97 protein-coding genes, 2 tRNA genes and 1 riboswitch (1 of these 100 running past the window's edge) are annotated in these 115,343 nt (G+C 64.9%); of the genes, 42 read left to right on the top strand and 57 right to left on the bottom strand.

The window, feature by feature from the left end; all coding sequences use genetic code 11:
* Positions 1 to 500 carry the 5' portion of a DUF4397 domain-containing protein gene (locus tag CI15_RS17390; RefSeq protein WP_062129892.1) on the bottom strand. 298 nt of this gene lie to the left of the window's left edge, so 500 of the gene's 798 nt are visible here — the first part of the coding sequence; it begins with the start codon at positions 498 to 500; its stop codon lies beyond the left edge, outside the window.
* A 306-nt stretch (positions 501 to 806) separates the two neighbouring features.
* Here CI15_RS17390 and CI15_RS17385 point away from each other — a divergent pair, with 306 nt between their 5' ends.
* A complete protein-coding gene (locus tag CI15_RS17385) occupies positions 807 to 2,846 on the top strand; it encodes an NADPH-dependent 2,4-dienoyl-CoA reductase (RefSeq protein WP_062129552.1) in 2,040 nt (679 codons plus the stop codon).
* Between the two features lie 37 nt (positions 2,847 to 2,883).
* Here CI15_RS17385 and CI15_RS17380 read toward each other — a convergent pair whose 3' ends face one another.
* The 6 genes from CI15_RS17380 to CI15_RS17355 all read right to left on the bottom strand — a co-directional run bounded on the left by CI15_RS17380 (position 2,884) and on the right by CI15_RS17355 (position 7,607).
* Positions 2,884 to 3,813 (bottom strand): EamA family transporter, encoded by a 930-nt coding sequence (locus tag CI15_RS17380; protein ID WP_062129551.1) that lies wholly within the window; start codon positions 3,811 to 3,813, stop codon positions 2,884 to 2,886.
* Positions 3,814 to 4,249: 436 nt separating this feature from the next.
* Positions 4,250 to 4,492 carry a pentapeptide MXKDX repeat protein gene (locus tag CI15_RS17375; RefSeq protein WP_062129550.1) on the bottom strand — a complete coding sequence of 81 codons (243 nt, stop codon included), beginning with the start codon at positions 4,490 to 4,492 and terminating at the stop codon, positions 4,250 to 4,252.
* A 93-nt stretch (positions 4,493 to 4,585) separates the two neighbouring features.
* Positions 4,586 to 5,389: a molybdopterin-dependent oxidoreductase gene (locus tag CI15_RS17370; RefSeq protein WP_062129549.1), complete on the bottom strand. Its 804-nt coding sequence runs from the start codon at positions 5,387 to 5,389 to the stop codon at positions 4,586 to 4,588.
* A gap of 75 nt (positions 5,390 to 5,464) precedes the next feature.
* Entirely contained in the window at positions 5,465 to 6,109 is a 645-nt protein-coding gene (locus CI15_RS17365; RefSeq protein ID WP_062129548.1) for a cytochrome b/b6 domain-containing protein, read from the bottom strand.
* A 48-nt stretch (positions 6,110 to 6,157) separates the two neighbouring features.
* Complete coding sequence (locus CI15_RS17360; protein ID WP_062129547.1) at positions 6,158 to 7,024, bottom strand: DUF1223 domain-containing protein; 867 nt, start codon at positions 7,022 to 7,024, stop codon at positions 6,158 to 6,160.
* Between the two features lie 106 nt (positions 7,025 to 7,130).
* The gene (locus tag CI15_RS17355) at positions 7,131 to 7,607 is read right to left on the bottom strand and encodes a hypothetical protein (protein WP_062129546.1); all 477 of its coding nucleotides are present in this window, start codon (positions 7,605 to 7,607) and stop codon (positions 7,131 to 7,133) included.
* A 404-nt stretch (positions 7,608 to 8,011) separates the two neighbouring features.
* A riboswitch (TPP riboswitch) is annotated at positions 8,012 to 8,129 on the top strand.
* A gap of 87 nt (positions 8,130 to 8,216) precedes the next feature.
* Between CI15_RS17355 and thiC the strand changes: the two genes are divergently transcribed.
* From thiC to CI15_RS17330, 5 genes are all read left to right on the top strand, one after another.
* A complete protein-coding gene (thiC, locus tag CI15_RS17350; protein WP_062129545.1) occupies positions 8,217 to 10,148 on the top strand; it encodes a phosphomethylpyrimidine synthase ThiC in 1,932 nt (643 codons plus the stop codon).
* A 149-nt stretch (positions 10,149 to 10,297) separates the two neighbouring features.
* The gene (locus tag CI15_RS17345; protein WP_062129544.1) at positions 10,298 to 10,522 is read left to right on the top strand and encodes a glycine zipper 2TM domain-containing protein; all 225 of its coding nucleotides are present in this window, start codon (positions 10,298 to 10,300) and stop codon (positions 10,520 to 10,522) included.
* Between the two features lie 232 nt (positions 10,523 to 10,754).
* A complete protein-coding gene (locus CI15_RS17340; protein WP_062129891.1) occupies positions 10,755 to 11,237 on the top strand; it encodes a hypothetical protein in 483 nt (160 codons plus the stop codon).
* A gap of 295 nt (positions 11,238 to 11,532) precedes the next feature.
* Entirely contained in the window at positions 11,533 to 13,131 is a 1,599-nt protein-coding gene (locus CI15_RS17335) for an L-lactate permease (protein WP_062129543.1), read from the top strand.
* Between the two features lie 292 nt (positions 13,132 to 13,423).
* The gene (locus CI15_RS17330) at positions 13,424 to 14,350 is read left to right on the top strand and encodes a DMT family transporter (RefSeq protein WP_062129542.1); all 927 of its coding nucleotides are present in this window, start codon (positions 13,424 to 13,426) and stop codon (positions 14,348 to 14,350) included.
* A gap of 257 nt (positions 14,351 to 14,607) precedes the next feature.
* On the opposite strand, the gene bamC is transcribed toward CI15_RS17330, so the two are convergent.
* Positions 14,608 to 15,840 (bottom strand): outer membrane protein assembly factor BamC, encoded by a 1,233-nt coding sequence (gene bamC, locus CI15_RS17325; protein ID WP_062129541.1) that lies wholly within the window; start codon positions 15,838 to 15,840, stop codon positions 14,608 to 14,610.
* Positions 15,841 to 16,282: 442 nt separating this feature from the next.
* Between bamC and CI15_RS17320 the strand changes: the two genes are divergently transcribed.
* Together CI15_RS17320 and CI15_RS17315 are read left to right on the top strand one after the other, a co-directional pair.
* Complete coding sequence (locus CI15_RS17320; protein ID WP_062129540.1) at positions 16,283 to 16,747, top strand: DUF2844 domain-containing protein; 465 nt, start codon at positions 16,283 to 16,285, stop codon at positions 16,745 to 16,747.
* A 69-nt stretch (positions 16,748 to 16,816) separates the two neighbouring features.
* Positions 16,817 to 18,094, top strand: a complete 1,278-nt coding sequence (locus tag CI15_RS17315) for a DUF3443 domain-containing protein (RefSeq protein ID WP_062129539.1) — start codon at positions 16,817 to 16,819, stop codon at positions 18,092 to 18,094.
* A 49-nt stretch (positions 18,095 to 18,143) separates the two neighbouring features.
* Here CI15_RS17315 and CI15_RS17310 read toward each other — a convergent pair whose 3' ends face one another.
* Positions 18,144 to 18,713: a hypothetical protein gene (locus CI15_RS17310; RefSeq protein ID WP_062129890.1), complete on the bottom strand. Its 570-nt coding sequence runs from the start codon at positions 18,711 to 18,713 to the stop codon at positions 18,144 to 18,146.
* 80 nt (positions 18,714 to 18,793) lie between these two features.
* Here CI15_RS17310 and CI15_RS17305 point away from each other — a divergent pair, with 80 nt between their 5' ends.
* Entirely contained in the window at positions 18,794 to 19,579 is a 786-nt protein-coding gene (locus CI15_RS17305) for a cadmium resistance transporter (RefSeq protein WP_241495857.1), read from the top strand.
* Positions 19,580 to 19,610: 31 nt separating this feature from the next.
* Here CI15_RS17305 and CI15_RS17300 read toward each other — a convergent pair whose 3' ends face one another.
* On the bottom strand, positions 19,611 to 19,943 hold the full coding sequence (locus CI15_RS17300; protein ID WP_062129538.1) for a hypothetical protein: 333 nt from the start codon (positions 19,941 to 19,943) through the stop codon (positions 19,611 to 19,613).
* Between the two features lie 298 nt (positions 19,944 to 20,241).
* Here CI15_RS17300 and leuA point away from each other — a divergent pair, with 298 nt between their 5' ends.
* A complete protein-coding gene (leuA, locus tag CI15_RS17295) occupies positions 20,242 to 21,948 on the top strand; it encodes a 2-isopropylmalate synthase (protein WP_062129888.1) in 1,707 nt (568 codons plus the stop codon).
* A 130-nt stretch (positions 21,949 to 22,078) separates the two neighbouring features.
* Here the strand turns inward: leuA and CI15_RS17290 are convergent, their stop codons facing one another.
* The 5 genes from CI15_RS17290 to CI15_RS17270 form a co-directional block, all read right to left on the bottom strand.
* On the bottom strand, positions 22,079 to 22,858 hold the full coding sequence (locus CI15_RS17290; protein WP_062129537.1) for an amino acid ABC transporter substrate-binding protein: 780 nt from the start codon (positions 22,856 to 22,858) through the stop codon (positions 22,079 to 22,081).
* Between the two features lie 253 nt (positions 22,859 to 23,111).
* Positions 23,112 to 24,350, bottom strand: a complete 1,239-nt coding sequence (gene boxA / locus CI15_RS17285; protein WP_062129536.1) for a benzoyl-CoA 2,3-epoxidase subunit BoxA — start codon at positions 24,348 to 24,350, stop codon at positions 23,112 to 23,114.
* Between the two features lie 60 nt (positions 24,351 to 24,410).
* Positions 24,411 to 25,838 (bottom strand): benzoyl-CoA 2,3-epoxidase subunit BoxB, encoded by a 1,428-nt coding sequence (gene boxB / locus CI15_RS17280; protein WP_062129535.1) that lies wholly within the window; start codon positions 25,836 to 25,838, stop codon positions 24,411 to 24,413.
* 97 nt (positions 25,839 to 25,935) lie between these two features.
* A complete protein-coding gene (gene boxC / locus CI15_RS17275) occupies positions 25,936 to 27,615 on the bottom strand; it encodes a 2,3-epoxybenzoyl-CoA dihydrolase (RefSeq protein WP_062129534.1) in 1,680 nt (559 codons plus the stop codon).
* 113 nt (positions 27,616 to 27,728) lie between these two features.
* Positions 27,729 to 28,739, bottom strand: a complete 1,011-nt coding sequence (locus CI15_RS17270; RefSeq protein WP_062129533.1) for a helix-turn-helix transcriptional regulator — start codon at positions 28,737 to 28,739, stop codon at positions 27,729 to 27,731.
* Positions 28,740 to 28,896: 157 nt separating this feature from the next.
* Between CI15_RS17270 and CI15_RS17265 the strand changes: the two genes are divergently transcribed.
* The 3 genes from CI15_RS17265 to CI15_RS17255 all read left to right on the top strand — a co-directional run bounded on the left by CI15_RS17265 (position 28,897) and on the right by CI15_RS17255 (position 31,925).
* Positions 28,897 to 29,364, top strand: coding sequence for a DUF4863 family protein (locus CI15_RS17265; RefSeq protein ID WP_062129532.1), 468 nt, complete (start codon positions 28,897 to 28,899; stop codon positions 29,362 to 29,364).
* Positions 29,365 to 29,463: 99 nt separating this feature from the next.
* The gene (locus tag CI15_RS17260; protein ID WP_062129531.1) at positions 29,464 to 31,053 is read left to right on the top strand and encodes a benzoate-CoA ligase family protein; all 1,590 of its coding nucleotides are present in this window, start codon (positions 29,464 to 29,466) and stop codon (positions 31,051 to 31,053) included.
* Positions 31,054 to 31,064: 11 nt separating this feature from the next.
* Positions 31,065 to 31,925, top strand: a complete 861-nt coding sequence (locus CI15_RS17255; protein WP_062129530.1) for an alpha/beta fold hydrolase — start codon at positions 31,065 to 31,067, stop codon at positions 31,923 to 31,925.
* A gap of 51 nt (positions 31,926 to 31,976) precedes the next feature.
* On the opposite strand, the gene CI15_RS37450 is transcribed toward CI15_RS17255, so the two are convergent.
* Positions 31,977 to 32,342 carry a hypothetical protein gene (locus CI15_RS37450; RefSeq protein ID WP_161950039.1) on the bottom strand — a complete coding sequence of 122 codons (366 nt, stop codon included), beginning with the start codon at positions 32,340 to 32,342 and terminating at the stop codon, positions 31,977 to 31,979.
* 134 nt (positions 32,343 to 32,476) lie between these two features.
* Between CI15_RS37450 and CI15_RS17245 the strand changes: the two genes are divergently transcribed.
* Positions 32,477 to 34,594, top strand: coding sequence for a phosphocholine-specific phospholipase C (locus CI15_RS17245; protein ID WP_062129528.1), 2,118 nt, complete (start codon positions 32,477 to 32,479; stop codon positions 34,592 to 34,594).
* Positions 34,595 to 34,697: 103 nt separating this feature from the next.
* On the opposite strand, the gene CI15_RS17240 is transcribed toward CI15_RS17245, so the two are convergent.
* Entirely contained in the window at positions 34,698 to 35,078 is a 381-nt protein-coding gene (locus tag CI15_RS17240) for a DUF5594 family protein (RefSeq protein WP_062129527.1), read from the bottom strand.
* A 50-nt stretch (positions 35,079 to 35,128) separates the two neighbouring features.
* Positions 35,129 to 36,793, bottom strand: coding sequence for an acyl-CoA synthetase (locus CI15_RS17235; RefSeq protein ID WP_062129526.1), 1,665 nt, complete (start codon positions 36,791 to 36,793; stop codon positions 35,129 to 35,131).
* Positions 36,794 to 37,114: 321 nt separating this feature from the next.
* Here CI15_RS17235 and CI15_RS17230 point away from each other — a divergent pair, with 321 nt between their 5' ends.
* On the top strand, positions 37,115 to 37,981 hold the full coding sequence (locus CI15_RS17230) for a hypothetical protein (protein WP_062129525.1): 867 nt from the start codon (positions 37,115 to 37,117) through the stop codon (positions 37,979 to 37,981).
* 36 nt (positions 37,982 to 38,017) lie between these two features.
* Here the strand turns inward: CI15_RS17230 and CI15_RS17225 are convergent, their stop codons facing one another.
* The gene (locus CI15_RS17225; protein WP_062129524.1) at positions 38,018 to 38,926 is read right to left on the bottom strand and encodes a LysR family transcriptional regulator; all 909 of its coding nucleotides are present in this window, start codon (positions 38,924 to 38,926) and stop codon (positions 38,018 to 38,020) included.
* Between the two features lie 129 nt (positions 38,927 to 39,055).
* Between CI15_RS17225 and CI15_RS17220 the strand changes: the two genes are divergently transcribed.
* The 3 genes from CI15_RS17220 to CI15_RS17210 are packed head-to-tail and all read left to right on the top strand — an operon-like array spanning position 39,056 to position 43,572.
* Positions 39,056 to 41,176, top strand: a complete 2,121-nt coding sequence (locus CI15_RS17220) for a 3-hydroxyacyl-CoA dehydrogenase NAD-binding domain-containing protein (RefSeq protein WP_062129523.1) — start codon at positions 39,056 to 39,058, stop codon at positions 41,174 to 41,176.
* 29 nt (positions 41,177 to 41,205) lie between these two features.
* On the top strand, positions 41,206 to 42,414 hold the full coding sequence (locus CI15_RS17215; protein ID WP_062129522.1) for an acyl-CoA dehydrogenase family protein: 1,209 nt from the start codon (positions 41,206 to 41,208) through the stop codon (positions 42,412 to 42,414).
* A 12-nt stretch (positions 42,415 to 42,426) separates the two neighbouring features.
* On the top strand, positions 42,427 to 43,572 hold the full coding sequence (locus tag CI15_RS17210) for an acyl-CoA dehydrogenase family protein (protein WP_062129521.1): 1,146 nt from the start codon (positions 42,427 to 42,429) through the stop codon (positions 43,570 to 43,572).
* Positions 43,573 to 43,659: 87 nt separating this feature from the next.
* Here CI15_RS17210 and CI15_RS17205 read toward each other — a convergent pair.
* The 15 genes from CI15_RS17205 to CI15_RS17135 form a co-directional block, all read right to left on the bottom strand.
* Positions 43,660 to 43,736 (bottom strand) — tRNA-Pro (locus CI15_RS17205).
* Between the two features lie 76 nt (positions 43,737 to 43,812).
* Complete coding sequence (locus tag CI15_RS17200; protein ID WP_062129520.1) at positions 43,813 to 44,229, bottom strand: MerR family transcriptional regulator; 417 nt, start codon at positions 44,227 to 44,229, stop codon at positions 43,813 to 43,815.
* 43 nt (positions 44,230 to 44,272) lie between these two features.
* Positions 44,273 to 44,683: an integration host factor subunit alpha gene (locus CI15_RS17195; RefSeq protein ID WP_008918798.1), complete on the bottom strand. Its 411-nt coding sequence runs from the start codon at positions 44,681 to 44,683 to the stop codon at positions 44,273 to 44,275.
* A 69-nt stretch (positions 44,684 to 44,752) separates the two neighbouring features.
* A complete protein-coding gene (gene pheT, locus CI15_RS17190) occupies positions 44,753 to 47,188 on the bottom strand; it encodes a phenylalanine--tRNA ligase subunit beta (protein WP_062129519.1) in 2,436 nt (811 codons plus the stop codon).
* 160 nt (positions 47,189 to 47,348) lie between these two features.
* Complete coding sequence (gene pheS / locus CI15_RS17185; RefSeq protein ID WP_062129518.1) at positions 47,349 to 48,362, bottom strand: phenylalanine--tRNA ligase subunit alpha; 1,014 nt, start codon at positions 48,360 to 48,362, stop codon at positions 47,349 to 47,351.
* Positions 48,363 to 48,520: 158 nt separating this feature from the next.
* Positions 48,521 to 48,880 carry a 50S ribosomal protein L20 gene (rplT, locus tag CI15_RS17180; RefSeq protein WP_006052502.1) on the bottom strand — a complete coding sequence of 120 codons (360 nt, stop codon included), beginning with the start codon at positions 48,878 to 48,880 and terminating at the stop codon, positions 48,521 to 48,523.
* Positions 48,881 to 48,909: 29 nt separating this feature from the next.
* A complete protein-coding gene (rpmI, locus tag CI15_RS17175) occupies positions 48,910 to 49,107 on the bottom strand; it encodes a 50S ribosomal protein L35 (protein ID WP_027198217.1) in 198 nt (65 codons plus the stop codon).
* 257 nt (positions 49,108 to 49,364) lie between these two features.
* Positions 49,365 to 49,889 (bottom strand): translation initiation factor IF-3, encoded by a 525-nt coding sequence (infC, locus tag CI15_RS17170; RefSeq protein ID WP_075643713.1) that lies wholly within the window; start codon positions 49,887 to 49,889, stop codon positions 49,365 to 49,367.
* 50 nt (positions 49,890 to 49,939) lie between these two features.
* On the bottom strand, positions 49,940 to 51,847 hold the full coding sequence (thrS, locus tag CI15_RS17165) for a threonine--tRNA ligase (RefSeq protein ID WP_062129517.1): 1,908 nt from the start codon (positions 51,845 to 51,847) through the stop codon (positions 49,940 to 49,942).
* Between the two features lie 254 nt (positions 51,848 to 52,101).
* Positions 52,102 to 52,178: transfer RNA gene (locus CI15_RS17160), tRNA-Val, on the bottom strand.
* 108 nt (positions 52,179 to 52,286) lie between these two features.
* A complete protein-coding gene (locus CI15_RS17155) occupies positions 52,287 to 54,530 on the bottom strand; it encodes a RelA/SpoT family protein (RefSeq protein WP_062129516.1) in 2,244 nt (747 codons plus the stop codon).
* 82 nt (positions 54,531 to 54,612) lie between these two features.
* Positions 54,613 to 54,966, bottom strand: a complete 354-nt coding sequence (locus CI15_RS17150; protein WP_062129515.1) for a RidA family protein — start codon at positions 54,964 to 54,966, stop codon at positions 54,613 to 54,615.
* Between the two features lie 79 nt (positions 54,967 to 55,045).
* The gene (locus CI15_RS17145) at positions 55,046 to 55,960 is read right to left on the bottom strand and encodes an alpha/beta fold hydrolase (RefSeq protein WP_062129514.1); all 915 of its coding nucleotides are present in this window, start codon (positions 55,958 to 55,960) and stop codon (positions 55,046 to 55,048) included.
* A 224-nt stretch (positions 55,961 to 56,184) separates the two neighbouring features.
* Positions 56,185 to 56,826: a CoA transferase subunit B gene (locus CI15_RS17140; RefSeq protein WP_062129513.1), complete on the bottom strand. Its 642-nt coding sequence runs from the start codon at positions 56,824 to 56,826 to the stop codon at positions 56,185 to 56,187.
* Positions 56,827 to 56,828: 2 nt separating this feature from the next.
* Positions 56,829 to 57,533 carry a CoA transferase subunit A gene (locus CI15_RS17135; protein ID WP_062129512.1) on the bottom strand — a complete coding sequence of 235 codons (705 nt, stop codon included), beginning with the start codon at positions 57,531 to 57,533 and terminating at the stop codon, positions 56,829 to 56,831.
* Positions 57,534 to 57,751: 218 nt separating this feature from the next.
* On the opposite strand from CI15_RS17135, the gene CI15_RS17130 reads away from it, so the two are divergent.
* The gene (locus CI15_RS17130) at positions 57,752 to 58,297 is read left to right on the top strand and encodes a LuxR C-terminal-related transcriptional regulator (RefSeq protein WP_062129511.1); all 546 of its coding nucleotides are present in this window, start codon (positions 57,752 to 57,754) and stop codon (positions 58,295 to 58,297) included.
* A gap of 31 nt (positions 58,298 to 58,328) precedes the next feature.
* Here CI15_RS17130 and CI15_RS17125 read toward each other — a convergent pair whose 3' ends face one another.
* Complete coding sequence (locus tag CI15_RS17125) at positions 58,329 to 58,760, bottom strand: acyl-CoA thioesterase (RefSeq protein WP_062129510.1); 432 nt, start codon at positions 58,758 to 58,760, stop codon at positions 58,329 to 58,331.
* Positions 58,761 to 58,815: 55 nt separating this feature from the next.
* Positions 58,816 to 59,592, bottom strand: coding sequence for an SDR family oxidoreductase (locus CI15_RS17120; RefSeq protein ID WP_062129509.1), 777 nt, complete (start codon positions 59,590 to 59,592; stop codon positions 58,816 to 58,818).
* Positions 59,593 to 59,782: 190 nt separating this feature from the next.
* Between CI15_RS17120 and CI15_RS17115 the strand changes: the two genes are divergently transcribed.
* Entirely contained in the window at positions 59,783 to 61,456 is a 1,674-nt protein-coding gene (locus tag CI15_RS17115) for an electron transfer flavoprotein-ubiquinone oxidoreductase (protein ID WP_062129508.1), read from the top strand.
* Positions 61,457 to 61,630: 174 nt separating this feature from the next.
* On the opposite strand, the gene aroC is transcribed toward CI15_RS17115, so the two are convergent.
* From aroC to CI15_RS17100, 3 genes are all read right to left on the bottom strand, one after another.
* Complete coding sequence (aroC, locus tag CI15_RS17110; RefSeq protein ID WP_062129507.1) at positions 61,631 to 62,731, bottom strand: chorismate synthase; 1,101 nt, start codon at positions 62,729 to 62,731, stop codon at positions 61,631 to 61,633.
* Between the two features lie 84 nt (positions 62,732 to 62,815).
* Positions 62,816 to 64,753, bottom strand: coding sequence for an MFS transporter (locus CI15_RS17105; RefSeq protein ID WP_062129506.1), 1,938 nt, complete (start codon positions 64,751 to 64,753; stop codon positions 62,816 to 62,818).
* A 277-nt stretch (positions 64,754 to 65,030) separates the two neighbouring features.
* A complete protein-coding gene (locus CI15_RS17100) occupies positions 65,031 to 65,498 on the bottom strand; it encodes a CBS domain-containing protein (RefSeq protein ID WP_062129505.1) in 468 nt (155 codons plus the stop codon).
* A gap of 274 nt (positions 65,499 to 65,772) precedes the next feature.
* Here CI15_RS17100 and CI15_RS17095 point away from each other — a divergent pair, with 274 nt between their 5' ends.
* The 3 genes from CI15_RS17095 to CI15_RS17085 all read left to right on the top strand — a co-directional run bounded on the left by CI15_RS17095 (position 65,773) and on the right by CI15_RS17085 (position 68,387).
* A complete protein-coding gene (locus CI15_RS17095; RefSeq protein WP_062129504.1) occupies positions 65,773 to 67,119 on the top strand; it encodes an O-acetylhomoserine aminocarboxypropyltransferase in 1,347 nt (448 codons plus the stop codon).
* Positions 67,116 to 67,949, top strand: coding sequence for an alpha/beta fold hydrolase (locus tag CI15_RS17090; protein WP_062129503.1), 834 nt, complete (start codon positions 67,116 to 67,118; stop codon positions 67,947 to 67,949). The genes CI15_RS17095 and CI15_RS17090 overlap by 4 nt, the downstream gene beginning before the upstream one ends.
* A gap of 117 nt (positions 67,950 to 68,066) precedes the next feature.
* On the top strand, positions 68,067 to 68,387 hold the full coding sequence (locus CI15_RS17085) for an Mpo1-like protein (protein WP_062129502.1): 321 nt from the start codon (positions 68,067 to 68,069) through the stop codon (positions 68,385 to 68,387).
* A 32-nt stretch (positions 68,388 to 68,419) separates the two neighbouring features.
* Here the strand turns inward: CI15_RS17085 and CI15_RS17080 are convergent, their stop codons facing one another.
* Positions 68,420 to 69,733: a YihY family inner membrane protein gene (locus CI15_RS17080; protein ID WP_082814228.1), complete on the bottom strand. Its 1,314-nt coding sequence runs from the start codon at positions 69,731 to 69,733 to the stop codon at positions 68,420 to 68,422.
* Between the two features lie 155 nt (positions 69,734 to 69,888).
* Between CI15_RS17080 and wrbA the strand changes: the two genes are divergently transcribed.
* The 4 genes from wrbA to CI15_RS17060 are packed head-to-tail and all read left to right on the top strand — an operon-like array spanning position 69,889 to position 73,329.
* Entirely contained in the window at positions 69,889 to 70,491 is a 603-nt protein-coding gene (gene wrbA, locus CI15_RS17075; RefSeq protein ID WP_062129501.1) for an NAD(P)H:quinone oxidoreductase, read from the top strand.
* 10 nt (positions 70,492 to 70,501) lie between these two features.
* A complete protein-coding gene (locus tag CI15_RS17070; RefSeq protein ID WP_082814227.1) occupies positions 70,502 to 70,999 on the top strand; it encodes a DUF2069 domain-containing protein in 498 nt (165 codons plus the stop codon).
* 52 nt (positions 71,000 to 71,051) lie between these two features.
* Positions 71,052 to 72,470: an FAD-binding oxidoreductase gene (locus tag CI15_RS17065; protein WP_062129500.1), complete on the top strand. Its 1,419-nt coding sequence runs from the start codon at positions 71,052 to 71,054 to the stop codon at positions 72,468 to 72,470.
* A 52-nt stretch (positions 72,471 to 72,522) separates the two neighbouring features.
* On the top strand, positions 72,523 to 73,329 hold the full coding sequence (locus CI15_RS17060; RefSeq protein WP_062129499.1) for a metallophosphoesterase: 807 nt from the start codon (positions 72,523 to 72,525) through the stop codon (positions 73,327 to 73,329).
* 68 nt (positions 73,330 to 73,397) lie between these two features.
* Here the strand turns inward: CI15_RS17060 and CI15_RS37305 are convergent, their stop codons facing one another.
* Both CI15_RS37305 and CI15_RS17055 read right to left on the bottom strand, forming a co-directional pair.
* Positions 73,398 to 73,550: a hypothetical protein gene (locus CI15_RS37305; RefSeq protein WP_162842053.1), complete on the bottom strand. Its 153-nt coding sequence runs from the start codon at positions 73,548 to 73,550 to the stop codon at positions 73,398 to 73,400.
* 197 nt (positions 73,551 to 73,747) lie between these two features.
* Complete coding sequence (locus CI15_RS17055; protein WP_062129498.1) at positions 73,748 to 74,686, bottom strand: LysR family transcriptional regulator; 939 nt, start codon at positions 74,684 to 74,686, stop codon at positions 73,748 to 73,750.
* A 155-nt stretch (positions 74,687 to 74,841) separates the two neighbouring features.
* Between CI15_RS17055 and CI15_RS17050 the strand changes: the two genes are divergently transcribed.
* The 4 genes from CI15_RS17050 to CI15_RS17035 are packed head-to-tail and all read left to right on the top strand — an operon-like array spanning position 74,842 to position 79,822.
* A complete protein-coding gene (locus CI15_RS17050; RefSeq protein ID WP_062129885.1) occupies positions 74,842 to 76,473 on the top strand; it encodes an efflux transporter outer membrane subunit in 1,632 nt (543 codons plus the stop codon).
* Positions 76,474 to 76,481: 8 nt separating this feature from the next.
* On the top strand, positions 76,482 to 78,701 hold the full coding sequence (locus tag CI15_RS17045) for an FUSC family protein (protein WP_062129497.1): 2,220 nt from the start codon (positions 76,482 to 76,484) through the stop codon (positions 78,699 to 78,701).
* A complete protein-coding gene (locus CI15_RS17040; RefSeq protein WP_062129496.1) occupies positions 78,691 to 78,891 on the top strand; it encodes a DUF1656 domain-containing protein in 201 nt (66 codons plus the stop codon). The genes CI15_RS17045 and CI15_RS17040 overlap by 11 nt, the downstream gene beginning before the upstream one ends.
* 13 nt (positions 78,892 to 78,904) lie before the next feature.
* Positions 78,905 to 79,822, top strand: a complete 918-nt coding sequence (locus CI15_RS17035; protein WP_062129495.1) for an efflux RND transporter periplasmic adaptor subunit — start codon at positions 78,905 to 78,907, stop codon at positions 79,820 to 79,822.
* A 20-nt stretch (positions 79,823 to 79,842) separates the two neighbouring features.
* Here CI15_RS17035 and CI15_RS17030 read toward each other — a convergent pair whose 3' ends face one another.
* On the bottom strand, positions 79,843 to 81,444 hold the full coding sequence (locus tag CI15_RS17030; RefSeq protein ID WP_062129494.1) for a methyl-accepting chemotaxis protein: 1,602 nt from the start codon (positions 81,442 to 81,444) through the stop codon (positions 79,843 to 79,845).
* A gap of 445 nt (positions 81,445 to 81,889) precedes the next feature.
* Between CI15_RS17030 and CI15_RS17025 the strand changes: the two genes are divergently transcribed.
* Positions 81,890 to 83,155 (top strand): MFS transporter, encoded by a 1,266-nt coding sequence (locus CI15_RS17025; protein WP_062129493.1) that lies wholly within the window; start codon positions 81,890 to 81,892, stop codon positions 83,153 to 83,155.
* 570 nt (positions 83,156 to 83,725) lie between these two features.
* On the opposite strand, the gene CI15_RS17020 is transcribed toward CI15_RS17025, so the two are convergent.
* Positions 83,726 to 83,968, bottom strand: a complete 243-nt coding sequence (locus CI15_RS17020; protein WP_062129492.1) for a hypothetical protein — start codon at positions 83,966 to 83,968, stop codon at positions 83,726 to 83,728.
* Position 83,969: 1 nt separating this feature from the next.
* Complete coding sequence (locus CI15_RS37715) at positions 83,970 to 84,455, bottom strand: tlde1 domain-containing protein (protein WP_075643712.1); 486 nt, start codon at positions 84,453 to 84,455, stop codon at positions 83,970 to 83,972.
* Between the two features lie 661 nt (positions 84,456 to 85,116).
* On the opposite strand from CI15_RS37715, the gene CI15_RS17015 reads away from it, so the two are divergent.
* Complete coding sequence (locus tag CI15_RS17015) at positions 85,117 to 87,021, top strand: propionate--CoA ligase (protein WP_062129491.1); 1,905 nt, start codon at positions 85,117 to 85,119, stop codon at positions 87,019 to 87,021.
* A 71-nt stretch (positions 87,022 to 87,092) separates the two neighbouring features.
* Here CI15_RS17015 and CI15_RS17010 read toward each other — a convergent pair whose 3' ends face one another.
* Complete coding sequence (locus tag CI15_RS17010; RefSeq protein ID WP_062129490.1) at positions 87,093 to 87,872, bottom strand: 5'-methylthioadenosine/adenosylhomocysteine nucleosidase; 780 nt, start codon at positions 87,870 to 87,872, stop codon at positions 87,093 to 87,095.
* On the bottom strand, positions 87,869 to 90,232 hold the full coding sequence (locus CI15_RS17005) for a UvrD-helicase domain-containing protein (RefSeq protein WP_062129884.1): 2,364 nt from the start codon (positions 90,230 to 90,232) through the stop codon (positions 87,869 to 87,871). Before CI15_RS17005 ends, CI15_RS17010 begins: the two co-directional genes overlap by 4 nt.
* 713 nt (positions 90,233 to 90,945) lie before the next feature.
* Between CI15_RS17005 and CI15_RS17000 the strand changes: the two genes are divergently transcribed.
* Positions 90,946 to 93,825: a valine--tRNA ligase gene (locus tag CI15_RS17000; protein ID WP_062129489.1), complete on the top strand. Its 2,880-nt coding sequence runs from the start codon at positions 90,946 to 90,948 to the stop codon at positions 93,823 to 93,825.
* A gap of 72 nt (positions 93,826 to 93,897) precedes the next feature.
* Entirely contained in the window at positions 93,898 to 94,779 is an 882-nt protein-coding gene (gene galU, locus CI15_RS16995; RefSeq protein ID WP_008921346.1) for a UTP--glucose-1-phosphate uridylyltransferase GalU, read from the top strand.
* A gap of 102 nt (positions 94,780 to 94,881) precedes the next feature.
* Here the strand turns inward: galU and CI15_RS16990 are convergent, their stop codons facing one another.
* From CI15_RS16990 to CI15_RS16975, 4 genes are all read right to left on the bottom strand, one after another.
* A complete protein-coding gene (locus CI15_RS16990; RefSeq protein WP_026225937.1) occupies positions 94,882 to 95,109 on the bottom strand; it encodes a sulfurtransferase TusA family protein in 228 nt (75 codons plus the stop codon).
* Positions 95,110 to 95,221: 112 nt separating this feature from the next.
* Complete coding sequence (locus CI15_RS16985; protein ID WP_062129488.1) at positions 95,222 to 96,280, bottom strand: Gfo/Idh/MocA family oxidoreductase; 1,059 nt, start codon at positions 96,278 to 96,280, stop codon at positions 95,222 to 95,224.
* Positions 96,277 to 97,296, bottom strand: coding sequence for an inositol 2-dehydrogenase (iolG, locus tag CI15_RS16980; RefSeq protein ID WP_062129487.1), 1,020 nt, complete (start codon positions 97,294 to 97,296; stop codon positions 96,277 to 96,279). The genes CI15_RS16985 and iolG overlap by 4 nt, the downstream gene beginning before the upstream one ends.
* The gene (locus CI15_RS16975) at positions 97,289 to 98,173 is read right to left on the bottom strand and encodes a MurR/RpiR family transcriptional regulator (RefSeq protein WP_062129486.1); all 885 of its coding nucleotides are present in this window, start codon (positions 98,171 to 98,173) and stop codon (positions 97,289 to 97,291) included. Before CI15_RS16975 ends, iolG begins: the two co-directional genes overlap by 8 nt.
* Before the next feature lie 275 nt (positions 98,174 to 98,448).
* On the opposite strand from CI15_RS16975, the gene CI15_RS16970 reads away from it, so the two are divergent.
* The 7 genes from CI15_RS16970 to iolB all read left to right on the top strand — a co-directional run bounded on the left by CI15_RS16970 (position 98,449) and on the right by iolB (position 107,398).
* Positions 98,449 to 99,495: a sugar ABC transporter substrate-binding protein gene (locus tag CI15_RS16970; protein WP_062129485.1), complete on the top strand. Its 1,047-nt coding sequence runs from the start codon at positions 98,449 to 98,451 to the stop codon at positions 99,493 to 99,495.
* A gap of 92 nt (positions 99,496 to 99,587) precedes the next feature.
* The gene (locus tag CI15_RS16965) at positions 99,588 to 100,778 is read left to right on the top strand and encodes an ABC transporter permease (RefSeq protein WP_062129484.1); all 1,191 of its coding nucleotides are present in this window, start codon (positions 99,588 to 99,590) and stop codon (positions 100,776 to 100,778) included.
* Positions 100,779 to 100,791: 13 nt separating this feature from the next.
* Positions 100,792 to 101,598 (top strand): ATP-binding cassette domain-containing protein, encoded by an 807-nt coding sequence (locus tag CI15_RS16960; protein WP_062129483.1) that lies wholly within the window; start codon positions 100,792 to 100,794, stop codon positions 101,596 to 101,598.
* Between the two features lie 86 nt (positions 101,599 to 101,684).
* On the top strand, positions 101,685 to 103,706 hold the full coding sequence (locus CI15_RS16955; protein WP_062129482.1) for a bifunctional 5-dehydro-2-deoxygluconokinase/5-dehydro-2-deoxyphosphogluconate aldolase: 2,022 nt from the start codon (positions 101,685 to 101,687) through the stop codon (positions 103,704 to 103,706).
* Positions 103,703 to 105,673: a 3D-(3,5/4)-trihydroxycyclohexane-1,2-dione acylhydrolase (decyclizing) gene (gene iolD / locus CI15_RS16950; RefSeq protein WP_062129481.1), complete on the top strand. Its 1,971-nt coding sequence runs from the start codon at positions 103,703 to 103,705 to the stop codon at positions 105,671 to 105,673. The genes CI15_RS16955 and iolD overlap by 4 nt, the downstream gene beginning before the upstream one ends.
* 19 nt (positions 105,674 to 105,692) lie before the next feature.
* On the top strand, positions 105,693 to 106,601 hold the full coding sequence (iolE, locus tag CI15_RS16945) for a myo-inosose-2 dehydratase (protein WP_062129480.1): 909 nt from the start codon (positions 105,693 to 105,695) through the stop codon (positions 106,599 to 106,601).
* Positions 106,598 to 107,398 carry a 5-deoxy-glucuronate isomerase gene (gene iolB / locus CI15_RS16940; RefSeq protein ID WP_062129479.1) on the top strand — a complete coding sequence of 267 codons (801 nt, stop codon included), beginning with the start codon at positions 106,598 to 106,600 and terminating at the stop codon, positions 107,396 to 107,398. Before iolE ends, iolB begins: the two co-directional genes overlap by 4 nt.
* A 27-nt stretch (positions 107,399 to 107,425) precedes the next feature.
* Here the strand turns inward: iolB and CI15_RS16935 are convergent, their stop codons facing one another.
* The 6 genes from CI15_RS16935 to CI15_RS16910 all read right to left on the bottom strand — a co-directional run.
* Positions 107,426 to 108,382, bottom strand: a complete 957-nt coding sequence (locus tag CI15_RS16935) for a D-2-hydroxyacid dehydrogenase (protein WP_062129478.1) — start codon at positions 108,380 to 108,382, stop codon at positions 107,426 to 107,428.
* Positions 108,383 to 108,412: 30 nt separating this feature from the next.
* A complete protein-coding gene (tkt, locus tag CI15_RS16930) occupies positions 108,413 to 110,389 on the bottom strand; it encodes a transketolase (RefSeq protein ID WP_062129883.1) in 1,977 nt (658 codons plus the stop codon).
* A gap of 101 nt (positions 110,390 to 110,490) precedes the next feature.
* On the bottom strand, positions 110,491 to 112,350 hold the full coding sequence (locus tag CI15_RS16925; RefSeq protein ID WP_062129882.1) for a TRAP transporter large permease: 1,860 nt from the start codon (positions 112,348 to 112,350) through the stop codon (positions 110,491 to 110,493).
* A 5-nt stretch (positions 112,351 to 112,355) separates the two neighbouring features.
* A complete protein-coding gene (locus CI15_RS16920) occupies positions 112,356 to 113,399 on the bottom strand; it encodes a TRAP transporter substrate-binding protein (RefSeq protein WP_062129477.1) in 1,044 nt (347 codons plus the stop codon).
* A gap of 150 nt (positions 113,400 to 113,549) precedes the next feature.
* Positions 113,550 to 114,314, bottom strand: coding sequence for an SDR family NAD(P)-dependent oxidoreductase (locus CI15_RS16915; protein WP_062129476.1), 765 nt, complete (start codon positions 114,312 to 114,314; stop codon positions 113,550 to 113,552).
* Between the two features lie 62 nt (positions 114,315 to 114,376).
* Positions 114,377 to 115,343 (bottom strand): transketolase family protein (locus CI15_RS16910; RefSeq protein ID WP_174543238.1); only part of this gene is annotated, 967 nt, incomplete at its 5' end.

The following is a 115,343-nucleotide window of genomic DNA, read 5'->3' as shown; positions in this document are numbered from 1 at the left end:
ACGTTCGTGATGCTGGTAGAGGTGGCCTGGACCAGGTACAGGTCGAGGTCGGTCGCGTTCGCCGACGCATTGAAGCCGCGTACGCGCGCATCATTGGTCAGCAGACCCTTGTCGAACGGATCGTCGATCAGGCCGATGTCCGCGCCGGACACGCCCGGCAACGCCAGCACCGTGTACTGGTGGCCGTTCGCGACGTCGGGGAAATTGCCGCTTGCGAGCGCGGTCTTCGTGCCGGTCGCGGCATATGCGACGGTCGTCGAGCCCGTGCCGATATTGGTGAAGTTGGTTACGCCTTTATAGGCGATGTTGGTCTGCCCTGAAGGCGCGTTGCCGTTGACGAGGAAGTCGACCGCGGGGCCGCCCGGAATCGCGTGAATGAAGTGGATCTCGGGATTCGTCAGCCCGAGTTCCTTGCCTGCATCGCTGCCGCCACTGCCGCCGCACGCGCTCAGGACCGCCGCGGCCGCCACGACCGTCACCATGGTTCGCATCATTTTCATTGTGTTCACCTTCTCGATGTCTGGCTCGATAGCCATCGCCCGTTGATATGCGGGCGACCGCGGGAAATCTTGCGGCCGCCCTCCTCCCACCCATACCGCGCGGCGCGCTGTTGTCGGTTGGCGCGTCCGCGTCGAGGGACGCTCCCCAATTAGCAACCGCTGTGCCGCGGGCCGGAAATTGGCGGGAGTTCGCTAGGCAAGATGTGGCGGATCAACGGCTTGCGGCGATTTAGAATTTTTCCTCGGCGGCCGGGCCCGACGCCCGGTGTATCGTTCGTGCGGCCTCCACACTTACACGTCTCCTGCATGTCTTACCAACACTTACTCGCCGAGCTCGACCTGGGCTTCACACGTCTGCGCAATCGCGTCGTGATGGGTTCGATGCATACGGGCATGGAAGACCGCTTCTGGCATTACCCGCAACTGGCCGCGTATTTCCGCGAACGCGCGAAAGGCGGCGTCGGCCTGATCATCACAGGCGGCATTTCGCCGAATCGCCAGGGCTGGCTGCTGCCGTTCGGCGGCACACTGAACTCGGTATTCGATCTGCGCAATCACCGGCTCGTAACCGACGCCGTGCATGCGGAGGGCAGCAAGATCGCGCTGCAGATCCTGCATGCGGGCCGTTATGGCTATCAGCCGTTCGTCGTGTCTGCGTCGGCGTTGAAGTCGCCGATCTCGAAGTTCAAGCCGCGCGCGCTGACGCTCGCCGGTATCGCCGGCACCGTGCGCGACTACGCGCGCTGCGCGCGGCTCGCGCAACGCGCGGGCTACGACGGCGTCGAGATCATGGGCAGCGAAGGCTATCTGCTGAACCAGTTCCTGTGCCCGCGCACGAACCATCGCACGGATCAATACGGCGGCAGCATCGAGAATCGCCTGCGGCTCGCCCGCGAGATCGTCGAACGCGTGCGTGCCGAGTGCGGCGAGCGCTTCATCGTCGTGTACCGGCTGTCGCTGATCGATCTGGTCGAAGGCGGCAATACGTGGGAAGAAACCGTGCAGGTCGCGCAGACGCTCGAAGCGGCCGGTGTGACGATCTTCAATACCGGCATCGGCTGGCACGAGGCGCGTGTGCCGACCATCGTGACCTCGGTGCCGCGCGCGGCGTTCGCCTCGTTGAGCGCGCGCCTGAAAGCTGCGGTCAGCGTGCCGGTGATCGCGTCGAACCGCATCAACACGCCCGAGCTGGCCGAAGCGTTGATCGCCGACGGCGCGGCCGATCTGGTGTCGATGGCGCGGCCGCTCCTCGCCGATCCCGAGTTCGTGCTGAAGACCGCCGAGGACCGCGCGCACGAAATCAACACCTGCATCGCCTGCAATCAGGCCTGCCTCGATCACACGTTCAGGAATCAGCGCGCGAGTTGTCTCGTCAATCCGCGCGCGGGACGCGAAACCGAACTCGTCTACCGGCCGCTCGCGAGTCCGGGCGCCGTGCGTTCGATCGCGGTGGTCGGCGCGGGGCCGGCGGGGTTGTCGGCCGCGACGGTGGCGGCCTCGCGTGGGCATCGCGTGACGCTGTTCGAGGCGAGCGACACGCTCGGCGGCCAGTTCAATCTGGCGATGCGGGTGCCGGGCAAGGAAGAGTTCAGCGAGACGATCCGTTATTTCCATAGCCAGCTGCAGCGCCATCGCGTCGAGGTGCGGCTCGGCACGCGCGTCGATGCCGCGCTGCTCGCCGCGGGCGCCTATGACGACGTCATCGTCGCGACCGGCATCGTGCCGCGGCGCCCGGCCATCGCCGGCATCGACGGGCCCAACGTGCTGTCGTACGTGGACGTGCTGCGTGGTGCGCCGGTCGGCGCGCGCGTCGCGGTGATCGGCGCGGGCGGCATCGGCTTCGACGTCAGCGAGTTTCTGCTGCATCGCGCGGGCGAGCCGCTGCCGGTGCCGCGCGATACATGGCTCGACGAATGGGGCGTCGACCTCGCGGTGCGCGAGCGTGGCGGCCTGAAACCGCCGGCGCCCGCGCAACCCGTGCGGCAGATCTGGCTGTTGCAGCGCAAGGCCGGCAAGCTCGGCGCGGGGCTCGGCAAAACGTCGGGCTGGGTGCATCGCGCGACGCTCGCGAGAAACGGCGTGCAGATGTGGAGCGGCGTCGAGTATCGGGAGATCAGCGCGCGTGGTCTGAGAATCGCGCGTGACGGTGCCGATCAATGGCTCGACGTCGATACGATCGTCGTGTGTGCGGGGCAGGAGTCGTTGCGCGAGCTGCTGCCGTCGACGCTCGACGGCAGCAGCAGCGGCGGTCCGCGTTTTCATGTGATCGGCGGCGCGAAGCTCGCGACCGAACTCGACGCGAAGCGTGCGATCCGCGAAGGCGCGGAGCTGGCGGCGGGACTTTGAAAGTTGGCGGCGCGGTTCGATGGGAGCCGCGCCGAGCTCAGGCGCCGCCCTTCTTCCGGTAGTCGAACCAGAACGACAAACCGACGCTGATCAGAATCACGACCGTCGCGATCACCGTCGAGCGCGTGACCGGCTCGCCGAGCAGCAGCGCCCCCAGCGCGACCGCGACGACCGGATTCACGTACATGCAGCTGCTCGCGATGATCGGGCTCGTGTGGCGGATCAGAAAACCATAGGCGACATACGCGGCCATCGTGCCGATCAGCATCAGATACAGAAACGCGACGAGCGGCAGAAAGTGCAGCTCGAGCATCCGCTCGCCCGACACCCACGCGACCAGCGTCGACATCGCGCCGCCGAGGCCGATCTGCAGCGCGGTCGACAGAAACAGGTCCGACGGCAGCTTCAGCCGTCCAGCCAGATGCGCGCCGCCGGCCCAGAACAACGCGCCGCACAAAATCGCGAGACTGCCGGCCGTCGAGCCCGGCGTGCTGTCGCCGTGACTCAGAATCACGATGCCGACGAGCCCGAGCCCGACCGCGAACCATTCGCCGCGGCCGATCTTGCGTCCGGCGACGACCGCGATCACGGTCGCGAACAGCGGCACCGTGGCGACCATCACGGCCGCGGTGCCGGTGCCGACCGTGCGCATGCCGTACGCGAGCATGCCGCTCGACAGACCCACCAGCATCGTGCCGACGAGGCCCGCATTGCGAATTTCGGCGAAGCTCGGCCAGATCGGCTTGCGGCGCGCGGCGAACACGAACAGCCCGATGCCGGCGAACAGGTTGCGCAGGCCCGACATCAGCAGCGGCGGAAACGAGCCGAGCGCGACGTGCACGCCGAGATAGGTCGAGCCCCACACCAGATAAACGACGGCCAGCGCGAGCGCGATCTGCCCGTTGCGTGATCGCGGCAAACGCAGCGGCCAGCCACGCGGAGAAAAAACAGAGCGTTGCAGCGACATGCGTTCAGCCCGCCGTCGCCACTCGACCCGCGCGATGCGCTCGATGCCCGCGAGGCGCCGCGCCTGCGTCGATGCCTGTCGGGCGGGTTGGCGGATACCGCATCGGCGATGCGGTCTGAGGGGCGAGGCTGGCGGACATGTCGGTGGAACGGTAAGACGATGGGCGGCGCTAAAAGCGCCAGAAACGGCTGTGGCGGCGGCATCGGTCAAAATGACACGACGCAACGCGGCTGGGGAGCGCGGCGGCGAAGCGGGCGAAAGCCCCGGCGCGCCCCGCATTATGCAGTAAGCGCCGAGCGCGTCGCGCGACAGAATCGTAACTTGTTGGTGTTCCTGCAACAGAAAAGCCGGGGACGGATCCCCGGCTTTTCCATTGCGAATGCCCGCGATGCGCGGCCGCGCATCGGCAGGATCGCTAATGACCGTTGCGAGCGACTCAGTTGCCCATCGTGCCCGACGCCTCGTGCTTCATTGCGTCGCCGCCCTTTTTCATCGAGTCGTGTTTCATCGTGTCCTTTTTCATGCTGTCCTTCGACATGCTGTCTTTGGACATCGAATCTTTCGACATTGCGTCCTTCGACATCGCGTCGTTGGACATCGCGCCGCTCGCCTGCGCGAACGCCGTACCGCCGCTCGCCAGCATCAGCAACGCGATCGTGGTGATTGCAATCTTCTTCATGGGATGACTCCGTTGGTGGTGGATGAATCGATACCGGCGCGAGCCGGCGTGCTTCCGAAGCCGCTGCCGCAAGCGAGCGCGTGCCCGCATGCGTCAGGAGCCTCCGAACCAGTTGTAGCCCTGGTCGACCCAATAGCCGCCGGGGAACGTGTTGGTGACGAATATCTCGACGATGTGCTTCGGATTCTTGTAGCCGAGCTTGGTCGGCATGCGCAGCTTCATCGGGTAGCCGTATTTCGCGGGCAGGCGCTCGCCGTCGTAGGAAAACGTCAGCAGCGTTTGGGGGTGCAGAGCGGTCGGCATGTCGATGCTTTCGTAGTAGTCGTCCGCGCATTTGAAGCCGACGTACTTCGCGGTCGTATCGGCGCCGACACGTCGCAGGAAATCACCGAACGGCGTGCCGCCCCAACGGCCGATCGCACTCCAGCCCTCGACGCAGATATGTCGCGTGATCTGCTCGGCGTGTGGCAGCGCATACAGCTCAGGTAGCGTCCACACGCGCTGGCCGGTCACGAGGCCGCTCAGCTTCAGCTGATAGCCGGAGCCGTCGACGTGCGGCACATCCTCGATGCCGTAGTACGCGTTGAATGGAAACGGCCGCGTAATCTGCGCCTCGGTGTAGGTCGGCGCGAGCTGTTTCGGATCGAACAGCGCCGCCTGCGCGCGATCGTTCAGCCGCGACACCGCCATCAGGAAACGATTCACGGAAGCGTCGTCGGTCAGCGAGCAGCCGGTCAGCATCGACAGACCGCCGAGCGTCAACAGTTGCTTGCCGAACAGACGCCGCGACGGCATCGCCAGTTCGCGCTTCGCATCGAGCAGGATCGACGCGCGGTCGAGCGTGGGGTTGTCACGCTGCGTGGATGGGTCCACTGGCTTTTCAATCGGCTTGTTCATGATTCGGTATCCGTCGTCAATTCGCGTTGCGCTTGGTCGCGCGTGAGCATGGGCATCAGCATGGAGAGCCGCGCGTCAACGTCCGCGCAGCATGGCCAGCAGCGAGCGCGGCACCAGCGCGACCATCGCCAGATGCACGGCGAGAAACGCGGCCAGCAGCGACATCGCGCTGAAGTGCACGATGCGGGCGTTGTCGTAGCCGCCCATCAGTTCGCGCAGCAGCGGAAACTGCACCGACTTCCAGATCGCGAGCCCCGACAGCACGAGCACGATCAGATCGGCGATCGCGAACAGGTAAGCGAACCTTTGCACGGCGTTGTAGACGCGCAGATCGTCGTGTGCGAGCTTGCCGCGCAAGGCGGCGAAGAAATCGCGCAGCACGGCGCGTGGCGTCAATGGCAGGAACTTGCGCACGAAGCGCCCGCTCGCGAGATTCAACGCGAGATACACGAGGCCGTTGAACACCAGCAGCCACATCGCCGCGAAGTGCCATTGCAACGCGCCACCGAGCCAGCCGCCGAGCGTGATCGCAGTCGGAAAGCTGAACGCCGGGAAGATCGGCGACGCGTCGTAAATGCGCCAGCCCGACAGCATCATCACGATCGCCGCGAGCGCGTTCAGCCAATGGGTGATGCGCAGCCACAGCGGGTGGATGACACCGCGCTTCGGCGCTGCTGGCGCGGCCGGTTCGCTGGGGCGCAAGACGTGGGGCGTGGCCATGGGGCTCTCCTTAGGCAGCGGTAAGGAATGGGGCGTGTGCGGGGTCGATCAACGGCACGCGGGAAGGTCGGTCGCTTGCAGCACGTCGCCGCTCGCGTCGCTTTCGACGAACGCGACCACGCCGAAGCGCCCGGCCGCGGCGTCCGCGAAGGGAGCGGCTTTCGCATCGTCCGGCGCATCGTGCACTTCGACATCCTGACGAATCCGCGCATGACCCGCGACCAGCGGCACGGGCCCGTACCATGCGCGCACGACGCGCTCGTGATGCAGCGTCGCGCCGCGGTTTTCGCCGGCGCCGACCTGCGAGCTCAGCGCGTTCTCGTAGACCGCGAGATAGGCGCTCAACGGACCCGCCGTCGATGCGGCCGTGCTGCTGAACTGCGCATCGACATCGAACGCGCCGGGCGCATGCGGGTGCAGCGCGAGCTCGACGCTCGCCTGCGCGGGTTCGGCGACAAGTTCGTCGACGCGGCGCTCGAAGCTGTCGCGTTGCGACCAGTCACGCAGCTCGCGCCCAGCGACGAACACTTCCGGCGTATAGATCGTGTGTGCGCCCGCGAGATGGGTCAGCGTCTGCTGACGTTCGGTAAAGCGATGCTGTGAAAAGCGGTCGGTCCAGCCGAGGCTGTTCCAGTAGTCGACGTGCAGCGCGAGCGGCACGATGCCGTGCGCGGCGCCGGCGCTCTTCCATTGACCGAGCCAGCGGTCGGCGGGCGGGCAGCTATCGCAGCCCTCGCTGCTGTACAGCTCGACGAGCGCCATCCGATGCGCGGGGCTGTGCGTGGCGCACAGAGGCTCGGCCGCCCTGGCCGCGGTCATGCCAAAGCCGTTCAGCAGAACGAGCGCCAACGTGACAGCGGGCGCAACAACAGACGTAAAACCGTGAAGTATCGAGCGTTTGTGCGCGGTCGACATGACGTGCTCCGATCGTAATCTGCACGTTTGTCGAACCGCGCGGCCGGTTATGACAGGCCTCTTTTAATTTTTTTTCGGGCGTTGGGCGGGCCAGCCCGGCCCCCACTCAGTCGTAACTGACCACCACCGTCACGCGCGTGTCCGTATCGGTGCGCTTCGCGTTCAACGACAACACGCCGCCCGTGCGATTCACCGCGAAATGGCCATCGTGGGCCGGCGCGACGCGCCCGGTGCTGTCGACGAAACGCGCCGCAACCAGATCGCGCGACTGCGTGCCGCCGTTCACTTCGAGCGCGACGTCCGCCCCGCTGACCCCGTTCGGCGATGCGCTGAACGTCACCGTGCGCGAAAACCGCTGCCCCGCCACGCTGGCGCTATCGACGGCGACGCCCGCGGGCCCCGTATCCGCGCTGATCTGCATCGGCGGCTCGACGATCATCCCGACGAACCGGATCACACCGCCCGTTGCCGTCGATGCCGTCGATGCCGTCGATGCCGCCGACACCGCCAACGGCGCGGCGAGCAGCGCCACCACCGCGACGGTGCGACCGAATGTTTGCCACCGCCTTCTCTCCGCTTTCATGCGCACCTCTCCTGTCAGTCGGCTCGAGTCGCCTCGCGCCATTCACTCGCCATCCAGCGAATCGCTTCGCTGGACGGCGGCCTTCGCTGCACATGCTTTAACGGCAATCGTCTGACCGGCTTGAACCGCCACGCGGTTCCTGGCGCGAACTTCCTGCATCGATTAATCCGGAGTGCTCATCATGAACAGGACTCGCCGACCGGTCTCGCGCTGCTCGACGCCCTCTGTGTCAATCCGAGGTCACCGACGTTTTCCCGCTGTAAGCCGTCTGTTCATTCGCTGTAAGTCGTCCTGTCCGACCCTATCTCGAAATAATCATAGGATATGCCGGGTCGCAACAGAATCGATCTGTTGAACCATTCAGACAGGTTGCCAAATGGCGGGGCGCCGGTGTATCGTGTGCGCTGCTAACGCGGGGGTCCTGCGTAGCACGGAGCTGGAGGTCCGTGTTGCGTGGGTGAGAAATACCCTTTGAACCTGATCTGGATAATGCCAGCGCAGGGAAGCGTACGGATTTCGCACCGGCTTCAAGCGCCTCATCTCTCAGCGATTTCCGACCACTTCCATCTCGGTCTCCTGCTTAGCCGCCCACTTTGTACGGAGACTCACATGAACGCCAATCCGAAGTTTATTTCCGCCGAAGCCCACGTGGACGAGGCGGCCGTCGCGCCATTGCCGAATTCGCGCAAGGTCTACGTGACCGGCTCGCGCCCGGACATCCGGGTGCCGATGCGCGAAATCTCGCAGGCCGACACGCCGGACAGCTTCGGCGGCGAAAAGAACCCGCCGATCTTCGTCTACGACACGTCGGGCCCCTACTCCGACCCGGACGCGAAGATCGACATCCGCGCGGGTCTGCCCGCGCTGCGTCAGGCGTGGATCGAGGAGCGCGGCGATACCGAGCCGCTGACCGGTCTGTCGAGCAGCTTCAGCCGTGAGCGCGCCGCCGATCCGGCCACCGCGCAGCTGCGCTTTCCGGGCCTGCATCGCACGCCGCGCCGCGCGATCGCCGGCAAGAACGTGACGCAGATGCACTACGCGAAGCAAGGCATCGTCACGCCGGAAATGGAATACATTGCGATTCGCGAAAACCAGCGCCGCGCCGAGTATCTGGAGACCCTGAAGACGAGCGGCCCGAACGGAGCGAAGCTCGCCGCGATGATGGGCCGTCAGCACCCCGGCCAGGCATTCGGCGCGAGCGCGTTCGGTCCGAACGGTCTCACCGAAATCACGGCGGAGTTCGTGCGCGAGGAAATCGCGCGCGGCCGCGCAATCATCCCGAACAACATCAATCACCCGGAAAGCGAGCCGATGATCATCGGCCGCAACTTCCTCGTGAAGGTCAATGCGAACATCGGCAATTCGGCGGTGACGTCGTCGATCGGCGAGGAAGTCGACAAGATGACGTGGGCGATCCGCTGGGGCGGCGACACGGTGATGGATCTGTCGACCGGCAAGCACATTCATGAAACGCGCGAATGGATCATTCGCAACAGCCCGGTGCCGATCGGCACGGTGCCGATCTATCAGGCGCTCGAAAAGGTCAACGGCAAGGCTGAAGATCTGACGTGGGAAATCTTCCGCGACACGCTGATCGAACAGGCCGAGCAAGGTGTCGACTACTTCACGATCCATGCGGGCGTGCGTCTGCAATACGTGCCGCTGACGGCGAACCGCATGACCGGCATCGTCTCGCGCGGCGGCTCGATCATGGCCAAGTGGTGTCTCGCGCATCACAAGGAAAGCTTCCTGTACGAGCATTTCGAAGAGATCTGCGAAATCATGAAGGCGTACGACGTAGCCTTCTCGCTCGGCGACGGTCTGCGTCCGGGCTCGATCTACGATGCCAACGACGAAGCGCAACTGGGCGAGCTGAAGACGCTCGGCGAGCTCACGCAGATCGCATGGAAGCACGACGTGCAGGTGATGATCGAAGGTCCGGGCCATGTGCCGATGCAGTTGATCAAGGAGAACATGGACCTGCAGCTCGACTGGTGCGACGAAGCGCCGTTCTACACGCTCGGGCCGCTGACCACCGACATTGCGCCGGGCTACGACCACATTACCTCGGGCATCGGCGCTGCGATGATCGGCTGGTTCGGCACCGCGATGCTGTGCTACGTCACGCCGAAGGAACACCTCGGCCTGCCGAACAAGGACGATGTGAAGACCGGCATCATCACGTACAAGCTCGCCGCGCATGCCGCCGACCTCGCGAAGGGTCATCCGGGCGCGCAGGTACGCGACAATGCGTTGAGCAAGGCGCGCTTCGAATTCCGCTGGGAAGATCAGTTCAATCTCGGTCTCGACCCGGACAAGGCGCGCGAATTCCACGACGAAACGCTGCCGAAGGATTCGGCCAAGGTCGCGCATTTCTGCTCGATGTGCGGTCCGCACTTCTGCTCGATGAAGATCACCCAGGACGTGCGCGAGTTCGCCGCGCAACAGGGCGTGACCGACGACGAAGCGCTGAAGAAAGGCATGGAAGTGAAGTCGATCGAGTTCATGAAGCAGGGCGCGGAGATTTATCAGCGACAGTAAGGCATTAAGCGGCTCGAGCGATTCGCGCGAGCCGGCCCAGCAGCATCGAAGCCCGCCCGCATGGCGGGCTTTTTCTATTGCGCCGGATCGGGCAGGCACGCGGCGTGCTGAGAAAAGGAACATCTCCAACAACGATCGGAGTCAGCATCATGAAATCGATCCGTCAACTCGGCACTCGTCTCGGCATGGTCGCAGCCGCACTTTCTCTCGTCGCGGGTCTCGCGGCATGCGACGGCATGTCTCCGCGCACCCGCGATACCGCGATCGGCGCGGGCGTCGGCGGCGCGGCCGGCGCGGCCATCGGCGGCAGTGCCTTGTCGACGCTCGGCGGCGCGGCGGTGGGTGGGGTCATCGGCAACCAGGTCGGCAAGTGAGCATCGCCTTCGACAAACGCCTGACGATTTATACAGGATAGCGAACGATATTTTCGGACTACGATAAGGACCACCGAGGGCGGCGCACGCCGTGCGCCCTCGCCTCGAGCGGCCGCGTCGAAACAAACTGAAATATGCGGTTGCTGTTTTGCCACAGCGTTGCTACGGCAAGAGCGTAAGCTCCTGATAACGATGTCGCGTGAAGCGGCATCGGTTCATCGAGGAGCGCATCATGAAGTCCCGCGTCGTCATCCATCGTTGCGCGATGCGCCTCTCGACGCCACGCGATTCGTCCCGTCTTTCCGCGAAATTCGCGCGGCCCCGCGCCGCGTTTTCCCTGCTTTCCATGCTCGCCGGGAGCCTCTTGCTGGCGGGCTGCTATTACCCCGCCGGCTACTATCCCGGCGGCTACTACACCTCGTACTATTCGACCGCGCCCGCGACGACAGCCGACCAGAACGCAGCGTCGGCCGACGCGCAACAGCCACCTCAAGCACAGGCACAAGCGCAAGCGCAGGTCGCGCCGCAGGATCTGCCGCCCGGCTATGCGCCCCCCGCCCCCGTGTATGCGGCGCCACCAGTCTACCCAGCCTACTATCCGCCGCCCGTTTATCCTTATCCCGCCTATTACGGCTACCCCGCCTATTACGGACCGTCGATCGCCATCGGCATCGGCGGATATTGGGGCGGCCATTGGGGTGGTCACTGGCATTGACGCGTCCTCCCTCCCGTGGTGAGACGTGCTCGCGCCGGCACTTCAGCTGCCGGCGCGCGTTTCTTCGCAGGCCGCTTTTCAGCGCGTATCGCCCTGCCGCTGCGCCCACCCTCCCGTAGTTTCCCGGCTTGACGCGCCAATATGGCGCCCTATCCTTGGAAAGCTTCATGCAGCACTCGCTTAAATCAGGCGACGCCGCTTTGTCGAGACCACTTGCGAGCGTCCGCCGTGCCATAGCGACGCGCCGTCATGCGCAGTTCCCCGCGTCGGATTACACAACAACGAAGGAGACGTGATGTTTCATCAACTACTGACTCCGGTCGGCAATGCGCTTCTGCCCTCTTTTATCGTCGCAGCACTGCCGATCATCGTCGTGCTCGCGCTGCTCGGCTGGGCGCGCAGGCCAGCATGGCAAGCATCGCTCGCCGGACTGCTCGTCGGTTTGATCGTGGCGATCCTCGTCTGGCAGTTTCCGGCCGGGCTCGCGTTCAACTCGGTCGCCGCTGGCGCCGTGTTCGCGTGCTGGCCGGTCATGTGGATCGTGTTCACCGCGATCCTGCTGTACAACATCGCGCAGCGCTCGGGACGCTTCGCGGCCTTCCGCCTGTGGATGATCGACAACCTGCCGAACGACCGGCGCATCGTGCTCGTCGTGGTCGGCTTTTCGTTCGGCGCGCTGCTCGAGGGCATTTCCGGCTTCGGCACGCCGGTGGCGATCACGAGTTCGCTGCTGATCATGCTCGGCTTTCCGACGCTCGAAGCGCTGACCTTCACGCTGATCTTCAACACCGCGCCGGTCGCGTTCGGCGCGCTCGGCGTGCCGATCACGGTGCTCGGCGCGGTCACGCATCTGCCGTCGGACCTGCTCGCGAAAATGGTCGGACGGCAATTGCCGTTCTTCGCGGTCCTGCTGCCGTTCTATGTGATCGGCGTGTACGCGGGCTTTCGCAACATGCTGCGGATCTGGCCGGTGCTGCTGGTGTCGGGCCTGAGCTTCGCGCTGACCCAGTTCGTCGTCTCGAACTTCGTGAACTACAGTCTGACCGACGTGCTGTCCTCGCTGGTTTCGCTGATTCTCACCGTCGCGTTCCTGCGGGTCTGGAGGCCCGCCGTCGATCCGAAATTCGCGATCAACATCGACCGCATCAGCGAAGTGCGCGGCAAGATCGGCGGTGCGCAGGGCTGGTATCCGTGGATCATCGTGTCGGTCGTCGTGATCATCTGGACGGTCGCGAAGATCTTCACGATCGGCGACATCAAGGTGCCGTGGCCGGGTCTCGACAAGGCCGTCTTCATCACGCTGTACAACACGCCGTACGCCGCGATCTGGGACTTCCAGCCGCTCGCGACCGGTACCGCGATCCTCGTCGCGGCGCTGATCACCGCGTTCGTCGTGCGGCTCTCTCCCGCTGAGTTCGGCAAGGCGATTGGCGATACGTGGGTGCAGACGCGCATCGCGATTCTGACCGTGGCGACGATCGTCGGCCTCGCGTACCTGATGAACTTCTCGGGACTCACCTATACGCTCGGACTCGGCGTCGCGTCGGTCGGACCGGTGTTTCCGCTCGTGTCGGCGTTCCTCGGCTGGGTCGCGGTGTTCCTGTCGGGTAGCGATACCTCGGGCAACGCGCTGTTCGGCAATCTGCAGGTGGTGGCGGCCAATCAGCTCAATCTGAACCCGGTGCTGATGGCGGCGACCAACTCGTCGGGCGGCGTGATGGGCAAGATGATCTCGCCGCAGAACATTTCGACCGGCGTCGCGACCACCGAGTTGAAGGGCAAGGAAGGCGTCGTGTTCGCGAAGACCTTCAAGCATTCGATTCTGCTGACGGTGCTGCTCGGCGTGCTCGTCTGGGCGCAGCAGAACTTCCTGCAGTGGATGATTCCGCATTGAGGTCGCGCGGCTAGCAGTGCAATGCAATTCACATTGTTTGGCCTGGCCGCCCGCACCTCGCGGGCGGCGTTTGACCTCCCGTTCCCACACCCGCTCTGACCGATCGCAATTTTTCTCACATAGCAGTGAGAATTGCTCGCTTGGCACGCGCCCTCCCACGGCTTACGATCGAGCTCACCGGACGCGGCCATCTCCCGGATCTTGCCGTTTCATTCCACGCTGAAACGTTTTGCACGATCACGCTGGTACGATGCACTCGCGTCCCGACTCAACTGCGCGCGGCGCCATTGCAATGAAAGCCAAAAACCTGCTGCAACTGCTGATTCTCGCCGCCCTGTGGGGCGCGTCGTTCCTGTTCATCCGCGTCGGCGTGACCGACTTCGGCGTCGCGCCGCTGATGGCGCTGCGCGTCGGCATCGGCGCCATCTTCCTCGCGATCGTGCTGATCGCGCGACGGCCGCTGCAACAGTCCGCCACGGTACTGCGCACACGCGCGCTGCCGCTGCTGGTGGTCGGCATTCTCAATTCGGCGGCACCTTTCTGCCTGTTCGCCTATGCCGAGCTGACGCTGTCGGCGGGTGTCACGTCGGTGATCAATGCGTGCGCGCCGCTGTGGGGCGCGCTGGTCGGTTTCCTGTGGCTGCGCGACCGGCTCAGCGCGCTGCGCTCGCTGGGGCTCGTGATTGGTTTTCTCGGCGTGTTGATGCTCGTGTGGGATCAGATCGCGGCGCCGGACGGTTCGGCCGCCTCGCCGCTGACCGTCGCACTCGCGGCCGGTGCCGCGCTCGGCGCGACGCTGCTCTACGGCATTGCCGCCAACTACACGAAGCGTCACCTGACCGGTGTCGACGCGCTGACGGTCGCGACCGGCACCATGATCGGCGCGACGATCGTGCTGCTACCGCTCGCGGTGATCTACTGGCCCGCCGCACCGATCTCGCTGCGCGCGTGGGGCGCGGTGATCGCGCTCGGCGTCGCATGTACCGGCGTTGCGTACATGCTGTTCTTCCACCTGATCGCGATCGCCGGGCCGACGCGCGCGATCACCGTGACCTTCGTGATTCCGATCTTCGGCATTTTGTGGGGTGCGCTGTTCCTCGGCGAGTCGGTGTCGCCCGGCATGCTGGAAGGGTGCGCGGTGATTCTGGTCGGCACCGCGCTCGCGACCGGTGTGGTCAAGCGCTTGCCGTGGATTGGGACGCGGCGCGCGGACACCTGAGCGCACGAAGGACGGTGCGCTGCCGCGCCGGGTCGTGGATGGCGGATCCGATGCAAGCGTGGCAAACCGCAGGCACGAAAAGATAGCCCGCACTCACTGGAGTGCGGGCTTTTTTTCATCCTACGAAGATAGGCGACGTCACATTGCGTGGGCTCACGTAAGCGTTCACGCTTCGGAAGCCGTAGCCGAAAAAAAACCGCCCGAATTTCTCCGGGCGGTTTTGTCGAACCCGCGGCGTCGGCCGCGAGGCTCTTATGTCAGTGCAGCTGGTCGACCATCAGGCTCATGATCTGCTTGGCCTGCGAGCTCTCGTCGAGTTGCCCCTTGTCGTCGACCACGGCCACGCGAGTCTGGTTCGGCGTCACCGCGCGCACGTTCACGCGATACTGCTTGGCGACCTTCTCCTTCTTGCCGTGGAAGACCTGGCTCCAGAAGCCCTGCTCCGCCGACGACAGATCCTTCGGATCGACGTAGCGCACGAAGTACAGGCCCTTGCTCACGTCGCGGTCGTCGACCGTGAAGTTGCTGCGATCGAGCGCGAGGCCCACGCGCAGCCACGCGCGGTCGTACGGCTCGCCGAGCGTGAGCTCGGTCGACGAGACCTGCGCCGAGGTGTTCGCCGAATCCGCGTCCGGCATCGGCGGCTGGGCCGCGAGCGAGACGTTCTGCGCGGCAACCGCGGCGGTGGCCGACTTCGCACCCGCCGTCGCCGCGTTCGGTGCGATCTGCGCGCCCGCCGGCGACAGCTCGGCGTTCTGCGTGCCACCCGCGCCGGCCCCCGAATCAGCCCGTCCGAGCGAAGCCATCAGGCGCTTCAGATATTCCTGCTCGAGCGCCGGGTCGTTCGGCTTGGGTTGCCACTGGGTCGAGTCGTTGTTCGTGCCGGTGATCGCCTCGCGCATGCCTTTCTGGCTGACGAACACATAGGTGCCGCCGTTCGGCGCCGCTTCGAGACGGGTGCGGAACTTGTTGCGCTCCGAGCTCACGTAGCTGTTGCCCATCGCCTTCGACAGCGTGTTGCGGATAAAGCCGTCGTTGATCTGCGCGTGCGTTTCGTTCCAGTCGGTTTCCATCACGCCCTTGTCGCGCTGGTCGACGACGAGCAGGAAGCCCTGCTCCTGCCAGAAGCGGCGGATTTGCGGCCAGGCCTGATCGGGCGTTTTGTTGTCGAGCACGAGCCAGCTCTCCGTGCCGTCGCGCTGGATGTGAATGCCCTGGACCGGCGGCACGACCACGAGCGAATCGCCGGCCGGCGCTTGCGCCTGCACCTGTTTCAACGCGGTCAGCGAGGTTTCGCCGCCCTGCGGCGGCAGCGAACGCTGATCGGACGTCTCGTCGATCATGTTCGGCGGTACGGCAAGCGATACCTGCTTCGACCTGGAGTCGCTGCGGTAGTCGATTTTGGTCGGCGACGAGGTGCCGCAGCCGGCGACCAGCCCGCCTGCCACGAGCATTACTGCAAACCGCTTGGTGAGACGAAGATCAGTCATGTTCGGGGAATCCTTCCGCTACGCCACGGCGAGTTTCCGTGGATCAACCCAATATTTTACCGGTCCCAGCGAGGCGTGTGCAAAAACTGGGGTTTGCCCGCGAATCGCACGGCGGAAATGGCCGTCGGCGCCGAGGTCCCCCGAGGCGGAGAGCCACCGTGTCCTGTCGACGAAGCCTCAGCGGGAAAAAGTCCTCGCCGGTCATCCTATTTACGCTCTTATGCGGTAAATTTAACACTCGATAACACTTTTGGGTTGACATTGGGAGTGTTCTTGGTTTTCGCCGGAGGCCCGCCGAATAAGGGCTCCCGGTCTGCATGCGGCTTGCTTTTTTGAGATTGACTGCGACCACGGGCGCAGCGGTCGGCGAAGAACAGAAAAAACCGGTGCTACGTTAAACGAATATCTCAATAAAAATCCGGCACCAATCGAGGAAGCCCACATGGACAAATTGCGTCTCCATCCAGCCGCGCTCGCCGCGGCGATCGCTGTCGTCGCGTGCTGCACGAGCGTCGGCGCGCATGCCGAATTAGGCGGCACGATGCCGAGCCAGGCGGTGGCGGGCGCGAGCGCGCCGCGCACGCTGCTCAACGGCGCCCTGCGCGAGCGCACGTGGACCGACGCCGGCAATACCACCATCAACGAATATGCGAGCAGCACTGGCCTGATCGTGGCCTACGCATGGCAAGGCCCGACGATGCCGGATCTGCACGCGCTGCTCGGCAAATACGGCGACTCGTACAAAACGGGCGCTGCGGGGGCGGCCGGCAGCGGCAATCTGCACGCGTCGCGAGTCGCGCGCTCCGATGTGATCGTCGAGTCCGGCGGACCCATGCGTGGCTACGTCGGACGCGCGTGGCTACCGGCGGCTCTGCCGGCCGGCGTCACTTCCGACGACATCCAGTAACCCGCGCAACCCGCACGCGTTACCCGCACACCTTTCACGCCCGAGTTCCACCCGACGGACCGTCACGCCATGAAATCCGCCTTGTATTTGCACGCCCTGCTTCTGATCGTCTGCGCCGCCCTCGTCGGCTGCGGCGGTGGAGGCGGCAGTTCCTCGTCCGACTCGTCGGGCTCGTCCGGCTCGGGCTCGACGCCGTCCGCGACCGCGCCGGGCTCGTCGACCAGTTCCACGAATGCGTCGAACACGACGCAGAACACGAACGTGCCGCAATCGACCACGCCCAACGTGCAGCCGATCACGGTCGGCGTATCGCCCGGCAATACGCGCAACATGCTGACGACGAGCGTCACCGTCTGCCAGGCGGGCACCAGCAATTGCGCGACGATCGACGACATTCAGGTCGACACCGGTTCGAACGGCCTGCGCATCCTCGCCTCGGCGCTGCCGACGACCCTGACGCTGTCGAGCGTCGCCGCGGGCAGCGGCGTGAGCGCCGAATGCGCGGTGTTCGGCAGCGGCTATGCGTGGGGCTCGATCCGCAACGCCGACGTGCGCATGGCCGGCCAACAGGCCTCATCGATTCCGATCCAGGTGATCGCCGACACCGCGCTGCCCGCCGCGCCCGCCGACTGCGCGAACGCCGGCGCGTCGCTGCTGACGGTGTCGAGCATGCACTCGAACGGCATTCTCGGCGTGGGTCTGTTCCCGGTCGACTGCGGCAACGGCTGCTCGAACTCCGCGTTGCCGCGCTGGTACTACAGTTGCACGACGAGCGGCTGCACCGCGACCGCGCAGCCGCTTGCGCAACAGGTGACCAACCCGGTCAGCAGTTTTCCGCTCGATAACAACGGCGTCGTGATCGATCTGCCGGCCGTCGCCGATGCGGGCGCGGCCAGCGTGTCGGGCTCGCTGATCTTCGGCATCGGCACCCAGGCGAACAACACGCTGACGAGCACGAACGTGCTCAAGACGAACGCGTCGACCGGCTACGTGACGACGGTCTCGGGCGGTCAGAGCTATGCGGTGAGCTATCTCGACAGCGGCTCGAATGGCCTCTTCTTCCACTCGACGCTGTTTCCCGTGTGCGGCTTCTGGTACTGCCCGAGCGCGACGCAGTCGGCGAGCGCGTCGATCACCGGGATCGATGGCCTGTCGACCACGGTGTCGTTCGACGTCGGCAATTCGAACACGCTGTTCGCGTCATCGAACAACGCGTTCGACAATCTCGCCGGCAACTCGAGTCAGGGTTTCGGCTGGGGCTTGCCGTTCTTTTACGGCAAACGCATCTACACGGCGATTGCGGCGCGCAATACGTCGGCTGGCCAGGGGCCGTATTACGCGTTCTGAGGTTGATTGAAGCGGATTGGATGCGCGGCGGGGTGCGGGCGGCGCGAACTCAGCCCGCCTCGCTAGCCGGTTGCGCGACCGGCGTGGCCAGCTGCGCCGGGGCGAGCCAGCGGAACACGTCGAGCTGTTCACCGTGGAAGGTGCATTCGGCGGCGGCCGGCGTGCTGACCTTCTTGGGCTGCGCCGGCTTGGCGGCCACCTTGAGGTCCGACGCCGCGTTCGGCGCAGATGCCGCGTTCGGCGCAGATGCCGCGTTCGGCGCAGATGCCGCGTTCGGCGCAGATGCCGCGTCAGGCGCAGATCCCGCGTTAGGCGCAGATCCCGCGTCAGGCGCAGATCCCGCGTCAGGCGCAGATGCAGCGGGCGGCATGGCAGCCGCCACCTCGGACGCGCTCGCGAAATGCTCGATCGATCCCTCCACCACGACGCGCGAGCCGCGAATCGCGGCGCCACGATGCGCGACCCGCAGCGTATAAGAAGACATCTCCGACGACGACTCGGCCAGCTTGCTGCGCATCAATTGCTCGCATGCGCTGGAGTTACGGCTGACGATCGTGCAGGCCGCCAGCAGCGCCGCAGCGCTCGCGATACAGGCGATAGGGAGAATGCGGATCTTCATCGATATTCCGTTGTTCGAGGCGTCGGCCATTGTAGCTTACGGCCCTGTCGCCCGGCGCCGCAGCCGCCTGCCGCTTGACCTTGGCGCGACGCGTCGGCATCGTGTTGGCGGGCTGCCCTGTCGGGCGCGCGCTCAACCTCACCGAGCGGCGAATTCAAAGCCGCTTGCCGTCCTGTCACGACCTCGGCTTCTTCATGCTCAGCCTCGTCCTGCTCGCGATCGCCGCGTACGCCGCAACCAATATCGACAACCTGTTCGTGCTGCTCGGGTTTCTGACCGAAGCGGGCGCGCAACGCCGCCGCGTCGTCTTGGGACAGTACGCGGGATCGTTGCTCCTCGTCGCCGCGGCGCTCGTGCTCGCGGCCTTGCTCACCCGCCTGCCGACCGGCTATGTCGGCCTGCTCGGCTTGCTGCCGATCGCCGTGGGCCTGCACAAGGGATGGCAGCGCTTCGGTCCCGGCCACGCGCAGCGCGACGACAGCAAGGACGACCAAGCGACCGCCCACGCGCCCGCTCATGCACCCGACGACGCCCCCGCAGCGCGCAGTCCAGCCGCTTCGCCAACCGCTAGCGGCTCATCGAGCTGGACCGTCGCGGGCGTCGCGATCGCCAACGGCTCGGACAACATCGCGGTCTACGTGCCGCTGTACGCGAGTCATACCCCCGCCGAGAACGCGCTCGTTTCGCTCGTGTTCATCGCGATGATCGGGCTGTGGTGCGCCGGTGCGGCGTGGCTCGTCGATCATCCGCTGCTCGGCGCGCCGATCCGTCGATACGGCTCGGCGCTGCTGCCGCTGATCCTGCTCGCGATCGGCGTATCAGTAATCGTGAACAACGACACGCTGCGGCTTTTGTCCGGCGGCTGAGCGGTGCGCGGGTGACTCCGGTCAGGCAACCTCAATTCGCCGGCGGCTGCGGCTGCACGTTCGACCGTACGCCCGCCAGCGGTGCGCCGTAGCCGCCCGACGTCGCGTTGTTCGGCAAGCAGTTGACCAGTTGCGCGCGCGGGTCGGTCGGATTCAGATTCAGTTCGCCCGCCTGCTGATTGCCATGCGTCGGATACTCGCTGCCGCACGGCGCCTGCGGCATCAGACGCGTGCTGTTCTGCGGCGCGTTCATGTCGTTCTGCGCGCTGAGCCCCTGCGCGCGCGCCTGTCCAACGAACCCGCATGCCAATGCCGCGCCCGCGCAGAGCCACGCGACGCCCGCAATCTTCGCTACCGTTTTCATCTCCGCCTCCTGCCCATTGATCAGAACACCACGGCGCATCGCACCGCAGCCCTTGACGCAATCTTAATAATATGTTCCCATTGCGCACTATGTACCGCGCCCAGACCACCCTATCGCTACTACTAGCCCCCTCTACCGGGCTAGGTCTGCTGCGCGCGTCCGCTTCTCTCTGATCCACCGAAGCATCGCTTGAATCCCCAGTAACTGACCCAGCCCCGGTTTCCGACCGGCGGCCCAGTATCGCGTTTTCGTCGTCCGGTCGACACCCGTTCCACGGTCTCACCCTCGGATGATGAAAATGTTGAAAAACCCCGCTACCAAGTACCGCTCGTTCAAGCCGATCAATTTGACGGATCGCCAGTGGCCGTCGCGCACCATCACGCGCGCGCCGATCTGGATGAGCACCGACCTGCGCGACGGCAACCAGGCGCTGTTCGAACCGATGAACGCCGAGCGCAAGATGCGCATGTTCAAGACGCTGGTGCAGATCGGCTTCAAGGAAATCGAAGTCGCGTTTCCGTCGGCGTCGCAGACCGATTTCAACTTCGTGCGCGAGCTGATCGAGGGCGGCCATATTCCCGACGACGTCACGATCGAAGTGCTCACCCAGGCTCGCGACGATCTGATCGAGCGTACGTTCGAATCGTTGCGCGGCGCCCCGCGCGCGATCGTCCACCTGTACAACGCCACCGCGCCGGAATTCCGCAAGATCGTGTTCGGCCTCGAGAAGAGCGGTGTGATCGAACTCGCGCAGAAGGCCGCGCGCACGATGAAGCGCCTCGCCGAGGCCCATCCGGAAACGCACTTCACGCTGCAATACAGCCCGGAAGTGTTCAGCGGCACCGAACTCGAATTCGCCAAGGAAGTCTGCGACGCGGTCTTCGACATCTGGCAACCGACGCCCGAGCACAAGGCGATCGTCAATCTGCCGGCCACCGTCGAAATGGCGACGCCGAACGTCTACGCGGACCAGATCGAATGGATGCACCGCAATCTCGCGCGCCGTGACTCGCTGATCGTCTCCGTCCATCCGCATAACGACCGTGGCACGGCCGTCGCCGCCGCGGAACTCGCGGTGATGGCGGGCGCCGATCGCGTCGAAGGTTGTCTGTTCGGCAACGGCGAGCGCACCGGCAACGTCGACCTCGTCACGCTCGCGTTGAACCTGTACACCCAGGGCGTCGACCCCGAGCTCGATTTCTCGAACATCAACGAAGTCGCGCGCACGGCCGAGGAATGCACGCAGTTGCCGGTGCATCCGCGTCATCCGTATGTCGGCGATCTCGTCTTCACCGCGTTCTCGGGCTCGCACCAGGACGCGATCAAGAAGGGCTTCGCCGTGCAGAAGCCGGACGCGATCTGGGAAGTGCCGTACATGCCGATCGATCCGAGCGACCTCGGCCGCACCTACGACTCCGTGATTCGCGTGAACAGCCAGTCGGGCAAGGGCGGCATCGCGTATCTGCTCGAGCAGAGCTATGGCGTCGTGTTGCCGCGCCGCCTGCAGGTCGACTTCAGCTCGGCCGTGCAGCGCTACACCGACGACAGCGGCCAGGAAGTCACGCCCGCGCAGATCTGGGAACTGTTCCAGCAGGAATACGTGCACACGGTCGAGCCGGTTCGCTACATCAGCCACAGCCTGTCCGAGCATGACGGCCGCGAGCACATCAAGCTGAACGTCGAAATCAACGGTACGCCGCGCGTGCTGAGCGGCGCCGGCAACGGTCCGCTCGACGCGCTGATGCACGCCTTCGACGTGCCCGTGCGCATCCAGCACTACGAGGAACGCGCACTCACGCAAGGCGCCGACGCGCGCGCGATCGCGATCGCCGAAATGGCCGGTGCCGATGTGGCCGGCAGCGCATTCGGCGTGGGTGTCGATGCGAACCTGATCACCGCGTCGATTCGCGCGGTGATCAGCGGCGTCAACCGCGCTTATGCACGCGTGAACGCGGATGCGCAGGAGCGCTTCTTCGAAGCCGCGCTGGGCGACGCGACGGTGTAAGGCCTGGGTCCGCCACGACGAACATGCGGCGCACCGCATGTTCGTCGCGCTGACATTAAAAAAAGAAGGGGCGTTTCGACGCCCCTTCTTTTTTTAATGTCGATTCATCCGCTTCAGCGTCGGCCGAGGGTCATTGAAACACGTCGCGGCCGAAGTACTTCAGCGAAATCCGCCGATACGTACCGTCTTTTCTCATGTCGGCGAGCGCGCCGTTGATCGCCATGCGCAGCTTCGGATTGCCCTTGCGGATCAGCACGGCCGACTTGTCGCTGCTATTGGGCGACATATCGACCGCGACGACCTTGATCCTCGCGTCGGGCTGGCGCTTCCTGTAGTCGAGAAACGACAATGAATCGTTGACGGTCGCGTCGACCCGGCCCGCGACGAGCAGATCGATCGACTCGTCGAAGCCCTGCGCCGGAATCACCTGTGCGCCGTGCGCGGCCGCGATCCGGCCAACGTTGCTGGTCAGCGTATTGGCGGACTTGCGGCCCTTCAGGTCATCGAATGACTTAATCGTCGTGTTGTCCGACGCGACGATCAGCACCGCGTGCGAGGTGATGTACGGGTCCGAGTAATCGTATTTGAGCTTGCGCTCGTCGGTGATCGCGACCTCGTTGAACACCGCGTCGTAGCGATCGACGTCGAGTCCGCCGATCAGCCCTTCCCATCTGGCTTCGATGAACTGCGGCTTGACGCCCAGACGCTGCGCGATGCCGCTCGCGAGCTCGACATCGAAGCCCGTCAGCTTGCCCGCGTCGTCGTGATAGGTGAACGGCGCGTAAGTGCCTTCGGTGCCGATCCTGAATACGCCCGACGCCTTGATCTGCGCGAGATCGTCGGCGCTCGCCGGCTGCGCAAGCACGGCCTGCAACAGCGCGATCAGCGCGAGTGAGCGAATCGGCTTCATCGGACGGCTCCGTCTGGATGGCTGCGTAGGTGGCGGACTGCCGCGTTCGGCGGGCGGTGCCGGCGCACGGCCGGTTGCGTGGGCCGACTGTAGCAAACCGTCCGCCATTTTCAAAGCGCATCGCTCAAGCGCGGCGTTCGTCCGCCATCAACATGACACAGGCAAAAAGGCCCCGCAAGCGCTCATGCTTTCACGAGCCTTGACGGAGCCTTTTCGCGAAGCTTTCGGCGGCGGTGGCGTGCCTGCGCGCCGTTCAGTACGTCTCCAGATGCAGCCGCCCTTCGCGCTTGAGCTTCGCCCACAACGCCTCCCAATCGAGCTGATGTTGCTCGACGATGTCCTTGAGCGCCTGCAGCACGCCGTCCTCCATGCCTTTGAGGCCGCACACATAGATATAGGTGTTGTCGTCCTTCAGCAGGTTCGCGACGTCCGGGCCGCGTTCGCTCATCGCGTCCTGCACGTAGCGCTTCGCCTGGCCCGGCGTGCGCGAAAACGCGAGCGTCGTGTCGATGAAATCCTTGGGCAGATTGGTCAGCGGTCCGAAGTACGGCAACTCCTCCTTGGTGCGCGCACCGAAGAACAGCATCAGCTTGCCGGTCGCGCCTTTGAGCCGCTTGCGCCGGCGGTACTCGGTCATCGCGCGCATCGGCGCCGAACCGGTGCCCGTGCAGATCATCAGCAGATGCGAGTTCGGATGATTCGGCATCAGGAACGTGCTGCCGAACGGGCCGATCACGCTGACCACGTCGCCCTTCTTCAGATCGCACAGATAGTTCGAACAGACGCCGTCGATCGCATCGCCATGCTGTTGCGACACGCGCTTGACCGTCAGCGACACGTTGTTGTAGCCGGGCCGCTCGCCGTCGCGCGGACTGGCGACCGAGTACTGGCGTGCGTGATGCACGCGGCCGTCGGCGGCCGCGCCGGGCGGCAGAATGCCGATCGACTGCCCTTCGAGCACCGGAAACGGCATCGAGCCGAAATCGAGCACGATGTGATGGATGTCGCTCGACGTCGCGCCGTCGGTGAGCCGGTAGTTGCCGACCACGGTCGCGGTGGTCGGCGCCTTGTGCGTGTAGAGATTCACGTACGGCTTCGCGGCCGACCAGGGCGGCACGACCGCGCCGCGCACGGTATCGACTTCGATGCCGTCGGCTTCGGCCGAGCCGTCGCCCGAAGGTGAAGCTCCCGCCGCTTCTTCAGCCGGCACCGCCATCGTGTTCTGCTCGGGCAGCACGTCCCACGTGAGCTGCTCGTCGATCGAATACGCGTCGGCCTTCAACACCGTGCGCCAGTTGTCGATCGCGCCGGTCGGGCACGGCGGCACGCAGGCCATGCAGCCGTTGCAGACATCGGCCTTCACGACGTAGTTGTTGTCGTCGTGCGTGATCGCGTCGATCGGGCAAGTCTCTTCGCAGGTATTGCAGCGAATGCAGATCTCCGGATCGATCAGATGCTGCCGCAGAACTTCGACCGATACTGGGCCGTTCATGACTTCCTCCACCAGGTAATACCGCGCGCGCGTGGCGCGCCTTTCGTGCTTTGCTTGGCTTCAGTTGAAGCGCACGTATTCGAAATCGACCGGCTGACGGTTCACGCCCATCGCGGGCGGTGCGATCCAGTTCGCGAACTTGCCCGGCTCGGCAACGCGGCCCATCAGCGACGCGACGAACGCGCGGTCCTCCGGCGTGGCGAGCCACTTTGCCTCGTTCGCGGCCCATTCGGCTTCGCTGAGCACGCGGCCATCGGGCGACACCCGCGTGCCGGCGAAGGTGCCGATCTGCCGGTTGAACGCCTTGTGCGGCACCGTCATGCGAAACTCGATGCCGGCCTTCTCGAGCACCTTGTTCCAGCGGCCGACGCCCGCGACCGAATCCTTGATGTAATCGTCGCGCAGCACTTCGTTCATCGCGTTGAGCATCGGCACCTCGCGCTCGACGAGCTTGCCGTCCTGCACGTCGAGCAGCTTGTAGCCATGTTCGTTCAGCCGATGATCGTCGTCGCGCTTGCCTTCCTCGTAGCGGCCCTTCAGGCCCGAGCTATAGAACGTCGCCGCGTTCGACGAATGATCGGCGCCGAACAGGTCGATCGTGACTGAGTAATGGAAGTTCAGATAGCGCTGGATGGTCGGCAGATCGATCACGCCGGCCGCGCGGAGCTTCGCGACGTCGTCGGTGCCGAGCTCGTTCATCACCTGCGCGGTGCGCTGGATCACGCGCGACACGCCCGATTCGCCGACGAACATATGATGCGCTTCCTCGGTCAGCATGAACTTCGTCGTGCGCGCGAGCGGATCGAAGCCCGACTCGGCGAGCGCCGACAACTGGAACTTGCCGTCGCGGTCGGTGAAGTACGTGAACATGAAGAACGCGAGCCAATCCGGCGTTTTCTCGTTGAACGCGCCGAGAATGCGCGGATTGTCCTCGTCGCCGGAGCGGCGGCCGAGCAATGCTTCGGCTTCCTCACGGCCGTCGCGGCCGAAGTAGCGATGCAGCAGATACACCATCGCCCAGAGATGACGGCCTTCCTCGACGTTGACCTGGAACAGGTTGCGCAGATCGTAAAGGGACGGCGCGGTCAAACCGAGGTGGCGCTGCTGCTCGACCGAAGCCGGTTCCGTATCGCCCTGCGTGACGATGATGCGGCGCAAGTTTGCCCGATGCTCGCCGGGCACGTCCTGCCACGCAGCTTCGCCCTTGTGCTCGCCGAAGTGGATCTTGCGATCCTGCTCGCCCGGCGTGAGGAAAATGCCCCAGCGGTACTCCGGCATCTTCACGTAGTCGAAGTGCGCCCAGCCGCCCGCGTCGACGCTGACCGCGGTGCGCAGATACACGTCGTAGCCGTGCGAGCCTTCCGGGCCCATATCGCCCCACCACGACAGAAAGTTCGGCTGCCATTGCTCGAGCGCGCGCTGCAGCGCGCGGTCGTCGGCGAGGTTGACGTTGTTCGGAATCTTTTCGCTGTAGTTGATCGAGGACATGGTCGGTTCCCTGGGTCGGTTCCTGTTCGGAAGCTGCAGTGTCGAGAGGCGCGTATCGGCAGGCGGCGTCGTTTGATCGGCGTGCGCGCGACGTCAATCAGACGCGCGACACGTCGAATTGCGCCTTGCTACCCTTGCCGTACACCTTGAGCGCGCCCTTCTCGCCCACTGCGTTCGGCCGGTTGAAGATCCAGTTCTGCCAGGCGGTGAGACGGCCGAAGATGCGCGTCTCCATCGTTTCCGGCCCGTTGAAGCGCAGATTCGCTTCGAGGCCGGTCAAGGCGTCGGGCGACATCGCCGCGCGCTCCTCGAGCGCGATGCGGATTTCGTCGGCCCAGTCGATATCGTCCGGCGACGCGGTCACGAGACCGAGGCGCTCGGCATCGAGCGCCTTGACCGGCTGCCCGATCAGCGCGCGCACCGCGTCGAGCGGCCCGGCTTCCTCGTAGAAGCGCCGCGCGAGCCGCGATTGATGCGTCACCATCGGATACAGACCGAAGTTCACTTCCGACAGCGTGATCGCCGGCTCCTCGTCCTCGTTGTCGGGCAGCGCGGCCATGTAGCTGCGATCGGCGGCGAAGGCGAGTTCGGCGAACGTGCCGGCGAAGCACGAGCCCGGCTCGATCAGCGTGAAGATGGAACGCGACGACACATCGATGCGCGCGAGCGTGCGGCGCAGCATGCCGATCGTTTCGCGCACGAACCAGTGATCCTTGTGCTGCAGCAGCGTCGCGTCGACCGCCAGCAGGTTGCGCGCGTCGCCTTCGGTCCTGAACACCCAGGTGCCGATCTCGAGTTCGTTGGTGCGCATCGACAGGATCGCGTCGTCGAGTTCGCGCGCGAATCGCAGCGGCCACCAGTTCGCGCCGGCGGCGACGATCGCGTCGAGGCTGGTCGGCTGGGTTTCATGCGGCGCGCGGGCGGTGAAGGTCGCGACGCGTTTCGCGCGATCGATCGTCACGTCGACCGTTTGATAGCTGAGGCCGTCTTCGCGATCCGTGCGTTCGATGCGCGTGAGCGCGACGCCAGACGCATCGGCCGGACGATCGCTGTGCGCGCCGAGTTCGAGCGCGCGCGCCTGAATGGCCTGGTCGAACTGGTTCGGCTTGACGACTTCATCGACGAGACGCCACGCCTTCGCGCGTTCACCGCGCACGCCCTCGACCACCGTGCAGAAGATATCCGCGCGGTCGTGGCGCACCTTGCGTTTATCGGTCACGCGCGTCAGACCGCCGGTGCCCGGCAGCACGCCGAGCAGCGGCACTTCCGGCAGCGACACCGAAGAGGACCGATCGTCGATCAGATAGATTTCGTCGCAGGCGAGCGCGAGTTCGTAGCCACCGCCCGCACATGAGCCGTTCACCGCGGCAAGAAACTTCAGGCCCGAATGCCGCGAAGAATCTTCGAGCCCATTGCGGGTTTCGTTCGTGAACTTGCAGAAGTTGACCTTCCACGCGTGCGACGACAGCCCCAGCATGAAAATATTCGCACCCGAACAGAAGACCCGGTCCTTCAGGCTCGTCACCACCACCGTGCGGACTTCCGGATGCTCGAAGCGAATGCGCTGAATCGCGTCGTGCAGCTCGATATCGACGCCGAGGTCATATGAATTCAGTTTCAGCTTGTAGCCGTCGCGAATGCCGCCGTCCTCGGCAATGTCGATGCCGAGCGTCGCAACCGGGCCGTTGAAGCTCAGCTTCCAGTGCTTGTACTGCGACGGATCGGTGCGGTAGTCGACCGGCGCGACCTGAGCAACGGTGGAAGGTGCTGTGGACATGGGCGTCTCCTGACTGGACGATGCAATCTGTTTTTTGAACAATAGTGCATCATCACAGTCGCGTAAAGCACTTTAGTGCATCACTACAGGGAAACCCTGGCGCCCGCGCCCGCTCAGTTCATGCGCGCTTCGTCCGGCGCTTCGTCCGGCGCTTCCGCCGCGAGACGCGCGGCGAGACGGTCGCGCAGTTGCAGGTAGGCATCGGCCAGCGTCTTCTCGCTGGTGTCGAACGTCATGTCCGCGCGGCCGTACAGTTCGGCGCGCCCGGCGAGGATGCGCTTCAGGTCGTCCATCGCCTCGCGGTTGCCGGACATGGGCCGCAGATCGCCTTGCGCGACGACGCGGCGCATATGCTCCTCGGGCGTCGCCTGCAGCCACACGGTGAAGCAGTGCGACAGCAGTGCGTTGAAGGTGCCCGCTTCCGACACCAGCCCGCCCGGCGACGCGATCACCGCGCGCGGATGCTCGTGAATCACCGCCTCGAGCGCGCGCTGCTCGTAGCGTCGATACGCGCTCGCGCCATACAGCGAATGGATTTCCGACGGCGGGCAGCCCGCCAGCTGTTCGATCACGCGCGTGAGTTCGATGAACGGCACCTTGCGCTCCTGCGCGAGCATGCGCCCGAACGTCGACTTGCCCGCGCCGCGCAGGCCGATCAGCGCGATGCGGTCCTTGCGGTGCGGGTCGCACGGCGCCTGCGCGAACATCTCCGCGAGCGCGATGCGCGCGCGTTGCAGCGCCGCCTGGTCGCGCCCCTGCAGCAGTTCGCGAATCAGCAGCCATTCGGCCGACGCGGTGGTTTCGTCGCCGATCACTTCGGCGAGCGAGCAGTTCAGCGTGGCCGCGATCTGCCGCAGCACCAGCACCGACGCATTGCCGACGCCCGATTCGAGGTTCGCCAGATGCCGCTCCGACAAACCGGTTTCGGTCGCCAGCGTCTTGCGCGTCATGCCGCGGCGCGCGCGCAGCAGACGCACGCGCTCGCCCATCGCGGTCAGGAACGGGTCGCGTTCCTCGCGCTCGCCGCCGCGTTCGGCCGCGCGTTCACCTGCGCGCTCGCTGCGTTCGGCGCGGGCGGCGTCGTCGGCTTCGGCCAACGGTTCGGAAGAGTACTTATGATTCATGTTTTGCGACCTCGCGACTTCGATACATGTACTATAGTGCTTGACACGCACAAGGTGAACGGTTTAATTTTCGCCAAAAGCCGATCCAATCACAAACACCGTCACGCGCCGCCTCGAGCGTCCATCCGCCTGCGTGAGCGCGCTTCTGGAGGCTCGCATGTCCCCACAGGAATTCCAGCGCCTGATCGCAGGTGTGACTGGGCAACTCGCCGGGCGGCCGCTCGACGCTTCGCTCGCGGCCTGGCTGAACGACACCTGGCCCGCCGGCAGCCCAACCTTCCAGCAACTGGAGAACGCATGCCGCGGCGGCGTCGCCGCAGGCTGGCTGTGCAACCGCGAGGCCGGCGGCATCCGCTACGGCCGCATCTTCAAGGCGCTGCCCGACACGCACGATTTTTCCGTGGACGTCGTCGACATGCAGGACATCGCCGGTCCGCATCACGTCCATCCGCATGGCGAGATCGATCTGATCATGCCGCTGACCGAAGGCGCGACGTTCGACGGCCATCCGGCCGGCTGGTGCGTGTACGGCCCCGGCTCGGCGCATCATCCGACTGTCGCGAACGGTGAGGCGCTGGTGCTGTATCTGTTGCCTGAGGGAGCAATCGAATTCACGCGCGCATGAACCGCGCGCGGCAAGCATCGAGCAGATCACGAGCACGGAACACGAGCACGAGTCACGAGCACACAACGGCCGGACCGCGCCCATGGATGGAGGAGACATATGGAAGCCCTGCTGGAAACGAGCGCGCCTCAGCCGGTCGCGCCGCCGCCCCCGCTGTTCAACTTCGCGAGGCATCTGTTCCAGTTGAACGAAGCACGCGCGAGCAAGCTCGCCTATATCGACGACCACGGCACCATGACCTACGGCGAGCTCGAAGCGCGCGCGCGGCGCTGCGCCAGCGCACTGCGAGCGCTTGGCGTTCACCCCGAAGAGCGCGTGCTGCTCGTGATGCTCGACACCGCGTCGCTGCCGGTCGCCTTTCTCGGCGCGCTTTACGCGGGCATCGTGCCGGTCGTCGCGAACACCTTGCTGAGCGCGGCCGACTATACCTACATGCTGACGCACAGCCATGCGCGAGCGGTCATCGTTTCGGCACCCCTACTCGAAAACGTGACGGAGGCACTGAGCAGCATCGACGACGACGGCTGCCAGTTGATCGTCTCCCAGCCTCATGCCGCCACCGAGACCCCACTTGCCGCGCCCCGTTTCGAAACACTCGTCGACGCCGCCGCACCCGCGCTCAAAGGCTGTGCGAGCAACGCGGACGACATCGCGTTCTGGCTTTATTCGTCGGGCTCGACCGGCAAGCCGAAAGGCACCGTGCACACGCACGCGAACCTGTACTGGACCGCCGAGCTTTATGGCAAGCCGGTGCTCGGCATCGTCGAGAGCGACGTGGTGTTTTCGGCGGCGAAACTGTTCTTTGCGTATGGGCTCGGCAACGCGCTGACCTTTCCGCTGTCAGTCGGCGCGACTGCGATCCTGATGGCCGAGCGCCCCACCGCCGACGCGATTTTCGCGCGCCTCGTGCAGCATCGTCCGACCGTGTTCTACGGTGTGCCGACCTTGTACGCGAACATGCTGGTGTCGCCGAATCTGCCCGCGCGGGCCGACGTCGCGATCCGCGTGTGCGCGTCGGCGGGCGAGGCGTTGCCGCGCGATGTCGGTGAACGCTTCACCGCGCACTTCGGTGCCGAGATTCTCGATGGCATCGGGTCGACGGAGATGCTGCACATCTTCCTGTCCAATCGCGCGGGCGAAGTCGAATACGGTACGACCGGGCGGCCCGTGCCGGGCTACGAAGTCGATCTGCGCGACGAAGCCGGACGTCCCGTGCCCGATGGCGAAGTCGGCGATCTGTTCATCAAGGGGCCGAGCGCGGCGCTGATGTACTGGAGCAATCGCGAGAAGACGCGCGCGACGTTTCTCGGCGAATGGATCAGAAGCGGCGACAAGTATCGGCGCCTCGCGAACGGCTGCTATGTTTACGCGGGCCGCAGCGACGACATGCTGAAAGTGAGCGGCCAGTATGTGTCGCCGGTCGAGGTCGAGATGGTGCTCGTCGCGCATCCCGCAGTGCTCGAAGCGGCGGTGGTCGGTGTCGACCATGGCGGGCTCGTGAAGACGCGCGCGTTCGTCGTGCTCAAGCGCGACTTCACGCCGTCCGACACGCTCGCAGACGAACTGAAGGCCTTCGTCAAGGAACGGCTCGCGCCGCACAAATACCCACGCGAGATCATGTTCACCGACGATCTGCCGAAGACCGCCACCGGTAAAATTCAACGCTTCAAATTGCGCGAACTGTCATAGGTGATCGATTGATGCAGAACCGTGGTACTGCCCCAGCCACTTCCGCCGCGAGTGCCGGCAGCAGCTTCGCCGAACTGCCGGAGACCGCCTCGCAGGGACCGCTGCGCATCGAGTACCGCTGGGTCAATCAGCAGTCGGACGCTCAGACGGACGATCCGCCGATCGCGGTATTTCTGCACGAAGGTCTCGGCTCGATCGCCATGTGGCGCGACTGGCCGCAAACGTTGTGCGAGCGGCTCGGCATGCGTGGACTCGTCTATTCGCGGCCCGGCTACGGACTCTCCACGCCGCGTGCGCCTGACGAAAAATGGCCGGTCGATTTCATGACCGCGCAGGCCCGCGACATCCTCCCCGCGCTCCTCGACGCGCTCGGGATCGACCAGCGTCAACGCCGGCGCATGTGGGTGATCGGCCATAGCGACGGCGGCTCGATCGCGCTGCTCTACGCGGCGCTGTATCCCGATGCGCTCGCGGGCGCGGTCGTGATCGCGCCGCACGTGTTCGTCGAAGACATCTCGGTGCAAAGCATCGCGCAAACGAAGCAGCTTTACGAAACCACCGATCTGCGCGCGAAGCTCGCCCGCTATCACGCGGACGTCGATTCCGCGTTCTACGGCTGGAACGATATCTGGCTCGATCCCGCGTTCAGGCCGTGGTCGATCGTCGACGCGCTCGTGCCGATCCGTCGCCCGCTGCTGGCGATCCAGGGTCACGACGACAACTACGGCACGATGGCGCAGATCGACACGATCGCCGCGCGCGTGGCGCACGCGCGGCTCGTCAAGCTCGACGCATGCGGACACTCGCCGCACCGCGACGCGCCCGCCGCGCTCAACGACGCGATCGCGGCGTTCGTGAGCGCACAGCGATAAGCGTCGCGCGACCTCTTACCAATACTTCATAAAAATTACACGGTTCGGCGATTAAGCTGCTGCATCGCTGACCTCGGCACCTCGATGGCGAGGCATCCCTTCCCCGCCAGGAGACAGTGCCATGTCCTTCGTGTCGAACCCGTTCCGTGCGCCGCGGCGCAAACGTTTGACATGCACCGTGGCGATCATCGCGCTGTGCGCGCTAGCTGGCGCATGCAGCAACGACGACCCGCCCGCCAGCACGAACACGATCAGTTCTACCGACCATTCCGCCGCTAGTCCCGGCGAACCATCGACTGCCGCGGCGCCGGCCGAGGCCGCGCCGCCAGCGCTGACGATCCAGACTCCCGCGGCTCCCGCATCCGAAGCCGGCACGGCGTTATCCGCCACCGCGCCGCCGCTGGCGAGCCCCGTCATCCATACCGTCGATTGAGAACCGCGTCGCGCGCGCAGGCTGCCTGCCTGCGCGCGTGCGACGCAGCATCGCCGTTGCTGCACCGTAATTCATCGTCCCCGTGCTTTTTTCTCCACCGAAGATCAATGCCACAACCATGACCTCAAAAAATCGCCGTGATTTTCTGCGTTCGGCCGCGCAAGCCGCCGGTTCCTTCACCGCGTTGAGCATGCTGCCGCCAGGCATCCGCAATGCACTCGCGATTCCGGCCAACAACCGGACCGGCACGATCCGCGATGTCGAGCACATCGTCGTGCTGATGCAGGAGAACCGCTCGTTCGACCACTACTTCGGCACGCTCAAAGGTGTGCGCGGTTTCGGCGACACGCGCGCGATCAGTCTCGCGAACGGCCACCCGGTGTGGTATCAGCCCCTCACCACCGACACCGCCGGCGCCAGCTACGTGCTGCCGTTCCATCCCACCGCGCCGAACCTGGGCCTGCAGTTCCTGCAGGATCTCGCGCACGACTGGGGCACCACCCATGCGGCATGGAACGGCGGCCGCAACGATCAGTGGGTCCCGTCGAAAGGCGAGCTCACGATGGCCTACCTGACGCGCGACGACATTCCGTTTCACTATCAGCTCGCCGATGCATTCACGATCTGCGACGCGTACCACTGCTCGCTGATGGGCCCGACCGATCCGAACCGCTACTACATTTGGAGTGGCTGGGTCGGCAACGACGGCAGCGGCGGCGGTCCGGTCATCGACAATTCGGAGCTCGGCTACGGCTGGTCGACCTACCCCGAGGTGCTGCAGAACGCCGGCATCTCGTGGAAGATCTATCAGGACATGGGCACCGGGCTCGACGCGAACGGTTCGTGGGGCTGGACGCAAAACGCGTATATCGGCAACTACGGCGACAACTCGCTGCTCTATTTCAACCAGTACCGCAACGCGCAGCCGGGCAATCCGCTGTACGACAACGCGCGCACCGGCACCAACGCGGCGAACGGCGACGGCTACTTCGACATCCTGAAGCGCGACGTGCAAAACGGCACGCTGCCGCAGGTGTCGTGGATCGTCGCCCCCGAAGCGTACAGCGAGCATCCGAACTGGCCGACCAACTACGGCGCGTGGTACATCGACCAGGTGCTGCAGATCCTCACGTCGAATCCGGACGTGTGGAGCAAGACCGTGCTGCTGATCAACTACGACGAAAACGACGGCTTCTTCGATCACATCGCCGCGCCGTTCGCGGCCGCGTCGAGCGCGAATGGTCTGTCGACCGTCGAGGTGACGAACGAGATCTACGCGGGCGATCCGAAGAACGTCGGCGCCCCGTACGGGCTCGGGCCGCGCGTGCCGATGCTGGTGGTGTCGCCTTGGTCGAAAGGCGGCTACGTGTGCTCCGAAGTGTTCGACCATACGTCGGTGATCCGTTTCATCGAAAAGCGCTTCGACCACCAGCACAATCTCGGCGAATCGAACATCACGCCGTGGCGTCGCGCGGTGTGCGGCGATCTGACTTCGGCGTTCAACTTCGCGAACCCGAACGCGTCGCTGCCGTCGCTGCCGAGCACGAGCGCTTACATGCCGCCCGACCAGACCCGCCACCCGGATTACGTGCCGCAGCCGCCCGCGGTGCAAGCGGTGCCGCAGCAGGAACCGGGCGCGCGTCCGTCGCGCGCGTTGCCGTACGAACTGTTCGTGCGCGTCGACGAAGGCTCGAACGCCAAGCTGACGATGCGCTTCGTCAACACGGGCCGCGCGGGCGCGGTGTTCCTCGTGTATGCGGCGGGTAGCGCGGACGCACCGCGCAGCTATACCGTCGAGGCGGGCAAGCATCTGCAGGACACGCTGCCCTTGAATGCCGATGGCAGCTACGACTTCAGCGTGCACGGGCCGAACGGTTTCCTGCGCCGCTTCGCGGGCAAGCTGGTCGCGCATAACTGGTGGAATGGAACGGAAACCGCACGACCGGCCGTTGCCGAAGGCTACGATGTCGCGAACGGCAATTTGCAACTGCGACTCGAGAACGTCGGCAGCGCGCGTTGCCAGTTCACGATCGTCAACGCGTACGACGCCAACAACGTGATCAAGCATTCAGTGCGCGGCGGCGACACCGACAACCTGTACCTCGATCTGCGCAACGCGCACGGCTGGTACGATCTCGCGATCACCGTCGATACGGACCCGGCGTTCGCGCGCCGCTTCGCCGGTCACGTCGAGACGGGCAATAGCAGCATGAGTGATCCGGCGCTGGGTGGCTGAGCGTCGCGCCAACACGACTCTGTAGAAGCAACGGCCGCTGGCTCTTCGAGCACAGCGGCCGTTTTTTCTTGCCATCGATGCTGACGCATGCAAACGCGCGCGCCTACGATTCGAAATCGAGCCCGCCGATCAACGCAACCGGATCACCCTGCGTGTGCGTGAGGAAGTCGAGTTCGCGCGCCTGGGTCCACGCATTGAGCTTGCGCGGCAGCGCGGCCAGATAGCGGGCGAAACGCGTCGCGCCCTGCTCGCCCATCAGCCTTTCTATTTCATCGCCTTCCCAGGTCAGATACAGATTCAAAGGATGCGGGTAAAGACCCAGACCACTAAGCGCTGCCGCGTGAATCCGTACGCGGGTGGGTTGGCCGTCCACGCCATGCGGCAACACGTCGGTATGGACCGTCTTCGAAAAATACGCGGCGATCACCTCGGCGATACGCGGCGCGAACTCCGCGTCGAAACGATTTGCACTCTCCGGGCGCATCCAGATTTCTCCGCTGTGATTCTGATCGTGGGTCGGTCATCGTAGCAGACTCAGTTTTTCGCGGGCGCGGATGCGTTCGGCTCGCGCGTCAGCGCTTCGCGCAGCGCCTTGCGGATCACCTTGCCGGTCGCCGTCATCGGCAGGCTTTCGACGAAGCGAATCTCGCGCGGATATTCGTGCGCGGCCAGACGCGTCTTCACATGCTGCTGGATCTCGCGCACGAGCGCAGCGTCGCCGACGAAACCGGCTTTCAGCACGACGAAAGCCGTCACGATTTCAGTGCGCTCGAGATCGGGCGTGCCAACCACGGCCGCCATCGCGACAGCCGGGTGACGCAGCAGCGAATCTTCGATCGAGGCCGGCCCGATCCGGTAGCCGGCGCTCGTGATCACGTCGTCGCCGCGGCCGACGAAGCGAATGAAGCCGTCCGCGTCGCGCGTGCCGAGATCGCCGGTCAGCAGAAACTTGCCGCGGAATTTCTCGCGCGTCGCCGCATCATTGCGCCAGTAGCCGAGAAACATCACCGGATCAGGCTCGGCCACCGCGATATCGCCGATCGCGCCGGGTGGCAGTTCGTTGCCGTCGGCTCCGACGATCGCAACCTGATGCCCCGGCACCGCGCGCCCGATCGCGCCGAAGCACGGCTCGAACAGCGCCGCGCACGACGACACCACGACGTTGCACTCGGTCTGCCCGTAGAACTCGTTGATCGTCACGCCGAGCGCCTCGCGCCCCCAGCCGATCAGTTCCTCGCCGAGCGATTCGCCGCCGCTTGCAACCGAGCGCAACGCGAGACGCAGATGCGCGGGCCGCTCGACGCCGCGCATCATCTTCAGCGCGGTTGGCGGCAGAAACGCATGGGAGACCGCGTGACGCGCGAGCAGATCGAACGCGGCGTGGCCATCGAATTTCGCAAAACGGCGCGCGAGTACCGCGACGCCGTGATGCCACGAAGGCAGCAGCACGTCGAACAGACCGCCGATCCACGCCCAGTCCGCGGGCGTCCACATCAGCGTTGCGTGCGCGGGAAAGCCTTGCTGCGACATCTCGACGCCCGGTAGATGCCCAAGCAACACGCGATGCCCGTGCAACGCGCCCTTCGGTTTGCCGGTCGTGCCCGACGTATAGATGATGATCGCAGGGTCGTCCGCGGCGGTCTCGACCGGCGTGAAGTCGGCGGGCGCGCTATTCAACGCATGCCAGAACGAGCGCACGGGCGCGTCGGATGTTTCGTCGTCCTGCGCGAGATCGACACTGAACACCTGCCGCAACTCGGGCAGCGCGCCACGAATTTCCGCGATCTTTTGCACGCCAGCCTGGTCCGTGATCAGCGCGACCGCGCCGCTGTCGCCAAGCCGATGCTCGATCGCATCGACGCCGAACAGCGCGAACAACGGCACCGCGACCATGCCGGCCTTGTACGCGGCGAGATGCGCGATGGCCGTTTCGATCGACTGCGACAGGAAGATGCCGATCCGGTCGCCGCGCCGCGCGCCCGCCGCGAGCAGCGCATTGGCGAAGCGGTCGGACAGCGCTTTCAGGTCGTCGAACGTATAGCGGGTCGCGCGGGCGTCGGCGTCCTCGTAAATCAGCGCAAGACGTCCCGAGCCATCGGCCCATTTGTCGCAGGTGTCGACGCCGATGTTGTAGCGCGGCGGAATGCGCCACGTGAAATTGGCCGTGAGCGAATCGTAAGTCTCGCCGTCGAGGTTCATCGTGTCTCCTTCGTTTCGTCTTTTTTGCGGCCGCGCGCACTGCGTGGCCCATTGTTTGCTGCAAGCACGCTGCAGGGCGGTGTCGTTCAGTTTAGCCCACGGTCTCGCGCCGCTTTCTTCACGCTTTGCCACGCGCTGCTGAATTCGTCACATACGACATATTCCCGCCGATAATCGCCGGGGCGCTGCGCTGGACTCCGCATTTCGCGACAACTCCTGTGTGATTTGAGCCCTTTACATCAGACCTGTGCGGGACCCGTCTAGCATCGTTACAGATTCCGCGCGCATGTTGCGCCGCACGATCCCTACCCTGGATGAGCTATGCGCAAGGCAAGATTTGCATCGTTCTGGCACGGCCCGGAACTTTCTCCCTATGAGATCGCGTGTCTGACATCGTTCACGCTGTACGGCAGCGAGGTCTCCCTTTATACCTACGAGCCGATCGCCAATCTGCCGCCCGGTGTGATCGCGAAAGACGCGACCACGGTGCTGCCGCGCGATTCGCTGAACGACTTCCCGATCAACGGGGTGCCGTCGATGCAGCATTTCACCGACTATTTCCGCTTCGTGATGTTCACGAAGACCGATGAGATCTGGGTCGACACCGACATGCTGCTGTTGCGCGATTTCGATCTCAACGCCAAGGGCGACCTGATGGGCCGGGAGACATCGTCGAGCATCTGCAATGCGCTGCTGCGGCTCGACCCGGATCAACCGCGCCTGCACGAGCTGATCGAGCGCGTCGAAGCGATGAAAGGCACGCCACTGAAATGGGGCGACACGGGCCCGCGTCTGTTGACCGCCGTCTACGGCGTGAAGGCCGGTCTTCCCGATAGCCTCTTCTACCCGGTGCATTTCAACGATTACTACAAGGTGTTCCTGCCGCGCTATTTCGACGAATGCGCGGCGCTCTGCGCCGATGCGTACACGCTGCATCTGTGGAACAACCGCGTCGTCAAGATGGGACTGTTCAAGCGTATCGGGCCGCCGGAGGGCTCGTTCCTGCATCACGTGTTCGAGAAAGTCGGCGCGAACCCGCTGTTTCGCGACTTTTATCCGGCAAGCGTGATGCAGACGATGATCGACAACGCGGTCGAGAAGGTCGGCAGCGACGAAGGCGTGCGCAAGCTGCTGCGCGTCGGCGTGCCGATGGTCAGGACGGCGATCGTGCGCAGACTCGGCGCCTGAGTTCGCCGCTTCAGTTCGCCGCCTTAGTTCGCCGCCTCAGTTCGCGCCCCCTCTGCCCGAGCCCCGCGCCTGCTCCAGCACGAAGTCGATAAAGGTCGCCGCGGCACGCGTGTGATGCCGATTCGGCATGTACAGCATGTACATGTGCGTGCCGAAGATGCTGAGCCGCCACGCATCGAGCGCGCTCAGCACGGCGCCGCGTTTCAGGTCGTCCTGCACCACGTAGTCGGGCACGAGTCCGACGCCGAGACCAGCCAGCACCGCCTGCCGCAAAAAAAGAAAGTTCTCCGAAATGATCGTCGGTTCGAGCAGGACTTCGTGACGCTCGTCGCGCAGATACGCGGCGAGCCGCAACTGCTTGCCGATCACGGCCGCGGTAATCAGCGGCGCGGCGGGCAGATCGTCGAGCGTGGCAGGCAGGCCGTGCGTGCGCGCGAACTCGGCCGACGCGCAGGCCACATACCGGACCGGCCCCATATCCCGCGCGACGAGGTTTTGCGGCGGCTCCGACATCACGCGCACCGCGATGTCGATCTCGTCGCGCATCAGATCCTCGACGCGGTTCTCGAACATCACGTCGAGCACGATACCCGGATATAGCCGCTTGAACGCGATCAGCCAGTCGGACATGACGAGCTGGCCATAGCCGCTCGGCGCGCTCAGACGCACGCGCCCCTGCAGGCTTTGGCCCAGCGTCGTCACCGACTCGCGCGCGGCAAGCAGCGCGTTGCGGATCGTGCGGCCGTGTTCGTACAGCTGCAAACCGATCTCGGTCGGCTCGACGCGACGTGTGGTGCGACGCACCAATTGCAGCCCGACCGAACGCTCGAGCTGGTTCAGGTGATAGCTGACGTTCGCGCGGCTCATCTTCAGCCTTCGCGCCGCTTCGCTCAGGTTGCCGGCGTCGAGGATGTCGACGAGCAGGGTCAGGGAGTTGACGTCCATCGCCAGGAAGTCTTTGTCAAAATAATTTTGACAGTCTGTCAATTAGCCATGTGATTGTCAATGAACCTTGACTACTCCAGAATGGCACGATCCGGCGCGCCTCGCCTCTATCAATCGGAGACACCCACGATGACCCTTCCCCCCTCAGCCGACGTCGTCACCCGCGAATTGCACGGCAAGGTGCTGCTCGTCACGATCGACCATGCACCGGTCAACGCGCTATCCGCCGATGTGCGGCGCGGCCTGCTCGCCGCGATCGACGCCGCCGAGGCCGAGCCCGCCGTGGAGGCCGTGCTGATCGTCGGCGCGGGGCGCAATTTCATCGCCGGTGCCGATATTCGCGAGTTCGGCAAGCCGCCGGTGCCTCCGTCGCTGCCGGACGTGTACAACCGCATCGAGGCATGCGCGAAGCCCGTGATCGCCGCGCTGCACGGCGCCGCGCTCGGTGGCGGCCTCGAAGTGGCGCTCGCCGCGCATTACCGGATTGCCGTCGACGGCGCCAAGCTCGGCCTGCCCGAAGTGCAGTTGGGTCTGCTGCCGGGCGCGGGCGGCACGCAGCGCACGCCGCGCCTGATTGGCGCGCCGGCCGCGCTCGACCTGATCTTGAGCGGGCGCCATGCGAGCGCGAAGGAAGCGCTCGGGTTCGGCCTGATCGATCGTCGCGGCGCCAGCGGCGACATCTTCGCCGAAGGGCTCGCCTACGTGCACGAGCTGCTCGCCGCGCAGGCGCCGGTGCGCCGCACGCGCGACGCCACTGCGTTGAGCGAGCGCGCCGCGAGCCTCGCCGCGGTCGCGAAAGCGCGTGAGGAGACCGCCAGGAAAGCGCGCGGCCTGTTCTCGCCGCTGAAGGTCGTCGACGCGGTCGAAGCCGCGATCGAGCAGCCCTTCGACGAGGGGCTGAAGCTCGAACGCAAGCTATTCCTGCAATGCCTCGACAGCCCGCAGCGCGCCGGCCTGATTCACGCGTTCTTTGCCGAGCGCGAAGTGCTGAAAGCGCCTGAAACGCGCGAGGCGAAACCGCGCGCGCTCGACGCGCTCGGCGTGGTCGGCGGTGGCACGATGGGCGCGGGCATCGCGGTCGCGGTGCTCGACGCGGGGCTGCCCGTGACGATGATCGAACGCGACGAAGCCTCGCTCGCGCGCGGCCGTGCGCACATCGAGAAAGTCTACGACGGGCTGATCGCCAAAGGCCGCCTCACCGCGGAGAAGAAAGCCGCGCTGATGGCGCGCTGGAGCGGCAGCACGTCGTACGATGCGCTCGCGCAGGCCGACCTCGTGATCGAAGCCGTGTTCGAGGACCTCGACGTCAAGAAGGCCGTATTCGCCGAACTCGATCGCGTCTGCAAGCCCGGCGCGGTGCTCGCGACCAACACCTCGTATCTGGACATCGACGCGATCGCGGCCAGCATCTCGCGCCCCGCCGATGTGATCGGCCTGCACTTCTTCTCGCCCGCCAACATCATGAAGCTGCTCGAAGTCGTGGTGCCGAAGCAGGTCAGCGCCGACGTCGTCGCGACCGCGTTCGAGCTCGCGAAGAAGCTGCGCAAGACACCGGTGCGCGCGGGCGTGTGCGACGGCTTCATCGGCAATCGGCTGCTGGCCGTGTACCGCGCCGCCGCGGACGCGCTGATGGAGGACGGCGCCTCGCCGTATCAGATCGACGCGGCGGTGCGTGCGTTCGGCTTCCCGATGGGTCCGTTCCAGGTGGTCGACCTCGCGGGCGGCGACATCGGCTGGGCGGCGCGCAAACGCCGGGCGGCCAAGCGCGACCCGAACGCGCGCTACGTGCAGATCGCCGACCGCCTGTGCGAGCGCGGCTGGTTCGGCCAGAAGACCGGCCGCGGATTCTATCTGTACCCCGAAGGATCGCGCGGCGGCCTGCCCGACCCCGAGGTCGAGGCGATCATCGATGCCGAGCGTGAGCGCGCGGGCATCACGCCGCGCAGCTTCAGCGACGAGGAGATCATGCGCCGTTATATGGCCGCGATGATCAACGAAGGCGCGAACGTCGTGCACGAAGGCATCGCGCTGCGCCCGCTCGATGTCGACGTGACCCTGCTGTACGGCTACGGCTTTCCGCGCTACCGCGGCGGTCCGATGAAATACGCGGACGGTGTCGGCCTCGCGACGATTCTCGCCGACATCCGCGAATTCGCGAAGGAAGACCCGCTGTTCTGGCGGCCGTCGCCACTGCTCATCGAACTGGTCGAGCGCGGCGCCGATTTCGCGAGTCTGAACACGACGGCCTGAGTCCCCACGAACACGGACGGAACACAGCGATGGATCTGAACTTCACCCCCGAAGAAGAAGCGTTTCGCGCGAGCGTGCTGGCCTTTCTGCGCGACAGGCTCCCGCAACGCCTCGCCGACAAGGTGCACGGTGGCCGGCGTCTCACGCGCGACGACGTGGCCGAGTGGCATGCGATTCTGAACGCGCAAGGCTGGCTCGCGAATCACTGGCCGAAAGAGTACGGCGGCCCGGGCTGGAGCCCGGTGCAGAAATTCATCTTCGAGAACGAATGCGCACTCGCCGGCGCACCGCGCGTCGTGCCGTTCGGCGTCAACATGCTCGGGCCGGTGCTGATCAAGTACGGCAGTGAACCGCAGAAGCGCCATTGGCTGCCGCGCATTCTCGATGGCTCCGACTGGTGGTGTCAGGGCTATTCGGAGCCGGGCGCGGGCTCCGATCTCGCGTCGGTCAGGACGACGGCGATGCGCGGCACGGACGCGCAGGGCGAGCACTACATCGTCAATGGCCAGAAAACGTGGACGACGCTCGGTCACTACGCGAACATGATCTTCTGCCTCGTGCGCACTGCGACCGATGTGCGCAAACAGGAAGGCATCAGCTTTCTGCTGATCGACATGAACACGCCGGGCATCGAAGTGCGGCCGATCATCACGCTCGACGGCGAGCACGAAGTCAACGAAGTGTTTTTCACGGATGTGCGCGTGCCTGCCGGGAATCTCGTCGGCGAAGAGAACAAGGGCTGGACTTACGCGAAATATCTGCTCACGTATGAGCGCACGAATATCGCGGGCGTCGGCTTTTCGGTCGCCGCGTTCAACCGGCTGCGCAAGATCGCCGCGAAGCAGTTGCGCAATGGCCGACCGCTTGCCGAGGATCCCGCGTTCGCGGCACGCATGGCGCGCGTCGAGATCGATCTCGAGAACATGAAGACGACCAACCTGCGCGTGATCGCGGCCGTGGCGGGTGGCGGCGTGCCCGGCGCCGAGAGTTCGATGCTGAAGATTCGCGGCACCGAGATCCGTCAGGAGATCTCGTCGCTGACGCGGCGCGCGATGGGCGCCTATGCGCAGCCATTCGTGGAGGAAGCGCTGCACGAAGGATTCGACGGCGTGCCGGTCGGCCCCGACGAAGCCGCGAGCGCCGCATCGCAGTACTTCAACAATCGCAAGCTGTCGATCTTCGGCGGTTCGAACGAAATCCAGAAGAACATCATTTCCAAAATGATTCTCGGACTGTAAGAGGCGCACGTCATGAATTTCCAGCACACCGAAGACCGCCGCATGTTGGCGGATACGCTGAATCGCTTTATCAGCGAGCAATACAGCTTCGCGACGCGCGACAAGATCGCTCTTTCGACGCAAGGCTTCAGCGCGCCATTGTGGGCGCGCTTTGCGGAGCTGGGCGTGATCGGCGCATTGTTCGATGAAGCGAGCGGCGGTTTTGGCGGCGGCGGGTTCGATATTTCCGTCGTGTTCGAGAGCATCGGCCGTGGGCTCGTCGTCGAGCCGTTTCTCGATACGCTGATCGTCGGCCGGGCGATGGCTCGCAGCGGCAGCGACGCGCAGAAAGCGACGCTCCATTCGTTGATCGACGGCTCGCAGATCGTTGCGCTTGCGCATGGCGAGCCGGACAGTCATTACGAACTTGCGCGGGTCGTCACGACACGCGCGCGACGCAACGGAGCTGGCAACGGCGGAGTGTGGACGTTGGACGGCGCGAAGGCGGTCGTTCAGCATGGCGAGCATGCCCACGTGTTCCTCGTGTCGGCGCGCACGAGCGGCGCTGACGATGACGAAGCCGGCATCACGCTGTTTCTGGTTCCGCGCGACACGGCGGGCGTGAGCGTGCGCGGCTATCGCAAGATCGACGGAGGACGCGCGGCCGAAGTGAGCTTCGACAACGTCACGCTCGGCGACGATGCCGTGCTCGGCTCAGTGGACCAGGGCTTTGCCACGCTCGAATTCGCGGTGAGTTGCGGCGTGCTCGCGCTGTGCGCGGAAGCGGTTGGTGCGATGGACGTCGCGAAAGACTACACGCTCGACTACCTGCGCACGCGCAAGCAGTTCGGCGTGCCGATCGGCAGCTTCCAGGCGTTGCAGCACCGCATGGCCGATCTGCTGCTCGACATCGAACAGGCGCGCTCGGCGGTGATCAATGCGGCGGCTGTGCTCGATGGCGAACGCATCGTGCGCGAGCGGGCGGTGTCGGCGGCGAAGTACAGCATCGGCCGGATCGGCACGCGGGTCGCGGAGGAATGCATCCAGTTGCACGGCGGCATCGGCATGACGTGGGAGCTGCCGCTCGCGCACTACGCGAAGCGGCTCGTGATGATCGATCATCAGCTTGGGGATGAGGATCATCATCTGGAGCGGTTTGTGGCGTTGGGGAGCGCTTAGGCACACGCTGTCAACCTTGGCCCATAAGCGGCGCACACAAACGAAAAAAGGACTTACAGCTTTCACCGTAAGTCCTTTTAATCTTTTTGGTCGGGGCGAGAGGATTTGAACCTCCGACCACCTGCACCCCATGCAGGTACGCTACCAGGCTGCGCTACGCCCCGAACAGAAGAAAAATTATAACAGACACTTTATTCGATTAGAACTGCCCCGCGCGAAGAATGCGAACAAGCCCTTGAACTAGTGGCCCAGCAGCTCGATCACGTTTTGCAGTTCCTGGCGCAACTTCTCGACATCGACGGCAACGGTTGCCGCCGATGCCTGCGTTTGCGCCGCGGCTCCGCCGGCACCCTCGCCCTCCTCGACCACCGTATCGGGCCCACCCCCGCCATGCGAATCGAGCCGGTTGCGCGCCCCGTTGATCGTAAAGCCCTGCTCGTACAGCAACTCGCGAATCCGCCGGATCAACAGCACCTCGTGGTGCTGATAGTACCGACGATTGCCGCGCCGCTTGACCGGCTTCAACTGGGTGAACTCCTGCTCCCAGTAGCGCAGCACGTGAGGCTTCACCCCGCAAAGTTCGCTGACCTCACCAATCGTGAAGTAGCGCTTCGCCGGAATCGGAGGCAAGACGACTTTTTCGATCGTCGCGGTCATCGTCAGTTAGCCGTGATGGGTTGCGCGAAAGCGCGCCAGTCAATCAGCGCGCGAAGCTCGCTTCGGCGCCGTTCTCGACCAGCGCCTTCAGCTTTTGACTTGCATGAAACGTCACCACGCGACGCGCGGCGATAGGAATCGCCTCGCCCGTCTTCGGATTTCTGCCGGGACGCTGCGGCTTGTCGCGCAACTGGAAGTTACCGAAGCCCGACAGCTTCACGCTGTCGCCGCTCTCCAGCGCATCGCGGATCACCTCGAAAAACGCCTCGACCATGTCCTTCGCTTCCCGCTTGTTGAGCCCGACATTGTCGAACAGCAACTCGGCAAGTTCCGCCTTGGTGAGTGTCGGCGTCTCATTGGAAACGACGGCGGGTGATGTCGGAATATCTCGAATCATGGCGCTGCGTTGCGCCGTAAGAAGGGCTTCGAAATCACTCGAGTTCATTTCATTCATATCTATCAAATGGCGCGCCAAGCGTAAAACAATGGATGCGGAAACAGCCGTGCAATTGTTGAATGCGGGTTATCCGCGCAACCGTGCGCCATATACTCGAGCCAGACGTTCCACAAGAGTTTGAATAGCCAGATCGACCGTTTCATCCTGAAGGGTTCCGCCAGTATCTTGCAAGGTCACCCGGAACGCAAGGCTTTTCTCGTGCGCGGCCAGACCACCGGAAGTGTTTGATTTTGGACGGAATTCGTCGAAAAGCGCAACCTTCTGGACAGCCTTGCAAGCCGGCTCGGACTGGGCCTTCTGAAGCTCGTCGAGCAGCGCCTGGACCTCGATTTTCTGATCGACGACCACGGCAATATCACGTCGTACCGGCGGGAATTTTGAAACTTCCGACGGAATCGGCAATACCCGTTGCATTAATGCTTCGGCTTCGATTTCAAACAGAATCGGGGCATGCGGCAAATCATATTTTTGCATCCAGCGCGGATGCAATTCGCCAATCCAGCCCACTGCGCGGCCATTCAATTCGATACGCGCGCTGCGCCCCGGATGCAGCGCCGGATGCTCGGCCTTCACGAAATGCGCGACCGCCGGCGCGACTAGCGCTTCCAGGTCGCCCTTCACGTCGAAGAAGTCGACCGCGCGTCCCGGCGCGCCCCACTGCTCCTCGAGCGCGGGACCATAGGCAAGCGCGCCGATCATCTTCGGCTGCGCGAAGCCTTCGACGGTCAACTCGCCGGCCTTGATCGACGGATCGTGCAGGAACACGCGGCCCGCTTCGAACACGCGCACGCGGTCGGCAGCGCGCCGGTTCAGGTTGGTACGCAACACATGGATCAGGCTGCCGAACAGCGTCGTGCGCATCACCGACAACTGGCTTGCGATCGGATTGATCAGACGCACCGGGTTGCTGTTGCCCGCGAAGTCCTGCTCCCACTCGGTGTCGACGAAGCTGAAGTTCACCGTTTCCGCGTAATCGCGCGCGGCGAGCGCGTGACGGATCGCGTGGATGGAGCGTTGCGTCTCGTTGGTCGCGCGCATTTCGCTGGTCGCGACCGGCGGGCGCGCCGGAATCTTTTCGAAGCCGTAGATACGCGCGACTTCTTCGATCAGGTCTTCTTCGATCTCGATATCGAAGCGGTACGACGGCGGCATCACCGAGAACGTATCGCCGTCGCGCTCGAACGACAGGCCGAGGCGCGTGAAAATCTGCGCGATTTCATCAGCGCCGATCGCGACGCCGATGATGCGGTTCGCGCGCGAGACGCGCATCTTCACGGGCGTGCGCTTGGGCACGTTGACGATCTGATCGTCGACCGGACCCGCCGCGCCGCCGCAGATGTCGAGGATCAACTGCGTGATGCGTTCGATGTGATCGACGGTCGTCGCATAGTCGACGCCGCGCTCGAAGCGATGGCCTGCGTCGGTCGAGAAGTTGTATTTGCGCGAGCGGCCACGAATGCTATCGGGCCACCAGAACGCGGCTTCGAGATAGATGTTGGTGGTGTCGAGCGTGACCGCCGTGCTGTCGCCGCCCATGATGCCCGCGAGGCTTTCGATGTGCTGTTCGTCCGCGATCACGCCGACCGTTTCGTCGAGCTCGACCGTGTTGCCGTTCAGCAGCTTCAGCGTTTCGCCCTTGCGGCCCCAGCGCACGTCCATGCCGCCATGGATCTTGTCGAGATCGAACACGTGCGACGGACGCCCGAGCTCGAGCATCACATAGTTCGAGATGTCGACGAGCGCGGAGATGCTGCGCTGGCCCGAGCGCTCGAGACGTTCGACCATCCAATGCGGCGACTTCGCGCGCGCATTGACGCCGCGGATCACGCGGCCCGAGAAACGGCCGCACAGATCGGGCGCCGAGATTTTCACGGGCAGCGTTTCGGTGAGCGTGACCGGAGCCGGCTTGATTTCGAGCGGGCGCAGCGGCGCGCCGGTGATCGCCGACGTTTCGCGCGCGACACCGAACACCGATAGGCAGTCCGCCTTGTTCGGCGTCAGCTTGATTTCGAAAACGGTGTCATCGAGGTTGAGCGTCTCGCGGATGTCCTGGCCGATCGGCGTATCTTCCGGCAGGATCATCAGACCGCTGTGGTCTTCGGAGAGCTTCAGCTCGCGCGCCGAGCACAACATGCCCTGGCTTTCGACGCCACGCAGCTTCGACAGCTTGATCGCGAACGGCGCGCCGCCCTCTTCGGCCGGCGGCAGTTGCGCGCCGACCAGCGCGACCGGCACCTTGATGCCGGGCGCAACATTCGGCGCGCCGCAGACGATGTTCAGCGTCGCGCCGGTGCCGGCGTTGACCTGACACACGTTGAGCTTGTCCGCATCCGGGTGCTTGACGACTTCCAGCACCTGACCGACGACGATCTTCGAGGTCGGCGGCGCGGCCGGCCGCAGGTCTTCGACTTCGAGACCCGCCATCGTCAACGCGTGCGACAGTTCGTCGGTGGTCAGTTGCGGATCGACAAAAGTTCTGAGCCAGGATTCCGGAAATTGCATGGTTCTGTGTACGTTCTGATCAGGTTAGGTCCACGTCCGGCAGATGCTTCGTAAAGCCCGGTGGTCTTGCGCCGGGTCGGCGAGCTCTGCCGGGGACGCTCGCGGCAGGCACCGGGTGCACTGCCGCGTTCTATGCTTTGTCGCGCTCGCGCGCGCCGGTTCACGCGAATTGACGCAGAAAACGCAGGTCGTTTTCGAAGAACAGGCGCAGATCCTGCACACCGTAGCGCAGCATCGTGAGACGCTCGAGGCCGCTGCCGAAGGCGAAGCCAATGTAGCGCTCCGGGTCGAGACCCATGTTGCGGATCACGGTCGGGTGTACCTGGCCGGAGCCCGAAATTTCGAGCCACTTGCCGGCGTTCTTACCCGTTTCGAACTGCATGTCGATCTCGGCCGACGGTTCGGTGAACGGGAAGTACGACGGACGGAAGCGCACCAGGATGTCGTCACGCTCGAAGAATTTCTTCAGGAAGTCGGTGTAGACGCCCTTCAGGTCCGCGAAGCTGATGTTCTCGTCGATCCACAGGCCTTCAACCTGGTTGAACATCGGCGAATGCGTCGCGTCGCTATCCACGCGATACGTGCGGCCCGGCACGATCACCTTGATCGGCGGCGTGTTGGTGCGCGCGTAGCGCACCTGCATCGGGCTCGTATGGGTGCGCAGCAGCAGCGGGCGGCCATCGGCGTCCTTGCCGTCGACGTAGAAGGTGTCCTGCATCGAACGCGCCGGATGGTTTTCCGGGCTGTTCAGCGAGGTGAAGTTGTACCAGTCGGTTTCGATCTCGGGGCCGTCGGCCACATCGAATCCGATCGTACGGAAAATCTGTTCGACGCGCTCCCAGGTGCGCATCACCGGATGCAGGCTGCCTGCGTCGGCGCCGCGGCCGGGAAGCGTGACGTCGATCGCTTCAGCTGCGAGGCGCTGGTTCAGGAGCGCATCGGCGAGCGCCTGACGACGTGCCGTCAGCGCGGCTTCGACCTGTTGCTTGACGAGGTTGATCCGTGCGCCTTCGGTCTTGCGCGTTTCGGGATCGAGCTTGCCAAGGCCTTTCAACAGTTCGGTCAGCGCACCCGCTTTGCCGAGGAAGCGCGCTTTCTCGTTCTCGAGGGTGGTGACGTCGGAGGCTTCTGCGAAGGCTTCTTGCGCGTCGGTGACAATCTGGTCCAGATCCATTGATCCCATCATTTCAACGTCAGTGTTCTATCGAAACAAAACTGGTTCTACCAACAAAAACGGGGCTCGGTGAGGAGCCCCGTTTTTGTTGCAGCGTCACCGAGACTACCGGATGTTCGCTGCAACGAACCACGCAGTTTTAATTGCCAGAAGCGCAATCAGGCTGCAACGGCGGCTTTCACCTGCTGAACGATCGCAGCAAAAGCAGCCTTGTCGAACACAGCCATGTCGGCCAGCACCTTGCGGTCCAGTTCGATCGACGCCTTCTTCAGGCCGTTGATGAACACGCTGTACGTCATGTCGTGCTGACGCACCGCCGCGTTGATACGCGTGATCCACAGTGCGCGGAACACACGCTTCTTGTTGCGGCGATCGCGGTAGGCGTACTGGCCTGCGCGCATGACCGCCTGCTTGGCGATGCGATAGACGTTATTGCGACGGCCGCGGTAACCCTTGGCCAGCTTGATGATCTTCTTGTGACGGGCCCGTGCGGTAACCCCACGTTTTACTCGAGGCATGTTTCGCTCCTATGAGTGTCGGTTAAGGGTTAAGCGAACGGCAGCATTGCGCGAACGGAGTTCAGATCGGAATCATGAACTGCCGTGGAGCCGCGCAGATGGCGTTTGTTCTTGGTGGACTTCTTGGTAAGAATGTGACGCTTGAAGGCCTGACCGCGCTTGACGGTACCGCCCGGACGCACCACGAAGCGCTTTGCAGCGCTCTTCTTGGTCTTCATCTTCGGCATGACAACTCCATTATTAGATGGACATGGGTGTGCGGTCGGCCAGATCGCCATTTCCCGCCCTTCGAAACCCATTCCACTTGGTATGCAGACCGCCGATACCGCCAGCGGCCGCCTTTCGGGAACCACCGCGCACTTGCACGCGCGCTGTTCCGAAACCTTCCGATACCACGCCGGACAGCCGGCCAGGCACCAAACAAATCTGCGCCACCGGAGCGCGCACCACCTGGTGCGCCGCCGCTCCGGCCAATTCTTCGCGCTTACTTCTTTTTCTTCGGAGCGAGCACCATGATCATCTGGCGCCCTTCCATTTTCGGCATCTGCTCGACCTGACCGACTTCGTCGAGGTCGGTGCGCAGGCGCTCAAGCATGCGCATGCCGATTTCCTGGTGAGCCATTTCGCGGCCCCGGAAACGCAAGGTGATTTTCGTCTTGTCGCCGTCTTCGAGGAAGCGGACGAGGTTGCGCAGCTTGACGTTGTAATCACCGTCGTCGGTACCCGGGCGGAATTTGACTTCCTTGACCTGGATGACCTTCTGCTTGAGCTTGGCCTCGTGTTGCTTCTTCGCTTCCTGGTACTTGAACTTGCCGTAGTCCATCAAGCGGCAAACCGGCGGAACCGCTTGCGGCGCGATTTCCACCAGATCCACGTCCTGCTGTTCCGACATGCGGAACGCATCAGCGAGTTTCACGATGCCGAGCGGTTCGTTCTCGACGCCGACCAGTCGCACCTCGGGTGCCGTAATTTCACCGTTGATGCGGTGCGCAGACTTATCAGTAGCGATGTTACGTTTCCTCTAAAAATTAAAAAAAACGAGCCGGGGTACCAAGTGGTTTACTTGAACGACTGCACGTCCTGGCGCAGACGCTCAATGAAGGCGTCAACAGGCATCACACCCATATCGACACCACCACGGGCACGCACGGCTACCGTTTGCGCTTCACGCTCCTTGTCACCGACCACTAGCAGGTAAGGGACCTTTTCCAGCGTGTGCTCGCGTATTTTATAGCTAATCTTCTCGTTGCGCAAATCGGCCTCGACTCTAACCCCTTGTTTTTGCAACGATTGGGCTAGCGACCGAGCATATTCGGCCTGGCTCTCGGCGATATTCATCACGACGACCTGCATCGGCGCGAGCCACGCGGGCATTGCACCAGCATGGTGCTCGATCAGAATCCCGAGGAAACGTTCCATGGATCCAACGATTGCCCGGTGCAGCATGATCGGGCGACGGCGGCTGTTGTCCTCGGCGACGTACTCGGCGCCCAGACGCTCCGGCAACACCATATCGAGCTGCAACGTACCGCACTGCCACGAGCGGCCGAGCGCGTCCTTGATGTGATATTCCACCTTGGGGCCGTAGAACGCGCCCTCGCCAGGCAACTCTTCCCACGTGACGCCGCAGGCCGTCAACGCCTCGCGCAGCCCCTGCTCCGCGCGATCCCACGTTTCGTCGGTGCCGGCGCGCGCATCCGGGCGCAGCGACAGCTTGATCTCGACGTTATCGAAGCCGAAGTCGCGGTAAACGCTCATCGCGAGCGTGTTGAACGCGATCGATTCGCTGATGAACTGGTCTTCGGTACAGAAAATATGTGCGTCGTCCTGCACGAAGCCGCGCACGCGCATCAGTCCATGCAGCGCGCCCGACGACTCGTTGCGATGGCACGACCCGAACTCCGCGTAACGCAACGGCAGATCGCGATACGAGCGCAGACCGTGGTTGAACACCTGTACGTGACCGGGGCAGTTCATCGGCTTGATCGCATAGTCGCGCTTTTCCGACTCCGTCGTGAACATGTTTTCACGATAGTTCTGCCAGTGACCCGACGCTTCCCACAGGGAGCGGTCCATGATCATCGGCGTCTTGATTTCGAGGTAGCCGGCCTCGTTCACGCGACGGCGCATGTACTGCTCGACCTGCTGCCACAGCGTCCAGCCGCGCGGATGCCAGAACACCATGCCCGGCGACTCGTCCTGCATATGGAACAGATCGAGCTGCTTCCCGAGCTTGCGATGGTCGCGCTTCTCAGCCTCTTCGAGCATGTGCAGATACGCTTCCTGGTCTTCCTTCTTCGTCCAGGCCGTGCCGTAGATGCGCTGCAGCTGTTCGTTCTTCGAGTCACCGCGCCAGTAAGCGCCCGCGACCTTCATCAGCTTGAACACCTTCAGCTTGCCGGTCGACGGGACGTGCGGGCCGCGGCACAGATCAGTGAAACCGCCGTGCGAGTACAGCTTGATTTCGTCGCTGGCGGGGATCGACTCGATGATCTCGGCCTTGTACTTTTCGCCGATGCTCTTGAAGTACTCGACCGCTTCGTCGCGCGACACCACGCGGCGTGAAACCGGCTCGTCCTTCTTCGAGAGCTCCTGCATGCGCTTCTCGATCTTTTCGAGATCTTCCGGCGTAAAGGGACGGTTGTACGAGAAGTCGTAATAGAAGCCGTTGTCGATGACCGGGCCGATCGTAACTTGCGCTTCCGGGTACAGGTCCTTCACCGCGTACGCGAGCAAGTGCGCCGTCGAGTGGCGGATGATATCGAGACCGTCTGCGTCCTTCTCCGTCACGATGGCAAGCGCCACGTCACGATCGATCAGCGTGGACGTGTCGACCAACTCACCGTCGATCTTGCCGCCAAGCGCGGCTTTCGCGAGTCCGGGGCCGATCGAGGCGGCCACTTCGGCGACGGTCACCGGATGCTCGTACTGTCGAACAGAACCGTCAGGCAAACGTATCGAAACCATTGCGTTCTCCGTGATGCCGACCGGCGGCGGCACATACAACCAGGGTCAAAAAGACAAAAAAAATGCGGCCCCGCTTTCGAGGGGCCGCATTCACATTTTATGCAAACTTCACTGGCGAAAGTGGTCCTCGACTAGCGTCGCTCCGAAGTGGTTTCGGTCAACGTTCGCGGTGTCATAACCGTATTCGCCTTTTCGCGCTCAACGCGCTTACTGCAGTTTGCGAAACCCCGGCGAGACCGGAATTTCATTTTCGTTGGTAGGCTCGATTGGACTCGAACCAACGACCCCCACCATGTCAAGGTGGTGCTCTAACCAGCTGAGCTACGAGCCTGAAGAAACGAGAGTATATGGGGTATGGAGTGGCTTGGCAAGCACTTTTATGCAGCGGCTTTAATTTTCAATCGGGCCACTGCCGGGCTTATTCCCAATCAGTCGCACCTCAGTTCTTGCGCGTCGCCCGCACCACCCCCGTGACCTCGCCAAGCAGCGTGCAGGCGCGCTGAATCTGCGCGGAGTTCGACACCTCGACGGTAAATTGCATGAACGCGGCATTGCGGCGGGATTGCGTCTTCACGCCAATCACGTTCATCTTTTCCCGTGCAAACACTTCGGAGATATCGCGCAGCAAACCCTGCCGGTCCGTCGCCTCGATGCTGAGGTCGACCGGATAGACGGACTGGCCGCGGCCACCCATCACGTCAGCAGACCACGCAGTCTGCAGCACACGCTCGGGCGCACGCTCGGCCATCCGTCGGAACGTCGCGCAGTCGCTGCGGTGGACCGACATGCCCTTGCCACGCGTGACGAAGCCGCAGATGTCGTCCGGCGGCGCCGGCCGGCAACAGCGCGCGAGTTGCGTGAGCAAGGCATCGACGCCGACCACCAGCACCCCGGTAGACGCACCGCGCGCGACGCTCGCGCCGCTGCTGCGCTTCTCGAACCTCTCCGGCGCATCGACCACGGGCTCGGGCGGCGGCGCATCCTGCAGCGCCTGCTCGACGAGCCGCAGACTGAACTCCTCCTTGCCGACGACGGAGAACAGATCGTCGGTGGTCTTGAAGCCGAGTCGCGTGGCCAGTTGATCGAGATTGACCGAGGTCTTGCCTTCGCGCTGCAGGGTTTTTTCGACCATCGCGCGACCGTTCGCGATGTGCTCCTGCAACTCGACCGCGTTGAACCACGCGCGCACCTTCTGCCGGGCGCGCGAGCTTTGCAGATAGCCGAGTTGCGGATTGAGCCAGTCGCGCGACGGACCGCCCTCCTTCACCGTCACGATCTCGACCGTCTGGCCGTTCTGCAGCGGCGTGTTGAGCGGCACCATCGCACCGTCGACGCGCGCGCCGCGGCAACGATGCCCAAGCTCGCTGTGCAGGTGATACGCGAAGTCGATCGGCGTCGCGCCATGCGGCAACGGAATCACGCGCGCCTGCGGCGTCAGCACGTAGATGTGATCGTCGTCGAGGGTAGCCTGGCGCAGTTGCTCCCACGGCTGCGCCGCGCTCGCTTCGCCATGCTCGCCCTCGGACACTTCATCCTTCCATGCGAGCAGCTGCCGCAGCCAGGCGATCTTCTCGTCGTATTTCTCGTTCGCAGCGAACGTACCGCCGTAGCCGCGCGCGCCCGCTTCCTTGTAGCGCCAGTGCGCGGCCACGCCGTACTCGGCGAACCGATGCATCTCCTGGGTGCGGATCTGCACTTCGAACGCACGGCCGTCGTCGCCGATCACGACCGTATGCAGCGACTTATAGCCGTTCGGCTTCGGCCGCGAGATGTAATCGTCGAACTCCTTCGGCACCGGCTGCCACAGGTTGTGCACGATGCCGAGCACGGTGTAGCAGTCCTTGATGTCCGGCACGATCACGCGAAACGCACGCACGTCGTACAGCTCGGCGAAGTCGAGCTCCTTGCCGCGCATCTTGCGCCAGATGCTGTAGATATGCTTCGGCCGCCCGCTCACTTCCGCGCGGATCTGCGCGGCGGCGAGTTCCTGTTGCAGGCGCTCGATCGCCTGCGCGACATAGCTCTCGCGCTCGACGCGCTTCTCGTCGAGCAGCTTCGCGATGCGCTTGTAGGTATCCGGTTCCTCGAAGCGGAACGCGAGATCCTCGAGTTCCCACTTCAGTTGCCAGATGCCGAGGCGGTTGGCGAGCGGCGCGTAGATATCGAGCGTTTCGCGCGCGACGTCGGGCGATGGCGTGATCTTCGCCGCCGCGTAGTAGCGCAGCGTCTGCAACCGCGAGGCGAGGCGGATCAGCACGACGCGAATGTCCTGCGCGAACGCGAGCAGCATCTTGCGCAGCGCCTCGACCTGCGCGCGGCGCGCGGCCTGCGCGTCGCGGCCTGCTTCGGGCATCGCGTTTTGCGCCGCGCGCAGGCTGACCGTGCCGAGGCGCAGCAACTTGCGCACGTCGCAGACCAGTTGCGCGACCTCTTCGCCGAAGTTGTCGGCGATTACGCGCTCCGGGTCGCGCAGATGCGGCGTCAGCGCAAACAGCGCCGCGGCCAGCACCGCCGGCGGGTCGACGTTGAGCTTGCGCATGATCGACGCGGTGCCCGCCGCGTGATCCGCGAGCGATTCGCCCGATGAGAGCCGCACCTCGCCCGCATGCTCGCGCACGAACGCCATCGCTTCGTCGAAGGAAGGATGGGGATGAGGTGCGTTCGGAACGGTTTCGGTGTTCATGGTGCGACGGCCCACCGGGCCAGACGATTCAACGGGAATTCAACTACGGTGCCGCCTGAAGGCCCCGACTCGGGGCCGCGACTCAGCTGCGCTGCGCCGCGATCACGACGATTTCGACGAGGCATTTCGGATTCGCGAGCTTCGCTTCGACGGTCGCGCGCGGCGGCGTGTCGCCCTGGGCGACCCACGCGTCCCACTCGGCGTTCATGCCGGCGAAATGCGCCATGTCCGAGATGTAGATCTGCACCGACAGCAGCAGCGACTTGTCGCTGTTCGCTTCCGCGAGCAGACGATCGATGTGCCCGAGCACTTCGCGCGTCTGACCGGTGATGTCCTGATCGTCGTCCTCGGCGATCTGACCCGCGAGATACACGGTGCCGTTGTGCACGGCCATTTCCGAAAGACGCTTGCCGACGTGGTAACGAATGACTGCCATGAAAAATCCTGAGCTGAAGGGTTGATCGAAACACATCCCGCACGACACGGCCGATGGCGATGTCGTGCGCAACTCAATATTATGACGCGTTCGCGGCCGGCCCGATGAAGAACTCCCTCGCGAGCGCGATCTGGTCTGGCGCCAGAAACGCCGGCGCATGCCCGACGCCCGCGATTTCCACGCTCGATACCGCACGTCCCGCGGACACCATCTTCGCCACCGTTTCACGCGACAGCAAATCCGACTGCTCGCCGCGCACCACCAGCACCGGCCTCTGGAACGACGCGAGCGAATGCCACAGTGCCGCCTCGCCGAGCTTCGCCGCCTCCTCGGTGACCGCCGCGAATGGCTGCGCGATGCGCGGGTCGTAGCGCAGCACCCACGCGCCGCCGTCCTCGCGCAGCAACGGCGTATTGATTTCGCGCCACTCGTCCGGCGTCAGCGGACCGAAGCTCTGCGCGAGTTGCGCGGCGTAGTCGACACCTTGCTGCAGCGTGTCGAAGCGCGCGGGCTTGCCGAGGTAGTCGCCGATGCGTTTGACAGCGACCGGTTCCAGATGCGGCCCGACGTCGTTCAACAGCAGCTTGCGAATCGGCGTGTCGGGCAGGCCGGCGAGCCCCATGCCGATCAAACCGCCCATCGACGTGCCGAACCAGTCGACCGTGTCGACATCGAGCCGGGCGATCAGCGTAACCATATCGGCGACGTACTGCGGCACCGCATATAAGTTGGGGTTCGCGAGCCACGACGACAAGCCCCGGCCGACCACGTCCGGGCAGACCACCCGATAGCTATCGGCGAAGTCGGCGGCGAGGCGATCGAAATCGCGCCCCGATCGCGTGAGACCATGCACGCACACCAGCACCCGTGGATTGTCCGGGTCACCCCATTCGGTATAGGCGACGCGATGCAGGCCCGCGGCGCTCGCGCACTGCACGTAACGTTGACGCGGCGCGGGCCGCCCGGCGGTGGAAGCGGAAGTCGTTGCGCTCATCTGGGGGTCCTTGCAAAGGTGCTGCGGATTGGGCTCGAACGATTGTAAACCGCTTCCTCGCGTGACAAGCATCGGCCAGAAGACTTAGGGAGGTCGATCCAGCCGTCGCGCGCCTGCGGCGACGCGCGCAAAAAACAGAACGGGCGAGACTCACGTCTCGCCCGTCCAAACCACACCGTTGCCGCCGCGCGGTCGCACCGCGCAGCGCAGCGTTTCAACCCGCGTCAGCTCACCGCGCTCACATCGAGCGGCGCGCCGGTCTTCGCCTGGATCTCCTCGGCGCTCACGCCCGGCGCGAGCTCCGTCACCTTCAGGCCGTTTTGCGTCACTTCGATCACGCCGAGATCGGTGATGATCTCGTCGACCACGCCCACGCCCGTCAGCGGCAGCGTGCATTCTTCGAGGATCTTGTGCTGGTCGCCCTTCGCCACGTGCTCCATCAGCACGACCACGCGCTTGACGCCCGCCACCAGGTCCATGGCGCCGCCCATGCCCTTGATCATCTTGCCGGGGATCATCCAGTTCGCCAGGTCGCCGCTCTTACTGATCTGCATCGCGCCGAGAATCGCGAGGTTGATGTGGCCGCCGCGAATCATCGCGAACGAATCCGCCGACGAGAAAATCGACGAGCCCGGCAGCGTCGTCACCGTCTGCTTGCCGGCGTTGATCAGGTCGGCGTCGACTTCGTCTTCGGTCGGCGACGGGCCGATGCCGAGCAAGCCGTTCTCCGACTGCAGCCACACTTCGACGCCCGCCGGCACGTGGTTGGCGACCAGCGTGGGCAGCCCGATGCCGAGGTTCACGTAAAAACCGTCTTGCAGTTCCTTCGCCGCGCGCGCGGCCATTTCATCACGAGTCCATGCCATGATCAGTCTCCTTTCGCGCGGACGATGCGTTGTTCGATGCGTTTTTCCGGATGCGCATTCAGCACGATGCGTTGCACGAAGATGCCGGGCGTGTGGATCGCGTCCGGATCGAGCTCGCCCACTTCGACGATCTCTTCGACTTCCGCGACGGTGATGCGGCCCGCCATCGCGCACATCGGATTGAAGTTGCGCGCGGTGCGGCGATAGATCAGGTTGCCGGACTTGTCGGCCTTCCATGCCTTGACGAGCGCGACGTCGGCGGTCAGCGAATGTTCGAGCACGTAGTGCCTGTCGCCGAACTGGCGGGTTTCCTTGCCCTCGGCGATCTGCGTGCCGTAGCCGGTGTTGGTGAAAAACGCGGGGATGCCCGAGCCGCCCGCGCGCAGCTTTTCGGCAAGCGTGCCCTGCGGCGTGAATTCGAGCTCGAGTTCGCCGGCCAGGTACTGGCGCTCGAACTCCTTATTCTCACCGACGTACGACGAGATCATCTTCTTGATCTGGCGCGTCTCGAGCAGCAACCCAAGGCCGAAACCGTCGACGCCCGCGTTGTTGCTGATACAGGTGATGCCCTGCACCTTCGAATCGCGCAGCGCCGCGATCAGCGCCTCAGGAATGCCGCACAGCCCGAAGCCGCCGACGGCAAACGTCTGCCCGTCCTTGACGATGTCCTTCAGCGCCTCGGCGGCGCCTGGATAGACCTTGTTCATGTGTTTGTCCCTTCCTTTATGGAAACCCGAGACCTGTACGCAGGCCGCCGGATCATTACAGCTGATACCGCAACTGGCGAACTTCACGTCGCTTCGCGATACCGCTACGTCATTCTAGTCATCCGCAGCATGCGCCGCGTTGTCATCTCCCGAAAGAGTACGCTGGGCCCGCCATACGGCACAATACGCAAAACTACATAAGTACTTCCCACCCACCCATGTCCGCCCTGGATTACCGCACCGCCTTTTACCTCGCACCGATCGGACTCGTGCTGTCGCGCGACCGGACCATCGAAGACTGCAACGACCAGCTCGCGTCGATCTTCGGCTACGCGCGCGAGGCGCTGATCGGCCAGTCGTTCCAGGTGCTGTATCCGTCGGCGGACGAGTTCGAGCGGATCGGCGCGCGCATTCCGCCGATCATGACCGCGCACGGCAGCTACGCCGACGACCGCATCATGAAGCGCGCGAATGGCGAGCTGTTCTGGTGTCACGTGACGGGCCGCGCGCAGCTGCGCACCGACCCGCACGCGGCGGGCGTCTGGACCTTCGAGGATCTGAGCGCGACCCGGCGCGTCGCGGTGGAACTCACGCCGCGCGAGCGTGAAATCGCCGCGCAACTGGTGACCGGCAAGACCAGCAAGCAGATCGGCCGCGTGCTCGACATCAGCCCGCGCACGGTCGACGTGTACCGCGCGCGGCTCATGCGCAAATACGACACGGGCAATGCGACCGAGCTGTTGCAGCGACTGCTCGGGGATTGAGAAAGGGAGGTTGAAGCGCGCGGCCGCGGGGTCAGGCCTCCTTCACGAGCGCCGCGCCCTCGATGGCCGCGCGCAGCACATCGGGTACCGGCACCGACTTGCCCGCGGCGTAGTCGATCCACACGCATCGCGCCGCCCCGCGCGCATAGAGGGTGTCGGGCTCATCGGCGCGCAGCAGTTCGAAAGCCGTATCGAAGCTGCTGCGCCCCGGCGTCGCCACCGACATCCGGCCGATCACGTCGCCCGGATAGTGCAGTTGCTTCAGAAACTCCATCGACGCATTCACGATCACCGGCCCCTGCCCGTCCGCGCGCTCGCCGAGAAAGTCCATATGCTCGAACCACGAAATCCGCACCTGCTCCATATAGCGGAAATAGACCGTATTGTTCACATGACCGAATGCGTCCATGTCGCCCCAGCGGATCGGCATTCTCATTTCGAAAACTGCGTGAAAATCGTTCATTCTGTACTTCCGTTGTTCCTTTGCTGACTGATATGTGAAACGTTTGACTGCCTGCTCACGCGAGCCCGAAACCGTCGTCGGCGACGATCACCGAGCCGTTGATGAACTGCGATTCGTCGGCCGCGAGCAGCAGCAGGAGCCCATCGAGATCCTCCGGTTTGCCGACGCGATGACGCGGCAGCATCGCCACGAGCTTCTGCCCCTGGTCGGTCGACCAGTGGTGATGGTTGATCTCAGTGTCGATATAGCCCGGGCAGATCGCGTTGACATTGATGCCGTGCTTGCCCCATTCGAGCGCCATCGCCTTCGTCATGTGGACGACCGCGGCCTTGCTCATCGAATACAGGCCGATTTGCGGCAGCACGCGCAAGCCCGCCATCGACGCGATGTTGATGATCCGGTACGACGGCTTCTGCGTGCTGCTACCGCGCATGATCATGCGCTTGGCGACTTCCTGCGCGACGAAAAACGCGCCGCGCGTGTTCGTGTCGAACACATATTCGAAGTCCGCCGGCGTGACCTCGGAGAGCTTCTGCGTCGTCGACACGCCCGAGTTGTTGACGAGGATGTCGATCGTGCCGGCTTCCGTCTCCGCGTGCGCGACCGCCGATTTGATGCTCTGGTAATCGGTCACGTCGAGCGACACGACGTGCGCGGCGCCGCCAGAGGCCTCGATTTCCGCGCGCAGCTCCTTGAGCCGCTCCGTACGTCGGCTCGCCAGCACGACCTTCGCGCCCGCCTGCGACAGCACCTGCGCGAAGCGCTTGCCCAACCCGCTCGAGGCGCCCGTAATCAGCGCGACCTTGCCTTCCAGATTGATCGAACGGCCCATTGTCTTTCCTTCTTCGGTTGTAATGACAACTGCGGTTGACGGGTTCGGTAGGACCGCGACTAAGGGTCTATACCGTATCATGAAATAGTACGGTCGTGCTAATCTATGGCCTTTGGGTTGCGGGGCGGGGATCGATCGCCCACAATACGAACCCGAAAAAAGTATTCTAACGGTAAGAGGAGCAGCATCAATGACCCCCGCAAGTCTCATCGAGCAGTACGGCCCGCGCGAGTCGATGGAGTACGACGTCGTGATCGTCGGCGGCGGCCCTGCGGGCCTGTCGGCGGCGATTCGCCTGAAGCAGCGCGCGGCGGAAAAAGGCGTCGAGCTTGGCGTGTGCGTACTCGAAAAAGGCTCGGAGATTGGGGCGCATATCCTGTCGGGCGCGGTGATGGACCCCCGCGCGCTGACCGAGCTGATCCCGGACTGGAAGGAAAAAGGCGCGCCGCTGACGGTCGACGTCACCGAAGACCGCTTCCTGTTCCTGACCGAAACCGGCTCGAAGAGCGTGCCGACCTGGGCGTTACCGGACAATTTCAAGAATCACGGCAACTACGTGATCAGCCTCGCGAACGTGACGCGCTGGCTGGGTCAGCAGGCCGAGGCGCTCGGCGTCGAGATTTTCCCGGGCTTTCCGGCAGCCGAAGTGCTCTACCACGACGACGGCTCGGTCAAGGGCGTCGCGACCGGCAACCTCGGCATCGGCAAGGACGGCGAGCCGACCGAGAACTTCCAGCTCGGCATGGAACTGCACGCGAAGTACACGCTGTTCTGCGAAGGCGCGCGCGGGCATCTCGGCCGTCAGTTGAACGAGCGGTTCAAGCTGCGTGACGGCGTCGATCCGCAGATCTACGGCCTTGGCATCAAGGAGCTGTGGGAGATCGATCCGGCGAAGCACAAACCGGGTCTGGTCATGCACACGGCCGGCTGGCCGCTCGAAAACGACACGTACGGCGGCTCGTTCCTGTATCACATGGACAACAACCAGGTGGTGGTGGGCTTCGTGGTCGGCCTCGGCTATTCGAATCCGTATCTGTCGCCGTTCGAGGAGTTCCAGCGCTACAAGACCCATCCGGCGATCCGCACGATTCTCGAAGGCGGCAAGCGCGTGTCGTACGGCGCGCGCGCGATCACCGCCGGCGGCCTGCTGTCGCTACCGAAGCTGGTGTTCCCGGGCGGCGCGCTGGTGGGTGACGACGCGGGCTTCCTGAATGCGTCGCGCATCAAGGGTTCGCACGCCGCGATCAAGACCGGCATGCTCGCGGCCGACGCCGCGTTCGACGCCGTGCAGGCCGGTCGTCAGGCGGACGAACTGATTGCGTACCCGGAAGCGTTCAAAACCTCGTGGCTGTACACCGAGCTGTATCGCGCGCGTAACTTCAAGCAGTGGATGAGCAAGGGTCTCTACCTCGGCACGCTGATGGTCGGTCTCGAGCAGAAGCTGCTCGGCGGCAATGTGCCGTGGACGCTGCATCACCAGCATTCCGATCACGAGATGCTGAAGCCGGCTTCGCAGTGCAAGCCGATCACGTATCCGAAGCCGGACGGCAAGCTGACGTTCGATCGGCTTTCTTCGGTGTTCATCTCGAACACGAATCACGAGGAAAATCAGCCGGCGCACCTGACGCTGAAAGATCCGACCGTGCCGGTCAACGTGAACTGGCAGACCTATGCGGGACCGGAGTCGCGTTATTGCCCGGCAGGCGTGTACGAGTTCGTGAAGAACGACGAAGGCAACGAGCGGCTCGTCATCAACGCGCAGAACTGCGTGCACTGCAAGACTTGCGATATCAAGGACCCGACGCAGAACATCGTGTGGGTCACGCCGGAAGGCGGTGGCGGCCCGAACTATCCGAATATGTAATGGATGTGCTGTTTGCCTTCGCGGCGCTGTGCGGAAACCGGCAGCGGCGTGAAGGCAAATTTCGATAGCGCGTTCGCGCTGTCATCCGCGCGCTGGCTTGCGCGCTTCATTCGCCCCTTCCCTATTCCCTTTTATGGCGGCTCGTTCGCCGTCAATAGCAGGACCGAGTCGGCGTTAGGGCGCACTCGCCGCGATCTTCGGCGTGCTGACGGCCACGTCGCCGCATTGCGCGCGATGGCGCAGCGCGTGATCGATCAGCACGAGCGCGAGCATCGACTCGGCGATCGGCGTCGCGCGAATGCCGACGCACGGGTCGTGCCGCCCGAAGGTTTCGACGACGACCGGCTGCCCGGCCTTGTCGATCGAACGGCGCGGCGTGCGAATGCTCGAGGTCGGCTTGATCGCGATCGACACCGTGATGTCCTGCCCCGTCGAAATACCCCCGAGCACGCCGCCCGCGTGATTACCGACGAAGCCCTCCGGCGTCAGCTCGTCGCCATGCACCGAGCCGCGTTGCGCCACGCTCGCGAAACCCGCGCCGATCTCGACGCCCTTCACCGCGTTGATGCCCATCATGGCGTGCGCGATGTCGGCGTCGAGGCGGTCGAACAGCGGCTCGCCGAGGCCGACCGGCACACCGGAGGCGACCACGTTGATGCGCGCGCCGATCGAATCGCCGTCCTTGCGCAGCGCGTCCATATACGCTTCGAGCTGCGGCACGATTTCGGCGTTCGGCACGAAGAACGGGTTTTCGCGCACCTGCGCCCAGTCGACGAAGGGCACGTCGATCTCGCCGAGCGCGGCCATATAGCCGCGAATTTCGGTGCCGAACTTCTCGCGCAGCCACTTCTTCGCGACCGCGCCCGCCGCGACGGTCGGCGCCGTCAGCCGCGCGGACGACCGTCCACCGCCGCGGTAATCGCGAATGCCGTACTTGTGCCAGTAGGTGTAGTCGGCGTGCCCGGGGCGGAACGTCTCGGCGATGTTGCCGTAGTCCTTGCTGCGCTGATCGGTATTGCGGATCAGCAGCGCGATCGGCGCGCCGGTGGTCTGACCTTCGAACACGCCCGACAGGATCTCGACCTTGTCCTCTTCCTGGCGCTGCGTCACATGGCGCGACGTGCCCGGCTTGCGGCGATCGAGTTCGAACTGGATATCGGCTTCGCTGAGCGCCATGCCCGGCGGGCAGCCGTCGATCACGCAGCCGATAGCGGGGCCATGCGATTCGCCGAAGGTCGTGACAGTGAAAAGCGTACCGAGCGTATTGCCGGACATGGGCGTCGTCCAAAGAAATGCGGGGAGAACGCTATTATGCCAGCCCGCTCGCATCGAAGACGGGCGTGGCGGCAGCGATGGGCGCTATTTGCGCGCGCCGCGCAGCTCGGTCACGAGCTGCTGCAACTTCTCCGGCGTCGCGAGCACAGGGTCGATCGGCTCACCGACCGCGAGGCTCAGCCGGCTCATCACGCCTTTTCTGATCGGCCGCGGCCAGTGCGCATCAACCGCGCGCGAGAACACGCTGCCCCACAGACCGCGCAGCGCCATCGGAATGACCGGCGCCGGCGAGCGCCTGACGATCTCGCTCACGCCGTGGCGAAACGGATTCAGATCGCCCGTGCGAGTCAGCTTGCCTTCGGGAAAGATGCAGACGAGTTCGCCGTCGGCGAGCGCCTGCGCGCACAACTCGTAGGCACGCGCGAGCAGCGCCGCGTCCTGATGCGCGGGCGCGATCGGAATCGCCTTCGCATGGCGGAACAGCCAGCCGACGAACGGCGAGCGGAAGATCTCGTGGTCCATCACGAAGCGGATCGGCCGCGGGCTTTCGGCCATGATGACGATCGCATCGACGAAGCTGACGTGGTTGCACACGAGCACCGCCGCGCCCTCCTCCGGAATCCGCTCCGCATGCACGAGCCGGATCCGGTAGAACGTATGCACCAGCAGCCACGCGATGAAGCGCAGCAGAAACTCGGGCACGAGCGAATAGATGTAGGCCGCGACGACCACGTTCAGCAGCGCGGTCACGAGGAAGATCGCCGGAATGCTGAAGCCCGCCGTGGTCAGGCCCATCGCCATCAGCGCCGAGACGATCATGAACAGCGCGTTGAGGATATTGTTCGCGGCGATGATGCGCGCGCGATGGCTCGGCTGGCTACGGCTCTGGATCAGCGCGTAGAGCGGCACGCTGTAGAAGCCACCGAACATCGCGAGCAGGAACAGATCGGCGAGCACGCGCCAATGCACGAGCCGCGCGAGAAACTCGCCGACGCTCAGCAAGTGCCCCGCCGGCGGCAGCGCGTGGCTCGCGAAGAAAAGATCGATCGCGAACACGCTCATGCCGATCGATCCAAGCGGCACGAGGCCGATTTCGATACGCCGCTTCGAAAGCCGTTCGCACAACAGCGAGCCCAGCCCGATGCCGAGCGAAAACGTGGCGAGCAGCACGGTCACGACGTCGGGATCGGCGGACAGCACATCCTTCGCGAAATTGAAGAACGAAGCGAGAAAGGTGGCGCCGACGAACCACAGCCACGAAATGCCGAGCAGGCTCAGAAACACCGTGCGGTTTTCGTGCGCGAGCTTCAGATTGCGCCACGTTTCGCTGACGGGGTTCCAGTTGATGCGCAATTCGGGCTGCGGCGCGGGCGTAGCCGGTACGAAGCCCGACACCGCGCGCCCGATCAGCGCGATCGCGATACACGCGCAAGCCAGCACCACCGCGCCATGCTCGGCGAATCCCGCTCCCGCGCCGCCGACGATCGTGCCGACCAGGATCGCGACGAAAGTGCCCATCTCGACCATGCCGTTGCCGCCGACCAGCTCCGCCTTCGACAGATGCTGCGGCAGATACGAATACTTGACCGGCCCGAACACGGTCGAATGCACGCCCATCAGGAACGTGCACAGGTACAGCAACGGCGCGCTGTGCAGCCAGAACCCCGCGCCGCCGACCAGCATCACCGCGATCTCGAACGTCTTGACGAGGCGCGTGAGCAACGCCTTGTCGTACTTGTCCGCGATCTGGCCGGAGGTGGCCGAGAACAGCACGAACGGCAGAATGAAAATCGCTGAGATCAGGAACGCCGCGGTCTTCGGGTCGACGCCCGAAAACCGCGCCGCCTGATACGTGACGAGCGACGTGAAGCCGATCTTGAACACGTTGTCGTTCATCGCGCCGAGAAACTGCGTCCAGAAGAACGGCCCGAAACGGCGCTGGCCTAGGAGGCGGAACTGGGATTCATGCGTTTCGTGCGCGCGAGTGGCGCGACGGGCGGCAGGCAACGGACGATCGTTCATGAACTCTGGAGAACGGCGCGAAAAGAGGGCAATGAAGAGGGCAATAAAGCGGCCGACGCGGTGGTCAGTGGAATCGTTGCGACGCGCGCACGAGCCTGCGCGTGGCGCGAAAGGTTGGCGGTGATCAGGCTGTCAGTCGTCCGGTTGGCCCGTGGCCGACCCGCGCCAGAGCCCGACACGGAGCAGGACACAAAAAAAGCGCCCGCTTGCGCGCGCGCCCTGCCGATGGAGTCGCGCTCGCGGTGACGGCCGGAGCGCGACGTTCGAGCCACGCGCATCAGCGCGCCGGCTGCGGGTCCTGTCCTTCCTGCTCTTCCGGCCAGTCGCGGATATAGGCCTTCAGCATGCGGTTCTCGAAACCCTGCTCCTCGACCACCGCCTTCGCCACGTCGTAAAACGAGATGACGCCCATCAGCGTGCGGCTTTCCATGACGGGCAGATAACGCACGTGATGCTCGAGCATCATGCGGCGCACTTCGTTGACGTCGGTTTCGGGCGTGCAGGTGAGCGGGTGGTCGTCCATCACCTTGCGGATCGTCGAGGTGCCGACGCTGCCGCCGTTCTCGCTCAAGGTCATGATGATTTCGCGAAACGTCAGCATGCCGACGAGGTCGCCGTATTCCATCACCACGAGCGAGCCGATGTCGTGCTCGGCCATGGTATTGACGGCGTCATGCAGCGTGGTATCCGGCGTGACCGTAAAAAGGGTGTTGCCCTTGACTTTAAGAATGTCGCTGACTCGCATGATCTATCTCCTGATACCGCCAATCTTGCAGTGCATGAAATTGTTTTTCGATCCTAGCGGAAAGGCCCATAAAAGGAAAGCGGACCGCCCACCAAGGCCCGGCGGGCCTTCGCGAGTTCGAATTCCTATGACTTGCGGATCGCGCGCATACCGCGCTCCCCGCACACGCAGGACGAACCCGCGGGAAAACCGCGCTTGAAGCAGTGTGCGCCAATGTTAGGATGGCCGCCCTACCCTGATCTTTCGCGAGGCCGTTCGCGGCCCGCCGCCCACGATGTCCGCCAACCGTTTCGATACGCTTGCGCTGCACGCCGGCGCAGCCCCCGACCCCGCCACCGGCGCGCGCGCGACGCCGATCTACCAGACCACCTCGTTTTCGTTCCGCGACTCGGATCACGCCGCCGCGCTGTTCAACATGGAGCGCGCCGGCCACGTCTACTCGCGGATCTCGAATCCGACCGTCGCCGTGTTCGAGGAACGCGTCGCCGCGCTCGAAAACGGCGCCGGCGCGATCGGCACGGCAAGCGGCCAGGCCGCGCTGCATCTGGCGATCGTGACGCTGATGGGCGCCGGCTCGCACATCGTCGCCTCGAGCGCGCTGTACGGCGGCTCGCACAATCTACTGCATTACACGCTGCCGCGCTTCGGCGTCGAGACGACCTTCGTGAAGCCCGGCGACCTCGACGCCTGGCGCGCCGCGCTGCGCCCCAACACGCGCCTGCTATTCGGCGAAACGCTCGGCAATCCGGGCCTCGACGTGCTCGACATCGCCGCGCTCGCGCAGATCGCGCACGGGCACCGCGTGCCGTTGCTGGTCGACTCGACCTTCACGACACCGTACCTGTTGCGCCCCTTCGAGCACGGCGCCGACTTCATCTATCACTCAGCGACCAAGTTTCTCGGCGGCCACGGCACGACGATCGGCGGCGTGCTGGTCGACGGCGGCACGTTCGACTTCGAGGCATCCGGCCGCTTTCCCGAATTCACCGAGCCGTACGAGGGCTTTCACGGCATGGTGTTCGCCGAGGAAAGCACGGTCGCGCCATTCCTGTTGCGCGCGCGCCGCGAAGGCTTGCGCGACTTCGGCGCGTGCCTGCACCCGCAGGCCGCGTGGCAACTGCTGCAAGGCATCGAGACGCTGCCGTTGCGCATGGAGCGACACGTCGCCAATACGAGACGCGTGGTCGAGTTTCTCGCCGCTCATGCCGCGGTCGAATCCGTCGCCTACCCCGAGCTGCCGACCCATCCGGACCACGCGCTCGCGAAGCGCCTGCTGCCACGCGGCGCCGGCGCGGTGTTCAGCTTCAACCTGCGCGGCGATCGTGCGGCCGGGCGTGCCTTCATCGAAGCGCTCACGCTGTTTTCGCACCTCGCCAACGTCGGCGACGCGCGCTCACTGGTGATCCACCCGGCGTCGACGACGCATTTCCGCATGGACGCCGCCGCGCTCGCGGCCGCCGGAATCGCGGAAGGCACGATCCGTCTGTCGATTGGCCTCGAAGATCCGGACGACCTGATCGACGATCTGAAGCGCGCGCTGAAGGCCGCGCAAAAAGCCGCAGCGACCGCCCCGACCGCCCCCGTCGCCACCCGCGCCCCTTCCCGCCCGGAGTCCGCATGATCGTCACCGTTCAAGGCAAACCGGCCTATGCCTACACCGGCGGCAAAACCTTCGACGCGCGCCTGCCCACCGCCGTTTTCATCCACGGCGCCGAGCACGATCACAGCGTGTGGGCACTGCAAAGCCGCTACTTCGCGCACCACGGCTTCGGCGTGCTGGCGGTCGATCTGCCGGGCCACCGCCGCAGCGCCAGCCCCGCGCTCAGCAGCATCGCCGCGCTGGCCGACTGGCTCGCCGCGCTGCTCGACGCCGTGGGCGTCGAGCGCGCGTTTGTGGCCGGCCACAGCATGGGCTCGCTGATCGCGCTCGACTTCGCCGGCCGCTATGCGCAGCGCGCGACCCACCTCGCGCTGCTCGCGACCGCGCTGCCCATGAGCGTCTCCGACGCCTTGCTCGACGCCGCGCTCAACCGCGAGCCCGAAGCCATCGAGATGGTCAACGAGTGGACGCATTCGACGCTTGCCGCGAAGCCCTCCTGCCCCGGCCCCGGCTTCTGGCTGCACGGCATGAACCAGCGGCTGATGGAGCACGTCTCCGCCAGCGGCGAAGCGCATCTGTTCCACACCGATTTCACCGCCTGCCACACCTATGCGGACGGCCTCGCCCGCGCGGCGCAGCTGCGTTGCGCAACGCGTCTGATCGTCGGCCGGCGCGATGCCATGACGCCGCCACGCGCGGCGAAAGCACTGGCCGATGCGCTCGCGCAGGCAGGCGTGCCGAACGACACCATCACGCTCGAGGCGGGTCACGCGCTGATGTCCGAGCAACCCGACGCGACGCTGGACGCGCTCTACAGCTTCGCCTCGCGGCCACCGCGCGAAGCGCACTGAATGGCCACGATACCCGCGCCGAACCCGCGCCACCATCCGCCGAATGGCCAGGTTGCGTTAGGCGGGCGATCGCCGGAGAATGTTCGAAGCTGTCTTTTTCAGCCTCCGGAGGCCGTCATGGCTCATACCGCGCATAGCGATCACTTCGCGAGCTTCGCGGAGTTTTATCCGTACTATCTGAGCGAGCATGGCAACATCGTGTCGCGGCGGCTGCATTTCATCGGCTCGCTCGGCGTGATCGGCTGTCTCGCAATGGCGCTCGCCACCGGCAACTGGTTATGGGTGCCGGCGGCCGTGATCTGCGGCTATGGCTTCGCGTGGGTCGGCCATTTCTTCTTTGAAAAGAACAAGCCGGCCACCTTCCGTCATCCGTTTTACAGCCTGATGGGCGACTGGGTGATGTTCAAGGACATCTGTGTGGGGAAGATTTCGCTGTAGTTCGCCGGGCAACCCGACGCCGGGCCGCCCTATCACGCCGCCTGATGCGGCATCGAAGCCGCCGCGCGCTCGCCGTCCCCGAATTGCGCCGCTCTCGCCGCCGCGCGCGACGCGAGCAACGCGGCGAGCGTCACCTTCAGCTTGTCGTTCTCGAGCGCACCGAGCAGCATGGCGCCGTCCGTGCGCGTGGAGTCGAGTTCGAGCTGATACGTGAGCTCCGCGCGATCGATCACGAACAGGTCGTACAGCCGTTGCACGGTCACCTGCGCCGGGTTCGCGAGCAACACGAAGTGCGGGCCGGTATCGCTCTCCTCCAGCCGCGCGATCCACTCTATTTCTTCGAGCCGCTGCAGCAGGGTCTGCGTCGTATCCATGTCGCGGCGAAGCATGCGTGCGAGTTCGGGCATCGTGTAACCGCGCCTGCCGGCCTCGCGCGCTTCGCACAACCGCGCGAGCAGTTCGAGCGAATCGAACAGATTGCTGCCATAGAACACCGGGCGATGAAACTGGCCGATGCGAATCGCCGGCAACGCCGACGCGATCATCGCGCCGGTCAGCGTGATGAACCAGCACAGGTACATCCACAGCAGGAACAGCGGCACGGCGGCGAACGCGCCATACACCGCCGTATAGGTCGGAATGCGGCGCACGTAGTAGCCGAAACCGCGCTTGGCGAGCTCGAAGGCAATCGCGGCAATCACGCCGCCGACCACCGCATCACGCCATTCGACGCGGCAGTTCGGCAGATAAACGTAAAGAATCGTGAACGCGAGCATGGTAAACGGCAGCGTGGCGCTCGCGAGCGCCCATTCGATCAGCGGCGTGATGCGCTGCGCGGCGCTAAACGTCATCGATTGCGTGAACAGATACGACGAGATCGACAGACTCACGCCGATCAGGATCGGACCGAGCGTGATGATGGCCCAGTAGACGAGGATGCGCTGCGCGACCGGCCGCGCCTTGCGCACGCGCCAGATCACGTTGAACGCGGACTCGACGGTCATCATCGTCATCACCGCGGTGACGAACAGCACGATCATGCCGATCGTCGTCAGCCCTTTGGCCTTCGACGCGAACTGGTTCAGATACTTGAAGATCTGATCGTTCAGCTGCGCGGGCATCAGGTGGTCGGCGAGAAAAAACTGCAGCGACGCCTGGAACGAACTGAAGATCGGAAACGCGGTGAACAGCGCAAACGCGACGGTGGCGAGCGGCACGAGCGCGAGCATCGTCGTGAACGTCAAGCTGCCCGCGACCTGCGGAATCCTGTCCTCACCGATGCGTTGCGCGGCGAATTGCGCGAGACGTTTGAGCGTATCGAGATCGAAACGCACCCTAACCAACAAACCTGCCTCCTTGCTTGCTGAACCGCCAGACGAAGCGCGCGGAAACCCCGCGCGAAAAGCGGCCGAACCACCCGGCCGAACCACCTGGCCGAACGGCCATGAGTGGACTGTGCAACGGACCGAGCCCCTATAATACCCGTTCACCAATGAGGCCTATGAAAGACATTCTCGTGCTCTATTACAGCCGTCACGGCGCCACGCGCGAGCTTGCGCTGGCGATCGCGCACGGCATCGACAGCGTCCCCGGCATGCAGGCGCGCGTGCGCACCGTGCCGGCGGTTTCCACGGTCTGCGAGGCGAGCGAGCCCGACATCCCCGCCGAAGGACCGCCGTACGTCGAACTGCGCGACCTCGAAGAATGCGCGGGCCTCGCGCTCGGCTCGCCGACCCGCTTCGGCAACATGGCGGCCGCGCTCAAATACTTTCTCGACGGCACCACGCCGCAGTGGTTGTCGGGCGCGCTGTCGGGCAAGCCGGCCTGCGTGTTCACCTCGACCGGCAGCCTGCACGGCGGCCAGGAATCCACGCTGCTGTCGATGATGCTGCCGCTGCTTCACCACGGCATGCTGATCGTCGGCATTCCGTACACCGAGAGCGCGCTGTCCACCACGCAAACCGGCGGCACGCCCTACGGCGCGTCGCACTTCGCGCGCGCGGGCACGGCCGGGCAAGGCATCTCCGCCGAAGAACGGACGCTGGCGATTGCGCTCGGCGCGCGCGTGGCGCGCACGGCGGCGTCGATGTCCGACAGACCGTGAGCGTCGAGCCGTGAACGAACCGGATCTGCAACCGTCCGCGCGCGACGCCGCCCGTCGCGACACGCGCGGCACTGAATTCGCCGCAAACGTGGCGGCCACCGCCACCAGCGTGCCCGTGCACCCCAAAGCCGCCGCCGCGCTCGTCGCCGCCTTCACGCTGGTCGCGATGATCGCGCTTGCCGTCGCCTGGGAATGGTGGCTCGCGCCGCTGCGGCCCGGCGGCTCGCTGCTCGTGCTGAAGGCCTTGCCGCTGCTCTCCGCGTTGCCGGGCGTGTGGCGACGCCGGCTTTATACGATGCAATGGGCGTCGATGCTGATCCTGCTGTATTTTGCCGAAGGCGTCGTGCGCGGCTGGAGCGAGCATGGCCTGAGCGCTCGGCTCGGCTGGCTGCAAGCGGCGCTTGCCGTGATCTTCTTTACCTGCACGCTTGCGTATGTCGGCCCCTTCAAGCGCGCGGCAAAGCGGGCTGCAAAACATGCCGCCGGCGAGCCGCCCCCGCCCGCCTGACGCCTATAACGCCCGAACCCGCTGCCCGCCCCTGACACCGCCAACCGCCCCCATGACTCACGACGCTTTTCTCGCCGCCTGCCGCGACGCCATCGGCACGGCCCACGTACTGACCGATTCGCACGACACCGCGCCCTACCTGACCGATTGGCGCCGCCGTTACACCGGCGCGGCCTGCGCGGTGCTGTGCCCGGCCACTTCCGCCGAAGCCGCCGCGCTCGTCAGGCTCGCCGTCGAGCATCGGGTCGCGCTGGTGCCGCAGGGCGGCAACACGGGCCTCGCGGGCGGCGCGACGCCCGACGCGAGCGGCGCGCAGGCGGTCATCAGCCTGCGCCGCCTGAATCGCATGCGCGACATCGATCCGCACAACAACACGATCACCGTCGAAGCCGGCGTGATCCTCGCCGACGTGCAGAAGCACGCCGAAGCCGCCGGGCGTCTGTTCCCACTGAGCCTCGCCGCCGAAGGCAGCTGCACGATCGGCGGCAATCTGTCGACCAACGCGGGCGGCACGGGCGTATTGCGCTACGGCAATACGCGCGAGCTCTGTCTCGGCCTCGAAGTGGTGACGCCGCAAGGTGAACTGTGGGACGGTCTACGCGGGCTGCGCAAGGACAACACCGGCTACGATCTGCGCGACCTGTTCATCGGCGCGGAAGGTACGCTCGGTCTCATCACCGCAGCGGTGCTGAAGCTGCATCCGCAACCGGCCGCGCGCGTCACAGCGCTCGCCGCGCTCGCGTCGCCGCATGCGGCGCTCGATTTTCTCGCGCTCACGCAGCGCGTCGCCGGGCCGTTGCTGACCGGTTTCGAGTTGATGTCGGATTTTTGCCTGCGTCTCGTCGGCCGGCATTTCGAGCAGATGCGTTATCCGTTCGCCGAGCCGCACGCTCAGGTCGTGCTGCTCGAACTGTCGGACAGCGAAAGCGAACAGCACGCGCGCACGTTGTTCGAGGGGCTGATGGAAACCGCGCTCGAACAGGATCTCGTGCAAGACGCGGTGGTCGCGGAAAACCTCGCGCAGTCGCGCGCGTTCTGGAATCTGCGCGAGCACATCCCGCTCGCGCAGGCCGAGGAAGGGTTGAACATCAAGCACGATATCGCGGTGCCGATCTCGCGCATCGGTCATTTCATCGAGACGACCGATGCCGCGATCGCGCAAGCCGCACCCGGCGCGCGCATGGTCACGTTCGGCCATCTCGGCGACGGCAATCTGCACTACAACGTGCAGGCGCCCGAGGGTGTCGATGCGAAGTCATTTCTGCGGGAGTACCAGAGCCCGATCAACCGGATCGTCTACGACAGCGTGCACGCGCATCGCGGCAGCATCAGCGCGGAACACGGGATCGGTCAGTTGAAGATCGACGAAGCCGCACACTACAAGCAGGACGTCGAAGTGAAAATGATGCGCGCGATCAAGCAGGCGCTCGATCCGCTGAACCTGATGAATCCGGGCAAGGTGCTACGCTAAGGTTTGAAGCCTTCGCGGTCCGGCGCGCAGGCGTTTCCGAGGAGTTGCGTCCGTGAAGATTCGCGTGTTGTCCGACCTGCATCTGGAAATGGATGAGCCTGAGCTGATCCCGCATGCGCAGGCGGATCTGGTCGTGCTGGCGGGTGATATCCACAATCATGCGGCCGGCCCGCGCTGGGCCGCGCAGGCGTTCGACGACGCGGTGCCGGTCATCTACGTGCCGGGCAATCACGAGTATTACGACGGCGAGTTCGGCGCGCTGGAAAGCGCCCTCTTCGACGCGGCCGCCCAGGTCGACAACGTGCACGTGCTGAACAACGCCACGCTGGTCGATCCCCAGGGCCGCTGGCGCGTGCTCGGCACGACGTTGTGGACCGATTTCGCGCTGTACGGGGCGACCCCCGAGGCAATCGAGGAATCAATCGCCGCCGCGCGCAAGGTCATGCTCGATTACCGCGGGCTGATCCAGATGAACTGGCCGCACGATCCGCGCGACACCGCGCGCGACTTCACACCGGCCGATTCGTTGGCGCTGCACCGGCATGCGCGCGCCTGGCTCGAAAGCGAGCTGGCCAAGCCGTTCGCCGGCCACACGATCGTGGTGACGCATCACGCGCCGCATCGGCTGAGTCTGGCCGAGCGCTTTGCCGAGGACCGCGTGTCGGCGGGCTTCGTCAATCATCTGCCGGAGCTCGTGCGCGCGCCCGTTGCGTTGTGGATTCATGGCCACACGCATACGTCGTTCGACTATGTGGTGGACGGCACGCGCGTCGTGTGCAATCCGCGCGGCTATTTCGACCGGCGCACGCGCCAGTGGGAAAATCCGCAGTTTGCGTGGGACAAGGTTGTCGAGATCTAGCGGGGTGCTACCGGGATGCTAGCGGTTTTCAGCCGGGCGGCTGCATGCGCTCGACCCGCGCCCGCCTCTCACCGCTCGCGCCGCGGCGCATCCGGTGACTCGACCTCGACCGGCACGAGTTGCGGCTGCTGTTCACGCATACGGCGCAGCAGATCGCGCGAAGCGGCGACGCCGATCAGTCCAAACATGACGGCCAAGCCGATCATCAGGTGCGTATCCATGGATGTGTCGTCCTTCAGTGGTTGCGAGGTGCCGAACGGCGGCGAATCCAGCGCGTCCAGCCAAAGCGGCGACGCGTGAACGACACGTTAGCAAATCGATTGCGCGCGAGAAGTAAAGAAATGTTGCGACGCGGCGCGTGTGTAACAGGCTGTCACGCCACGCGCCACTCGAACGTCAACGCATGGAGAACACGCGTTCAGGTTCGCGCGAATTTGCGCAACTCTTCCTGATCGGCCGCGAGCGTGGAAGGCAACTCGTCGCGCAGGAATTCGACCCATGTGCGGATCTTCGCGTCCAGATACTGCCGCGACGGATACAGCGCATATAGATTCATCTGCTGCGACATGTACTCGGGCAGCAGCCACACCAGCTCGCCGCTGCGCAAACCGCTGATCGCGGAGTAGATCGGAATCAGCGCGACGCCCATGCCCTGTGAGACGGCCTTGACCATTGCCTCCGCCACGTTCACCTGGAACGTCGTTGCGCCGAACGCGATGGTTTCCTCGCCGTTCGGGCCGTCGAAGGTCCATTTGTCCGGCGGATACACGGGCGAAACCATCTGCAGGCAGGTGTGCTGCGCAAGGTCCGTGGGCGTTTGCGGCACGCCGTGCCGCTCGAGGTACGCCGGCGAGGCGCACGCAATGCTGAACGCGCTGCCCAGGCGCTGCGACACGAGCCCCGAATCCGGCAGGCCGGTCGCCAGCGTCAACGACACGTCGAAGCCTTCGTCGAGCAGATCGGGCATGCGCTGGGCGAGCGTCAGTTCGATGTGCACGTCCGGGTAGCGCTCCTGGTAACGGCCCACGGCCGGCACCACATAGTGCTGGCCGAAGCTCGTCATCGCGTGGACCTTCAGTTTGCCGGACGGACGCGCGTGCGCGTCGCTCGCCTCGGCCTCCGCCTGATCCACGTACGCGAGAATCTGCTCGCAGCGCTGCAGATAGCGCTCGCCGGCCTCCGTCAGCGCGATGCGGCGCGTGGTCCGGTTCAACAGCCGCGTGCGCAGATGCGCTTCCAGATCGGAAACCGCGCGCGACGCGTAGGCCGTCGTCGTATTCAGATGCTGCGCGGCGCCCGTGAAGCTGCCTGCTTCGACGACGCGGACGAAAACGCGCATGTTTTGAAGCGTGTCCATACCTATCCCCAATGATCGGCAGCGATTGTTACACGATCAGCAATGGCAATTATCTCATGTCTCGTAAGAATGCCTTGCATCTTTACCGGTTATTCCCCAATCGATCAAAAAATATAATTGCACGCAAGCTTCTATAGTCAATTTTGGAGGAAATCGTGCAGTCTCCGGTACCCAAAGGGATCGCCGCAGCCGCGGTTCTTACGATCCTATTAACAATCGCCGGATGTGCAAGTACCGGAGGCGTCGCGCCGCAAACGCAAACGATCAACCCTTCGTCACTCGACGCCGGCAACGCGATCCGCGCCGCCAACGCCGATGCGCAGTGGCCCGCCACCGACTGGTGGCGCTCGTATGACGACCCGCAGCTGAACCAGTGGATCGCCGACGCGCAGGCCGGCAATCCGAGCCTCGCGGCCGCGCAGGCGCGCGTGCGCGAGGCCGCGTCGATGGCCGGCGTCGCGCGCGCGGCACTCGCGCCGCAAGTCAACGGCAGCCTGTCGATCCAACGTCAGCAGTGGGCCGACAATGTCTATTACGGCCCCGGGCCGCTCGCGGGCGAACAGTCGTGGAACAACACCGGCACGCTCGGCCTCGCCTATCACCTCGACTTCTGGGGCAAGGACAAGAACGCCGCCGAGCGCGCGCTCGACCTCGCGCACGCCAGTGCCGCCGACGCGCGCGCCGCGCAGCTGGAACTGCAGGCGAACGTCGTGCGCACCTATGTCGAGATGTCGCTGAACTACGCGTTGCTCGACATCGCGAAGCAGACACTGCAGCAACAGCAGCAGATCGTCGATCTCGCGAACCGGCGCCTGAAGGGCGGCATCGGCACGCAGCTCGAAGTGAGCCAGGCCGAAACGCCGCTGCCCGAGTACGAACGCCAGATCGACGCGATCGAGGAGAAGATCGCGCTCGGCCGCAACCAGTTGGCCGCGCTCGCGGGCAAGGGGCCGGGCGCGGGCGACACGATCCAGCGCCCGGCGCTGTCGCTCGCCGCGCCCGCCGGGCTGCCGGCCGCGCTGCCGGCCGATCTGATCGGCCACCGGCCGGACGTGGTCGCGGCACGCTGGACGGTCGCCGCGCAGGCGCGCGGCATCGACGTCGCGAAGGCCGGGTTCTATCCGGATATCAACCTGCTCGCCTCGATCGGCGGCTATGCGGCGATGGGGCCGCTGTTCCAGTTCCTGAAGAGTGAGTCGCATAGCTGGAGCGTGGGTCCCGCGCTGACGCTGCCGATCTTCGACGGCGGCCGGCTGCGCTCGCAGCTCGGCGCGGCGTCGGCGGGCTACGACGAGGCCGTCGAGCGTTACAACCAGTCGATCGTGGGTGCGCTCAAGGACATCTCCGACCAGGTGATCCGCATCCGTTCGCTGACCACCCAGGCCGACGACGCCGACCGCTCGGTCGCCGCCGCGCGCAAGAACTACGACTTGTCGCGCGAGGGCTACCGCCGCGGCTTGACCGATTATGTGAACGTGCTGATCGCCCAAAACCAGCTGCTGCGCGCGCAGGAAGGCGTCGCGAAGGTGCAGGCCGAGCGGCTCGGCGCGCACGCGTCGCTGATGACGGCGCTCGGCGGCGGCCTCGACGATCCGGCCAACGGTCCGCAGGAAAGCGAAACGTTGCCGGCGCATGGCAAGGGCAAGAGCGGCAACGGTGGCAACAGCGCCGAAGCGGGTAGCGATGCGGCGAAAGCGGATGCCGCTGCGGCTGTGAACGCGAAGCCCGGCACCCCCGCCACCACCACCACGGCCTCGCGCGCCCCGAACGCGCCCGCGGCCAAATAAGGAAGGCCATGTCCGCCTCGCCCTCCTCATCGACCGCGCGCCCCGGGTCGCTCGTCGCGCTCTACGAAGCCGCCGCCCACTGGGCGCGCACCGACGGCCTCGTGTGGATCTATCTGTGCAAGGCGCTGGCCGCGTGCTTCCTCGCGCTCGGCCTCGCGATGAAGCTCGATCTGCCGCAGCCGCGCACCGCGATGACCACCGTGTTCATCGTGATGCAGCCGCAAAGCGGCGCGGTGTTCGCGAAGAGCTTCTACCGGATCTGCGGCACGCTGGTCGGGCTCGTCGTGATGCTCGCGCTGATCGGCCTGTTCGCGCAGCAGCCGGAGCTGTTCATCATCTCGACGGCGATCTGGGTCGGCATCTGTACCGCGGGCGCCGCGCGCAACCGCAACTTCCGTTCGTACGGCTTCGTGCTGGCCGGCTACACGGCCGCGCTGATCGGCATCCCGGCGTCGCAGCATCCGGATGGCGCGTTCCTGAGCGCGCTCACCCGGGTCGCCGAAGTGGTGATCGGCATCGTCTGCGCGGGCGCGGTCAGTGGTCTCGTGTTCCCGCAGTTCGCCGGACTGCAGATGCGCAGCACCGTGCGCGCGCGTTTCTCGGCGTTCGTCGAGTATGTGTCGGCGTCGCTTGCCGGGCGCAACGACCGCGCCCAGATCGAGGCGACCAATGCGCGCTTCGTCGCCGACATCGTCGGCTTCGAGGCCGCGCGCAGCGTCGCCGTGTTCGAAGGCCCCGATTCGCGCATGCGCGGCGGGCGCCTCGCGCGCCTGAACAGCGAGTTCATGACTGCGTCGACGCGCTTTCACGCGCTGCATCAGCTGATGAACCGTCTGCGCGAGACCGGCACGCACGGCGCGTCGATTGCGATCGCCGCGCTCGAGCCGTACTTCAAGGAGATCGCGCCGCTGCTGGCGAAGTCGGGCGAGCCGGTGCTCTCCGCGGCCGACGCCGCGCACGCCGCCGCTCAACTCGACACGTACCGCAGCGAGCTGCCCAAGCGTGTACGGGCGACGCGCAACGCGCTCGAAACGCACCCCGACGCCCCGCTGCTCGATTTCGACACCGCTGCCGAGCTGCTGTACCGCTTCATCGACGACCTGCACGCGTACGCGGCGACCTACGCCTCGCTCGCGGTCGACACGCACGCGCGCGAACGCTGGATCGAGCGCTACGAGCCGAAGACCAACGCGATCGCGGCCGGCGTCGCCGGCCTGCGCGCCACCATCGTGATGATGGTGCTCGGCGCGTTCTGGATCGCGACCGCGTGGCCGAGCGGCTCGACGTTGACGCTGAACGCGGCGGCCGTGTGCGCGCTCGCGTCGTCGGCGCCCGATCCGAAGCGCACCGCGTTCCAGATGGCCGGCGGTACGCTGCTCGCCACGCTGATGGGCATGATCGCGGTGTTCGGCGTGTATCCGCACATCGACGGCTTCGCGATGCTGTGCGTCGCGCTCACGCCGTTCCTGCTGCTCGGCGTGTTCATGACCACGCGTCCCAGGCTCGCGGGCTACGGCGTCGGCTACTGCATCTTTTTCTGCTTCCTCGCCGGGCCCGACAACGTGATGCACTACGACCCGAGCTCGTTCATGAACGATGCGCTCGCGCTGGTGCTGTCGATGCTGGTGTCGTCGATCGCGTTCGCGGTGCTGCTGCCGCCGTCGACGCCGTGGCTGCGCAACCGCCTGCTCGTCGACCTGCGCCGCCAGGTGGTGCTGGCCGGCCGAGCGGGTCTGGCACGGGTGCGCTCGCGCTTCGAGAGCGGCGCGCGCGATCTGATGTTCCAGATCAATTCGCTGTCGCCGAACGAGCCTGAGACGAAGCGCGACACGCTGCGTTGGCTCTTTTCGGTCCTCGAAGTCGGCAACGCGGTAATCGATCTGCGCCGCGAGGTGGCGACGCTGCCCGACGCGCCGCGTTACCACAAGGCGGCGCCGTGGCGGGTCACACTGCGCGCGTTGCTCGACGCGCTCGCGGCGCTGTTCGAGCGGCCGCAGGAACAGCACTTCGCGCGCGCGCTCGCGGCAACCGCCGACGCGATCGCCGACGTGCAGCAGATGATGGCCGGCTTCACGCCCTCGCGCGACGAACGCCACCAGCTGCTGCGCATTCTCAGTCAACTGCATTTCATCCGTACCGCGCTGCTCGATCCGCAGTCGCCGCTCGCCTCGGCGATCGGCGCGCGCTCGGGCGCGTCAGAAGAAGAAGGAGTTCCTCATGCCGCGTGATATCGCCGTGCTCGATGCCTATGTGCCGGCCATCGTGCTGCTGTTCATCGCGGGCGCCGCGCTGACCTGGCTCATCGATCGCGTGATTGCCTATACCGGCGTGTATCGCGTGGTGTGGCACCCCTCCCTGTTCCGGGCCAGCTTGCTCGTGTCCGTGTGCGGCCTTCTCGGCCTCGCCGTTTATCGTTGATCAGAGTCGAAACATGACCATCCGAAATCTTGTGGGCTTCGTCGCGACAGCCGTCATTTTCATCGTCGCGATCCTGATTGGCCGCGTGCTGTGGGTCCATTACATGGACGAACCATGGACCCGCGACGGCCGCGTGCGCGCCGAAATCGTCAACGTCGCGCCGGACGTGTCGGGCGCGATCGTCGATCTGCCGGTGAAGGACAACCAGTTCGTGAAGCAGGGCGACCTGCTGATGCAGATCGATCCGTCGCACTACCAGATCGCGGTCGAGCAGGCGCAGGCCGCCGTCGCTGCGCGCAAGGCCGAACTGCAGATGAAGCGCGACGACGCGCAACGGCGTGCCGATATGGATTCGCAGGTGGTGTCGAAGGAAAGCCGCGAAAACGCGACGCATACCGCGTCCGCCGCCGATGCCGCCTACCAGCAGGCGCTCGCCGCGCTCGATGCCGCGAAGCTGAACCTCGAGCGCACCCGCGTCGTCTCGCCGGTCGACGGCTACGTGACGAACCTCTCCGTGTTCCGCGGCGACTATGCGAGCGCCGGCGCCGCGAAGCTCGCGATCGTCGATAGTCACTCGTTCTGGGTGTATGGCTACTTCGAGGAAACCAAGCTGCCGCACGTGCGCGTCGGCGATCAGGCCGAAGTGCGGCTGATGAGTGGCGGCACGCTGCAAGGCCACGTGGAGAGCATCTCGCGCGGCATTTACGACCGCGACAATCCGCAAAGCCACGAACTGCTCGCGGACGTGAATCCGACCTTCAACTGGGTGCGCCTCGCGCAACGCGTGCCGGTGCGCGTGAAGATCGACTCGGTGCCCGCCGATGTGATGCTGGCGGCCGGCACGACCTGCACGGTGGTCGTGCGGCCAGGGTCGGGGACTGGTTCCGCGGCGGTGGCCGTGCCAGCGTCTGGGTCGAACAACGCTGGCTGAGGCTCGGTTCGCCCTGCGTCCTATAGCCTGAACTGCCCCACCATCGCCTTCAGCCCGCGCGCCTGATCGTCGAGCGAGCGGGCTGCGGCGGTGGCCTCTTCCACCAGCGCGGCGTTCTGCTGCGTGCCCGCGTCCATCTGCGTGACCGCGAGATTGATCGCCTCGATACCGGCGCTCTGCTCCGACGACGCCGCCGAAATCTCGCCCATGATGTCGGTCACGCGCTTCACCGCCTTCACGACTTCATCCATCGTCTGACCGGCATCCGCGGCGAGCGTCGAGCCGTTGCCGACGCGCTCGACCGAAGTCTGGATCAAGCCCTTGATCTCCTTGGCGGCCGCCGCGCTGCGCTGCGCGAGGTTGCGCACTTCCGCCGCGACCACCGAAAAGCCGCGCCCCTCCTCGCCCGCGCGCGCCGCCTCGACGGCCGCGTTCAGCGCGAGGATGTTGGTCTGGAACGCGATCCCCTCGATCACCCCGATGATGTCGCCGATACTGCGCGCGCTGTCGTTGATGTCGTTCATCGTCGCGACCACGCGGCTCACGACCGCGCCGCCCTGCTCGGCGATTTCCGACGCGTTGTTCGCGAGCGTGCTCGCCTGCTTCGCGTTGTCGGCGTTCTGACGCACGGTCGAGGTCAGCTGCTCCATGCTGCTCGCCGTGCGTTCGAGCGCGAGCGCCTGTTGCTCGGTGCGCTGCGACAGGTCGAGATTGCCCATCGAAATCTGCCCGGACGCGGTCGCGATCGCATCGGCGCTCGATGCGATGTCGGCCACCGTGGTCGCGAGTCCGCTTTGCATGTCGGACAACGCGAACAGCATGCTCGAGCGGTCCTTGCCGCCGAGCGCGATGCGGTTCGACAGATCGCCCGCGGCGATGCGGCGCGCGATCTCCTTCGCGTACGCGGGCTCGCCGCCGAGCTGCCCGGTGAGGCGGCGCACGACCCACGCGCCGATGCCGAACGCGAGCACGATCAGCGCGAGCGTCATCACGGCGATCATCACGAACGACGAGTGGTAGATGAAGCCCGACGCCTCGATCGTCGCCTTCGCGGCGGTGCCGCGCTGCGCGACGAGTTCGTCGACGAGCTTTTCGAGCTTGCCGGTTTCGACCAGCAGCGAGACGTCCTGGGTGCCGACCTGCCAGTTCATCTGCGACAGATCGAGCGGCTGCGCCTTCACGAGCGTGACGAAGTCGCGCAGATGGGTGCTCCATGTCGCGACCGCCGCGGCGAACGCCTTCTGCTCGCCGACCGCCTTGGCGTCCGAGGTATCGACGTACTGCTGCAGCGTGTGGAGTTGCTCGTTGAGACCGGCGAGACCGCGCTCGATGTCGGCGCCGAGTTCGTCGCGCTCCTTCGCGGTGGTGGCGGTCAGCAGCATCTTTTGCGCGCGGCTCGCACGCAGCATGTGGCCGCGCGCTTCCTCGGCGGCGCGGCTCGCGACGTGGCCCTGGTCGTAGATCGATTGCGTGGACGCGTTCAGCCGGCCGATCTGCCAAAGCGAAAACACGCCGATCAGCAGCGTGCCGGCCAGCAGGACCGCGAACGCGATGCGCAGCGTTGTCTTGACCGATAGCCCTGTCAGATTCGTTGCTGCCGTGCTGTGTGCCACTGCTTTCATAGTCCCCGTCCCACATGTCGACGCGCCGGAAAGGTCGGTTCCGGCATCACCACTTATCTCTCCGGTCTACGGCAGCCTGCCCTGCGATCTTGAATCGCGCCCGAGCAGGCGGCGGCGGGTCATGCGCCGTGTGCCGTTCCCAGTCCCATGTTCGACGCGCCGCTTCGTGAGCCGCGCAATCGCGAGCGCTTTATACCGTGGCCAAAAAATCGCCAAAAAAATTCTCGTCGAAGCACGGTCATCCGTCCCCATGTCCGATTCGCGACAAAACTTGTCCTTACAATTCGGTCCGGCCACATTAAACTTCGGCTAAATCATCAAAAAGCCGGTTGTCGCGACGAAACGCCGCAGTGCTGCGCGGAACGCGCCTACGAAGCGCGCTGGCCGCACCGACTCAGTACCGATTTTCCATTCCACCCTTTGCCCGATCTTTTTCTTCTAGCGTATGGAAACGAGCCTCGATAAAAGCGCCCTCGCCGGCGCATCCGCCACGGGGGCGAGCGCGTCCCCGGCCGCCGCCGCGCCGGCGGCCGCGAAGGTGCAGCGCACGGTGTATTCCGTGCTCGGTGCGATCAGCTTTTCGCACCTGCTCAACGACATGATCCAGTCGCTGATCCTCGCCATCTACCCGATGTTCAAGGACAACTTTTCGTTGTCGTTCGGGCAGATCGGTCTGATCACGCTGACCTACCAGATCACCGCGTCGCTGCTGCAACCGCTCGTCGGCAGCTATACCGACAAGCATCCGAAGCCGTACTCGCTGCCCGTCGGCATGGGTTTCACGCTGGCCGGCCTGCTGCTGATGTCGGTTGCGCCGAACTTCAGCGTGCTGTTGGTCGCCGCGGCGCTGGTCGGCTGCGGGTCGTCGGTGTTTCATCCGGAATCGTCGCGGGTCGCGCGGATGGCGTCGGGCGGCCGTCACGGTCTCGCGCAGTCGCTGTTCCAGGTCGGCGGCAATGCGGGTTCGTCGCTCGGGCCGCTGCTTGCCGCGCTGATCGTGATTCCGCACGGACAGCGCAGCATCGCGTGGTTCTCGGCGGCGGCGCTCGTTGCGATCGTCGTGCTCACGCAGATCGGCCGCTGGTACAAGCGTCATCCGTCGGTCAAGAAGGCGCGCGGCCAGGCAGCGCATGCGACGCTGCCGCGTAACAAAGTCATCATGGCGATGGGCGTGCTGGTGCTGCTGGTGTTCTCCAAGTACTTCTATCTCGCCAGCATCAACAGCTACTTCACGTTCTATCTGATCGACAGGTTCCATCTGTCGGTGCAGGCCGCGCAGATCCATCTGTTCGTGTTCCTCGCGGCGGTCGCGGCGGGGACGGTGATCGGCGGACCGATCGGCGACAGGATCGGGCGCAAGTATGTGATCTGGGTGTCGATTCTTGGCGTCGCGCCGTTCACGCTGCTGTTGCCGTATGCGAATCTGTTCTGGACCGGCGTGCTGACGGTTGTAATTGGGGTGGTGCTCGCCTCGGCGTTCTCGGCGATTCTGGTTTATGCGCAGGAGTTGATTCCTGGGAAGGTCGGAATGGTGGCGGGGTTGTTCTTTGGTTTTGCCTTTGGGCTGGGGGGGGTGGGGGCTGCTGTGCTTGGGCAACTCGCTGACGCGACCAGTATCGCGTTCGTGTACAAGGTTTGTTCGTTCCTGCCGTTGATCGGGGTGTTGACCGTGCTTTTGCCGGATGTTGAGGGGAAGCACGTCAAGGCTTGATGGGCGGGTTTGTGTGGGTTGGGTCGGTGCTCTTAGGGTGTTGGCCTTTCCTTGCTTTGTTATCGGTCTATTGGCGTTGCCCCTGTGCGGGGCGGCACCTACTTTCTTTGCTGCTGCAAAGAAAGTAGGCAAAGAAGACAGCTCAAACCGCCAGCTCATAAGTGGGCACCTCGGTCCGCACATGGCAGTGGTGCATCTGGAATCCGTGCTCCCGCACATTCAACGGTAGTGACAAGGCCGTCATACTTCCGGCGGCGCTCCGCGCGCCGAATCCCCGTTCCCAAACCCTCGGTTCTCCTGGCAGACCCGTCCGCGACGCACGCAGTGCGGAGTGGGTGCGGATGACGGCTTTGTCACCAGCGCGGAATGTGCGCAGACACAGATTCCAGATGCACCACTACCCCTGCCAAGCCAGGGGACCCGCTTAAGAGTTAGCGGTTTGAGCTGTCTTCTTTGCCTACTTTCTTTGCAGCAGCAAAGAAAGTAGGTGCCGCCCCGCACAGGGGCAACGCTAATAGACCGATAACAAAGCAAGGAAAGGCCCACACCTCAAAGCACACCGACCTCGCCTTAAACCCGCGTCCGTCTCCAAAGAAAGAAACCTCCCACAACCACGATAACCGCAACGCCGTCGACAACGGCCAGCACCGGTAAAGGATTGGTCCACTTGTCCATGTTCGTCGTGCGCGAGTAATAGGGTTCGCCACTGCCATACGCCTCGTTCAGGTTGATCACATTGAACACAGTAACCGCGACGACAAGGGCAAGTAAAACCACGCCAGCGAGAAAACGGGCAATGCTAGATTTCCGCATGTCAGTACCTGACCGTTAATCGAATGTAGCAATCTGGCGACGGCGTTGCCGCCTCCTTCAGGTCGCGTACAAAAGTCTCCATCCCGGCATGCAGGTTGATACAACCCGCGCTACCTGCATGCGTGCCACCGTGAATAAAGAAACCGCCCCGTCCATACGTCTGCGTTCCCGGATAGACATGAATCGTGATCCGGTGATCACCCCATGCAGCACGCGGGGCAAGGTTGTACCAATGGTTCTCCCACATCTGCGAAGGCTCAATCCAGTATTGGCCGGGGGGAATTGGACCCACACCATCTTCGCGCTGACGCATCGACGAATAATCGAATTTTCCGCTGCTATCCCTTCTGCCGGACACCGCAGCATAGATTCGGGAAATCGGACCGCTCATGGTAAGAAAACGACCGTCAAACTTCAGGAACACCTGAGACCTCGCGCAGGCTGGAATATGGGGACTACCACGCTCCGAGGCGTATCGATCGGACATGAAAAACCTCAATATCTGGGGGGAAACGATGTGTTACGTTGACCGCCCTCACCCTACCTGGCAGTAAAGGAATGGGAAATGGGCGACGGATGAAAATGAAGAACAACGACCTTTTTTCTGCCGCCCTTCGACCTTTTGATGAACCCGCTTGCCCACCCTCCTGCCCGTGTCTTTGTTTGTGCGAACGGCGATTGTGACAAGGCCATCATTCTTCCGGCGGCGCTACGCGCGCCGAAACCCCGCTCCCAAACCCTCGGTTCTCCTGGCAGACCCGTCCGCGACGCACGCAGTGCGGAGTGGGTGCGAATGACGGCTTTGTCACCAGCGCGGAATGCGCGGGAGCACAGATTCCAGATGCACCACTACCCCTGCCGAGCCAGGGGACCCGCTTAAGAGTTAGCGGTTTTAGCTGTCTTCTTTGCCTACTTTCTTTGCAGCAGCAAAGAAAGTAGGTGCCGCCCCGCACAGGGGCAACGCCAATAGACCGACAAGCCAGCAAGGAAAGGCCAACCACACCAGAACACCGAAAAAGCCCCGCCCCGCACCGGGGCAATTTCCCCCGCACAATCCCACATTGCCCACGCCGCCAGGCGTGTCTATCCTAGTGCGAACACCCGCGCCGCCCAGGCGCCCAAGCCCAACCGTCTGAGGATCGCCGCCGATGACCCGCTACCGCGATTTCCACCGCCGCTCGATCGACAACCCCGAAGCCTTCTGGCGCGAAGAAGCCCGCCGCATTCACTGGCACACGCCGTTCGGCACCGTGCTCGACCGCTCGAAGCCGCCGTTCGCGCGCTGGTTCGTCGGCGGTCGCACGAACCTCTGCCATAACGCGGTCGACCGGCATCTGGCCGAGCGCGCACAGCAGAACGCGCTCGTCTACGTGTCGACCGAAACCGGCATCGAACGGCACTACACCTACGCCGAGCTGTACGGCGAAATCAACCGGATGGCCGCGGTGATGCGCTCGCTCGGCGTAAAACGCGGCGACGTCGTGCTGATCTATCTGCCGATGATCCCCGAAGCGCTGTTCGCGATGCTCGCGTGCGCGCGCCTCGGCGCGATCCACTCGGTCGTGTTCGGCGGCTTCGCGGCGCCGAACCTCGCCGCGCGCATCGACGACGCGAAGCCCGCGCTGATCGTGACCGCCGACGCCGGCGCGCGCGCCGGCAAGGTGGTCGACTACACCCCGCTCGTCGATGAAGCGCTCTCGCGCGCCAAACACAAGACACCGCACGTGCTGCTGATCGACCGGCAACTCGCGCCCGCGCGCCTCACCGCGCCCTACCTCGTCGCCTACGAACCACTGCGCGAACAGTTCTTCGACGTCCACATCCCGTGCGAGTGGCTCGAATCGAACGAACCGTCGTACGTGCTGTACACGTCGGGCACGACCGGCAAGCCGAAGGGCGTGCAACGCGATGTCGGCGGCTATGCGGTCGCGCTCGCGGCATCGATGGAATACATCTTCGAGGGCAAGCCCGGCGACACGATGTTCACCGCGTCCGACGTCGGCTGGGTGGTCGGCCACAGCTACATCGTCTACGCGCCGCTGATCGCGGGGCTGACCACCGTGATGTACGAAGGCACGCCGATTCGCCCGGACGGCGGCATCTGGTGGCGGCTCGTCGAGCAGCACAAGATCAACCTGATGTTCACCGCGCCGACCGCGCTGCGCGTGCTGAAGAAGCAGGACCCCGCGCTGATGAAGGCCGCCGATCTGTCGAGCCTGCGCACGCTGTTTCTCGCGGGCGAACCGCTCGACCAACCCACCGCCGAGTGGATCACGAACGCGCTGAACAAACCGGTTATCGACAACTACTGGCAGACCGAAACCGGCTGGCCGATGCTCGCGATTCCGCGCGGCATCGAGGCACTGCCGACCAAGCTCGGCTCGCCGGGCGTGCCCTCGGTCGGCTATAGCCTGACGGTGCGCGACGAGTTGACCGGCGAGCCCTGCGCAGCCGGTGAAAAAGGCGTGCTGACGCTCGACTATCCGCTGCCGCCGGGCTGCATGTCGACGGTATGGGGCGATGACAAGCGCTTCGTCAGCACCTACTGGTCGAGCGTGCCGAACCAGCAGGTCTATTCGACGTTCGACTGGGGCGTGCAGGACGAGGACGGCTACGTGACGATCCTCGGCCGCACCGACGACGTGATCAACGTCGCGGGCCATCGCCTCGGCACTCGCGAGATCGAGGAGGCGCTGTCGAGCCACGCGGCCGTCGCGGAAGTGGCGGTGGTCGGCGTGACGGATCCGGTCAAGGGGCAGGTGGCGATGGCCTTCGTCGTGCTGCGCGGCGCGCAGGCAGACGGCGACCCGAGCGAGCGCGCGCGGCTCGCCACCGAACTGGCGACGACAGTCGACCGCCATCTCGGCTCGATTGCGCGGCCCGCGCGCGTGGTGATGGTCTCGATGCTGCCGAAGACGCGCTCCGGCAAACTATTGCGCCGCGCGATCGCGGCGCTCGCCGAAGGGCGCGAGCCAGGCGATCTGCCGACGATCGAAGATCCGGCCGCGCTGCAGCAGGTGCGCGAAGCGCTCGGCGACGGCGCGAAGAAATAGACGGCTGAATAAACGAACTAAAGGGCGGACGTCATAGCCGGCGATACAGCGAGCGCTCAGCCCGCGCTGTCCTACGCGCCGAGAAAGCGCGCGAGGATCGCGTTCGAATACGTGCCCGCAATCCCGGTCAGGAACGCCATGAACGATCCCGGCGCGTGATCGTCGGCGGTGTCGGAAATCGTACGCACCACCGCGCACGGCACGCCGTACTCGTAGCAGACCTGCGCGATCGCCGCGCCTTCCATCTCGACCGCGAGCGCATCAGGAAGCGCCTCGCGCAACGCGGCGACGGCCGTCGCGCTCGCGACGAACTGATCGCCGCTGACGATCAGACCGCGATGCACGCGCGGCTCGCGCGTGCCGAAACGCGCCGCGCAGGCCGCGCCTTCCTCGGCGACGAAGCGCTCGCACGCGGCGGCGAGCCGGTCGGCGAGCGCGGCATCGGCGGTGAAACGCGAGACGCCGAGCAGCGGCACCTCGAAGCGCGGAAACAGCGGCGACGCGTCGATATCGTGCTGCATCAGCGTGCTCGCCACGACGATATCGCCAACATGCACGTCGCCCCCGACACCGCCCGCGACACCGGTGAACACGATGGCTTCGACATCGAACTCGTGGATCAGCGCGCTGGCCGTCGCGGCCGCCGCGACTTTGCCGACGCGCGCGAGCGTGACGACACACGGCGTGCCATGCACGGTGCCGACGTAATATTCACGCTGGCCGTGCGTGACCGTGCGCACGCCGGACTCGGCACGCATCGCGTCGATCAGGTCGCCCAGTTCCTGCGGCAACGCGGCCAGAATGCCGAGCGGCCGCGCCGCACCGTGGCTCGTGTTCAAGGGTGTGTTCATTCGACCGCCTGCAGTTTGGCCACCGCCAGCGCAAGCCACTTCTCGCCGTGCCGCTTGAAGCGCACCTGCGCCTTCGCGTCGGTACCGTTGCCTTCGAGCGCGGTGATCGTGCCTTCGCCGAACTTCGTGTGGAACACCTGCTGGCCGACACGAAAGCCCGTTTCGGCCGCGCGTTGCTCGTTCGCGAAGGCGGGCGCCGGCGCGGAGGCCACCGAAGCCGTTGCCGCCGCGCCACCGCCGTAGCCCGGTCGCGCGAACCAGTCGCGCCCGTGGCCGGCGTTGTCCGAGCGGCCACCCCAGCGCGCGCCCGCCTCGACCTTCGGCGTGAGCCACTTGAGCGTTTCCTGCGGCAATTCGTCGAAGAAGCGCGAGCGGATGTTGTAGCGGGTCTGGCCGTGCAGCATCCGGCTCTGCGCGAACGACAGATACAGCCGTTCCTTCGCGCGCGTGATCGCGACGTACATCAGACGCCGCTCCTCTTCGAGGCCGTCGGACTCCATCGCGCTGTTCTCGTGCGGGAACAGACCTTCTTCGAGACCGGTGATGAACACCGCGGTGAATTCGAGACCCTTGGCCGCGTGCACGGTCATCAGCTGCACCGCCTCCTGGCCGGCCTGCGCCTGGTTGTCACCCGCTTCGAGCGATGCGTGCGACAGGAAGCCGGCGAGCGGCGTCATCGTGTCGGGGTTCTGCGCCGGATCGGCGATGTCCGGCGCGTCGAGCACGACGGTGTTCGGATCGTCGCTCGCCACCGCGAGCTCGGGCGCGGCGCTCGCTCCGGGGCGCAGCGGGATCGAGCGCGCGGGCGTATCGAGCCCGTAGCCTTCCTCGCTGACGAACGCGGCAGCCGCGTTGACGAGTTCCTGCAAGTTCTCGAGCCGGTCCTGGCCTTCGCGCTCGTTCTGATAGAACTCGGCGAGACCGCTCGCGCGGACCACGTACTCGACGGTCTCGGGCAGACTCATCTGCTGCGTGTCGGCGCGCATCTTGCCGACCAGGTTCGCGAACGCGGCGAGGCTCGAGCCCGCCTTGCCCGCGACGTACGGAATCGCCGCGGCCATCGAGCAGTTGTACAGACGCGCGGCGTCGGCGAGCTGTTCGATCGAACGCGCGCCGATGCCGCGGGTCGGGAAATTGACGACGCGCGCGAACGCGGTGTCGTCGTTCGGGTTGTCGATCAGGCGCAGATACGCAAGCGCGTGCTTGACTTCCTGACGCTCGAAAAAGCGCAGGCCGCCATACACGCGATACGCGATGCCCGCATTGACGAGCGTGTGCTCGATCGTGCGCGACTGCGCGTTGCTGCGGTAAAGCACCGCGATTTCGCTGCGCGACAGGCCGGTATTGATCAGCGCGCGGATCTCTTCGACGATCCAGCCGGCCTCCTGCGAATCGGTCGCCGATTCGTAGACGCGCACCGGTTCGCCGTGGCCCGCGTCCGTGCGCAGATTCTTGCCGAGGCGCCGCGAGTTGTTCGCGATCAGCTGGTTGGCGGCATCGAGAATATGGCCGTGCGAGCGATAGTTCTGTTCGAGCTTGATCAGATTGCGCACGTTGAACTCGTGCTCGAAGTCGCGCATGTTGCCGACGTTCGCGCCACGAAACGCATAGATCGACTGGTCGTCGTCGCCGACCGCGAAGATCGCGTTGTGCTCACCCGCGAGCAGCTTGAGCCACGCGTATTGCAGCTTGTTCGTGTCCTGAAACTCGTCGACGAGGATGTGCCTGAAGCGCGCCTGGTAATGCGCGCGCAGCGGCGGATTGTGCGCGAGCAGTTCGTAGCAGCGCAGCAGCAGCTCGGGGAAGTCCACCACGCCTTCACGCTGGCATTGCTGATCGTAGGCTTCGTAGAGCTCGACGAACTTACGGTTGAAGTTGTCGGTGGCGTCGACGTCTTTGGGACGCAGGCCCTGCTCTTTCGCGTTGTTGATGAAGTACTGGAGATTTTTCGCCGGGTACTTTTCGTCGTCGATGTTGAGGCCCTTCATCAGGCGCTTGATGGCCGACAGCTGGTCTGCCGTATCGAGAATCTGGAACGTGGCGGGCAGCCCAGCGTCGCGGTGATGCGCGCGCAGCATACGGTTGCACAGGCCGTGGAACGTGCCGATCCACATGCCGCGCGTGTCGATGGGCAAGAGCGCCGAGAGGCGCGCCATCATTTCGCGGGCGGCTTTGTTGGTGAAGGTCACGGCGAGGATGGTCGCGGGGGACGCGAGGCCTTGCTGGATCAGCCACGCGATGCGGGTGATCAGGACGCGGGTTTTGCCGCTGCCGGCGCCGGCCAGAATCAGCGCGGGCTCATTCGGAAGAGTGACGGCGGCGTGTTGTTCGGGGTTTAGATTCGAGAGGAGGTCGGGCATTTTTTTGCGGAGGCGCAGTTCGGGGGACATTATATGCCCCGGCGGGGGCGGCGCTTTTTTTCGTTGTTCTGGATTGGTTGGCTTTTTTTCGTTGGTCTGGACTTGTTGGCCTTTCCTTGATTTCTTGTCGGTCTATTGGCGTTGCCCCTGTGCGGGGCGGCACCTACTTTCTTTGCTGCTGCAAAGAAAGTAGGCAAAGAAGACAGCTCAAACCGCTAACTCTTAAGCGGGTCCCCTGGCTTGGCAGGGGTAGTGGTGCATCTGGAGTCGGTGCTCCCGCACATTCCGCGCTGGTGACAAAGCCGTCATCCGCACCCACTCCGCACTGCGTGCGTCGCGGACGGGTCTGCCAGGAGAACCGACGGTTTGGGAAGGACGCTTCGGCGCGCGGAGCGCCGCCGGAAGAATGACGGCCTTGTCACTGCCGTCGAATGTGCGGGAACACGGATTCCAGATGCACCACTACCATGTGCGGACCGAGGTGCCCGCTTATGAGCTGGCGGTTTGAGCTGTCTTCTTTGCCTACTTTCTTTGCAGCAGCAAAGAAAGTAGGTGCCGCCCCGCACAGGGGCAACGCCAATAAACCGACAAGCCAGCAAGGAAAGGCCAAAAAGCCCAGAACAACGCCAAACCAACCCGCCGACAGGCACCAAACCTCGTCCAGCTATAATCAACACTCTCCGCCTCCCAAAGCCTGCTTTTAAAACAGAAACATGAGCGACACCCCGAGCGACCCCACCTCGACGCTTGCAAAAAGCTTCGAACCCCACACCATCGAAGCCCACTGGGGCCCTGAATGGGAAAAGCGCGCCTACGCCGCGCCCTCCTTCGACGCGAACCGCAAGAATTTCTCGATCCAGTTGCCGCCGCCCAACGTCACGGGCACGCTGCACATGGGCCACGCGTTCAACCAGACCATCATGGACGGCCTCACCCGCTATCACCGCATGCTCGGCGAGAACACGCTGTGGGTGCCGGGCACCGACCACGCGGGCATCGCCACGCAGATCGTTGTCGAACGGCAACTCGACGCGCAGGGCGTGTCGCGTCACGACCTCGGCCGCGAGAAGTTCGTCGAGCGCGTGTGGGAGTGGAAGCAGCAGTCCGGCTCGACCATCACGAATCAGGTGCGCCGTCTCGGCGCCTCGATCGACTGGTCGCGCGAGTACTTCACGATGGACGACAAGATGTCGGCCGCCGTGCGCGACGTGTTCGTGCGCCTGTATGAACAGGGCCTGATCTATCGCGGCAAGCGCCTCGTGAACTGGGACCCGGTCCTGCTCACCGCGGTGTCGGACCTCGAAGTGGTCAGCGAGGAAGAAAACGGTCATCTGTGGCACATCCAGTATCCGTTGACCGACGGCTCCGGTCATCTGACCGTCGCCACCACGCGTCCGGAAACCATGCTAGGCGACACCGCCGTGATGGTGCACCCCGAAGACGAGCGCTACGCGCATCTGATCGGCAGGACCGTCACGCTGCCGCTGTCGAACCGCGAAGTGCCGATCATCGCCGACGACTACGTCGACCGTGAATTCGGTACCGGCGTCGTCAAGGTCACCCCTGCGCACGATTTCAACGACTATCAGGTCGGCCTGCGCCACAAGCTGCCGCAGATCGAAATCCTCACGCTCGACGCGAAGATCAACGACAACGCGCCCGAACGATACCGCGGTCTCGACCGTTTCGAAGCCCGCAAGCTGGTGGTCGAGGATCTCGAAGAGCTCGGCGTGCTCGAATCGGTCAAGCCGCACAAGCTGATGGTGCCGCGCGGCGACCGCACCGGCGTCGTGATCGAGCCGATGCTGACCGACCAGTGGTTCGTCGCGATGAGCAAGCCGGCGCCCGAGGGCACCTTCAATCCGGGCAAGTCGATCGCCGAAACCGCGCTCGACGTGGTCCGCAACGGCCAGATCAAATTCGTGCCGGAGAACTGGACCACCACGTACTACCAGTGGCTCGAGAACATTCAGGACTGGTGCATCTCGCGTCAGCTGTGGTGGGGCCATCAGATTCCGGCATGGTACGGCGAGAGCGGCGAAGTGTTCGTCGCGAAGACCGAGGAAGACGCGCGCGCGAAGGCCGTCGCGGCCGGCTACACGGGTGCCTTGAGGCGCGACGAAGACGTGCTCGACACGTGGTTCTCGTCCGCTCTGGTGCCGTTCTCGTCGCTCGGTTGGCCGAACGAAACGCAAGAGCTCAAGCACTTCATGCCGTCCTCGGTGCTCGTCACCGGCTTCGACATCATCTTCTTCTGGGTCGCGCGCATGGTCATGATGACCACGCACTTCACCGGCAAGGTGCCGTTCGACACGGTCTATGTGCACGGTCTCGTGCGCGACGCCGAAGGCCAGAAGATGTCGAAGAGCAAGGGCAATACGCTCGACCCGATCGACATCGTCGACGGCATCGGCCTCGACGCGCTCGTCGCGAAACGCACCACCGGCCTGATGAATCCGAAGCAGGCCGCGTCGATCGAAAAGAAGACCCGCAAGGAGTTTCCGGACGGCATTCCGGCGTTCGGCACAGACGCGCTGCGCTTCACGATGGCTTCGATGGCCACGCTCGGCCGCAACGTGAACTTCGACCTCGCGCGCTGCGAGGGCTATCGCAACTTCTGCAACAAGCTGTGGAACGCCACGCGCTTCGTGCTGATGAACTGCGAAGGCCAGGACTGCGGTTTCGGCCAGCCGGCGCAATGCGGCGAATGCGGGCCAGAAGGCCATCTGCATTTCTCGCAGGCCGACCGCTGGATCGTGTCGCAACTGCAGCGCGTCGAAGCGGAAGTCGCCAAGGGCTTTTCAGACTATCGTTTTGACAATGTGGCCAACGCCCTATACAAGTTCGTATGGGACGAATATTGTGACTGGTACCTCGAGCTCGCCAAAGTGCAGATCCAGACGGGTCAGCCGAACCAGCAGCGCGCCACGCGCCGCACGCTGCTGCGGGTGCTTGAAACGGTGTTGCGCCTGGCGCATCCGGTGATCCCGTTCATCACCGAAGCGCTGTGGCAGAAAGTGGCGCCGCTCGCTGGCCGCTACCCCGCTGGCAAGGCCGAGGGCGAGGCGTCCATCATGGTGCAGCCGTACCCCGTCGCGGAGCCGTCGAAGCTCGACGAAGACGCCGAGCAGTGGGCGGCCGACCTCAAGGCGGTGATCGACGCGTGCCGGAATCTGCGCGGCGAAATGAACCTTTCGCCGGCGGTCAAGGTGCCGTTGCTCGCCACCGGCAACGCGGAGCGCCTTGGCACGTTCGCGCCCTACGCCCAGGCACTGGCGCGTCTGTCCGAAGTGCAGATCATCGCCGACGAGGCCGCGCTCGACGCACAGGCGGATGGCGCGCCTATTGCTATCGTAGGAAGCGACAAGCTCGTGCTGAAGGTCGAAATCGACGTGGCGGTCGAACGCGAACGCCTGTCGAAAGAGATCGCACGATTGAGTGCTGAAATCGTCAAATGCAACGGTAAGCTGCAGAATCAGGCATTCGTTGCGAAGGCGCCGGTGGCGGTCGTGGAGCAGGAACAGAAACGGCTTGCCGATTTCGAAGCCACCGTCGGCAAGCTGAAAGCCCAACTGGCGCGCTTGCCGGCCTGATCGACGCGCCCCACCCGCGTATCTCAAAGGCGGGCGGGCACGGACTTAAACCAGAGGACTCAGGGTATTCACATGCTAAAAGTTACGAAGGCGGTTTTTCCGGTAGCAGGTCTCGGCACCCGCTTCCTCCCCGCCACGAAGGCTAGCCCGAAGGAGATGCTGCCGATCGTCGACAAGCCACTGATTCAGTACGCGGTCGAAGAGGCCATGGCGGCCGGCATCACCGAAATGATCTTCGTCACGGGCCGCAGCAAGCGCGCGATCGAAGACCATTTCGACAAGTCCTATGAGATCGAGGCCGAACTCGAGGCGCGCGGCAAGGACAAGCTGCTCGAACTCGTGCGCAGCATCAAGCCGAGCCATGTGGATTGCTTCTACGTGCGCCAGGCGGAGGCGCTGGGCCTCGGTCACGCGGTGCTGTGCGCGGAAAAGCTGGTCGGCGACAACCCGTTCGCCGTGATTCTCGCGGACGACCTGCTGTACGGCACGCCGCCCGTCATGACGCAGATGATCGAGGTGTTCGATCACTATCACAGCTCGGTGATCGGCGTCGAAGAGATCCCGCCGCAGGACACGAAGTCGTACGGCATCGTCGATGGCAAGGAATGGGAAGATTCGATCATCAAGATGTCGGGCATCGTCGAGAAGCCGGAGCCGAGCGTGGCGCCGTCGAACCTCGGCGTGGTCGGCCGCTATGTGCTGAAGCCGCGCATCTTCGATCACCTGCGCTCCATCAAGCCGGGCGCGGGCGGTGAATTGCAGCTGACGGACGCGATCCAGTCGCTGCTCGCCGACGAACAGGTGCTCGCGTACAAGTATCACGGCACGCGTTTCGACTGCGGCAGCAAGCTCGGTTACCTGAAGGCGACGGTCGAGTTCGCGCTGCGTCACCCGGAAGTGGCCGCCGATTTCGAAGAATATCTGCGTACCCGCTCGCCGGTTCTCGAAGGCTAATCACGCCAACGCACACGCTGAAACGAAGAAGGCGCTGTCCCCCGAATAATGGGGACAGCGCCTTCTTTTTTACATACGACGGACAGTTTTACCGATCGCCGCTCAACGGCGCCGCATCAGGAACGTAAACACCTTGTCATGCGCCGAGCTTTCGACGATCTCGTTGCCGGTCTGCTTCGCGAACGCGGCGAAATCGCGCTGCGAGCCGGGGTCGGTGGCGAGCACCTTGAGAATCTGGCCGCTTTCCATGTCGGCGAGCGCCTTTTTGGCGCGCAGGATGGGCAGCGGGCACATGAGCCCGCGCGCATCGACTTCCTTGTGAATCTGAATTTGCATCGACGATGACCTTCGGGACGAGGCGTCGCTAGCGACGCCGGACAGAGGGTCAAATTCTACAGCAGGCAGCGCGGCGCCGCCGGGCAGCGCGCGACCGCGAGCGCCGCTACAGCGTCACCGCCTGGCCGCTTTGCAGCGACTCGCGCAACGCGACACCGATGCGGGTCGCTTCGAGCGCATCGGCAAGCGTCGCACCGCTTTGCGCCCCATCGCCCTCGCCCGCCCCGATTTGCACCGACGCGACGAACGCGCGCGCCTCGTGCAGAAACGCGTCCTCGAAGCGGTCGAAAAAGTTCGGCGTGCACTCGTTGCGAATGCCGCTGGCGTCGTAGATCTCGACGCGATTCGCGCGCGGATTGCGCCCGATCGTGAGCCCGCCCGCCGTGCCGATCACTTCGCTGTGACTATCGTTGCCGTGCGCCTGGGTGCGCGACGCGTAGAACATGGCGAGCTTGCCGCCCTCGAACTCGCAGATCGCGACGCCGTTGTCGATGTCGCCGAATTCGCGCAGGCCCTCGTGCAGCGCGACCGTGCCCGCCGCGAACACGCGCGTCGCGCGCGGCTTGCCGAGGAGCCACCGGGCGACGTCGATGTCGTGCACCGTGCAGTCGAGAAAGATGCCGCCCGAGGTCGCCGCGAAGCGCACGAAGAAGCCGTCGTTGTCGTTCTGATCGGTGGTTTGCGAGCGCACGAGGAACGGCCGGCCGATCTGGCCGGCGGCGATTTTATCGAATGCGTCCTTGTAGCTCGGATCGAAGCGCCGCATGAAGCCGATCGTCGCCTGCAGATGCGGATAGCGCGCCGCTTCGGCCAGCACGCGCTCGCATTCGGCGACCTCGAGCGATAGCGGCTTCTCGCAGAACACATGCTTGCCGGCGCGCAACGCGTCGACGATCTGCTGCGCGTGCAGCGACGACGGCGTGACGAGCCACACCGCATCGACTTGCGGATCGGCGAGCAGGTCCGCGTAATCGGCGTAGAGATGTGGCCCATGCGGAGGCTCGGGCAGCGTCTCACGCGCCCATGCAAGCTCATCTTCCATCGGACTGCACGCGGCCGCGAGCGTCGCGCCCGGCACGCGATACGCGAGATTCTCCGCATGACGTTTGCCGAGCCGTCCCAGGCCGACCACGCCGAGGCCCAAACGCCTGGCGACGGGCTTCATGATGCGGCCTCGCTGAGTTTGATCGCCCGGCCCTCGCGCCACGAACGCGTCGCGGCGTCCGCCAGTTCGAGCGCTTTCAGGCCATCGGCGACGGTCGTGCGCACCGGCTTGCCGTGCGTGACCGCGTCGAAGAAATGCGCGATTTCGAGCGCGTACGCCGCGCGATAGCGTTCGAGAAAGAATGCCTCGGGCACGTCGGTCGACACTTCCGTTTTCGAATACGCGGTGACTTCGGTCGGCCGCACGTTGCCCGCCTGCAGCATGCCGGTGCTGCCGAGCACTTCGAAGCGCTGGTCGTAGCCGTAGGCAGTGCGCCGCGCGGTGTTGATCTGGCACAGGCGCCCGCGCTTCGTGCGGATCGTCACCGCGGTCGAATCGATGTCGCCCGCCTCGGCGATCGCGGGGTCGGTGAGGCAACTGCCGGTCGCGTGCAGCGTGTCGGCTTCGTCATCGAGAATCCAGCGGAAGATGTCGAAGTCGTGAATCAGCATGTCTTTGAAAATACCGCCCGAGTGCCGGATGTACTCGACCGGCGGCGCGCCCGGATCGCGACTGGTGACCACCAGCATTTCCGGCGTGCCGATCTCGCCCGCGTCGATGCGCGCCTTCAACGCCGCAAACGTCGGATCGAAGCGCCGCTGAAAGCCGATCATGCAGACGACACCCGCGCGCTCGACGGCTTCGGCGCACAGCCGCGCGCGTTCGAGCGTCAGATCGACCGGCTTCTCGCAGAACACGTGCTTGCCCTGCGCGGCCGATTTGACGATCAGGTCCGCATGCGTGTCGGTGCTCGAACAGATCACGGTCGCGCCGATCGACGCGTCGCCGATCGCGCCGTCGATATCGGCGACCTGCGCGCCATGTTGCGCGGCGAGCGCGGCCGCCGCCTCGCGATTCACGTCGACCACGTATTTGAGCCGCACGCCCGGCTGCCGGGCCAGATTCGCCGCATGGATCTTGCCGATGCGTCCCGCACCGAATACGGCGACGTCGATCGTGTTTACCGCGTCAGTCATCGTAGCCTCCAGTGTCGTTGGATTCTTCAACGTTCAGTTCGAGCTTGTACGCGAGCGCGATGAAGAGCGCCTGGCACAGACAGATCGTGCTGGTCAGCGAGCGGAACGCGAATGCGCTGCCCTCTTTCACGTAGAGCTGCGTGCTCGCGTAGCGCGCGAGCGGCGATAGTTGGCTGTCCGTAATGACGAGCGTCTTCGCCTGGAGATGATGCGCGACGCGCAGACAGTACTGCGTCTCCTTGCCGTACGGCGCGAAGCTGATCGCGATCACCACGTCGCCCTTCCTCACGCTGCGGATCTGCTCGCGATACATGCCACCGAAACCGGACACGAGGTGCACCCGCTTGTGCGTGTGCTGCAACGCATAGACGATGTAGCTCGCGACCGGAAACGAGCGCCGCACGCCGATCACGTAGATGTTGTCGGCCTGCTGCAGCATCTTGACGGCGGCGTCGAACTGCTTGTCGTCGAGACCGGCTTCGAGTTCTTCGAGGCCACCGCGCGACGCGGCGATGAACTCACGCGCGACCGCGCCGCCCGACAGCGTGCCGGGCTTCTCGTCGATCAGCTTGCGGATACGCTGCTGATAGCTCGACGACGACACGCCCTGCCCCGTATACGCCTGACGAAACACCGCCTGCAGATCGGAGAAGCCGGAAAAGCCGAAGCGCTGCGCGAAGCGCACGACCGCCGACGGATGCACACCGCAGCTCGCGGCGATATCGCTGGTGCGATCCATCATCACGCTCGAGCGATGCTGTTCGATGTACGTCGCGACGCTTTTCAACTGCCGCGGCAGCGACTCGTAGGTATCCGCGATGCGCTGCATCAATTCGTCGACGCTCGGCAACGCATCTTCGGTGATCTGTTCCGCCATGACTGCCTCTCGGGAGTTCCTGCAATGCGGCAGACGCGCTCGCGACTCGCGGCATTGCGCATCCGACGTTGCGGATTATAGGCAGCCGCCGTGCCAAATGGAACGTATTTTCCATTTTTATTTGTCATGAAATTTTCTTTGCAAGACGTCGGAAGATGACCTACTCTTGGTCGTGAGCGATGGCGCTTCGGCCTCGTTGTGTGGGTCATCGGAATGGCAAGCCGCCGCCAGGCGCTCCCTCAATAACGAACGACAGACCGAGAAAGGTGGAGACAATGAGACTTTGCAGAGGCAAGGCAACGCTCAGGATTCTGGTGACGGCGTTGACGTTGGCGGCGGGATTCGGCGCGGCCTCGGCCGCCCGCGCGGCGGACGCGCACTTCGTGCTGATCAGCCATGCGCCGGATTCGGATTCGTGGTGGAACACGATCAAGAACGCGATCAAGCAGGCCGACCAGGACTTCAACGTCCAGACCGACTACCGCAATCCGCCCAACGGCGACATCGCCGATATGGCCCGTCTGGTCGAACAGGCGGCCGCGCGCAACTACGACGGCGTGATCGTGTCGATCGCCGACTTCGACGTGCTGAAGAGTTCGATCGGCAAGGTCACCGAGAAACACATTCCGCTCGTCACGATCAATTCGGGCACCGAGGAGCAAAGCGAGAAGCTCGGCGCGATCATGCACGTGGGCCAGCCCGAGTTCGCGGCCGGCAAGGCCGCGGGCGAAAAGGCCAAGGCGGCCGGCATCAAGTCGTTCCTGTGCGTGAATCACTACGCGACGAACCCGGCTTCGTTCGAACGCTGCCGCGGCTTTGCCGAGGCGATCGGCGTCGACTTCAAGACCTCGACGCTCGACGCGGGCCAGGACCCGACCGGCGTGCAATCGAAGGTCAGCGCATTCCTGCGCAACCATCCGGATACCCAGGCGGTGCTCACGCTCGGTCCGCTGTCGGCCGATCCGACGCTGAAGGCGCTGCAGCAGATGGGCCTCGCCGGCAAGATCTGGTTCGCGACGTTCGACTTCGACAGCGACATCGCCAAGGGCATACAGGATGGCACGATCCAGTTCGCGATCGACCAGCAACCGTACTTGCAAGGCTATATCCCGGTCGCCGTGCTCGCGATCGTGAAGAAGAACCACACCACCGATCCCGCCAAGATCCGCGAGATCCTGCAGGCGAATCCGAAGTTCAAGGAGCGTCTCGCCACCTACGGGCTCGCCCCCTCCTATGGGCCGCGCAATATCGGCTCGGGTCCGGGCTTCATCACGAAGGCCAACGTCGACAAGGTGCTGAAGTACGCGGGTCAGTATCGTTGAACGCATAGCAACGCATCGCCTGAACAGTGTCGCCGCGCCGGCGGCGGCACTGCTTCGCCTCGCCGCTCGCGAGCGTATCAAGGAGAGCTTCAATGGGTGTCGCCGATCTGTTTCATCCCCATCACCGCAAGCAACCGCCGCCCGATCCGCAGGATCCGGCGAACGCCGCTTCGACAGCCGCTTCGCAGACCGCGGCCGACGACGAACGCGTGCGCAAGGAATCCTGGTTCCGCCATCTGCTCGGCCGTCCGGAATTCGCGGCGCTCGCGGGCACCGTGATGGTGTTCATCGTGTTCGGCATGGCGGCCGGCAACTCGGGGATGTTCAATCTCGACGGCGTGATGAACTGGTCGCAGGTCGCCGCGTATCTGGGTTTGATTTCGGTGGGCGCATGCCTGCTGATGATCGCCGGCGAATTCGACCTGTCGATCGGCTCGATGATCGGTTTTGCCGGCATGATGGTCGCGCTGCCGACCATGTACTTCCACTGGCCGATCTGGCTCGCGATTCTGTTCGCGTTCGCGGGCTCGATGCTGCTCGGCGCGCTCAACGGCTATCTGGTGATGCGCACGCGCCTGCCGTCGTTCATCGTCACGCTGGCGTTCCTGTTCATTCTGCGCGGCCTCACGCTCGCGCTCTCGGTGATGTTCGCCGATCGCACCATCATCTCCGGCGTCGGCGACGTCGCCCGTCAAGACTGGTTCGCGCACACGTTCTTCCAGGGCGTCGCATTCAGAGGCCTGTTCGTCTGGCTCGGCCACCTCGGCCTCGTGAAGATGCTCGACAACGGCATGCCGCTCGTGCCGGGCATTCCCAAAGTGCTGCTGTGGTGGCTCGTACTGGCCGTGGTCTGTGCGTTCACACTCGCGAAAACGCGCTTCGGCAACTGGATTTTCGCGGTCGGCGGCGATGCCAACGCGGCCAAGAACGTCGGCGTGCCGGTGCGTCGCGTGAAGATTTCACTGTTCGTGCTGACCGCGTTCTGCTCGGCCCTGTATGCGGTGCTGCAGGTGTGCGACATCGGTTCGGCCGCGGCCGACCGCGGTTTGCAGGCGGAGTTCGAGGCGATCATCGCCGCGGTGATCGGCGGCACGCTGCTCACAGGCGGCTATGGCTCGGTGATCGGGGCCTGCTTCGGCGCGCTGATCTTCGGCGTCGTGCAGATCGGCATCACCTACACCAACGTCGATTCCGACTGGTTCCGCGTGTTCCTCGGCGTGATGCTGCTGTTCGCCGTGCTGTTCAACCACTACGTGCGCGGCCGCGTCGCGGCGTCGCGCTAGACGGAGGTTCACGATGAGCACCCCCGAACCGAACGCGGACGACATCATCCTGTCGCTCGAAAACGTCAGCCGCTATTTCGGCAACATCATCGCGCTGAACGACATCACGCTGCGCCTCAAACGCGGCGAAGTGCACTGCCTGCTCGGCGACAACGGCGCGGGCAAATCGACGCTGATCAAGACGCTCGCGGGCGTCTATCAACCGAGCAAGGGCACCTACCGGGTGGACGGCAAGCCGGTGCACTTCACGTCGCCGAAAGACGCGCTCGATCTCGGCATCGCGACCGTCTATCAGGATCTCGCGCTCGTGCCCTTGCTGTCCGTCGCGCGCAACTTCTTCATGGGCCGCGAGCCGCAGAAAAAGCTGTTCGGCTTGCTCAACGTGATGGACCTCGAAACCTGCGCGAGCACCGCGCGCGACAAGCTCGCGGAAATGGGCATCAACGTGCGCGACCCGCATCAGCCGATCGGCACGATGTCGGGCGGCGAGCGGCAGTGTCTGGCCATCGCGCGCGCGATCCACTTCGGCGCGCGCGTGCTGATTCTCGACGAACCGACCGCCGCGCTTGGCGTCAAGCAGAGCTTCAACGTACTGAAGCTGATCCATAAGGCGCGCGCCAAGGGCATCTCGGTGATCTTCATCACGCACAACGTGCACCACGCGTATCCGATCGGCGATTCGTTCACGCTGCTCAACCGCGGCCGCTCGCTCGGCACGTTCACGAAACAGACGATCAGCAAGGACGAAGTGCTCGACATGATGGCCGGCGGCGCCGAGATGCAGAAGATGATCGGCGAGCTCGAAGGCGCGACGATCTGACCGATTCGCATGGCAGCTCCGGTCTCGTCGCGTCGCGCGAGACCGGCCGCCGCGCCCCCACCTCGCACCGTTACTCAGGACAATTCATGGCTCACTCCAGCACTACAGGCGATTCCACAGGCAGCCGGTTCGCGCCGGGCCGTGGCCGCGACATCGTGTGTCTCGGGCGGCTGGCCGTCGATCTGTACGCGCAGCAGGTCGGCGCCCGGCTCGAAGACGTGGCGAGCTTCGCGAAGTATCTCGGCGGCTCGTCGGCGAACATCGCGTTCGGCTGCGCGCGGCTCGGGCTCGACGCGGCCATGCTCGCGCGCGTGGGCAACGATCACATGGGGCGCTTCCTGACCGAAACGCTCGCAAAGGAAGGCTGCGACGTGAGCCACGTGCGCATCGATCACGAACGGCTGACCGCGCTCGTGCTGCTCGGCCTGAAGGACCGCGACACGTTCCCGCTGATCTTCTACCGCGAGAACTGCGCGGACATGGCGGTCGACGAGGCCGATTTCGACGAGGCGTTCATCGCGTCGTCGAAAGCGCTGCTGATCACCGGCACGCACTTCTCGACCGCGCAGGTCAATCGCACGAGCCGCCGCGCGCTCGACTACGCGCGCCGCAACGACGTGCGCACCGTGCTCGACATCGACTATCGGCCGGTGCTGTGGGGACTCACGGGCAAGGCCGACGGCGAGACGCGCTTCGTCGCGAGCGAGGGCGTCAGCGCCCATTTGCAAGGCATTCTGCCGCTGTTCGATCTCGTGATCGGCACCGAGGAAGAATTTCGCATCGCCGGCGGCAAGACCGACCTCGCCGACGCGCTCGCGATGGTGCGCGCCGTGACGTCGGCCACGCTCGTGCTGAAGCGCGGGCCGCTCGGCTGTCAGATCATCGACGGCGAAGTGCCTCACTCGCTCGACGCGGCGCCGCTTCACGGCGGCGTAGAAGTCGAAGTGCTGAACGTGCTCGGCGCGGGCGATGCGTTCGCTTCCGGCTTTCTGTCCGGCTGGCTGCGCGATCAGCCGCTCGAGGCCTGCGCGCGCGCCGCGAACGCGAGCGGCGCGCTGGTCGTGTCGCGGCACGGCTGCGCCCCGGCGATGCCGACGCCGGCCGAGCTCGACTACTTCCTGCGCGAAGCACAGGCCGATCCGCAACGCATGCGCCGCCCGGATCGCGACGCGAAGCTCGCCCGACTGCATCGCGTATCGCCGGCGCGCAAAGCGTGGCACGAAGTGCTCGGCTTCGCATTCGATCACCGCAACCCGTTCTTCGAGCTCGCCCAGCAGACCGGCGCCGACGAAGCGCGCATCGCGCGGCTGAAGAACCTGTTCGTCGAAGCCGTCGCGCAGACCGAAAGCGCATTGAACCTGCACGGCAGCATCGGCGTACTGATCGACGACCGCTATGGTCAGGACGCGCTGAACGCGGCGACCGGCCGCGGCTGGTGGATCGGCCGCCCGGTCGAACTGCCCGGCTCGGTGCCGCTCGTGTTCGATCACGGCCGCTCGATCGGCACCACCTTGATCGCGTGGCCGCAGGAACACGTCGTCAAATGCCTCGTGCAGTTTCATCCCGACGATCCGATCGAGCTGCGGCTCGAACAGGAAGCGCAACTGCGCGCGCTGTACGACGCGACCCAGGCGAGCGGCCACGAACTGCTGCTCGAAGTGATTCCGCCGAAGCAGGCGTCGCTGCCGCAGGGTCCGGACATCGTGTATCGCGCATTGAAGCGCATCTACAACCTCGGCGTCTACCCCGAGTGGTGGAAGCTTGAACCGATGGACGCCACGCAATGGCAGGCCGTCGACGCGCTGATCGCCGAGCGCGATCCGTATTGCCGCGGCGTCGTGCTGCTGGGTTTGTCGGCGGCGGTCGAGCAGTTGAAGGAAGGCTTTCGCGCGGCCGCGCAAGCGGCGACCTGCCGCGGCTTCACGGTCGGCCGCACGATCTTTCACGAACCGGGCCACGCGTGGCTCGCCGGTGAAATCGGCGACGACGAATTGATCAGGCGCGTGCGCCAGACCTTCGAAACGCTGATCGCCGCGTGGCGCAGCGCGCGCGGCGAACCGACGACCCACGAGAAGTCTCATCACGCTCATCAGGAGCAGGCCGCATGAACGAGCGCATCATGCATGACGACACTCCCGCCACCCGTGGCACGACGCAAACGCACGCGCCGGCGCGCAGCGGCGGCACGACTCGCCTGACGATGGCGCAGGCACTCGTGCGCTATCTGGCCGCGCAACGCGTCGCCTGCGAAGACGGCAATGGCGTCGAACCGCTGTTCGGCGGCGTCTTCGCGATCTTCGGCCACGGCAACGTCGCGGGCATCGGCGAGGCGCTGTATCAGCATCGCGACACCCTGCCCACCCTGCGCGCGCACAACGAGCAGGCCATGGCGCACAGCGCGATCGCCTACGCGAAAGCGCACTTCCGCCGCCGCATGATGGCCGTGACGACCTCGATCGGCCCAGGCGCCACGAATCTGCTGACCGCGGCCGCGCTCGCGCACGTGAACCGTCTGCCGGTGCTGCTGTTGCCCGGCGATATCTTCGTGTCGCGCGCGCCCGACCCGGTGTTGCAGCAGCTCGAGGATTTCAACGACGGCGGCGTGTCCGCGAACGACGCGTTCAAGCCGCTATCGCGCTACTTCGACCGCATCGTGCATCCGGCGCAACTGCTGAGCGCGTTGCCGCGCGCGATCCGCGTGCTGACCGATGCCGCGTTGTGCGGCCCCGTCACACTCGCGTTGCCGCAGGATGTGCAGGCGCAGGCGTGGGACTTTCCGGCCGACTTTTTTGCGCCGCGCGTGGTGCGCCCTCACGCGCCCGCCCCGCGTAGCGACGATATCGACGCCGCATGCGCGCGCTTGCGCGCCGCGAAGCGTCCGCTGATCGTCGCGGGCGGCGGCGTGCTCTACAGCCGCGCGGCCGATGCGCTGCACCGTTTCGCGAGCGCGCATGGCGTGCCCGTTGCGGAGACCCAAGCCGGCAAAAGCTCGCTCGCCTGGAACGATCCGCTGAACACGGGCGCGCTCGGCGTGACCGGCTCGCCGGCCGCCAACGCGCTCGCCCATGATGCCGACTGCGTGCTCGCGCTCGGCACCCGCCTGCAGGACTTCACGACCGGCTCGAATACGCTGTTCACGCAAGCCGACGTGATCGCGATCAACGCGAACGGGTTCGACGCGCTCAAGCATCGCGGCTTCGTCGTCGAAGCGGATGTGAAGCTCGCGCTCGCCGCGCTCGCCGAGCCGCTGCAAGGCTGGCACGCGGAGCGCAGCTGGACCGCGCGCGCGCACAAACTCGCGGCCAGTTGGCGCGACACCGTGCAAACGCTCACGCACGCGCCGCAACGCGAGGCGGTGCTGCCCTACGAGGGCGACGTGATCGGCGCGGTGCAGCGCTCGAGCGCGCATTCCCCGACCGACGACATCGTCGTCTGCGCGGCCGGCACGCTACCCGCCGACCTGCACAAGCTGTGGCGCGCGGGCCGGCCCGGCGCGTATCACGTCGAATACGGCTACTCGTGCATGGGCTACGAGATCGCGGGCGGTCTCGGCGTGAAGCTCGCGCGGCCCGAGCGTGAGGTGATCGTGATCCTCGGCGACGGCAGCTACCTGATGATGAACAGCGAGATCGCAAGCTCCGTGATGCTCGGCGCGAAGCTGATCGTCGTCGTGCTCGACAATCGCGGCTTCGGCTGCATCAATCGACTGCAACAGACCTGTGGCGGCGCGCCGTTCAACAATCTGCTCGACGATTGCGTGCACGCACCGACCGGCGTGCCCCGCATCGACTTCGCCGCGCATGCGCGTGCGCTCGGCGCCGAGGCCGAGCACGTGGGCAATCTCGCCGAGCTCGAAGCGGCGCTGCAACGCGCGCGCGCGGCCACGCGTACGTACGTGATCAGCATCGACACCGATCCGGCTCGCACGACCGAAGACGGCGGCTGGTGGTGGGAAGTCGCGGTGCCCGAAGTATCGGCACGCGCCGAAGTGCGCGAGGCCCGCGCGAAGCACGAAGCGCAGCTCGCCGCGCGCGCGGCACCGTCCGCAGCGTCACAGGGCAACGATCACGAATGAAAACCATGAGGACTGAGGCATGACTGCTTTCGACGTACGGATCGGCATCAACCCGCTCTCGTGGATGAACGACGACCTGCCATCGCTCGGTGGCGAGACGCCGCTCGAGGTCGCACTGACCGAGGGTCGCCAGATCGGCTATCAGGGCTTCGAGATCGGCAACAAGTTTCCGCGCGAGCCGCAGGCGTTGAAGACGCTGCTCGCGCAATACGACCTCGCGCTCGTGTCCGGCTGGTACTCGGGACAACTGGCCAAACGCAGCGTCGCGGACGAAATCGACGCGGTCGGCCCGCATCTGGAACTGCTCGCGCAAAACGGCGCGACCGTCATGGTGTATGGCGAAGTCGCCGATTCGATCCAGGGCGCAGCGCGCCCGCTGTATCAACGGCCGCGTTTTTTCAGTGACGCGCAATGGGCGGATTACGCGGCGCGCGTCGACGAATTCGCGCGTTATACGCTGAGCCGCGGCGTTCGGCTCGCCTATCATCATCATATGGGCGCGTACGTCGAAACCCCGGCCGACGTCGATCAGTTGATGGCACGCACCAGCGACGCCGTCGGCCTGCTGTTCGACGCCGGCCATATCACGTTCGCGGGCGGCGACCCCGTGGCGGTGCTGGACAAGCACATTGCGCGCGTGTGTCACGTGCATTGCAAGGATGTGCGCCCCGCCGTGACGAAGCTCGCGCGCAATCGCAACTGGAGTTTTCTCGACGCGGTGATCGCGGGGGCCTTCACGGTGCCCGGCGACGGCGCGGTGAATTTCCCGGCGCTGATCGATCGCTTGAAGCGGCATGGTTATTGCGGCTGGCTGGTCGTCGAAGCGGAACAGGACCCGGTGGTCGCACCGTCGTTCGAGTATGCGCAGAAAGGCTATAGAACGTTGCGGGCGCTCGTCGATGCGCCCCTCGGCAAGGAGGCAGCATGAGCTTATTGGTGAAGGCCGAGCGCGAAGGCCAGACGATCGCGCGCGTCACGCCGCAGTCGGCCTGCTGGCGGTATGTGGGATTCGCCGCTTACCGGCTCGGCACGAGCGAAGTCGTCTACGTGTTCGAGCCGGCGCGCGAAGTGTGCATCGTCGTGCTGAGCGGCGCGGTCGATATCGAAACGCCGGACACGACGTGGAGTTCGCTCGGTTCGCGCGACAGCGTGTTCGAAGACGCGGCGCCGTATGCGGTGTATCTGCCGCCGAACGTACGCGCGACGGTGCGCGCGTGCCGCGACGCGGAGATCGGTGTCGCGAGCGCGCCGGCCAAAGGCGAGTATCCGGCGCGACTGATCGAGCCGGCGTCGATGAAACGCTCGACGCGCGGCAAGTCGCTGAATACGCGCTACGTCTGCGATATTCTTCCGCAGACCGAGCCGGCGGAATCGCTGCTGGTGGTCGAGGTGAGAACACCGGGCGGTCACGCGTCGAGCTATCCGCCGCACAAGCACGACACCGACAACGTGCCGCACGAAAGCTCGCTCGAAGAAACCTACTACCACCGCCTCGATCCGCCGCAAGGGTTCGCGTTCCAGCGCGTGTACACCGACTCACGCGATATCGACGAATCGATGGCGGTCGAGGATCACGACGTCGTGATGGTGCCGCGCGGCTATCATCCGGTCATCGTGCCGTACGGCTACGACTCGTATTATCTGAACGTGATGGCGGGCAGCCAGCGCGTCTGGCATTTCCATAACGATCCGGCGCATGAGTGGATCATCAATAAGGATGCTTGACTATTCGTCCGCGCGGCTGCCGTCCGTTCACACCACCAGGTTGGCGGAGTCGTCGCGAACGAAGCGTTCGATATTGTTCATCAACTGATCCGCGAGGCTTTGCTGCGCCTCGTCGGACGCCCACGCCACGTGCGGTGTGACGATCACGTTCGGCCGCGCGGCGATCCGCATCAACGGATTGTCGGCGGCGGGCGGCTCGCCCGAAAGCACGTCGAAGCCTATCCCGCTGATCAGCCCTTCGTCGAGCGCGCGCACCAGCGCTTCCTCATCGACGAGCCCTCCTCTCGCCGTATTGATGATGAGCGGCTTGCGCTGCATCGCGCGAAATTCAGGCATGGCGAGCATGCCGCGTGTCTGCGCGGTCAACGGGCTATGGATCGTGATGATGTCGCTCGTCGCCAGCACCTCGTCCCACGGCGTGTAGAGCGGCCCGAGTCCTTCGCGGCCCTTGTGCGCGGCGAATAGCGGCCGCATGCCGAAGACTTTCGCGATTTCGGCCACGCGCTGCCCCAGCACCCCTTCGCCGATGATCCCCAGCGTCATGCCGCCGAGATCGTGGATCGCGTGGTTGAAAAAGCAGAACTGGCCGGACTTCTGCCACTCGCCATTGAGCACGTCGTCGCGATAAGCGATCAGGTTGCGCCGTAACGCGAGCATCAACGCGAAGGTATGTTCGGGCACCGTGTTCACCGCATAGCCCCGGATATTCGACACGCGAACGCCCTGCCTTTCGCAGGCGGCCTTGTCGACGCAATCGGTGCCCGTCGCGGCCACCGCAATCAGCTTCAATGACGGTAATTGCGCGAGTACCTCGGCCGTCAGCGGCACCTTGTTGGTGATCGCGATGGTGGCACCGGCGAGGCGCGCCACGACCTGGTCGGGCGCGGTCTGCTCGAACTCGACGAATTCATGTTCGAACGCCGGGCGCGACAGACGGATCTGCGGCGCGAGCGTCGCGCGGTCGAGAAATACGATCTTCTCCATGCTGATTCCTGTTGAGCGTGTTGAAAAGGCTTAAAGATGGCGCTGCGCTTCAGCGACGATGTGCCCGGGCGTGATGCCAAAGTGTTCGTACAGCACCTCGGCGGGCCCCGAAGCACCGAACCCGGCCATGCCGACGAAGCCGCCGCGCTCGCCGAGGTAGCGGTCCCAGCCGAAACGCACGGCCGCCTCGACGCCGACGCGCACCGTGTTCAAGCCGAGCACCTCGTCACGATACGCGCGGTCCTGTGCGTCGAACAGCTCCCAGCACGGCAGTGACACGACGGCCGTCGGGATGCCTTTGCGCTGCAGGCGTTCGCGCGCCTCCAGCGCGAGCGCGACCTCCGAGCCGGTGGCCAGCAGCGTCACGAGGCGCTGGCCGCCCTCGGCCGCCGCGAGCACATAGCCGCCGCGCGCGCACCGATTCTCCGCGCCGTGACTCGTGCGCACGAGCGGCAGGTTCTGGCGCGCGAACACCATCGTGCTCGGGCCGCTCTGGTGCTCGTAGGCGAGCGCCCAGCATTCGGCGGCCTCGACGGCATCGGCGGGACGGAACACCCGCATGTTCGGCATCGCGCGCAACGACGCGAGAATCTCGACCGGTTGATGCGTCGGCCCATTCCTGCCGACGCCGATCGAATCGTGGCTGAACACGAACTTCACGGGCAGCCCCATCAGCGCGGCCATGCGCATGGCCGGGCGTTCGTAGTCCGCAAACGCGAGGTAGGTGACGGCCAGCGGTATCACGCCGCCATGGGCGGCCATGCCGTTCGCCATCGAGCCCATCAGGTGCTCGCGCACGCCGCAGTGCACGTAGGCGCCGCTGCGCTCCTGCGCGGTGAACGCATGCAGGCTGCGCTTGTGGCTCGTCGGCGCTTCGAGGTCCGCGCAGGCGACCATGCGCTCGGGCAGTTGCGCGAGCCGGTCGTTGATTTCGGCGGAGATCATGATGCCCGCCTGGGCCTCGCCGCGTTCGATGCTTTGCCGCTTGTAGTCTTCGAGTACGCGTTGCCAGCCGTCGGGCAAGCGGCCCGCCTGAATCCGCTCGAATTCCGCGCGCGCATCGGCGGGCAAGGCCGCGAGCCGCTCACGCCACGCCAGATATTCCGCATCGCTGCGGTGTCCCGCACCGCGCCAGGCGTCGAGCACGTCAGGCGGAATCTCGAACGGCGCATGCGGCCATCCGAGTTCGTTGCGCGCCGCGTCGGCATCGGCTTCGAACAGCTTGCCGCTGTGTCCGCCGCGCTGCCCTTGCAGACGCGCAATGCCGCGCGCGATCACGGTGCGGCACGCGATCATCGATGGGCGCGGGTCGCGGTTCGCTTCGGCGAGCGCGGCCGCGAGCGCATCGAGATCGTGTCCATCGGCTTCGATCACGTGCCATCCGGCGACCCGAAAGCGCGCGCTCACGTCTTCGCTGATCGAGAGCGTGGTGCTGCCGTCGTCGGTGATGCGGTTGTCGTCCCAGCAGAGAATCAGCTTGCCGAGTTGCAGGTGACCCGCCAGCGCGATCATCTCCTGGCCGACCCCTTCCTGCAGACAGCCGTCGCCGACGAACGCGTAGGTGTGGTGGTTGACGATGCCGTCGCCGAATTTCGCGTTCAGATACGCCTCCGCGACGGCCATGCCCAACGCGTTCGCGATGCCCTGGCCGAGCGGCCCGGTCGTCACTTCGATGCCCGCCGCGGTATCGAATTCGGGGTGGCCTTCGCAACGCGAGCCCATCTGACGGAACGACCGCAGTTCCTCGATGCCGAAGTGCGGATAACCCGTCAGGTGCAACAGCGCATAGAGCAGCATCGAACCGTGCCCATTTGAGAGCACGAAGCGGTCGCGGTCGGGCCATTGCGGATCGGCGGGATTGAACTTCAGATGTTGCGTGAACAGCGCGGTTGCGATTTCCGCCATGCCGAGCGGCACACCTTGATGACCCTCGCCGGCGCGCACGATGGCATCGATCGCAAGAAAGCGGATCGCGTTGGCGAGCGGCCGTGTTTCGTGCAACGGCATGAGTTCAGACATGACTTCTCCTTGCCGCGACGGCCTGCAGGCGGCGATGGTTTGAGTGAATCGGGAATGCGCCGCGGCTGTGAAACGCCGCGGCGCTGACGTCAATGCAGGAAACCGGTGGAAATCCAGGGCACGGCGGCCACGATGATCAAGCCGACCACGAGCGCGGCGAGATAGCCGACGATCGGCTTCATGCCTTCATCGGGATGGATGCGGCTCACGGCGCATGCCGAGTAATAACCGACGCCGAACGGCGGCGCGAACAGCCCCACGCCCATCGCCAGGATCACGACCATCGCATAGTGCACCTCGTTGATCCCGAGTTGCCGCGCGATCGGAAACATCAGCGGGCCGAACAGGACGATCGCGGGAATGCCTTCGAGCACGCTGCCGAGCACGAGGAACACCACGATCGACGCGGCGAAGAACGTCACGGCGCCGCCGGGCAAGCCCGCCATCGTCTGCGCGAGCTGGCTCGAGAAGCCCGACTGCGTGAGCGCCCATGCCATGCCCGTCGCGGCACCGATGATGAGCAGGATCGCGCCGGACAGCGAAGCCGTGTCGATCAGCATCGGCTTGAGCCGGGCCCATTCGAAACGCCGGTAGATCACGAGGCCCGCGAACACTGAATAGACGATGCCGATCGTCGACACCTCGGTCGCCGTCGCGACGCCTTTGACGACCGCCGCGCGAATCACGAACGGCAGCGCGAGCGCCGGCACCGCGACCACCAGCTTGCGGACGATTTGGCGGCGCGTCGCGCGACGCACGCCCGACAGGTCGTCGCCGCGATAGCGCCACCAGACGACGGAGCACAACGTGATCGCCAGCACGATGGCGGGCAGCATGCCGCCCGTGAACAGCGCGGAGATCGACACGCCCGTCACCGAGCCGAGCGTGATCAGCACGAGGCTCGGCGGAATCGTCTCGGTCTGCGCGCCGGTGGCGGCGAGCAGCGCGACGAGGTCGCCGGGTTTCGCGCCGCGCGCCTTCATCTCGGGGAACAGCACCGGCGCGATCGCGGCCATGTCGGCGGCCTTCGAGCCGGAGATGCCGGACACCAGATACATCGCGCCCACCAGTACATACGACAGGCCGCCGCGCACATGGCCGAGCAGACTCGCGAGAAACGAGATCATCGCGTTCGCCATGCCGGTCATCTCGATCAGCTGGCCGAGGAACACGAACAGCGGCACCGACAACAGGATCAGATGCGACATGCCCTCGTCCATGCGGCCGACCACCACGCTGAGCGGCGTGCTCGTCGTGAGCGCGAGATAGCCGAACGTCGCGAGCCCGAACGAAAAGGCGATCGGCACGCCACAGAGCACGCACAGCGCGACGAGCCCGACGAAGAAAATCAGCAGGTTCGCGTTGCCGAGATTCTGCAGCAGCGGACTGAGCGCCGCGAAACCTCCCGCGATTGCGGCCACCAACGCGAGCGCCGCGATCAGCATCGTCCAGTTCGCGGTGCGCATCAGACGCAGGCAGGCGACCGCGAGCATCAGCGCGCTGCCGACCGGCAGCGCCGCGGCACGCCAGGTGTCCGAGATGCCGAGCGCCGGCGTCGTGATGATGCCCTGATCCTGCGCGAAGTCGATAGCGGGCCCGACGATCAGCAACAGGAACGCGAGCGGCGCGGCGATCGCCACGAGCTCGAGGAATGCTTGCGTCTGCGGCGAGGCCTTGCCCACCAGCGCGGTCATGCGCATGTGCTCGCCGCGCCGCAACGCGATCACGGCGCCGAGCATCGCGAGCCAGACGAACAGCATCGAGGCCAGCTCATCGCTCCAGACGAGCGGCCGATGCAGCAGGTAGCGGCTCGTGACACCCGCCAGCAGCACGAGGATTTCGGCGACGACCAGCAGCGCGGCGGGAATTTCGACGCAGCGCGCGAGCGCGTTGTCGATCGCGACAACGAGGCGGCGCGGTGACGGAGGAGTCAGAGTGGTGGTGTGCATGATGTTCACACCAGCTTTCCGGCGTACTTTTCGAGCAGGCTCCAGCCCGGCTCGCCATACTTGCCCTTCCAGTCGCTGTAGAAGCTGGTCTTGCGCAACGCCTCGCGAAACGCCTGACGGTCCACCTCGACGACGTTGACGCCCTTCGCTTTCAGGTCGTTGCGCAACGAGCCATTGAGCTTCGCGATGTCGGCGCGCTGCAGCATGCCCGCCGCTTCGAATTCACGCGTCACGATCGCACGCATGTCGGCGGGCAGCTTCTCCCATGCGCGGCGATTGCCGAGAATCCAGTAGCCGTCCCACACGTGCGAGGTGAGGCTGATCGACTTCTGCACTTCGTAGAGCTTGGTCGTCGCGATGATGGGCAGCGGATTCTCCTGACCTTCCACGACCCCCGTTTGCAGCGCCGAATACAACTCGTTGAAGTTGATCGGCGACGGCCCCGCATCGAACGCCTGGAACAGCGAGGTGAGCATCGGCGCCTGCGGCACGCGGATCTTGAAGCCCTTCAGGTCGCCGGGCTGCTTGATCACGCGCGTGGAGGAGCTGATCTGGCGAAAGCCGTTGTCCCACACACGCGAGACGCTGACGATGCCGGTCTTCTCGATCTGCGCGCGGATGTAGGCGCCGAGATCGCCGTCCATCGCTTTCCAGACCGTGTCGTAGTCGGGGAACGCGAAGCCCGTGTTGACGATGCCCGCGGCCGGCGCGAGCGTCGCGAGAATCGACGAGGCCTGGTTGAAGAACTCCACACCGCCGCTGCGCACCTGCGAGAGCAGGTCGGTATCCGAGCCGAGCTGATTCGACGGAAAGACCTTGATGTCGAGCTTGCCGCCGGTGGCCGCGCGAATCTTGTCGCAGGCCTGCTGTGCGCGCACGTTGACGGGATGGGTCGGGTCCTGGCCGGTCGCGAGCTTGTACGAGAAGTCGGCGGCCGACGCGCGGCGGATCGGCAAACCCCACAGCGGCGCCGCGGCGGCGACGCTGGCGCCCGCTTTCAGAAAGGTGCGCCGGTCGATGCCCCGGCCGATGGTCGAACGATGGCTCATGGTGTGCTCCTCCAAGATGGATACGCGGATTTCGCGTTGTATGTCGTTTTGCACAGCACGCTCTATGGCGCGTTTGCCTGTACCCGGCGACTGCCTTGACGCGCGCGGCGGGCCGGAGGCCGCCGCGCGCCGCGCATCGCTGAGCCGGCTTTAGCCGTGAATCAGCATGCCGCCGTTGACGTCGATGACGGCGCCGGTGATGTACGACGAGATCGGCGCGGCGAGAAACAGGAACGCGCCGGCGACATCGTCGGGCACGCCCAAGCGGTTCAGCGGAATGCCCGCGAGAATCTCGCCGCGTTTGTCGTCGGGGATCTTGCCCGCGTTGATGTCGGTCTGGATCAGGCCGGGCGTCACGCAGTTCACGCGAATGCCGTCGGGGCCGAGTTCGCGCGCCATCGCTTTGGCGAGACCCAGCACGCCGGCCTTCGCGGCCGAATAATGCGGGCCGCCCAGAATGCCGCCGCCGCGCTGCGCCGATACCGACGACATGCAGCCGATCGAGCCGCTCTTCTGCTTCTTCATGTGCGGCACGACGGCCTGCGACAGATACAGCACGCCGCGCAGGTTCACGTCGAGAATGCGGTCCCAGCCGGCGGCATCGATATCGAGGAACTTCGCCGCTTGCGTGATGCCGGCGTTATTGATCAGCACGTCGATGGCGCCGAAGTCGGCCACGACCTGGGTGGCGGCGCTCTCGCACGCCTCGCGGTCGGTGACGTTGCAGGCGTAGCCGCGGTGCTCCGGGCCGATCGAGGCGGCCGCATCGCGCGCCGCCGACAGGTCGAGATCGAGAATGGCGATCTTCGCACCGTGCTTCGCGAACATCCGCGCCGTGGCCATGCCGATGCCTCGCGGCGAGGCGGCACCGGAAATAACGGCGACCTTGCCGTCGAGAAGACGCGATTCAGACATGATGCTGCTCTCCTTCGTGATAGGAATTGGACTGCGGTTGTGCGGGTTCAAGGCCGGCGTGGTTATCCGAGCCAGCCCTTGATGGTGTCGCTCATCGCTTCGGTCGAGATGCCGTAGCGATCGTGCAGCGTGGGCAGCGCGCCGGCGTCGAGGAACGCGTCGGGTAGCGCGATCTGGCGGAACGGCGGGGTGACGCCGGCCGTGAGCAGCGTGCGCGCCACCGCTTCGCCGAGCCCGCCGATCACCGTGTGGTTCTCCGCGACGATCACCATGCGGCCCGAACGCTTCGCTTCGCGCAGGATCGTGGCCGTATCGAGCGGCTTGATGGTCGGCACGTGCAGCACGCCCACGTCGACCTTGTCTGCCACCAGCGCTTTCGCGACTTCGAGCGAGCGCATCGTCATGATCCCCGACGAGATCAGCAGCACGTCGTTGCCGTCGCGCAGCAGCTTCGCCTTGCCCAGTTCGAAGCGGTAGTCGTATTCGTCGAGCACGGCGGGCACGTTGCCGCGCAACAGGCGCGCATAGACCGGCCCCTTGTGGGCTGAGATGGCCGGCACCATCTGCTCGATATCGAGCGCATCGCACGGATCGATCACCGTCATGTTCGGCATCGCGCGCATCAGCGCCAGGTCTTCCGCGGCCTGGTGGCTCGGACCGTAGCCGGTCGTGAGGCCCGGCAACGCACAGACGATCTTCACGTCGAGATTGTCTTCGGCGATCGTCTGATGCACGAAGTCATAGGCACGCCGCGTGCCGAACACCGCATACGTCGTGACGAACGGCTGCGCGCCTTCGTGCGCGAAGCCCGAGGCCGCGCCCATCAGCAACTGCTCGGCCATGCCCATCTGGTAGTAGCGCTCCGGAAACTCCTTCGCGAAGATATGCAGGTCGGTGTACTTGCCGAGGTCGGCCGTCATGCCGATCACGCTCGACTTCGCGCGCGCCAGTTCGACCAGCGCGTGACCGAACGGCGCGGAGCGCGTGAGCTGCCCTTCGCCCGCGATCGACGCGATCATCGCCGAGGTC

Origin of the sequence: Paraburkholderia monticola, from assembly GCF_001580545.1 — a bacterium.
GTDB lineage: Bacteria > Pseudomonadota > Gammaproteobacteria > Burkholderiales > Burkholderiaceae > Paraburkholderia > Paraburkholderia monticola.
The sequence above is the reverse complement of the archived record's forward strand: the minus strand, read 5'-3'. Positions and strand labels throughout refer to the sequence as shown.

What these genes read in the sequence shown, in the direction of transcription:
- CI15_RS17385 (WP_062129552.1), top strand. Translation starts at nt 807, where the DNA reads ATGTCTTACCAACACTTACTCGCCGAGCTCGACCTGGGCTTCACACGT.
- CI15_RS17380 (WP_062129551.1), bottom strand. Translation starts at nt 3,813, where the DNA reads ATGTCGCTGCAACGCTCTGTTTTTTCTCCGCGTGGCTGGCCGCTGCGT.
- CI15_RS17375 (WP_062129550.1), bottom strand. Translation starts at nt 4,492, where the DNA reads ATGAAGAAGATTGCAATCACCACGATCGCGTTGCTGATGCTGGCGAGC.
- CI15_RS17370 (WP_062129549.1), bottom strand. Translation starts at nt 5,389, where the DNA reads ATGAACAAGCCGATTGAAAAGCCAGTGGACCCATCCACGCAGCGTGAC.
- CI15_RS17365 (WP_062129548.1), bottom strand. Translation starts at nt 6,109, where the DNA reads ATGGCCACGCCCCACGTCTTGCGCCCCAGCGAACCGGCCGCGCCAGCA.
- CI15_RS17360 (WP_062129547.1), bottom strand. Translation starts at nt 7,024, where the DNA reads ATGTCGACCGCGCACAAACGCTCGATACTTCACGGTTTTACGTCTGTT.
- CI15_RS17355 (WP_062129546.1), bottom strand. Translation starts at nt 7,607, where the DNA reads ATGAAAGCGGAGAGAAGGCGGTGGCAAACATTCGGTCGCACCGTCGCG.
- thiC (WP_062129545.1), top strand. Translation starts at nt 8,217, where the DNA reads ATGAACGCCAATCCGAAGTTTATTTCCGCCGAAGCCCACGTGGACGAG.
- CI15_RS17345 (WP_062129544.1), top strand. Translation starts at nt 10,298, where the DNA reads ATGAAATCGATCCGTCAACTCGGCACTCGTCTCGGCATGGTCGCAGCC.
- CI15_RS17340 (WP_062129891.1), top strand. Translation starts at nt 10,755, where the DNA reads ATGAAGTCCCGCGTCGTCATCCATCGTTGCGCGATGCGCCTCTCGACG.
- CI15_RS17335 (WP_062129543.1), top strand. Translation starts at nt 11,533, where the DNA reads ATGTTTCATCAACTACTGACTCCGGTCGGCAATGCGCTTCTGCCCTCT.
- CI15_RS17330 (WP_062129542.1), top strand. Translation starts at nt 13,424, where the DNA reads ATGAAAGCCAAAAACCTGCTGCAACTGCTGATTCTCGCCGCCCTGTGG.
- bamC (WP_062129541.1), bottom strand. Translation starts at nt 15,840, where the DNA reads ATGACTGATCTTCGTCTCACCAAGCGGTTTGCAGTAATGCTCGTGGCA.
- CI15_RS17320 (WP_062129540.1), top strand. Translation starts at nt 16,283, where the DNA reads ATGGACAAATTGCGTCTCCATCCAGCCGCGCTCGCCGCGGCGATCGCT.
- CI15_RS17315 (WP_062129539.1), top strand. Translation starts at nt 16,817, where the DNA reads ATGAAATCCGCCTTGTATTTGCACGCCCTGCTTCTGATCGTCTGCGCC.
- CI15_RS17310 (WP_062129890.1), bottom strand. Translation starts at nt 18,713, where the DNA reads ATGAAGATCCGCATTCTCCCTATCGCCTGTATCGCGAGCGCTGCGGCG.
- CI15_RS17300 (WP_062129538.1), bottom strand. Translation starts at nt 19,943, where the DNA reads ATGAAAACGGTAGCGAAGATTGCGGGCGTCGCGTGGCTCTGCGCGGGC.
- leuA (WP_062129888.1), top strand. Translation starts at nt 20,242, where the DNA reads ATGTTGAAAAACCCCGCTACCAAGTACCGCTCGTTCAAGCCGATCAAT.
- CI15_RS17290 (WP_062129537.1), bottom strand. Translation starts at nt 22,858, where the DNA reads ATGAAGCCGATTCGCTCACTCGCGCTGATCGCGCTGTTGCAGGCCGTG.
- boxA (WP_062129536.1), bottom strand. Translation starts at nt 24,350, where the DNA reads ATGAACGGCCCAGTATCGGTCGAAGTTCTGCGGCAGCATCTGATCGAT.
- boxB (WP_062129535.1), bottom strand. Translation starts at nt 25,838, where the DNA reads ATGTCCTCGATCAACTACAGCGAAAAGATTCCGAACAACGTCAACCTC.
- boxC (WP_062129534.1), bottom strand. Translation starts at nt 27,615, where the DNA reads ATGTCCACAGCACCTTCCACCGTTGCTCAGGTCGCGCCGGTCGACTAC.
- CI15_RS17270 (WP_062129533.1), bottom strand. Translation starts at nt 28,739, where the DNA reads ATGAATCATAAGTACTCTTCCGAACCGTTGGCCGAAGCCGACGACGCC.
- CI15_RS17265 (WP_062129532.1), top strand. Translation starts at nt 28,897, where the DNA reads ATGTCCCCACAGGAATTCCAGCGCCTGATCGCAGGTGTGACTGGGCAA.
- CI15_RS17260 (WP_062129531.1), top strand. Translation starts at nt 29,464, where the DNA reads ATGGAAGCCCTGCTGGAAACGAGCGCGCCTCAGCCGGTCGCGCCGCCG.
- CI15_RS17255 (WP_062129530.1), top strand. Translation starts at nt 31,065, where the DNA reads ATGCAGAACCGTGGTACTGCCCCAGCCACTTCCGCCGCGAGTGCCGGC.
- CI15_RS37450 (WP_161950039.1), bottom strand. Translation starts at nt 32,342, where the DNA reads ATGACGGGGCTCGCCAGCGGCGGCGCGGTGGCGGATAACGCCGTGCCG.
- CI15_RS17245 (WP_062129528.1), top strand. Translation starts at nt 32,477, where the DNA reads ATGACCTCAAAAAATCGCCGTGATTTTCTGCGTTCGGCCGCGCAAGCC.
- CI15_RS17240 (WP_062129527.1), bottom strand. Translation starts at nt 35,078, where the DNA reads ATGCGCCCGGAGAGTGCAAATCGTTTCGACGCGGAGTTCGCGCCGCGT.
- CI15_RS17235 (WP_062129526.1), bottom strand. Translation starts at nt 36,793, where the DNA reads ATGAACCTCGACGGCGAGACTTACGATTCGCTCACGGCCAATTTCACG.
- CI15_RS17230 (WP_062129525.1), top strand. Translation starts at nt 37,115, where the DNA reads ATGCGCAAGGCAAGATTTGCATCGTTCTGGCACGGCCCGGAACTTTCT.
- CI15_RS17225 (WP_062129524.1), bottom strand. Translation starts at nt 38,926, where the DNA reads ATGGACGTCAACTCCCTGACCCTGCTCGTCGACATCCTCGACGCCGGC.
- CI15_RS17220 (WP_062129523.1), top strand. Translation starts at nt 39,056, where the DNA reads ATGACCCTTCCCCCCTCAGCCGACGTCGTCACCCGCGAATTGCACGGC.
- CI15_RS17215 (WP_062129522.1), top strand. Translation starts at nt 41,206, where the DNA reads ATGGATCTGAACTTCACCCCCGAAGAAGAAGCGTTTCGCGCGAGCGTG.
- CI15_RS17210 (WP_062129521.1), top strand. Translation starts at nt 42,427, where the DNA reads ATGAATTTCCAGCACACCGAAGACCGCCGCATGTTGGCGGATACGCTG.
- CI15_RS17200 (WP_062129520.1), bottom strand. Translation starts at nt 44,229, where the DNA reads ATGACCGCGACGATCGAAAAAGTCGTCTTGCCTCCGATTCCGGCGAAG.
- CI15_RS17195 (WP_008918798.1), bottom strand. Translation starts at nt 44,683, where the DNA reads ATGAATGAAATGAACTCGAGTGATTTCGAAGCCCTTCTTACGGCGCAA.
- pheT (WP_062129519.1), bottom strand. Translation starts at nt 47,188, where the DNA reads ATGCAATTTCCGGAATCCTGGCTCAGAACTTTTGTCGATCCGCAACTG.
- pheS (WP_062129518.1), bottom strand. Translation starts at nt 48,362, where the DNA reads ATGGATCTGGACCAGATTGTCACCGACGCGCAAGAAGCCTTCGCAGAA.
- rplT (WP_006052502.1), bottom strand. Translation starts at nt 48,880, where the DNA reads ATGCCTCGAGTAAAACGTGGGGTTACCGCACGGGCCCGTCACAAGAAG.
- rpmI (WP_027198217.1), bottom strand. Translation starts at nt 49,107, where the DNA reads ATGCCGAAGATGAAGACCAAGAAGAGCGCTGCAAAGCGCTTCGTGGTG.
- thrS (WP_062129517.1), bottom strand. Translation starts at nt 51,847, where the DNA reads ATGGTTTCGATACGTTTGCCTGACGGTTCTGTTCGACAGTACGAGCAT.
- CI15_RS17155 (WP_062129516.1), bottom strand. Translation starts at nt 54,530, where the DNA reads ATGAACACCGAAACCGTTCCGAACGCACCTCATCCCCATCCTTCCTTC.
- CI15_RS17150 (WP_062129515.1), bottom strand. Translation starts at nt 54,966, where the DNA reads ATGGCAGTCATTCGTTACCACGTCGGCAAGCGTCTTTCGGAAATGGCC.
- CI15_RS17145 (WP_062129514.1), bottom strand. Translation starts at nt 55,960, where the DNA reads ATGAGCGCAACGACTTCCGCTTCCACCGCCGGGCGGCCCGCGCCGCGT.
- CI15_RS17140 (WP_062129513.1), bottom strand. Translation starts at nt 56,826, where the DNA reads ATGGCATGGACTCGTGATGAAATGGCCGCGCGCGCGGCGAAGGAACTG.
- CI15_RS17135 (WP_062129512.1), bottom strand. Translation starts at nt 57,533, where the DNA reads ATGAACAAGGTCTATCCAGGCGCCGCCGAGGCGCTGAAGGACATCGTC.
- CI15_RS17130 (WP_062129511.1), top strand. Translation starts at nt 57,752, where the DNA reads ATGTCCGCCCTGGATTACCGCACCGCCTTTTACCTCGCACCGATCGGA.
- CI15_RS17125 (WP_062129510.1), bottom strand. Translation starts at nt 58,760, where the DNA reads ATGAACGATTTTCACGCAGTTTTCGAAATGAGAATGCCGATCCGCTGG.
- CI15_RS17120 (WP_062129509.1), bottom strand. Translation starts at nt 59,592, where the DNA reads ATGGGCCGTTCGATCAATCTGGAAGGCAAGGTCGCGCTGATTACGGGC.
- CI15_RS17115 (WP_062129508.1), top strand. Translation starts at nt 59,783, where the DNA reads ATGACCCCCGCAAGTCTCATCGAGCAGTACGGCCCGCGCGAGTCGATG.
- aroC (WP_062129507.1), bottom strand. Translation starts at nt 62,731, where the DNA reads ATGTCCGGCAATACGCTCGGTACGCTTTTCACTGTCACGACCTTCGGC.
- CI15_RS17105 (WP_062129506.1), bottom strand. Translation starts at nt 64,753, where the DNA reads ATGAACGATCGTCCGTTGCCTGCCGCCCGTCGCGCCACTCGCGCGCAC.
- CI15_RS17100 (WP_062129505.1), bottom strand. Translation starts at nt 65,498, where the DNA reads ATGCGAGTCAGCGACATTCTTAAAGTCAAGGGCAACACCCTTTTTACG.
- CI15_RS17095 (WP_062129504.1), top strand. Translation starts at nt 65,773, where the DNA reads ATGTCCGCCAACCGTTTCGATACGCTTGCGCTGCACGCCGGCGCAGCC.
- CI15_RS17090 (WP_062129503.1), top strand. Translation starts at nt 67,116, where the DNA reads ATGATCGTCACCGTTCAAGGCAAACCGGCCTATGCCTACACCGGCGGC.
- CI15_RS17085 (WP_062129502.1), top strand. Translation starts at nt 68,067, where the DNA reads ATGGCTCATACCGCGCATAGCGATCACTTCGCGAGCTTCGCGGAGTTT.
- wrbA (WP_062129501.1), top strand. Translation starts at nt 69,889, where the DNA reads ATGAAAGACATTCTCGTGCTCTATTACAGCCGTCACGGCGCCACGCGC.
- CI15_RS17065 (WP_062129500.1), top strand. Translation starts at nt 71,052, where the DNA reads ATGACTCACGACGCTTTTCTCGCCGCCTGCCGCGACGCCATCGGCACG.
- CI15_RS37305 (WP_162842053.1), bottom strand. Translation starts at nt 73,550, where the DNA reads ATGGATACGCACCTGATGATCGGCTTGGCCGTCATGTTTGGACTGATC.
- CI15_RS17055 (WP_062129498.1), bottom strand. Translation starts at nt 74,686, where the DNA reads ATGGACACGCTTCAAAACATGCGCGTTTTCGTCCGCGTCGTCGAAGCA.
- CI15_RS17045 (WP_062129497.1), top strand. Translation starts at nt 76,482, where the DNA reads ATGTCCGCCTCGCCCTCCTCATCGACCGCGCGCCCCGGGTCGCTCGTC.
- CI15_RS17040 (WP_062129496.1), top strand. Translation starts at nt 78,691, where the DNA reads ATGCCGCGTGATATCGCCGTGCTCGATGCCTATGTGCCGGCCATCGTG.
- CI15_RS17035 (WP_062129495.1), top strand. Translation starts at nt 78,905, where the DNA reads ATGACCATCCGAAATCTTGTGGGCTTCGTCGCGACAGCCGTCATTTTC.
- CI15_RS17030 (WP_062129494.1), bottom strand. Translation starts at nt 81,444, where the DNA reads ATGAAAGCAGTGGCACACAGCACGGCAGCAACGAATCTGACAGGGCTA.
- CI15_RS17025 (WP_062129493.1), top strand. Translation starts at nt 81,890, where the DNA reads ATGGAAACGAGCCTCGATAAAAGCGCCCTCGCCGGCGCATCCGCCACG.
- CI15_RS17020 (WP_062129492.1), bottom strand. Translation starts at nt 83,968, where the DNA reads ATGCGGAAATCTAGCATTGCCCGTTTTCTCGCTGGCGTGGTTTTACTT.
- CI15_RS37715 (WP_075643712.1), bottom strand. Translation starts at nt 84,455, where the DNA reads ATGTCCGATCGATACGCCTCGGAGCGTGGTAGTCCCCATATTCCAGCC.
- CI15_RS17015 (WP_062129491.1), top strand. Translation starts at nt 85,117, where the DNA reads ATGACCCGCTACCGCGATTTCCACCGCCGCTCGATCGACAACCCCGAA.
- CI15_RS17010 (WP_062129490.1), bottom strand. Translation starts at nt 87,872, where the DNA reads ATGAACACACCCTTGAACACGAGCCACGGTGCGGCGCGGCCGCTCGGC.
- CI15_RS17005 (WP_062129884.1), bottom strand. Translation starts at nt 90,232, where the DNA reads ATGCCCGACCTCCTCTCGAATCTAAACCCCGAACAACACGCCGCCGTC.
- CI15_RS17000 (WP_062129489.1), top strand. Translation starts at nt 90,946, where the DNA reads ATGAGCGACACCCCGAGCGACCCCACCTCGACGCTTGCAAAAAGCTTC.
- galU (WP_008921346.1), top strand. Translation starts at nt 93,898, where the DNA reads ATGCTAAAAGTTACGAAGGCGGTTTTTCCGGTAGCAGGTCTCGGCACC.
- CI15_RS16985 (WP_062129488.1), bottom strand. Translation starts at nt 96,280, where the DNA reads ATGAAGCCCGTCGCCAGGCGTTTGGGCCTCGGCGTGGTCGGCCTGGGA.
- iolG (WP_062129487.1), bottom strand. Translation starts at nt 97,296, where the DNA reads ATGACTGACGCGGTAAACACGATCGACGTCGCCGTATTCGGTGCGGGA.
- CI15_RS16975 (WP_062129486.1), bottom strand. Translation starts at nt 98,173, where the DNA reads ATGGCGGAACAGATCACCGAAGATGCGTTGCCGAGCGTCGACGAATTG.
- CI15_RS16970 (WP_062129485.1), top strand. Translation starts at nt 98,449, where the DNA reads ATGAGACTTTGCAGAGGCAAGGCAACGCTCAGGATTCTGGTGACGGCG.
- CI15_RS16965 (WP_062129484.1), top strand. Translation starts at nt 99,588, where the DNA reads ATGGGTGTCGCCGATCTGTTTCATCCCCATCACCGCAAGCAACCGCCG.
- CI15_RS16960 (WP_062129483.1), top strand. Translation starts at nt 100,792, where the DNA reads ATGAGCACCCCCGAACCGAACGCGGACGACATCATCCTGTCGCTCGAA.
- CI15_RS16955 (WP_062129482.1), top strand. Translation starts at nt 101,685, where the DNA reads ATGGCTCACTCCAGCACTACAGGCGATTCCACAGGCAGCCGGTTCGCG.
- iolD (WP_062129481.1), top strand. Translation starts at nt 103,703, where the DNA reads ATGAACGAGCGCATCATGCATGACGACACTCCCGCCACCCGTGGCACG.
- iolE (WP_062129480.1), top strand. Translation starts at nt 105,693, where the DNA reads ATGACTGCTTTCGACGTACGGATCGGCATCAACCCGCTCTCGTGGATG.
- iolB (WP_062129479.1), top strand. Translation starts at nt 106,598, where the DNA reads ATGAGCTTATTGGTGAAGGCCGAGCGCGAAGGCCAGACGATCGCGCGC.
- CI15_RS16935 (WP_062129478.1), bottom strand. Translation starts at nt 108,382, where the DNA reads ATGGAGAAGATCGTATTTCTCGACCGCGCGACGCTCGCGCCGCAGATC.
- tkt (WP_062129883.1), bottom strand. Translation starts at nt 110,389, where the DNA reads ATGCCGTTGCACGAAACACGGCCGCTCGCCAACGCGATCCGCTTTCTT.
- CI15_RS16925 (WP_062129882.1), bottom strand. Translation starts at nt 112,350, where the DNA reads ATGCACACCACCACTCTGACTCCTCCGTCACCGCGCCGCCTCGTTGTC.
- CI15_RS16920 (WP_062129477.1), bottom strand. Translation starts at nt 113,399, where the DNA reads ATGAGCCATCGTTCGACCATCGGCCGGGGCATCGACCGGCGCACCTTT.
- CI15_RS16915 (WP_062129476.1), bottom strand. Translation starts at nt 114,314, where the DNA reads ATGTCTGAATCGCGTCTTCTCGACGGCAAGGTCGCCGTTATTTCCGGT.